Genomic DNA, 96,325 nt, shown 5'->3' on the forward strand with positions numbered 1-96,325 from the left:
CTGAATCTGGCTGCTGATCTGCTTCATGGTGAAACCGGCCACATAGACGCCACGTTTCGGACAAGTGCCCATACAAAGGCCGCATCCCTTACACTTGGCAACGTTGACGGCGACGATCTTGCCTCCGCTTTCGTCCCCACGATCCATCAGGGTGATTGCCTTGTAGGGGCAGACATCGACACACAGAGCACAACCGTCGCAGTTCTTCTCATCAACGATCGCCTTGATCGCATCAAGGGAAACCGCCATCTTCGACAACAGCGTCGCCGCGCGGGAAGAAGCGGCAAGGGCCTGGGCCACCGATTCCTCCATCGGTTTTGGATAATGCGCAAGACCAGCCACGAACATACCGTCGGTGGAGAAATCAACCGGTCGCAGTTTAGCGTGCGCTTCGATGAAGAAGCCGTCACCATCCACCGGCACCTTGAGCATCTTGGCCAGGTCTTTGGCGTTGTCCTTCGGCCTTATGGCGGAAGCAAGAATCACCATATCCGCCACAATCTTCAGCGGACGATGCAATACATGATCCCAGACTTCAACATCGAGCACCTGACCGTTCTCCGTCACTGTCGGCTTACCGTGCAACTCGTAGTTAATGAAGATGATGCCCATCTTCCGGGCCTGCCGGTACAGCGCCTCCCGCTGACCGTATGTACGCATGTCACGGAAGAGGATGAAAATATTACGTTTCGGGTCCTCTTTCTTCAACCGAATAGCTGTCTGTACCGAGTGGGTGCAGCAGACTTTCGAGCAGTACATGGCATCCTCTTCACGGGAGCCGACACACTGGATGAAAACGAAGGTGTTTGCCGAGCTGACATGCTTTTCCTTCAACTCGTGGAGCTTATCGAACTCGATCGAGTTCACCACCTTTTTGAGCCGCCGATAGCCATACTCATCGGGTGAGTAGATCGATCCGCCGGTTGCAACGACTGTCACACCATGTTCGATGGTCGCAGTCTGTCCTTCCCGGCTCCTGATGGTGGTGCGGAAATTGCCGACAAAGCCTTCAACGCCGACCACCTCATGCTGCTTATGGATCACGATTCGCTCGTTCCAGATCACCTTGTCGATCAGTTTTCCGAGCCGCCCCGGGATATGTTCTCCCGACCAGGTATGCTTGAGGTGCAGGGCATTTCCGCCCAGAACATCGGTCCGTTCGATAAGATGGACATCAAAGCCCTGCTCAGCCATGTTCAGGGCTGCCGTCATCCCGGCTACACCGCCGCCGATAACAAGTCCTTTCTGGGTGATCGGCACACTGATGTTTTTCAGTGAGGTACCATACGTCACCTTGGCTGCGGCCATCCGTACCAGATCCTTGGCCTTGGCGGTGGCCATGGCCGGAGTGTCCGAGTGAACCCAGGCATTCTGGTTTCTAATATTGGCCATTTCGACCAGATATTCGTTCAAACCTGCAGCCTTCAACGTCTCGCGAAACAACGGTTCATGAGTCCTCGGGGTACAAGCGGCGATCACGATCCGGTTCAGCTTCTGCTCGCGGATACGCTTGACGATCATATCCTGGGTATCCTGAGAACAGGAGAAGAGATTCCGCTCGACATAGACCACATTCGGCAGACTCTTCGCATACTCCTCCACCGCCGCGACATCGACAACACCGGCAATATTGGAACCGCAATGGCAGACAAACACCCCAAGACGCGGGTCTTCGTTGGCCACATCAAGCTCTTCGGGAAAGGTCGCCTCGGTGGACAGCTGATGCCGGGCCGGGGCCAGAACTTCCGACACTGCCGCGGCCGCTGCCGAGCCTTCAACCACCGACTGGGGGATGTCCTTTGGTCCGGAGAAAGTACCGCAGGTGAAAATGCCCTCACGGGAGGTGGTGACCGGTGCGAAATCGGACGTTGCGGCAAACTTGTCAGCGGTCAGACTGATACCGGCGATATCGGCAAGCGCCATTGTCTCTTTCGAGGTCTGCAAACCAACCGAGAGCACCACCAGATCGTAATACTCCTCAAGCTGCCGCCCCTGTTCATTCACATAGGAGATGCGCAGATCACCTGTCGAACCTGCAGGCTCAACGCCATTCACTTTGCAGCGAACAAAACGGACACCCACCTCGTTCTTGGCGCGGTCCATATACCGGTCGAACTCCTTGCCGTGGGTCCTCATATCCATATAAAAAATGGAGGTCGCCAGGCCAGGAACGTGATCCTTGGCGATCACCGCCTCTTTTATGGCGTACATGCAGCAGACCGACGAGCAATACCCATTGTTGCAGAGATTCTCATCACGGGAGCCGACACACTGCAAAAAGGCGACCTTATTCACCGGCTTGCCGTCCGACGGCCGTACTAGATGCCCTTCAGTGGGACCTGAGGCGGAGAGATACCGCTCCAGCTGCAACGAAGTGATGACGTTGGGGAAGTCACCATAGCCCCAGACCTGGGCAGGCTTGGGATCATAGGCTTCAAAACCCGGCGAGAGAATGACCGCACCGACGTTGATCGAGTGGATCTTCTCAGTGTCATTAAAATTGATCGCACCGGCGTCACATACCTTCTCGCAGAACCCACAGGCACCAGGCTTTTTCAAACGGATACAGTTTTCCGCATCTATCTGGTACTTCAGCGGTACCGCCTGAGCGTATTTTACAAAAATCGCCTTGCGCTTACCGGTTGCCGCGTCATATTCGCTGTCTACCTTCTTGGGGCATTTTTCGGTACAGGCCCCGCAGGCGATACATTTTTCCATGTCCACATAACGTGGAGCTTCTTTAACCGTAACAGTGAAATTGCCAGCATCACCCGCGATCCCGGTAACTTCGCTTAACGTCATCAACTTTATATTTAAGTGCCGACCGCACTCCACCAGTTTTGGCGCGATAATTCACATCGAGCAGTCGTTGGTAGGGAAGGTCTTGTCCAGCTGAGCCATAGCCCCGCCGATCGCGCCCGACTTCTCAACCAGGTAGACATAATAACCGGAGTCAGCGAGGTCCAGGGCTGCCTGCATCCCTGTGACACCACCACCCACGATCATCACCGACCCAATCTTGTTATTGTCCAGCATGACAGGTTTCTCCTCTCTTTATATAGACGCGGCCCACTTGACCGTCTGGGTTCCGCATCGATTGTCAGTCTCGTAAATGAGCCGCTTTTCCTTACTGCTTTTTGGGAAGAATCAGCGAATCCGCCACCAGCTCCCAGAGGTATTTCACCTCGATATGCAGATCATATTCCTTGGTAAGCGACTTCATGATCTGATCGCGACAGTTGTGACAGGGCGCAATGATAAGCTCTGCTCCGGATTCCTGAATCTGCCGGGCCTTTACGCGGCCGTAAAAGACACGCTCCTCAGCATAGGGCATCGCCCAGGCACCGCCACCCGCGCCACAGCAGTAGGCGCCGTTTCGATTGGGGTAAAGCTCACGCAGATCTTCGACACAGGCACCGGCAACTGCCCGCCCCTCTTCGAAATACGCCTGACCGAAAGCTTTCAGTGACTTTCGCCCGTAGTTGCAGGGGTCATGATAGGCCGCCGGCATATTGTGGATAGATTTGTCGAGCTGAATCCTGCCTTCTTTGATGTATTCAAGCAGCAGGTCAAAGACCGTCATGATCTTGAACTCGTTGAGTGCTTCTGGGAACCACTTGATCAACCCGGACCGGGTTGCGAAATAGGCGTGGCCTCACTCTGGTAGGAGGAGAATTTTACAGTTCAACCTCCGCATGTTGTCGACGATCCGGCCGACCACGATTTTCATGGCCTCGTCATCTCCGGAGAAAAGCCCCCAGTTGACACCTTCCCAGTGTTCGGAAGGGATGGTCCAGGATTCTCCGGCAGCATAAAAGATCTTCCACCACCATTTCATGTCATCCGGCTCGGCAAACGGCTCCTTGGAGTTTACCGTCACCATCACCCGGGCACCATGGACGTCTATGGGCGTCTTGAATCCCGGACACTCGTCCTCAGCCAATTCTTCGCCCAGATCCTCACAGAGGAAAAGAAAGTCGTCTTTGGGGATACCGAGGTTGTTGCCGCGCTCAAGACACATCTGCACCCCTTTGTGGATGGGACCGGGAACGAGGTTTCTATCCCGTGAACCACGAATTTTCCGCATAAGGGCAGTGATCTTGATTCCGGCCGGGCAGGCCTCCTCACATTTGGCGCACATGGTACATTTCCATGGCCAACTGGATTCGAGCAGTTCCTGGTCCATGCCGAAGACCGCCATGCGGACAATCTTTCGTGGATCCAGACCGCCCACACCGGAGATGGGGCAGGCACTGGCGCAGGAGCCGCAGGTAAGACAGCTATCCGCCCAGGAAGGATCAAGCACCAGAGAACTTGAGGTGTCGGTGAGCACAATAGGCTCGCTTTCCACCTTTTCAATCGGTTTGACAGCTTTAGGGTCCACATGGCTGGTGGGACGAACGAGAGGCTCACGACCAAATTTGTCGCAAAGCCCCTGGTAGTCCTGGAACTTCATAAGATACTTGCGCCCTGGGCCTTCCTTGGCAGGAAGGGTTCCGGCGTTGATCCAGTTTCTTATGGTGTTCCGATGTACTCCAAATTCCTCCGCCAGCTCACTGACTTTAAATTCGTACATCATAAACGGTTACCTCACTTAGCTTTGTTCGGAAAGAATGCGAAAGATCTCTTCACATGCTCGGGAAACGGCAGCAGACATGGCTGGTGTCAAACCCGGCGCGATCTCCTCCGGGATATATTCAACCTGGGCCGCGAGAATGATCACGCGGATCCCGGTGTGCTGTTCAAGTTCAAGCAGCAGATTGACGGTGGGAAACTGATGAAGGGAAAAATCGTGGATCTTCTTGGCAGGGATATCGGCAGGGCGAATCCGGAAAACCTCACCCGGCTCCTTCCCCGGAAAATCGACCGCGTCAAGAATGACGATCGTTTCCGGCCGCTCCTCGCTGGAAAGCAGATAATCAAACAGGTACTCCCGAACACCGGTTCCGGCGTCGACAGCCTCCACGCTTTCAGGTAAAATAGAGGAACTATTGAGCCGTTCAACAACTGCCGGCCCAAAACCGTCGTCCCCCATAATTTCGTTACCGCAGCCAAAAATTATCGTTGAGCGTACCATTGTTCCCCTTGTGCAAAGTGTGCTTGAGTTGCAATTATTCGCCAAACTACCACTCGCCCCTTACAAGTTCAAGCAGTTATTTATATAGGTCTGGGCGTTATTCACATATCATCTCGTTTTTAATAGTTATTTATTAAAGTATTTTCAGAAACCGCGTTTCACCAACCCACACCGTAGCACCATCCACAGCGTAGGAATAACCTCCCCATATCCTATGGTTGACCGTGCCAGCTTCTCTAAGTTGCGACCAAATTGACCAGGTTGCTGGCAACTCCGACAAACCAACCCCACCTATCCACACATGATTTTGATTTTATTTATTAATAAACAGACAATTAGGACACCTCGTCCAGTGGATCGGAAACCTCATTCCCAAGACTGATGATCTTGTAAAAGAAATGAATTTCACCATACGGATGGGCTCTGCAGAAAAGAGCAGACTTCACAGAAAGTTCGATGGACGGCGGCATGATGACTGCCGCACGAAAGCAAGAAGGGGAAAACGGATCGGTTCAGAAGTCGTCTCTTCCGTTCGGTTGCGATTGAGCACGACAGCCAAACGAAAGAGGCATTGACACCAAGGAAGGGATGGGAGGCAAGGGGCTATATCATCCCGGATATCCTTGCGGATTCTGCATCTGCCAGCGCCAGGTATCCTCACACATCTCAGCAATACCACGCTCAGCTTTCCAACCCAGTTCAGTGAGCGCTTTGGCGGGATCAGCATAACAGGCAGCTATATCTCCGGCCCGACGGCCAGCAATCACATAGGGCACCTCTCGGCCGCTGGCTTTTTTGAAGGCCTTAACCATATCCAGTACGCTGTATCCCTGGCCGGTACCGAGATTGTAGACCACCACCCCGGTTCTTTCCGTCAACTTTTCGATGGCCCGTACATGACCGATGGCAAGATCAACCACGTGAATATAGTCCCGCACGCCGGTGCCATCCTTAGTGGGATAATCATTGCCAAAGACGGTCAGTTTGTCCAGCTTGCCAACCGCCACCTGCGAAACATAGGGCATCAGGTTGTTGGGGATACCGTTCGGATCTTCCCCTATCCTGCCACTCTTATGGGCGCCCACCGGGTTGAAATATCTGAGCAGGATGACGTTCCATGCCGGGTCGGCCAGCTGAACATCGGTGAGAATCTCTTCAATCATCAGTTTGGTCCGCCCGTAAGGGTTCGTGCATGAAAGCGGAAAATTCTCGAGGATCGGCACCGTCGCCGGGTCGCCATAGACGGTGGCCGACGAACTGAAAACGATGTTCTTCACCCCATACTTTGCCATCACCTCGGCAAGAATAAACGTACCGGTGAGGTTATTATGATAATAGAGCAACGGCTTCTGAACAGACTCGCCCACCGCCTTCAGACCCGCGAAATGAATGACCGCATCAAAAGGTTCATCAGTCGTCGCAAAAACCGTGTCAAGTCGATCCTTATCCAGAAGATCCACGTGATGAAACGAGACCGTCTTACCGGTCAGTTCCTCGACCCGTTTCAGTGCCTCTTTCTTGGCATTTACGAGATTATCGACCACAGTCACCCTGTGCCCGCAGTTAAGCAGTTCAATACAGGTATGACTGCCGATATATCCGGCTCCACCGGTGACGAGAATATGCATGTTGCACCTGCCTTATGGATTAAATTTCGTCGTGGGAATAAATATTTTTTTCTCTGTAATCAGATGCATAGTAATACAGAATGCCATCATGGCAATCAGAAAGAGCAGGATTTTTCCAGAAAGAAAACGACAAGGCCTGAGCAATACTGATGCTCAGGCCTTCATGTTACTGGGGAGAGTACTGATCAGATTTTAAACCGGGCCACCATATTATTTAACTGCTGGGCCAGCTGCAGCAGGTTTCCGGAGTCCACCTTCACTTTCGATGAACTTTCGCGCATGGTGCCTGCAACATCATCAACCTGGGAGATCGAAGCGGCGATATCACTAGAGACAGTTGAGTTATCAGCAACACGCTCATTCACTTCTCCGATACCGAGAGAGGCCTGGGCCACGTTGTTGGCAATCTCCTGAGTGGTCACAGCCTGTTCCTCAACTGCGGTAGCAATGGTGGCCACCAGGTCATTGACCGCGTGGATAACCTCGGTAATCTGTTCAATCTCTGTTACTGTAGTATCGGTACTCTTCTGGATCCCCTGAATACGGGTCTTGATATCGAGAGTGGCATTGGCCGTCTGCTTGGCAAGCTCTTTAATCTCGTTGGCGACAACCGCAAAGCCGCGGCCTGCCTCACCAGCCCGAGCCGCCTCGATAGTGGCGTTCAATGCCAACAGGTTGGTCTGCTCTGAGATCTCGGTAATAACTTCAGTTACCTTACTGATTTCCTGGGCGGCACTGCCGAGTTCATCCACCTGGGCCGACGCGTTTCTCGCCTTCTGTACCGCCTCACCTGTAACAACCCTCGCTTTCTCTGAGTTCTGGGCGATCTCATTGACCGTGACCGTCATCTCCTCGGCTGCGGCAGCGACCATGCTGACATTCGTGGCGGCCTGCTCACTTGCTGCCGCCACGGAATTCATCTGATTACTGAGCTGGCTGGCCGCATCGGCCGTCTCCCGCGCCTTCGCCGACATGCTTTCCGCACCCACCGATACCGAATCGGCCACACCCGACATCGAGACCGACGCGGAGTTCAACGTATGGGCATTACCGGAAATCTCCTTAAGCAGATTCTGCATCCGCTCAATAAAACGGTTGAAGATAGAGGCCAAGGCACCAAGCTCGTCACGACTTGTGAGATTGAGCCTTTTGGTGAGGTCGCCTTCACCCTGAACCAGGTCCGTGACCATGGCGGTCAACGCTTTCAACGGCCTGATAGCAACCAGGTTAAGAATTAATATTATTGCTGCAATCAACAGAATCACAACGACCAAGGCAATAGCTACCTGAACCATGGTCGCTTTCTTCATGCTCTGATTGACGGTCTTTTCAAACGCAGAAATCTCGGCACGGCGCTCCGTTTTCACTTTTTCCATTGCTGCCAGCAGCACCTTGTCGGTGTAAAAAATGGTAACGGAACCGGTTTTCTCTTCTTTCACAAAACTATCCTGCTTCACCGAAAGATCCCGGTTCAATTCCAGATCGGCGGGAAGCGCGTCAGCACTCTGGACCTCAGGATTCTTCCAGATAGCGAAAAAGGGCTTATCACTATCATCAAGAACCTCCACCGCCACGATGGATGGCAGGTTGATATATCCTTTCAGCATACGCTCCATGGAGACCGTATCGAAATTATATAGCAGGGTCGCGGCCGCACCGGCAAGCATATCGATATTGACGTCCACCGTCGCCTTCAACTCATCCTGCTGCGCCTTGCCCTGACTGTTGATGATCGACTCGACACCCTGGCTGTATTGCGTGAAGATGGAGGACACCAGGCGCTGTTCGAGCACATTGGCAATGATCGTGTTCAGGCTCAGCAATAATAGTATCAGGATACCGCAGCTGGCAGAGGTTTTGACGGCAATACTGAGTGTCCGATCCGCCTTATCGGTTTTCTTTGAATCTTTTAAAACTTTTGTTGTGTCCATTATCAATCTCCTGATTAAAAAAAATCCAGCTGCACTAGAGAACTTTCAAAGAGTATATCACCGCTTTTTTAAAAAAAGCAAAAGTACCAGGCCATTCTCTCAACGTATCCGCTCCACTTCCATCAACCTTTCCGAGCTCTTCCGCCAGTAGCATCGCAGCCCGAATCTTTATGCTCAACCAGGGCCGTCTTTGCCCATGGTTGGCTTCTTCCTTGTATCAAGTACCCGCCGCACCGTGGACGCCATCACCTCACTGGTAATCGGTTTATACAGACAAGAGTCGACCCGAAGTTCGGACAGCAGAGTGTCCGTGAGCTTCTGACTGTAACCGGTACACAAGATAACCGGTATCTCCGGCTGGAGGGCCCTGACCCTGGCAATCAGGATATCACCGGTCATCTCCGGCATGTTCATATCCGTGAGCAGCAGGTCAAATTTCGCCGGCTCGGCTTCCACCAAACGAAGCGCAGAAATGCTGTCGGTTCGAATGGTCACCTCATAACCAAGCATTTCCAGAATCTTGCCGGAAGTTCTGACTATCGCTTCCTCATCATCGACAAACAGAATCCGTTCCTTGCCTCCGGGCAAGGCTGCACTCATCCCACCCTTCACGGGATGTGTCTCAACCTGACTGCAACGTGGTAAATAGATGGTAAACGTCGTCCCCTTGCCAACCTCGCTTTCAAAAAGAATCTTGCCGCCATAGCCCTCAACGATCCCGTGGACGATGGCAAGCCCCATCCCTGTCCCTCGGCCGACACGCTTGGTGGAGAAGTACGGTTCAAAGATCCTGTCGGCTATTTCCGGCCGGATCCCTGTACCGGTGTCAGAGATAACAATCCGCACATATTCACCAGCACGAAGCCCCATCGCCTGCAGCTCAAGCGAGGCCGGCAAATCGATATCTTTCAAAGTAACATCGAGAAACCCACCTGTTTCCTCCATGGAGTGGGCGGCATTGGTACAGATATTCATGAAGATCTGGTTAATCTGGGTCACATTCCCCAACACCAGCCACTCACTATCCAAAACTTGACGTATCTGAATTGCGGACGGAATGGTAGAACGGATAAAACTGAGTGCCTCTTCCGCAACGCCTTTTATCTTTACAGGCGCCAGCTCTTCCTCACTCTGTCTGGCAAAGGTCAGAATCTGCTTGACCAGATCCCTGGCCCGCTCTCCAGCCTTGCGAATGCCACTGAGGTTGTTGTGAAGTGGAGAATCTTTTTCAAGATGCAGGAGAGACAACTCGGCATAACCCAGGATAGCTGACAGTATATTGTTGAAATCGTGAGCAATACCTCCGGCAAGATTGCCAATGGACTCCATCTTCTGAGCCTTGATCAGCTGAACCTGCAACCGCTCCCGTTCATGTTCTGCGACCTTGCGCTTGTGAATATCGGTAACGGTGCCCTCATAACGAATGATTTTACCATCCTCATCGAAATAGCATCGGGTATTGTTACAGACCCATATCGGTGTCCCATCTTTTCGTTTTGCTAAAAACTCAAAATTTACGATAACCCCCTGCTGGTCCACTGCCTTCTGGAAGCGCTTCCGATCTAGAGGGTAATAGTAAAACTGCGCCTCGACATCAGTGATTGACCGTATCAGCTCTTCGGGACTGGCATAGCCGAACATTCTGGCAAACGCGGGATTGACACTCAAAAAACGCCCGTTGGGCGTACTCTGAAAAAAGCCTTCAACCGCGTTTTCAAAAATTGTCCGATACCGCTCCTCGCTCTCACGCAAGGAATACTCGCTTTTCTGCAAGGCAACGATATCATCCTGGAGCCTCTGCCCCATACTGTTGACGGCATCGACCACTTCGTCCAGTTCGTCGCTGTGTCCCGCCAAGGTTTTTTTTCGATGCAGCGTCAGACGACGATCGAGGTTCGAAGCCTCGATGCCGGTGGCATAGCGAGCGATTGTCTCAAGATGTCGCATAACCAAATGGTTAATGACATAGAGAATAAAAAGGGAAACAAAGAATGTCTTGGCAGCCTGGGTCGTGAGGATAATGAGAATTCTCTTCTTCAGCCGTGTATAAACACCTTCAAAAGATGCGGTTAGCACCAGCTTGCCGAGCCGTTCCTCACGGCCCTTGCCATCGAATATGATCTCGTACTCGATGCTCTCGGTTCGGATTTGAGGCTGAATCTCCCCTTTGAAATAGTGCCCTCCAGTATTTTCAATGACCTCGATAGCCACAATATCCCTGATACTCAAAATACTGGCCAACTGGGTATCAATCTGCTCATCGGCAAATTCCCACAGGCTCCTGGCAAGAGTGTCCAGATGGGCCCTTCTCACCCTCTCAAACTGTTCACGGATATATGCAGTATCGTTCCGATATTCGGTAAACAATTGAAAACATGTCCCCAGGAGGGTTACCAAGGAACTGAATGCCAGAATCCATAGAAGCTGCTTTCTGGCAAGCCGTCCAAATTTCCAGCCTCCGGACCCGTTATTGGTAATATTGTTCAATGAACTACAGCCTTTGATAGAAGCTTCATGCTCGATCTGTAAATATCGACAAAGAATGCATAATAGAAATTAACTCATTTCCCCAACCCGCTATGCTCCTCAACACAGGTCACAACCTGAAAGGCAGCAGGACTCATTAAAAAACGATACTTAGATGCAAAGTGCAATAGGTATATTAATCAGACCGACAACCGACTCTCATCTTTCTTCTACATCCTCAGAAAATCGTCAACTTGACGAACTAACCTTTCGAATTATTGTCATTTGATACCTCAACCAAGGCCCATTCCCTCGTCACTCCACTTGAATCATATCTAAAAAAAAATAGAAATCAAATGGTTGCCACTATTTATTTCGGCCTAGTCGTTTCAAGGTCTTTACAAAAAAAACCACCTGCCACTTGTCTCTAAACTCCACAGCGACACAGCCCCAGAATAGGCTTTGTCGCCCATCTGAAAAAGGGTATAGTGGCGGTGGCCCGCCCTGCGGACCACTAAGCCGATATCCATTTTCAGCCAAGGAGAAAAACATGCCGTACGTCAATATCAGAGTAGCAGGAACACTCACCAAAGAACAAAAAGCGAAAATCGCCGCTGGCGTAACCGATGTAATCAGTAAAGAAGCCAATAAGCCGCCCGAAGCGATTCTGATCTTCATCGACGAAGTTGCTAAAGAGAACATCGCCAAGAAAGGCATCCTGCTCGACCCACCCGAATAACTCCATGCGACCAGAAGAAAGAGTCAGAGAACTACACCAGCTCCTCCACGAGCATAGTCACAGATATTACGTCCTCGACGATCCCATCATTTCCGATGGTGAATACGACGCGTTATTTCACGAACTGCTCAACCTGGAAAGCGAGCACCCGGAACTTGTCACCGACGATTCGCCCAGTCGACGCGTTGGGGCACCACCTTTAGACAAGTTCAGACAGGTGGAACACCAAGTGCCCATGCTGAGCCTCGAGAATGCATTTGGTGACGACGATCTGGTGGAGTTTGAAGAACGACTGGCCCGTTTTTTAAGCGGCAACCAATCTCTTTCGTATGTTGCAGAACCTAAGCTCGACGGGCTTGCCGTCGAGCTGGTTTACGAGAATGGAATACTGACCCTTGGTTCAACCCGTGGAGATGGCAAAGTCGGTGAGGAGATTACCGCCCAGCTACGCACGGTGCGCGCCATCCCACTGAGGTTAGCCAACAACCCGCCACCGCGCCTTGAGGTCCGGGGTGAAGTGTTCATGTCTCTGGCCGGCCTCAAAAAACTGAACGAACAGCAGCTGAGTCAGGGCCGGCAGCCCTTTGCCAATCCGAGGAACGCCGCAGCCGGATCGCTCAGACAACTTGATCCGACCATTACCGGCTCACGTCCCCTTGATTTCTTCGCATACGGTGTCTCCCTGCCTGCCGATACCGGCTGCACCACCCATTTTGCATTGCTGCAACATCTGCAACATCTCGGTCTGCCGGTCAATGACCTTACCAGAAGCTGCAGCTCGATCCGTGAAGTGATTACCGCTTTCCATAATTTGGCCGAAATCCGTCACCAACTCCCCTACGAAATCGACGGCATGGTTGTCAAGGTCGACAAGCTCAACCTGCAGGATCGACTGGGTGTCAAGGCCAGGGCACCGCGCTGGGCAGTGGCCTGCAAGTTCCCGGCTACCCAGGCCACTACCGTGCTGCGCGACGTGGAATTCCAGGTGGGCAGGACTGGGGCGGTGACCCCTGTCGCCATCCTTGAGCCGGTTAACGTCGGCGGCGTCATGGTCAGCAGGGCCACTCTCCACAATCAGGATGAACTTGAACGAAAAGATCTGCGCTATGGCGACACCGTCCTTATCCAGCGGGCGGGCGATGTCATTCCGGAAATTGTCAAGGCAGTTGCAGAAAAACGGACCGGCACCGAAACTGTCATCGCCATGCCGGTGAATTGTCCGGTCTGTCACCATCCACTGGCAAAGCCCGAAGGGGAAGCTGTGACCCGTTGCCACAATCCACATTGTGATGCCCAGCGGCTCCGCACCCTCATACACTTCACCTCCAAGGCCGGACTTGACATTGAAGGTCTTGGTAAAAAATATGTCGAACAGCTCTACTCCCTGCACCTGGTCCATGACATTCCAGATATTTTCACCCTCACCAAAGAACAACTGGCGGAACTCGAAGGCTGGGGTGAGAAATCGGCGGACAATGTGCTGGCAGCCATCCGGGAACGACTCTCCCCGCCGCTTGGCCGTTTTCTCGCCGCTTTGGGCATCCGCTTTATAGGTGAAGTCACCGCTAGTGCCCTTGAAGGCCATTTTTCCGACCTCGACGCGATCAGCTCTGCCACCCTCGACCAGTTGCTGGAAATCGAAGGGATCGGTGAACAAGCCGCGACCTCCATTGTCGACTATTTCAGTGACGAGAAGGTTCAGGAGATGCTCTCCCGTCTGCAGAGTGCCGGAGTCTCGCCCCTTGCACCCGAAGGACAGCAGGAGGACTTGCCACTGACCGGCATGGTGCTTCTTTTCACCGGCAGCCTTCAGGAAATTTCGAGAAACGAAGCGAAAAAGATGGTGAAAGAGAACGGTGGGCAGATCGCCACCTCCGTCACCCAGAAAACCACCCATGTTGTGGTAGGGGAAAAGGCGGGTTCAAAACTCATTAAAGCTCAGGAGCTTGGAAAAACCATCCTTACCGAAGCGGAGTTTTTGCAGCTCATCGGTCACTGAGTAGCCACGTTTGACAACCCCTTTTCAGACCAGCTTCAAACCTCCGAGCAAACACCAACAGACAACGGATACATGGCGACAACCTTTACAGAACGGGTCAGAGAAATCATAAAACAGATCCCTCAGGGAAAGGTGACAACCTACGGTATCATTGCCGCCGGGGCAGGAAATGGTAGCGGAGCCCGGCAGGTGGCAAGAATTCTTCACTCCAGCTCGAAGACCCATGGGCTACCCTGGCACCGGGTGGTGAACCGGGCTGGCAAGATATCACTTCCCCCCGGTCGAGGGTATGAAATGCAGCGGGATTTACTTCTGTCCGAGGGCATTATCTTCACGGTCAATGACGTGATTGATCTTGATCAGTTCCTCTGGCTGCCAGGCGAAAAGTGCGAGCTTTCATAACCACGTTTCAACATAGTAGTTTCCAGCTTGCAACCATCTCAATCAACACCTTTTCTGCAAATCTTGCGACAGCGTGGCTCTTGCCATAATGTTCACTCATGTTTATTAGATCAGAAAAAGGTTGTATCAATCCAATAATCTATCAGGAGAACGCAGATGAGCCACGGCAAACATTCCCACGAACATACCCATACTCACGAGCATGAACACGAGCATGAGCATCCGCACAAGCATGGCGACCTGGAACACAGCCATGGCCACCATCACCACCACAGCCATGCTCACGGCTTCGAGCACAGTCACGACCACAACCATGACGGGAACGGATCTGCCCACGATCACTCACATGAGGCAGGGACGGCGAAACCGCATCATCACGATCACGCCGACCACGACCAGGAGCCGCACGATCACAAACACTGATCTACACCCTGCATTTCAGGTTCGAAACAGGTTGCGCATTAACATGCCGAAATCTTTTACATCGAGCCTGTTGAGACCAAATTCTGCCGCCATATCCAACGCCGCCTGGTAGTCTTCAGGTGCGATGGTCTCCTGCAGTTCGGGAAAATCGCGAATTTTCCCGCAGGGGCGGTACTGGTCCATAATATTGACAAAGCAGTTGCGGGAGATGCTCTCAGCCAGAAATCGTAAAATCTCCCGGGACTGCTCCTGGCCATGGGGCATGAGCAGATGACGTACCATAAGACCCCGCTCAGCCAACCCTTCCTCATTTATTTTAAGATCACCCACCTGGCGCTGCATTTCGATACATGCAGCCCGAGCCTTTTCCGGATAGTCTGCGGCATGGGCATATTTTTTAGCAGACTCTCCCTTCCAGAATTTGAAGTCGGGCATATAGATATCGACGATGCCTTCCAGCAGTTTCAGGGATTCGATTTCTTCATAGCCGCTGCAGTTATAGACGAGGGGCACTGTCAATCCCGAATCGATAGCACAGGGCAATGAAGCCAGGATCTGTGGGATGACATGGCTTGGGGTAACTAAATTTATATTATGGCAACCTTGGTGTTGCAGTTCCACCATAATATTGCCGAGTCGTGCCGCATCCACCGCTTCACAACTGCCCGCTACAGGATGGCTGATATCATAATTCTGGCAAAACAAACACGTAAGGCTGCAGCCACAGAAAAAGATGGTGCCGGAGCCATGCTCCCCAACCAGTACTGATTCCTCACCAAAATGTGGGCCATAGCTGGCTATTTCGGCAAGTGTGCCGGTTTGGCAGACGCCAAGCTCACCCGCCAGCCGATCAACTCCGCAGCGGCGTGGACAGAGGGTACAATCGGCGAGCAACGCTCGGCTCTCCTCGATACGCGCTGTGAGCAATCCTTCCTTCCAGGCCTGCAAATATAAGCTATCCATTTTTCCTCCCAGTCGGTCTCGACAAAGCATTCCTTTTCGACTATTCTCGTCGGGTGGATTCATCAATAGGTGAGTAAGTACAACTTCCCTCTACCCGAGACCTGCACCCATGCATCTAATTGATTTGCGAAGCGACACGGTGACTCGTCCCACAACCGCTATGCGGGAGGCCATGATGATGGCCGAGGTGGGTGACGATGTTTACGGCGATGACCCCACGGTCAACACCTTACAGGAATTCACCGCCAACCTGCTGGGATTTGAGGCGGCACTCTTTACCTGCAGCGGCACCCAGGCTAATTTTGTGGCCCTGATGGCCCATTGCCAGCGGGGTGATGAATATATCGTCGGTCAACAGGCTCACACCTATAGATACGAGGGTGGTGGAGCTGCGGTGCTTGGATCTATCCAGCCCCAGCCCATTGAGTTTACCGAGGACGGCACTCTCGATCTTGATCTGGTTGCCTCTAAAATCAAACCGGACGACATCCACTTTGCGAGGACCCGGCTGCTCTGTCTGGAAAACACCCAAAATGGCAGGTTCCTCCCGCTTGAATACCTGCGACAGGCCCGCGATTTCAGCCGCAGCCACAGCCTGAAACTCCATCTGGATGGTGCGCGGGTCTTCAACGCTGCCGTGGCTCAGGATATCCATGTGAGTGAGATAGCCCACCACTTTGACTCGGTCTCCGTATGTCTCTCTAAAGGATTAGGCGCCCCGATCGGCTCGGTACTCTGTGGCTCGACTGACTTCATTACCCGGGCCCGCCGTTGGCGAAAAGTGGCGGGAGGCGGTATGCGTCAGGCGGGAATTCTTGCTGCCGCAGGACTTTTTTCCCTCAACCACAATGTTCAGCGTCTGGCAGAAGATCATGCCAATGCACACCTGCTGGCCCGTGGTCTTCAAGATCTGCCCCAGCTGACCGTTCGCTACGAGGATAATCAGACCAACATGGTATTCGTCACCGTTGCCGACGAAGATGTGACTGGACTCACCGAACGACTGCGCACGGAAAACATCATTGTTTCGCCAGGAACACAAATGCGGCTGGTCACCCACCTGGATATCACCACCGAAGATGTGGAGAGCGTGATAGACGTCTTCCACGATCACTTCCGGTAAAGAATTTCTGAAAACAACCTAACTGCAAACGGCGCAGACCGAAGCCGCCCCATCCATATCGAGGCGGCCAATATAGCTCTCGACAATATCCGCCATCCAGGCCGCCTTTTTCGTACAATGATCGGCCGACCAGAGCCAGTGCAGGCTCGAGGCAAAATGGGGGTCTATACAGAAGTCACGCGTAGCCGTCGGAGAGCGAAGCACCGTTACCAGTTCCGCGGTGGTGGGCAGCCGCCAGCCGGAATGTCCTGCAAACGCTGTCTCATTGAGGTAGTGCACATAGTCACGGGCTTGATGCCAGTTCAGAGTAAACCCAGTTCCACTCCGCTGCCAGTAAAGGCCTGTTACCGGATCGTAGAGTAATAGTGGACTCTTCACCACCAGTTGATGGCGATAGAAGCCTGTTGGCCGAAAAAGCTCGTCAAGCTCAAGCGTTGCCCGGATATCCTTGTACATAATTCGACAGGGCTCGCTGCGTAACTGAATACTGTTATCGCCAACTTCCTGTGACCACAGATTCTCGATCCCACAATTTCGGGCTGAGCTACTCTTCCACTCATCAAACAGCTGTTCAAGCTCCACCCGCATCCGGGTCGCATCCGCAAACCGTTCCCCCGGCTCTACAGCAAGAGTCTTCAAGAGAAAATCATCCCAACTGCTATCAAGTTCGCGATTAAGACGGCTGGGCAGTTCAATCTCGGTGCGAGATTCCACCAGGCAACCTGTCAGCATCCTGTACATCATCACCCCGAGGCTGTAGAGATCTGCCCGGCCATCGGCTGCTTCAGGGCTAGTGCCCTGTTCCGGAGCGCTATAATAGGGAGACCCCACCTGCATCCCGGGAATGGCCATCGGCTCTTCGCCCCGCACTCTGGAGAGTCCGAAATCGATAATCTTCACCCGGTCATCGCTGGTTATCATCAGGTTATACGGCTTTATATCCCGATGAACGATACCGGCAAAATGCAGGCGCTCGAGGCCCTTTAAGGCCTGGAGCAGATAGAGGCAGCTCCGCTGCACCGAGAGCCGGCGCGACCGGTCCTCCACCCTATACGCCTCGCCAATCATATCACCAAGGGAATGGGAAAAATATTCCAGCACGATAAAGGGTGCGCCCTCATTTTCGTCACAATCCAGAATGGTCGCCACATGTTCATGGTCGATTTCGCCCATGATGCGTGCCTCTTCGACAAACATCTCCCTCAGCCTTTCCGCACCGACCAGATCGGCAAAGATATCATCCCTGGGGCGCAAAATCTTCAACGCCACAATCCGACCGGTAACCGGAGCCATGGCCTTATACACAGTACTCATGCCGCCCCTGCCGAGTCTGCCGAGAATGGTATATCTCCCTACTGTTTCCATCTGCCAGTCACCGTAATCTTTCCGCAAAGGCACGTGGAAAACCGCGAGCCTCAATTTTTCCTACCGTTGATTCAACATCATACGCCACAGCCCTCACGAGAAGTTCTGCCATCCCGCTGTCCCAGATAAGGTATTTCGATCGCCGATCGTTATCGCGTGGTTGCCCGACACTCCCGCAGTTAATCAGATATTTCCGGTCTGCCTCCAGCGTATGCGCACCTTCTCCCAGATTTTCACGAACTACGGAATCGCCCTGCTGGCAGATCAATGCAAGTTCATGGGTGTGGCCAACAAAAAAGAGTCTTCGTGGATCTTCAGTAAAAATCCGGCACACATCGTCATCCGACAACATATACACATAGGTGTTGACCGAGTCTGGCGGAGAGCCGTGAACAAAGAGAGCATCTTCTATGACCAGTGTTCGGGGCAACTCACAGCAATAACGAAAATTATCCGGCGACAGCAGATTTGCCGTTGAGATATTGTTCTCTTTGGCCTGAAAGTTCATGCGCTCGCGCTCCTTTCGAGCTGCAAGGGCGGCCTCATGGTTGCCGAGAATACATGGATAACCCAGTTGCCGGACCCGGGCTACGACCGTATCCGGATCAGGACCGTAGCCGACAAGATCCCCAAGACAGATCACCGTATCCACTCCGATTTGGGCAAGATCGGCTAGCACCGCCTCCAAAGCCTCCAGATTACCGTGGACATCTGAAAGAACAGCTATTCTCATGGTTGCCTCCGCCTTCGCTTCATGGATAATTTCCTTGTGACCAATGTTGAGTCACCCCTGCTCAATTCACCGCCACGTGTCGTCTCTTCAACCGTTCTTCATCTCCTCCAGTTCATCCCAGCGGCTGTACAAACGCTCGACCTCTTCCTGCGCCTTCTCGAGCTCTTCCCAGCATTCCGCCGCCTGGGCAGGGTCTGAGACGACTTCGGGCTGCACCATGCGTTTTTGCAGTCCTTCAACCCGCATTTCCGCCTCCAGGATCAGCTCTTCAATCCGGTCATATTCCCGCTGGTCCATGTATGAGAGTTTACCCTTCTTTTTGGGAACACCGTTACTCTCCTGCTTCTTTTTCTTCTCTCCCGGCTCCTTGTCCCGTTCACCCTTTCCCTTTTCGACCAGCTCCTCGAGCCATTGACCATATTCGGCGTAGTAGGCAACACTCCCCTCTCCATCAAATCCGAGCAAACGGTCGCATACCCGATCCAAAAGAAATCGGTCGTGGGTAACCAGTACCAATGCTCCCGGAAATTCAAGTAAACTCTCTTCAAGTACATCGAGGGAAGGGATATCGAGATCGTTGGTCGGCTCGTCCAAGAGAAGAATATCCGCCGGCCTGCGCATAAGATTAGCGAGCAGAATTCTGGCCTGTTCACCGCCGGAAAGCTGACCGACCGGGGTCTCAAGCTGATCCGGCCTGAACAGGAACTTTTTGGCCCAGGAAACCACATGCAGCGAACGCCCCTGATACACCACCCCATCCCCGTCAGGCGCCAGCGCCCTGCGCAGGGTAATGGCCGGATCGATATCTTCCCTTTTCTGGTCAAAGCTGACGATCTGTACGTTATCGGCCACCTTGAGATCACCGCTGTCGGGAGTAAACGGCTCTTCTGAATGCGCAGAGGCAAGAATGCGCATCAGGGTCGACTTTCCACACCCGTTTCTGCCGAGCAGCCCCAGCCGTGTACCAGGCGACAGGACGATATCCAGTTCTCGAAAAAGTGGTCGGTCGCCAAAGCCTTTACTGATGCCAATTGCTTCAAGCAGCTTTTTGGTCTTTCTGCCTGTAGCGTCGAAATCAATCTGCACCGACCCGGTCGCCCGGTTTCTCGATTTCACCTGGGAAAGTTCTTGCTGCAGTCGATGGGCCTCGTCTATCCGGTATTTGGCCTTAGTGGCTCGAGCCTTGGGACCACGACGCAACCACTCAGTCTCCCTGCGTACCTTATTGGAAAGTCGCACCTCCACTTCGGCCTGCTGCTCGAGAAATGTTTCACGGGCCTCAATAAAATCGGAATACCGCCCATCGACCTGGAGGGAACCTTCGGGATAGACCTGAGAAAGCTCAATGATCCTGGTGGAACAGTTCTCAAGAAATCGCCGGTCATGACTGACCAGGATCCATGCCTGCGGTCCGTCTGAGAGCCCGCCTCCAAGAATTTTTTCCAGCCAGAGAATGCCCTCGATATCGAGATGGTTTGTAGGCTCATCCATGACCAGTATTTCTGGTGAGGCAAGGAGTGAGCGACAGATGGCAAGGCGCTTACGCCAGCCACCTGAAAGTTTGCCGACAGTGATCTCGCTGTCAGCAAACTCGGCACGGGACAAAAGCGAGTGCACCCGGTGCAGACGTTCGGCGTGGTCATACTCACTTCCCTCCAAAGCCCGCAGCAAATTATCGGTAATACTTGCGCCATCATCAAAGATATCCATCTGGGCGAGATAGGAGAGCCGCACATGCTTCTGGCAGACAACCTGCCCGCTATCAGGCTCTTCCAGGCCACTGATAATTTTTAAGAGAGTAGACTTGCCTGATCCGTTCGGCCCGATAAGACCGATCCGGTCGCCGCTGTTAACGGTAAAACTGATATGACTGAAAAGCTGCTGGGCGCCAAAGGCCTTACTGACACCCTGGCAGCTGAGAATATTGCTCATGACCTGTTGATAATCCTTAAAAGTAGAGATAGCTGACGGCAAACAAAAGAATGATCCGCGAACAACCTGTAATCAGTCAGATGAAAACAGCGGATATAAAATGAATATAGAAGAATCAGTGGTTCCAAACCACAGATTTTTTCCCTCAAACACCCACCAGGAGAGGGCCGAACCCCGATTTTTCCGTTTTTGTGTTGATAAATTGTCTGTCGGTGGGTATAAACTTTGTATAATTTTGGTGACGTTTCGCCAGATAAGTAAGTATTTTCTTTAAGATATAGTACCTAGTATCGCTCTGATGCACAATATCATTCCCTGGATTTGCTATGAACGAACGAATACATATCCTGATTACAGGCGAACGCGGCAAGACCCTTAGGTTCCATTTTCAACGACAGAAGATCTGCATCCTTTCGATGTTTGCCACGATCGTTGTGATCGTGCTGGCCATTACCAGCATTTTTTCTTTATCACTTTTTTCCAGAAACAGAGTCATAACTCAGGAGCTCACCGAGCTCAGGATAAAGGCCAGTAAAAGTGATGAAATCATCGCTCGTATGGAGAATAACGCCAATGCCGAACGCAGCAGATTAAATCTCCAGATAACGAGCCTGAAACTGCGTCACGCCAACCTTCTCGCCTCTTTTGAGCAGGAAAAGGACGAACTGCTCTCCACTGCCGTCAATGAACTCAATCAGCGTAGTGAGCTGATTGACAACATGATGCAAAAAATCGGTGTCAAGGTAAGCAGTAATACATCGAAGAAATCGACGCCAAACAGCGGCGGCCCCTTTATTGCCCTGAATCCCGACCTGCAGAATGAGCTTCTCGACAAAGCCGACACTTTTCTGGAGACCGTCAAAGCCGTCCCACTGGGGAAACCAGTAAAGGGCACAATAACCTCACGTTTTGGCCCGCGTAGAGATCCTGTTAACCATAAACGAAGCTTTCATGAAGGCATCGATTTTAAGGGTAAAACAGGCGACAATATTTATGCAACAGGCGCTGGCGTTGTTACCAAGGCTTTTCGGAACGGCAGCTATGGTAACTTTGTCGAGATAGATCATAAAAACGGCTACAAGACCACCTTTGCCCATATGAAAAAATTTAAGGTAGCAGTGGGCGATAAAGTCAAACGCGGCCAACTGATCGGCCAGATCGGCAATACCGGCCGCTCCACCGGCCCACACCTGCATTATGAGTTGCTTTACAAAGGTAAACCGACCAATCCTTTGAAATACATGCAAGTCGCCAAACTGCTGGAACCGGAATCTTCCGCCAAGTGAGAACACCCATGGGCATATTCGCCAAAAAAGATATGACACAGGAAGAAATGGACCGAGCAGAAAATGAAGCCATCTCTTCCATTATTGATAAAAACATGGTTATTCACGGGGAGATGTCTTTTCAGGGCAAAACCCGTATTGATGGTACCATCAATGGCAATATCAATGGTGAACACCTGGTGCTGAGCGATACCGGCAAAGTGGTTGGCGATATTATTGCCTGCTCCTTTAACTGTTTTGGCAGCCTTGAGGGCAACATACGGGCAAATATTATCACTGCCAGAAAAAACTGCTCCATCCAGGGAAGACTCGAAGCAGGCACGCTCACAGTGGAACCGGGCGCCGTCATTGACGGCGAGATCAGGTCTGCAAACCCGGATTTTGCCAATACTCCAGTAAAAAAACCGACTCTCGCAACCCCGCCCCAACAGGAACAGAGCCAAGTCGACACTTTATAACCTGATAACCGGACGTATCACAATCCTATGCCATTTTCACAACCCAAGGTCGCCAATCGTTTCAAATGCCCCAGCTGCGGAAACGATAAGGACTTTTTCGAAATTGTTGATGACGTCATCACCACCACGCATTACGTGCAGAATCCGGACGGCAGCTTTACCATCGAAGACAGAAGCTCACAATCAATGGGTGACGTGAAACTCTTCTGCGGCAATTGTGATGAAGATCTCACACCTTTCCATCAGCGCTTCTCCGAAATGATTTTTTAAGATCAGAGTATCAAGAGTTCGCCCTGCAGAGGATTGAATTTCAAGCCAAGAACCCATCAGGACCTTGTGCCTCCCAAGATCCTTTCCGCCAGACACTTCGTTACCATTCAGATTTTATTCTCCGAATATCCGACACATCCCTGCGATAAAATATCTCGAGTGCCTCAATTCAGAAAAAAATCTCTCATCGTAAATGAAAAAGCACCTACCCAACTAACGCTGCCATTTACACCTTTTCTGATGACAATTAACTCATTACACCTATTTACAACAAACGTTCAGAGCACCTCATTTCACAACTATACAAGTGGAGATTTTTCTTTGAGGAAGTAAATGCGTAACAAAGAATCTTTCCAGGGAAACCAAAAGAAAAACGCTGCTGACAGGGCTGCTCATCATGATTCCCCCTGGGCTATGGATGACACTTCAGGGAACCACTGAGGCAATAATTGGGCAAAAAAAAGAGGGTGCCTTAAAAGGCACCCTCTTTTACAAACAAATTGCTGTGCGTCGAAATATCAGACGCAACCGGTCGGCTTCGGCAGACCAGCCATTTTACAGGCTCCTTTGCCAGGACCAGATGGGAACAGCTCGTAGATTCTCTTGAGCGGGAAACCAGTGGTTTTGGAGAGAATACGTACCATCGGAGCGATACCGTTCTTCTTGTAGTACTCCTGGAGAGCATCGATAACTTTGTTATGCTCGTCGGTCAGATCGGAGATACCCTCAGAAGCTTTTACGTAGTCGACCCAGTTGTCGTTCCACTCTTCCATTCCTTTGAGCAGGAAGCCGTCCTCGTCTACAGTGAAGCTACTTCCCTTATGTTCGATTGTTGGCATTTCTTACCTCCTTAAAATTTTATGTATGTTATGGCTTACACCGTTATTAGGCTCTGCTGAAAACTAATATGGCTTATTACTATAGCGATAACTGTTTGTCAAGTGGATGGCGGACCATTTCTCATCAACCTTTCAACCTCCCCCCAACCACTCGTAATATAAGAGCTAATTCCAGGATTCCCTGAAGATCAACCTTGTATTTCTAACAAAAAAAACGGTTCCCTCCGGGTTTTATCTCTGCCGGACAAGTACAACACCCCTCCAGATTTTTACCACCCGGAATAACATTCGAAGGCGATAATACCCCATTTCTGGCATATGTACATATTTTTTTGTAGTACTTTATGAAAAATTGGGAGTCCCCTGTCTGATAGTCACGTTTTCTGGAGCAGGAAAAATGTCACGGCGTTACCCTCTCAGAGAGCGAAGAACGCTCACGGGTCATGGGTTCCCGCTTTTCCGCTTTTTCCTTGCAGAGAAGAAAAAGAAAGAGTAAATCGAACATTTACCCATCAAGGGACCTGTTTGTTCCTCCTTTGTGGACCACACCTGTCGAAGGCTGCGAAGTCGTAACAAGTCCCGGCATTTGCAGGAAGCTGTTCGTGGGAACCGGCCGTTTGCAATATGCAACGATCGAATAGACATTTTTCACGAAATCAACAACAATTTCAACATATCAGAGTCATGCTGCAGATACTCCGCAACAAAGCGCAATCCACAGTCATTCAGGCAATTGTTGTCATTATTGCTCTCGTCTTCATTTTCTGGGGCGTTGGGACCAATATGATGAACAGCCGCGAATCAGCCATCACCGTGAACGATGAAGATATTTCGTTCCAGGATTTTCAGATAGCCTACGACAGGACCCAGCAGAGTATCGCGGCCCAGTTCGGCGGGACATTGCCGAAAGGGCTCGCCGAGACACTTGGGATCAAGCAGCAGGTCATCAGGCAACTGGTCCAGTCCGCCCTTCTCCGCCAAGGTGCCGAAAAGATGGGGATCATCGTCAGTGAAGAGGAGATCCAGAATACCATCACCTCCATGGTTCAGTTCCAGGAGAACGGCAGCTTCAGCATGGACAAATACAAGTCCCTGGTCTCCGCCAACAGGATGACCCCGCATAAATTCGAAACGAATATGCGGCATGACATGCTCTCGGAAAAGACCATTCGAGATCTCGGTAAATTCGCCTCTCTCGCCAGTGACTTTGAGGTCGAGGAACTGTATCGTCAGGACAACGAGAAGGTAGCAGTCAACTTCACCAAAATAAGCCCTGAGCAGTTCAAAAGCGAGGTGAAAGTCGATGAAGCCCAACTGGCTAGCTGGTTTGAAACTGCCAAGGAGAATTACCGCAGCGAACCTCAGATGAAATTGAAATACCTCAATTTCTCTTACGCCGAGGTGGGCAAAAAAATCTCCGTGGATGAAGCCAGGATCGCAGCCTACTATGATGAAAACATCGAATCCTTCACCACCCCGGAGAAACGCCATGCACGTCACATCCTGTTAAAGGCATCCTCGAGCGACTCCGAAGCGATCCATAAAGAAAAACTGGCCCAAGCCGAGCAGATCGCCCAACTGGCCCTTGCCAGCGATGATTTTGCAGCCCTTGCCAGACAATACTCCGAAGGCCCCAGCAAGGATAACGGCGGCGACCTCGGTTTATTCTCCCGTAACCAGATGATCCCGCCATTCGCAGACGCAGTATGGGCTATGCAGACCGGAGAAATCAGCAAAGTCGTGAAAACCGATTTCGGCTACCATATCATCAAACTTGAGGAAATCCAGCCAGCCACCACCAAGTCTCTCGCTGATGCACGTGATGAAATTCTCGCCGCTCTCAGGGAAAAGGAAGCGCAAGCCCTGGCCTTCCAGCTCGCCAACAGCGCCTACGAAGGAATAATCGGGGCAGGAAGCCTCCAGGCATATGCAGAAAAAACGCCTGACCAGTTGATTTACGAAACAGATTTCTTTCCTAAAAGTGACCCACCTGCAGGTGAGAGAATGGACGAAGAGTTTCTCAACCAGGCGTTTCAACTGAAAGCCGGAGAACTGAGTTCGCTCATCAAAACCCCTGCCGGCTATTACATTCTTTTTGCCGACGCGGTAAAAGAACCTGAAACTCCAGCACTTGCCCAGGTGAAGGAAAAAGCAACCAACGATTTTGTTGCCGAAAAAGCCGCAGAGTTAGCTCAGCAGAAAGCCGACGAGATCCTGAAAAAACTCCGTGATGGTGAAACATTTGCTGCCGTTACCACAGCCGCCAACCTTTCAATGAATGACTCCGGTTTTCTGGGACGGAAAGGTGAAGAGCAATCCGCCTTCCCGAGTTCACTGACCAATCAGGTGTTTAACCTTTCCAACGCCGAGCGGTACCCGGCAGAACCGGCAATGGTTGACGAGGATTATTACGTTTTCGGCTTTAAGGATCGACAGATCCCTGAAGTTGACGCCAAAGAAAATCTAGAGCCATATCGTCAGGCATTACTCCAGACAAAGCAGCAGGAGATTCTGTCAGCGTTTATCAGCAACCTCGAAAAAGAAGCCAAGATCAGCGTTCACAAGAGCCTATAACGAAATTCTTCTGTACCTTGAAGGGCCCCTGTAGCCGGAAACGGTAACAGGGGCTTTTTCGTGCCCGGACGCAATAGCACAAAGGTTCCCTAACGCATCAAATCGCAGTAATCAGCCGGCAAGAACGCGTTCTTTTGGTACACCAGTCGTTTTTTTAATTCTCTTGCCACCCCGACAATGATATAGTGCAATGTTCTTTCCCCGGCGTCGCGAATGACTCGGGGGTAAATGCAACGAAAAGCATTCACAAGGAGTTTCAAGCCAACTTACGTTATGCCTACTGACACAACCCCTCTTGAACAACTCAGAAAACTCCCGCCCTTCGAGCAGTCTCTTCTTCAATTTCTCTCTATTGTCTATGAGCCGGCCCATACCACCTTGGTGGTCAACTGCCTGCGCAAGCTCGAATTTACCAATCCCAGGGGTAATCGCCCATCCGCGACCAACCTCAACCATTATTTCTCAAAATTCGAACAACTCGGTCTGTTAAATCAGGACCGTCAATGCGTTCCGGAAATTGTTGAAGTGCTGAGCAAGGACGCCGTGAGGGAGGGAACCTTTGCCGATTATGCCACAGTCATCAGGAAAGAGGCGCCCGTCTCCTACTACTATGGCAAATGGTCCACCCGCTGCTGGCGTGCCATCCGCGAGATGCGCATTGGTATATACACCCAGGATTTCGATCTCATTGATGAGGCGGTTGAATTTCTGAACAGTCAATGCCGGGAAATGATCACCGAGACACCGCCAACCCTGCAGGTGACGACACGTCCCTTTGACATTGACTGGTTTCGTCATCTGCCCAGTTCATTTCAGTTCTATCTCTTGAGTAATGTCCTGCAACACTGTCAGGCGAGACTCGAACCGGCTCCGGAAATTCTTGATTATCTCAGCAACAAAGAAGAGCTCAGTCACCTGAGCGATGATGAGATATTGCCGTTCAGACGTTTGTTGTTCAATCAGCTGCTCTTTCAGGGAGATTTCAGGGAGGCGACATCGCTCGTCACCAATCATCCGGAATCTTTCCACGGTACCGGCGCTCTCGGCACCCTTCTCTTTCTTCAGGGGAAAAAAGAGGAATCTGCCAAGGCATACAAAGAGGACATGCACTTTCTGGTCGAGATGACCGGGGCAGAGCGTGTCGCTTTTTTCGGTCCCACCGGGCTCTACTACATCCTCTCTCTCCTGAATGGTGCCGATAAAGAGCTCTACCCAGCCATCGCCGATCAGATTAGCTCCACCTTGGAACTGTTTCGAACTGCGCCGGAAAATCGATCCTATGAATACCTGTCCCAGGTGATCAGCTCACACCTCAATGTGGCAGCCAGCAACAGTGACATCAGCCTGCCGGAAGATCTACCCGCATCTGCTCTTACCGTTTATTTCGCCGGTCTCTGCCAGTTCTGGCTCAACAGCGCGGTCGAGCCAGATCTGGAAATAGCAATCGTCGCGGCCTGCACCAAAGCCCAGAAAAGTCGCTATCACCTGCTTACCGGTCTTTTTGCCGAATTGCTCACCAAGATCCGGCCCGGCAGCGAGGAGTACCGCAATCTCCTTGAGGAGATGCAGGCTACGATCGGATTGCAGCCAATGATCGGTATCATGGAGCCTGAAGAACCGTGGAAGAGAAGCCTCGAAGCATTAATTCACGCCACTTCCATCGAACGAGAGGAACCGCAGCACCAGACCAGGCTCATATGGCAAATCGAAGTACTTGGCAACACCATCAATCTCGGACCCCGCGAGCAGAAACTACTGTCGTCCGGAGACTGGTCCAAGGGCCGCCCTGTGTCACTTTCCCGTCTGCACCAGAGTCGAAAACTCATTTTTCTCACCCCTCAAGACCGGAAAATCTGTACAGCGATTAAAAAAATAGTTAACCGGGAGACGCAAAGCGTCAGCTACGAGCTCAATATCGAAAAAGCGTTGATGGCCATGATAGGCCACCCCCATCTTTTTCTGGCGGAATCTCCTTCCACTCCTGTAGAAATGATATCTGGCGAGCCGGAACTGCTGGTTGAGGAACGAGGAGAAATGCTGCACATCCGTTTCGCCCAGCCTATTACTGCCGACAATATTTCCATCCACCAGGAAACACCAACCCGGATCAAGGTAATTAATATCAATGACAACCACCGGCGTATTGCCCAGATCACCGGCGAAGAGGGACTGACAGTACCAAAATCGGCCAGCGAGAAGGTACTCACCGCCATCGGCAACATCTCCTCGTTTATGACCGTTCACTCTGCCATCGCCGCAGACCGGGCCAACGTCGATGGCAGTATCACCTTTGTCGAAGCAGATTCGACCATCTACATGCACCTGCTACCCTACGGCACCGGTTTTCGTCTTGAAATGTTCGTCAAGCCTTTCAAGGATGGAGGCCACTACCTCAAGCCAGGACAAGGCGTAGAGAACATCATGGCAGAGGTCAATGGCCGACGGCTACAGACCAGGAGAAACCTGGCGCTTGAAGAGGAAAAAGCGCGCGATATCGAAGAGCTGTGTCCCATTTTCGATCTGGCCATGGATCTCGAACAGGAGAACGACCGGGAGTGGCACTTGCATGATCCTGACGACTGTCTTCAGGCCCTTTATGAACTGCAGGCCATCCAGGACAAGGTCGTCATAGAATGGCCTGAGGGAGAGAAGCTTAATATCACCCACAACGCCTCGATGGAGAACCTCAACCTCAAGATTCGCACCAACCGCCACAACTGGTTCGCCATGAGCGGTCAACTGCAGCTCGATCAGGATACCGTCATCGATCTCAGAGAGCTGCTGACCAGATTAAAAGAGTCATCAAGTCGCTTTATCAAAATCGGTGACGGCCAGTTTCTCGCCCTGACCCAAGAGTTCCGACGCCGGCTCGAAGAGATGAATATCTACTCGGAAGGATTCAGCGGTGACAGCGATAACGAGATCATGATCCACCCGCTCGCCGCGCTGACACTTGAAAAGCTGGCGCAGAAGGCCCACACCGAAGCTGATATCGGCTGGAAGGATCAACTCACCCGCATCAAGGACGCCCAGAATTTTAAGCCGGAACTTCCCTCCACTCTGCAGGCCGAACTTCGCGACTATCAACGGGAGGGTTACGACTGGCTGGCCAGACTGGCAGCCTGGGGTGTTGGCGGATGTCTCGCCGACGACATGGGACTTGGCAAGACTCTGCAATCACTGGCAGTTATCCTCAGCCATGCCACCGAAGGCCCATCGCTGGTTGTGGCACCGACTTCCGTTTCCAACAACTGGATGAGTGAGGTGGTGAAGTTCACCCCTACCCTCAATATCAAGACGCTCACTGCCAAAGACCGGGAAAAGGCCATCCAGGAACTGGGCCCTTTTGATCTGCTCATCACCACCTACACCCTTTTGCAACAGGAAGAGGAACTGTTGAAACAGGTGCCATGGCAGACGGTTATTCTCGATGAGGCCCAGGCCATTAAAAACGCCGCGACCAAACGCAGCCGCGCCGCCATGTCCCTTCAGGCCAGGTTCAAGCTTATCACCACCGGCACCCCGATTGAAAATCATCTCGGCGAATTATGGAACCTTTTTCATTTCATCAACCCCGGCCTGCTCGGCTCGCTGAATAGTTTCAATGAGCGTTTTGCCGCGCCTATTGAACGTTTCCAGGACCGGGATGCCAGAATGAAGCTGAAAAAACTGATTCGTCCGTTTATTTTACGCCGTATCAAATCCCAGGTACTGGACGAACTGCCGTCACGTACCGAGGTCACCCTCGATGTGGAGATGAGCCCGGAAGAAACCCATTTTTACGAGGCACTCAGGCAGAATGCCATCGAGATGCTCGAAAATAACAAGGAGAAGAAGGGCCGTCATCTGCAGATCCTCACCGAGATCATGAAGCTGCGACAGGCCTGCTGCAATTCCAGACTGCTCGATCGCAACAGCTCGATTCGCAGCGCCAAACTTGAGGTTTTCTCATCACTGGTCGAGGAATTGATTGAAAGCCGTCACAAGGTGCTGGTCTTTAGCCAGTTCATCGGCCATCTCGGGATTATCCGTGAATTTCTGGAGGAAAAAGGCATCTCCTATCAGTATCTCGACGGCTCTACCAGCTCGAAACTTCGAAAAGAACGGGTGGAGGCCTTCCAGGCCGGTCAGGGCGATGTCTTCCTCATTAGCCTCAAGGCAGGGGGACTCGGTCTCAATCTCACCGCCGCCGACTATGTCATCCACATGGATCCCTGGTGGAATCCGGCCATCGAGGACCAGGCTTCCGACAGGGCCCACCGTATAGGTCAAACCAGGCCGGTCACCATTTACCGGCTGGTCTGTAAGAACACCATCGAAGAAAAGATTGTCAAACTCCACCAGGAAAAACGGGATCTGGCCGGCAGCCTTCTGGAAGGCAGCGATATGAGCGCCAGGATGAACTCCGACGATCTGCTCGATCTCATCCGGGAAAAGTAAAACCGAGAATAGAGGGAACCCCAGGCCTTTGATGGGGTCCGCCTGTTCGGGTTATTTTCCACCACTTTGCAGATGTGAGAGAATAAGGCCGTAAAACGAAATTTCGGCCGATTGAAATCGCCAGCCCAAGTGGATACCGCATTGCCCGCAAAGGGCAATGCGCCAGAGATAACCGGCAAACCAGGAAAACTCAGCACTGGATTCTCCCGCCAGACTGCAGCCCGGTGCCCGGGCGAAACAGCCCAGTTCGTAGACAATCCCCACAGGATTAAAAAAGGTATGTCGATGTGAACCGGCGACCTCGATCTGCTGATCACCGGCGGTAATGATGTGGCTGCAGGCGCGGCACAGAATAGCCGGCTCTTCTTCACGCAGCTCATCATCCTGGTCCTCCAGGTCCTCAACACGGCCCCGCTCCTGCTCCACCGCCTCACGCAACAGAACCGGAAGCAAAAAGCCCCCCAATGCCGCAAATTGAGTGCGACATGGGAGGGCTGTATATAAGGAAATTCCGGACGCCATAGGCGACTCTGCCTCAGCTTGTGGGCAGTACGCTACCTGCCCGCAGTAAAGAAATCGACTACCTCCCGAACCATCGCCGGAATAGTGTGTTCTTTTGGCTGAATATCGACACGCAGACCGTTGTCTGTCACCGTTTTGGCGGTTATCGGCCCAATGGCGGCGATCTTCACCCCTTTCAGCAACTGCTGCAATTCTTCGTTATCAGCGGCATCGACCATGGTGAGGAAGTTGCGCACTGTGGAGGAACTCGTAAATGTTATCATATCCACAGTCCCCTCTTCAAGGTCGGCCCGCAGTGCATCTTTGCGACCCTGGGGCGGAACATTCCGATAGACCGGCGCAATCGTAACCTGGGCTCCAGCGCCCCTCAAGGTTTCCGGCAGTATCTCTCGTGCCTGCAAAGCTCGGGGAATAAGGATATTGCGACCTTCGACACCCTGATCGAGCAGACTCTCCGCGAGGCCCTCTCCGGTAAAGACATTGGGGATCAGGTCGGCATTCACCCCAAACGTCAGCAGGTAATCGGCGGTACTTTTGCCAATAACCGCGATATCGGGGCCTTTAAGATCGCGGGCATCCATCCCCCGCCCATGAAGCCGTTCAAAGAAATATTTCACACCGTTTAGCGAAGTGAAAATAATCCAGTGATACTCATTCAACCGCTCCAACTCACTGTCGAGAACGTCATAAGACTGAACCGGCTCGATATTGATGGTGGAATACTCCAGGCAGTTTGCTCCAGCCTCTTCCAGCCCGGCCACCAATTCACTGGCCTGGTCACGGGTCCTGGTGACGATAATCTTACGACCGAAGAGTGGGCGCTTTTCATACCAGTCAACACTCTCCTTCAGCTTGACCACCTCACCGATAATGATAAGCGACGGTGGAGTGATGCCCGCATCTTTCACAATAGTGACAATAGTCTCAAGGGTACCGACCACTGAACGTTGCTCAGGAGTGGAGGCCCAGCGCACCACCGCCACAGGGGTCTGCGGATCACGGCCATACTTGATCAGGTTCTCGACAATGGTGGGGAGATTTTTGATACCCATGTACACAACCAGGGTACCGGCACCGGTGGCAAGCTTCGACCAGTCTATATTGGAGTTCTCTTTGGTGGGGTCTTCATGACCGGTCAGAAAGGCAACGGATGCGGTAAAATCCCGGTGGGTGATGGGAATGCCTGCATACGTCGCTGCCGCCGTGGCCGAGGTGACACCCGGCACAACCTCGAAAGGAACGCCGGCTTTATAGAGTTCCTGAACTTCTTCACCACCGCGCCCGAAGATGAACGGGTCGCCGCCTTTGAGACGCACGACGATCTTGCCCGCTTTGGCATGGTCAACCAGCATCTGGTTGATCTCTTCCTGGGTATGAGTGTGCTTGACGCCGCCCCGCTTGCCGGCATAGATGAATGTGGCATCTTTGGGCACATATTTAAGCAGCTTTTTACTGGCGAGGTAATCATAGACCAGTACCTCGGCCTTTTCGAGGAGGTACTTGCCGCGCACTGTGATAAGCCCGGGATCACCAGGACCCGCACCTACGAGATAAACCTTTCCGCACCTGTTGTTCTTCGTCTGTTCTTCCATAACCTTCATTCCGACTGCCCCACACCTGCCGGGACCAATCATTCGCCGGCTGCCCGGCCTTTATTTAAAACATCACGCCCGCCCTGAACGCATAACAGCCCACAGGAAGCTGGATACAACCAAACTCCTCTGGACCCGTCGTAACGGAAAAGTATGGCGCTCTTTACGCCTGTCGTCTCATCGCAGGCAACAAAAAGGGCACACCTTCATGTCCGGTATGCCCTTTTCTCATTACTATAAACACGAAATCAATTCAGATAGCGATTTCGTTCACAAACCTCTTACAGCTGGCTCATGATGGCTTCGGTAACATCACCGATGGATTTAGAGCCGTCAACAGAGATTACCTTCGGGCCGCTGCCGTTCTTGAAGAAGTTGACCGCAGCCATAGTACCGGTGGTCTCGTCGTAGTAAATGTTGTGACGCTTGTCGATTGCAGACTCATCCTGATCGTCGGCGCGGGTATTGAGATCGCCACCGCAGACACGGCATACCAGTTTGCCGTCTTTTTCTACCGGCTTGATCGCATCAAATGCGATGTGGTTCGGATGGTTGTTGTCATTTACGCAAAGACGACGGCCCATAATACGCTCTTTGGCGATCTGGCGATCAAGAACGATCTCAATGACGTAATCCAGTGCCAGTCCTTCTTTCTCAAGGGTCTTGGCCAAGGTGATCGCCTGGTCTTTGGAACGCGGGAAGCCATCAAGAATCCAGCCTTCCTTGCAGTCATCTTTCTGCAGACGGGCGATCATCATCGGAATGGTGATATCATCAGGAACCAGGTCGCCGCGATCGATGTACTCTTTAGCTTTCTTGCCAAGCTCGGTACCGCCGCCGATATGCTCTCTGAAGATGGCACCGGACTCGATGTGCGGCAGACCGTATTTCTTCTGTACGATTGCACCCTGAGTACCCTTGCCGCTTCCGTTCGGTCCGAAAACCAGGATATTTTTACCCATAGCAATTCTCCTTGAAAAATAGAGTTATAGAAAACAAAACCGCACACCTTTCGTGCACGGAAAAACTGTAAAAACCGACAAAAAACACAAACCGCCATAGCGGTTGAAGAGACTTTTCACCTGCCCGAGCCCGGCAACGGGAATCTTCCAATGCCTCGAATGGGGATTCTTGCCAACCATTTGCCGCATGCAGGAAAGTTTTCCGCAGCGCGCGTACACATAGCTAAGCAACCGTCCTCCCGTGAAAAAACAGCAATTTCCTCCTCGGGTGAAAGCAAGGGGTAACTATAGCCGATAATCCTGCGGGTGGCTAGAAAAATATCTGGCCGAACATTTTGACTTTCACCCTGAAAGAGAGTATTTTTCAACACATGAGCGTTGACTAGAGTTCCACGTGCGCAACCTTTGGATTGCCCCGCCTTTTTGCGCTACTTCACCAACAACCCACTACAACATGTTATAGATTATGAAAGATATCCGTATCGGCATCATCGGTTTTGGCACTGTCGGCAGCGGTCTTGCCAAAACGCTTTATGAACAGAAGGACCGACTACGCCAGAAAACCGGTGCCAACCTCACCCTTGCCCGGGTAGCCGACATCTCGATCACCTCGTTGCCGAAGGAATATAGTGATGTCGTACTCTCCAACGATGCCAACGACATCTTCAACGACCCGGAAATTGATATCGTCGTCGAACTGATCGGCGGCATGGAACCAGCCAGAACCTTCATGCTCACTGCCATTGCCAAAGGCAAGCACGTAGTGACTGCTAACAAAGCGCTACTCTCCATACACGGTAAGGAGATCTTCGATGCGGCTGTAAAAAACAACGTCGAAGTCGGTTATGAGGCCAGTGTCGGCGGCGGCATCCCCATCATCAAGGCATTAAAGGAAGGCCTTGTCGCAAACCGGATCAACTACATCAAGGGGATAATGAACGGCACCGCCAACTATATCCTCAGCCAGATGACCGACCGCGGCCTGCCATTTGCCGAGGTGCTGAAAAAAGCCCAGGAACTTGGCTTTGCGGAAGCCGACCCCACCTATGATGTGGAAGGCATCGATACCGCCCATAAACTTGCTATCCTGATGACCATTGCCTACGGTCTTGATGTACGCCTTGACGACATCAACGTCGAAGGCATCTCCTCCATTGAGCCGATCGACATCGAATACGCCCGTAAATTTGGTTACCGCATCAAACTACTGGCTATCAGCCGTAACCACGGTGACAATATCGAAGCCCGGGTCCACCCGACCATGGTGCCGGAAAATCATATGCTGGCCTCAATCAACGGCGCGTTTAACGGCATCCTGATCAATGGCGATACGGTGGGCGATGTACTGCTCTATGGTGCCGGCGCCGGCATGATGCCTACCGGTAGCGCAGTAGCTGCCGACGTGGTCGATATCAGTCGCAATATTCTGGCAGGTGCTATCAACCGGGTACCTGCCCTTTCCTACCTTCCGGAGCATATAGGCAAACCCAGGATCACCCCGATGACCGACCTGGTCTGCCCTTTCTATTTCCGGGTCACCGCCCTTGACAAACCGGGTGTACTGTCCATCATTACCGGTATTTTCGGCAAGCATGGCATCTCGATCCGCTCCATGATCCAGCCGGGCCAGGATGCGGGCGAGCCAGTGCATATTGTCTTCCGCACCCATCGGGCCGCTGAAGCAGCCGTCAAAAACGCCATCAAGGAGATCGACGCGCTCGAAATCTGCTCCGCACCAACGGTAAAAATCCGCATCCTTAATCCTGAATAGACACAATCATGAAATATCTGATTCTCGTAGGCGACGGTATGGGCGACCATGCCATCGCCGAGCTTGGCGGTAAAACCCCGTTGGAAGCCGCCAACACCCCGATGATGGATGAGTTGTGCCGGAACGGCGAGCTCTTTTTAAATAAGACTGTACCGGAAGGTTTCCCGCCCGGCAGCGACGTCGCCAATATGACCCTGCTCGGGTACAGCCCCGCGCTCTATTACACCGGCAGATCTCCGCTCGAAGCCGCCGCCATGGGTGTGGAACTTGCCGCAGATGAAACCGCCTTTCGGTGCAACACCGTAACTATCAAACGGCACGATGACGGCAAAATCACCATGGTTGATTTCTCCGCCGGCCATATCAGCAATGAAGAGTCGCATCAGCTGATCCAAGCCGTCGAAGCCGAATGCGGTGCGGAAATGTTCCACTTTCATCCCGGTGTCAGCTACCGGCACCTGATGGTCTTGAAAGGCGATCTTCCCGGCGTTGTCACCGTGCCGCCCCACGATTATATCGAAAAGGATGTCACAGAATATTTCGGCAGATACCTGGAAAATCCTGCATGGAAAGAGCTCCTTGAAAAAATCGAGAAGATTCTTGCCGAGCATCCGGTCAACCTGAAGCGCATCCACGAAGGCAAGAACCCAGCCAACATGCTCTGGCTCTGGGGTGAAGGCAAGATGCCCTCTGCACCAACGCTCGTCGAGCGATTCAATATTACCGGCTCCATGATCAGCGCTGTCGATCTGTTAAAAGGCCTCGGCGTGGTTGGTGGACTTGACGTGATCAATGTGCCGGGTGCCACCGGCTATATCGACACCAACTACGAAGGGAAGGCCCAGGCGGCCATGGACAGCCTTGCCACCCAGGACTTTGTCTTCGTTCATCTGGAAGCTCCTGATGAAGCAGGGCACCAGGGAAGTCTTGCCGACAAAATTACCGCCATCGAGGATTTTGACAGCCGTATCGTGCGACCGATCGTCACGCAGCTGCAGGAGAAGGGCGAAGAATTCCGAGTGGTGGTCACCATGGACCATTTTACCCCACTGGCAATCCGCACCCACAGTCGCGATCTGGTACCGACCCTGCTCTTTGACAGTCGCGGCACAAAGGCAGCAAGCGGACGGGCCTTTAATGAGAAAGAAGCACTGGCCCATGACAGGGAAACGAATAACAGCATCGACCAGGGTCACACCATGATCGAAAAGCTGCTTGAACGGTAGAATCGAGATCATGGCAAGCAAACACATTCATCACACCACAATCAGAGTCCTCTACGGCGACACCGACGCCGGCGGCGTTGTTTATAACGCCAACTACCTCCGCTTTTTTGAACGAGGTCGCACCGAACTCATGCGAGAATGGGTTCTCCCCTATCGCGAAATCGAAAAACTGGGGTTCATCCTGCCGGTAACAGAATGCTGGAGCCGCTTCAAGGCCCCAGCCTATTACGACGACCTGATCATTGTCGAAACAGAAGTCGCGGAGCTGAGCCGCCTGAAATGTAAATTCAGCTACCGGATCATGCGAGAAGATGGCAGTGGGAAAAAGCCCAGATTACTCGTGAAAGGGTACTCAGTGCATGCTGCGGTCACTCCGGCAGGAAAGCTGACGAGACTCCCGGAAGAGATCATTCAGAAGATGAGCCAATTTGCCGTAGAGAGCGACCTCAAATAGCACCACCCAAAAGTCTCATTTTCCGTTAGGAACGAAATCGGTTGACAGAATTTTCAACAAGTGTATAGTAGACGATCTCAACGCGGGGTGGAGCAGTCTGGTAGCTCGTCGGGCTCATAACCCGAAGGTCACAGGTTCAAATCCTGTCCCCGCTACCAATGCCAAGAAAAGGAGTCAGGTGAAAACCTGGCTCCTTTTTTCGTTTCGCTGTTTCCTCATCTCCACCTGTTCTTCAAATGGCCTTGACCACTTCAAGTATATCAAGGTATTCATTGATCTTTTCATCCTCAGGGCAATTGTAGGTTTTCTTGAGAAACTCTTCAGCAGCCTGCCTGTTCTCCAGATCAATCACCTCATATATTGAAGTGTGGTTAAATATTGCATGCGCTTTTTCTATCAGGACATCAATTCGCTTTTCTTCCATACATTCCTCCACAACTATTGCTCAAGATTGTTAGAGATAAATGTACATCGGATCACCAATGAATTCTTGTCACTCCGCGCCAAATATTTTGCATTTTACGCCACCCATGCTAGGCTCTGAACAGACCATCTTACTTATGGAGAAAGCCTCATGCATTTGACGAAGCTCGCAAGCATACAACTGGTCAACTGGAATATCCTTGAGGAATATAACCTTGACCCTTTCACAATCTTCACCAAGGTCCAGCTCGACCCCACCCTTATGCATCATCCAGGTGCGAGATACCCTCTCAGTAGAATTGCCGATCTCTGGGAAGAAATGGAGAAGGTCATTAAAGACCCCTGTTTTGGGCTTCTCGCTGCAAAAAGATGGCACCCAGCCAACTTTGGCACTCTGGGATATGCCTTACTGATGAGTACTTCACTACGGACAACCCTTGAGCGGCTTATCCGGTTCCATCGCGTCATCTCCGATGCTAGATTTGCCTCTTTGTATGAAGAAACAGCAAAAAGCGCACTTGTTTTTGACCTTTCGAATCCCGACGAAGCCCCTTACACTGCCGCTCGCGAGGACGCAGCCCTCGCCTGGATCATGTCGGTACTAAAAGTTAACTTCCAACGCCCCCTCTCACCTATAAGCGTCAGTTTTACCCATAGCCGTCCGGAGGAGTGTGCCGGAAAATATTACGAACTGTTCCAGGCACCCATTCACTTTGATGCACCTGCTGCACGTATCGAATTATCCCTCAATGACGCCGACAGAATTCTGCCAAGCGGCAACAAAGAGATGCTTGACTTGAAAGAAGAAGTGATGACCGGATACCTTGAGGCAAGAAGTGAAAAATCTCTTGTTGCAAGAGTGACAAAGTGCATAGTCGAGCATTTGCCTTCAGGAGATGCCACCGTGGAGAAAATCGCTTCTGAGCTGTTTGTCAGCACCAGAAAACTCCAGCGCTTGCTGCAGGAAGAGGGTACATCATTTCTTACCCTCCTGAATTCAACACGACAAAGCATCGCCGAGCAGTACGTCCAAAATAAAAATATGGACCTGACGGAAATTGCCTTCCTTCTTGGCTTTTCCGACCAGAGCACCTTCTCGCGATCATTTAAAAGATGGACGGGACGGTCCCCACGGGCGTTCCGCTCAGCCAATTAGTGAAAGAGACGTACAGATCTTTTCAATCAAACTCTTCCATCAATAATCGTATTGCTATGACTGAAATCATTCAACAGATAGATTCATGGATGGACAATCCAGCTAATAACTCGCTGGAACCTGGCTCAGATGTCCCAGCTTTTGCAAGACCGCTGGTCGGATTTGCCTTGGGAGAAGATGATCTCTTTCGCTTTTTGAAAACAGATATTGGATCTGACTTTTACTGGACGCCCGAACAAGCCTTTTCACTGGCATATCCGGATGAGCGGGTTGGGGCGACCGAACTGACTGTTATCACCTGGATCCTGCCGCAAACTAAACAGACACGACTGGCACACAGGAAAGCGGTGAATATGCCATCCATTGAATGGAGCAAAACACGACATTATGGCGAGAAGGTCAATGAAAATCTGCGCAGGCATGTTGTCGATCTTTTCAGGTCAAAAGGCTATCAGGCCTGTGCGCCGGTATTACTTCCCCAATGGTCAAGAGCACAATCGGAAAAATATGGATTTGCCTCTTCATGGTCGGAGCGCCACGCTGCCCATGTATGCGGACTCGGCACATTCGGCTTGTCTGATGGTTTGATTACACCGGCAGGAAAAGCTGTCCGGGTTGGCTCAGTGATTGTCCGTAAACGATACCCACCCACCCCCAGAACGTACACAAACCATTATGAATGGTGCCTATTTTATTCCCGAGGCAAATGCCAGGCCTGCATTGAGCGCTGCCCGGCAGGAGCGATTTCTAAGGTCGGACATGATAAGGCCAAATGCAAAGCCTATATCCGTGATGTAACTGCGGTCCATGTGGAGCAGGAGCAACTGGGATTCAAGGTGAACAGTTGTGGCTTTTGCCAGACAAAGGTTCCTTGCGAAAACAGAAATCCCCTTGTCGGAAAAACATTCAAGGCAGAAGATCTACGATAATTGCTCTCTCTTTAAAAGATCAACTTCAGGACATAGTCAATAATAACCCAACTGACGCCCAGAATCGCCAGCAACAGGATTGATTTCCAAAGGCTGTTTCGTGCCCGGACGAGGTAAACCGTAGTTACTTCTCCTTCCTCCAATGAATCGACACTGAAAAAATCCGGCTTACTGTTTGGAGCCTGAATCTCTACCACATCTCCAAAACTCACTTCGGGTGCTTCATGATATACGTGATCAATTGGAAATTCAGCACCGTCAGTTTTGTTCACGAAGCGATACACAACATCAACGCGATCTTCAGATGTATCCTCCGCAGGCGTTATTGATTCAATTGTCGGATTTTTTTCAGGACTCTGGCGACAATCGTTTTCAGACCTGTCTTCAGGTGCATTGCTCATAGTGGTTTGTACTCCACATGCGGCTCAGGATTTTTTATGAATGGCTTCATCGATGAAATAATCGGCTCAGGAAATTTGTACAACAAGATAGTGCTGCGCGAACCATTTCTCTGTTATCCGTCTTTATACTCAGATGGGCATTTCCAGCCGCTTCCACGTGACCTCAAAGCACTCAGGAAACAAACCAAAAGGAAAATCGAGATACCGTTTGACACCTCTGGCAAACGGTGTATAGTAGGCGACCTCAACGCGGGGTGGAGCAGTCTGGTAGCTCGTCGGGCTCATAACCCGAAGGTCACAGGTTCAAATCCTGTCCCCGCTACCAAATAGATAAAGCGGTTAAGCCATTTTGGCTTAACCGCTTTTTTTTATGCTATTTTACCAACAACCGCTTTTTAGCAAATACAAAAAAAATAACAATCGGGCATCCCAGAGATTCCCAAAACGGTGCTGAGCCACCATTTCAACAGTCTCGTCCAAACCACAGCATATCAGAAATGATAGGCTCCATCCGCGAAGATGTTGGAAAAAATGCAGATTCCTGTATATTGCATTTGCCTCTCTCATATTTTCCTGTAAGATTACAGTGTATTTGCATAAGTCGGCACTGCTGCAGGACGATTGTTACAAGGTATGCTGTTACCCAGATACTAACATAGCACCAGCATTGATACTGTTAACCGGCCTATTTTGCAAACGCCCGAGTATCTATCGCGCAATCACGTAACATGTTGTTTTGCTGTACCAATTACGCACGTTCAAGGAATTTGAAAAAGTTCATCTTGATGAAATGAGGGGCCGGTCGTTTCCAATCTCGACCACTTCCTCAAATACAAGCCACGCTATGGAGGATAATCTCATGCGTATTCGAAGAGTTGTATTTGCCTTGCTGTGGGCCATCGTCTTCGCTCTGGCAACTACTGATCTGGTTCTGGCCGCTTCGGCCATGGTTGATGGCGGGGAGGAGGTGTGCCTGGTACGAAGAGCGGATAATTTTCTTATCCTCTATGATCGGTCCGGCTCCATGGCCGAAAAGCACAATGGCACCATCATGACCAAAATGCAGGGAGAGAGAAAGATTCTCCTGGAAAAAAATGCCACTCTTCCCGACATGAACTGGCAGGCCGGTATTTATTCCTTCACCCCTGCAGGCGAGCTGACCAATCTGGTCGAGTACTATCCGATGCAGCAGTATGACAAGAAGAAATTCAGCTGGACCCTGATCAAGATGCCGCTTGAGCCCAAAGGGCCAACCATGCTGCAGGCGGGATTGCTCAAACTTGATGACGTGCTCTCCGGCCTGAATGGCAGAACGGTGGTCTTTCTCTTCACCGACGGTCAGCACACCCCGGTTGACGCTTTTCCGGCTCCAGGTGCGATCGCCAGAAATATCGCGAAAAAGCATGATGTTTGCTACGGCGTCATCAACACCGGCACCAAGAGTCAGGAACTGGCGACAATTGCTTCCATTGCCTCAGCTACCCCCTGCTCTTATTCTGTCGGTTTCGACACATTGCTGGGCAATCCTGAATGGATGACCAACGCCCTGTTTGAGGTTACGGATCAGAGCCCTTGCGGTGATATAATCGGCCATGTTTTCCAGAACATCCATTTCGACTTCGACAAGGACTACCTCAAACCTGAGTACTATCAGTCATTAAACGATGCGGCCGCCGTTTTGCGCGAAAACCCGCAGACACAGATCGTGTTGGCAGGCCATACCGACAGCATCGGCACCAAACAGTATAATATGGGTCTCTCCCATCGACGGGCCGCCGCCGTTCGCGACTATCTGGTAAATAGTGCCGGTGTCGCCAAAGAGCGGATTACTCTTTCCGGTTTTGGTTTCAGCGAGCCGATTGCTACGAACAAGACCTCTGAAGGACGCGCTTTGAACCGTAGGGTCCAGGGCATCATAACCGGCTTGAAATAAATTCTGCACCGTATAGCGAAAAAAGCCGGCAACTCTTGCGAGTTGCCGGCTTTTTTTTATTATAACCCGTGTTCTCAGCTATTAGGGCTTATCTGAAGTAGTACCCCCCCGCTCCATACGTGGTCATTTTCCATACAGGCCGATCCATTTGTATCCAAGGTAACTTGAAGAATTCCATAGTCCATTCAAGAACATGGCTTTCGTTTTATTTTGTACAGACAAATTTCCCTGGCTCAGAGGCTTGAGTCAGACAGTTCAGAACCGTATCCTGTGCCTCCTGGCTCAGTTTACCTCGCGCCCCCATTTCTTTGACTATTTCCGGCCAATTGGCATCAGACTCAGCCAGCTCATGGCAGATTCTTTCAGTAGAATGGCATTTGGTACAGCTGGTTTCAATCGTTGTCTTGCAGGCGGCATCATCGATATCCTGACCAACACTCCAAGAAGCAATGCAGAGTGGAACCGATACCAACAGGGCCGAAAGCAACATTTTTCTCATCATCGTGTTCTCCTTTTGAGAATCAGAGGGACAAAAATCCAAACAATCCAAAACGACAACAGCGCAATAACTACCTGCCAGAAAAACCACACAGGAAGAAAATCATGCACTCCATTTTACTCTACCTTTTGTCAGGAAAACAGGGCAAGATAATTGTAGAGCGCATTTTGCAGAATATTATGCATCTTTTACCTGTAAAAATTTATCCCGATACTCCCTCGGGGACAAGCTGGTATGTCGCTTAAATAATCGTCGGAAGGTACCGCCATCCTCATAGCCGACCCGACGTGTTATCTCTTCACTACCCCGAGGTCTATTTTCAAATGCGACATCCGGCAGTTGATGTCATAATAGCATATCAAAACGGATACAAAGCTTGAGGGAAAACAACTGCAAGACCAACAATACGTCCATTTCTCATACTCAGAGTAAAAGGCAGCTCGTCTTCCAGACAAAGATATTTTTGACAATCTCGGGATCAAGTGCCAGCTCGGTGTTCTCAAAACGTACACAGAACGCCGGGGAGGTGCGATGCACCGTTACCGTTACTCCAGGACTCAGGCCAAAGGAAAGCAACTGGTGCAGGTTCGAATGGCTGCCCGGCTTGATATATGTTATCCGTCCCTGCTCGCCTGGTGCCAGCTCGATCAGGCTGGTAACAGTATTCTGCACCTCCCGCGAGAGGCTGCGGCAGCAGTTACCTGGCGGAATCGGTTTGCCGTCGGGGCACATCTCAGGATGGCCAAGAAGGGTGCAAATCGATTCTTCCACCTCCTCCTGTAAAGAATGCTCGACCTGACAGGCGATCTCGTCCATCTTGTGTTTTTTCACCTTGAGAATAGAGGTGACCAGTACCTCAGCTAAACGATGCCTCCGGATAATCTGCTCGCCAAGTTTTTCGCCTTCATGGGTGAAATGGATATCGTTGTCACTGATCAGGATCATCCGGCTTTTCTGCAGTTCAGCCAGCTCGCTTTCGGAGAACTGGATACAGCAGTTATCACGCACCGCCTGCAGCGTGGACTGCTTCTTCTCCCGTGCCACCCACATCGCTTCCAGAATTTCTTCAAGTCGTTCATTGAGCATATCGATGTATCCTTTTTACGAAAAAGTCACCCCGAATGAGAGACAGAGATGGTTGACGATGCTCCCCATGAGAATGGCATAGACGAACACCGCAATATTGATGGCCAGCCCGACCTTTAAACCACGCTCCTTGAAGAGCACAATAAATGAATTAATACAGGGTGCCACAAAGGTCATCACCAAAAGATTCACTACCAGCTGCAGGTTGGTGTAAATCTGTCGGAGATGCTCAAGCTCGGTGGCGCCGCTCTCCCGCCGGATCATCGTTTTGATGAAAACCTGCACGCTTTTTTCCGGCAACCCCATGACATGATGAATCATCGGCCCAAGGGTATGCTCAAGCAGATGCAACCCTCCGGCCCGCTCAAAGAGAAAGACACCGGCCGAGGCCAAAATAAAAACCGGTAGAGCCTCGAGCATGAAAAACCAGGTCTTTGCCAGCGCCATCTTCAGCACCGCCCAGGGTTTTGGCAAGCGCATTGGCGGAATTTCCAGAAAGAGTGGCGAACGGTTGCCGGGGAGAAAACGATTGGCCAGATACCCAGCCACCAGCACCTGACTCGCCAGGATGCCAAACACCGCAACAGAGGCGGAAACCGGCATCTTTTCAAGAATGATCAGCATCACGGCAATAAGCGGAGCACAGGGCAGACAGAGATACAGGAGAAATGAGGCGATGATTTTCTCTTTTTCCGTGTTGAGCACTCTGGTCGTGAGCAACGCCATGGTAACGCAGGAAAAGCCCATCACCAGCGGAATGACACCCTTGCCGTTGAGCCCCAGTTTATGGAACACTTTGTCGAGCAGAATGGAAATACGTGGCAGATACCCGGAATCTTCCAGAATACCAAAAGTGATATAAAAACAGAAGATCACCGGCAGCACCAGCCCCATGGCCAGAAAAACACCGGTCGGCAGGATGCCGAAATCGGGATCCATGAGCATGTCTCGAAGAAACTGACTGGACAGCCTATCTGTGAAATGACTCACTGCCGGCAGAAGTATCCCTTCGAAAATTTTGCTGTTAATGGAGTCTACGAGATAGGTGGCACCAAAAGCCCCGATAAAATAGTACATCGCAGCCAGCACCAGAACAGCAATGGGGATACCTGTGGAAAATGAGGTGCACATATCTCCAAAGGTCGCAAGCTTTGAGTTGCGGGACACCGGCTCGGTAGTCTGCACCTCATCGGCAATCCGCCTGGCTACGGTGATATAATGTTCTGTTAGTATATTTCTGGAATGTGTAGGGTTTTCCCGATAGAAAGCGTCAATGAGGCCAACTAGCCGGTCAAGGGTATCACGGCCGAAGTGATCCCGGACATAGCGCCGGACGTCACGATCATGGTTGAGCAGTAGCAACCCTACCCCCCGCGGAGAGATACGGCCTCCTTCAACCTCCCTGGCGATATCAGCCAATAGCGTTTCGATGGCGGGTGTATAGGAAACATGAAAACTAAGCGGTCGCAGCTCATCAAAACTGCCCACCAGTTCCCGCAACCCCATCCCCTCCGGGGCAATGGTCGTGGTCACCTCCACCCCAAGCAGTTTGGCCAGTTTGGCGGTATCAATCTCAATGCCCCGGGATACCGCTTCGTCCATCATGTTGATATTGACGAGCATCGGCAGCCCGAACTCACCATATTGCAAGGCAAGGGCCAGCGAGCGGGCCAGGTTCTTGGCGTCGGCCATCAGGATAATGCCGTTGATTTCCCCGCCAAATGTTTCAGAGAGCAGCACCTCACGAGAAGCCCGCTCGTCCTCATTTTCACTGAAGATAGAGACGTTACCAGGGGTATCGTAAAGAATCCCCTTTTCGCTCCGCAAAGGTGCGCTGCTGATGGTCACCGTCGATCCCGGGAGGTTGACCGACTTGATTTTCTTGGTGGTTATGCTCGAAAACACCAGGGTCTTGCCGACATTCATGTTGCCGATAAGAGCATAATTATAACCGGATGGTTCAGAAGTCTGGGGGTGTGTTGCTGCCATTTTCATCCAATTTCAAGAAACGTTGATTTTCTTAGCTACCACTAAAACCAACAACCAATAGCATATTTTGACAGTTTGGTAAAAGAAACGAGGCTTTTCCGCTCTTTTTTTCTCTGTCCGGGGCATGCCCTTCTCTCTGTGTCATCCAGACGACTTCGCCCCGCAAGATTTGAAATGACTTGTCATATCCCTGCCATCTCAACTAGAATAGGTAAACATACCTATTTACATTTATCTCCCTGGCTTCTATAGTTACGACCTCATCGTAGGCAACCCATCGTTAACGCATTTCTTTTTCCGGTTAACGATTCATTTCTGCGGATTCTTCACTTGCGTAGAACATGCCTGAGCAGTCTGTTGTGTTTACCTTCCACCCTTGGAGCGATACTACTCGATCAGGTGCTATGAAAATAAAAAAAGCTATTTTTCCAGTTGCGGGTCTCGGCACGCGTTTCCTTCCGGCAACCAAGGCAATGCCAAAGGAGATGCTTCCGGTCGTCGACAAGCCCATCATCCAGTACGCCGTTGAAGAGGCCTTGGCTTCAGGTATCGAGCAACTCATCTTCGTCACCGGTGCGGGCAAGACGCCGCTTGAGAATCATTTCGACCGGTCCTATGAGCTGGAGGACACTCTCAGAAAGCGCGGAAAAAGCGATCTCTTGAAAACAATTGAATCGCTGGTGCCCAAATCCGGGACCATCGTTTACACCCGCCAGAGCGAACCGCTGGGACTCGGTCATGCCATCTGGTGCGCACGCGACATTGTCGGTGACGAGCCCTTTGCCGTCCTGCTGGCCGACGATCTGATCCAGAGCGATGTGCCTGTACTGCACCAGATGGTCAAGGAGTTCGACCGGGTCAGGGCCTCGCTGGTGGCCATCTTTGAGGTGCCAAAAGAAGATACCTCCAAATATGGTATTCTTGAGGCGGAAGAGGGTTTCAACGGTACGGTGCGTATTAAATCGATGATCGAAAAACCAAAACCGGAAGATGCACCCTCGAATCTCGCGGCGGTGGGACGCTACATATTCACCCCCCGGATCTTCGACTACCTCGGCGCCCACAAAACCGGAGCGGGTGGCGAGATCCAGCTCACTGACTCCATGGTTGCGCTCCTCGAAGAGCAGCCGATCTTCGGTTATCGCTTCAAGGGAACCCGCTTCGACTGCGGTGACAAGGCGGGCTTCCAGCAAGCCAACCTGGCCTTTGCCATGGAACGACCGGAACTGCGGGAGGCACTCACCGACTTCATCAAAACCCTGATGGTTGGCCGGTAATATCTGCTCTTTTCCCCAAAAAAACACATCCCCCTTACCGCCCTAGCGGCTGGGGGATGTATTTTCTTACCTTTTGCTCCTCCTGCCTGTCATTCGACAATAAGGAGAAATCACCCCTCTTCCAGTACGAGGTAGAGATCGCCGCGCCCACCCGGACCGAAAGAACCTTTTCCCTTCAGTCGCAGCTTCTGACCTCCGTGGCTACCGGCAGGTACTGTAACCTTCAACCGCTCGGGCCCATCTGGCCCCTGAGTTACAAGCTGAATTACTTTGCCCTCACGAAGTTCTTGGGAAGAGAGACGGGTTGTGTAGGTAGTAGCGGGAATTTCCGCATGAGGAGGTGCAGTATTCTCTCCGATCTGCTTCTGGCCGCCGGATAAGAGTCTGCCCACCGCCCCGCCAATGGAGCGAAGTAACCCTTTTGAAGACGGCAAACTTTTGCGGGCTCCATTTAAAATTGCAGGACCAGCCAGTGAGCCGAGAAAGAAGATGCCGCCAAAGATCATCCCGCCTTTGCCACCGAAAAAGCTCTGCTTGATAAAGTGCTGGTTCGCACGAAAGCCTTTACGGGCAAACTCCTGCAACAATCCGGAAAACATCTGCTGAAACCGTGGGTCCCGAAACAGATCGCGGAGGATGTCCTCCTGACTGTAGTGAAAACCACCGTTTTGGCCATTCGCAGAGAAGTCACCGCCCATCTTGCGACTCGTGTCGTATTGGCCGCGCTTGACCGGATCGGTCAGTACACCGTAGGCCTCGGCAATCTCTTTGAACTTCTCCTCAGCTGTCGGATTATCCGGATTCCGGTCGGGATGATACTGCATGGCAAGCCGCCGGTAACTCTTGCGAATCTGTTCTTCACTTGATTCCGGCGTCACCTCAAGGATCTGGTAATAGTCTTTCATCATGGTCACAACATCACATTGTTTACAAAAGCCTTATAACGGCGAACACCATGTATCTCTGCCCCGTCAACAGGTTCACCCTATGCACTTCTTCGCTTAACGGCAAGCTGAAACACCAGTTGCACCGCCAGCACAGTTCCTCCGACAACAAAGGCCAGCACCAGATCGGCTATTAGAGACGGCATAAAGACAAATAGCTCATGCAGTGCATGAATATTATGGGTAAACATGCCTCCACCGACCAGCAGCATGGCAATGGTGCCGATAATGCCGAGAGCACGTATCACCCAGGGCAAGGAGACCACCAGCCCCGAACCAGCGGGAACCAGCAGACGGGCGAACATCCCCTGCAGACGGCGTCCCTGCCGGATGAGATAAAAACCCATATCATCCATACGGACGATAAGAGCAACAACGCCATAGACCCCTATAGTGGCCAGCATCGCCACCACACTCACCACCATAATCTGCAACATTAGTTGCTGCTCCATCACCGTACCCAGAGCAATAATAACGATCTCAATGGAGAGGATAAAATCGGTACGTATCGCCGACTTTACTTTTTCCGCTTCGCGTCTCAGCAGTTCCTTTTCATCTGTAACCGTCTCAGCTGCAGGCTTGGCATGGGGCGAATGAGAAAAGTAATGGTAGATCTTCTCCACCCCCTCGTAACTAAGATAGACCCCGCCTAGCAACAGAACAGGAACAATGAGCCAGGGGGCATATGCTGACAAAAGAAAGGCCAGCGGCAAGATGATCAGTTTATTAACAAAAGAACCCTTGGTAATAGCCCATAACACCGGCAACTCGCGTGAGGCGCGAAAACCGGTGGCTTTCTCTGCATTGACGGCAAGATCATCGCCCAGAATTCCTGCTGTTTTCTTGGCAGCGATCTTGCTCATCATCGCGGCATCATCGAGCAAAACCGCTATATCATCCAACACTGCAAAAATACCACCAGTCACCGCGTTTTCCTCCCGCTCTCACTTATCCAACCAATTACTCGTTGTCTTTCACCTGCCATTCCGGTCTCTGAAGGAGAATTACCGGCTCGTCACAAAAATTGCCATTGAAAATCGGGTCACATCATCACTATAGTAAAAACCTGTCATATTTCCACAAAAGCCTATGCCCGCTTCTCTCATCTTCGAGCGAGGCCCACCTTTTTGTATCGGAGAATACGAACATGAAAACCAAATTGCCCGGTATCTACCTCCTCTTGCTCGCAGCAATCAGCCTCCTGCTGCCAACCTTGCTCTTTGCCTCAGGTGAGGATGGGCTTTCCAAGGGCCAGACAGTCTATGTTCCAGCATACTCCCATATCTACAGTGGTAATCGTGAGCAACCGTTTCTCCTGACCGTTACGCTCAGCATCAGAAATATCGACCCGAAGCACACCCTCACCATCAACCTGGTCGACTATTATGAAACCCAGGGGAAGCTTTTAAAGAACTGTATAGAGAAACCCTTCCAGCTGGGACCTCTCGAATCATTTCGTTACATTATACCTGAAAAAGACAAAAGCGGAGGCTCAGGTGCCAACTTTATGGTCGAGTGGAACTCTACAGAAAATAGCAACCCACCCATCATCGAAACCATCATGATCGGTGCCCAGTTCCAGCAAGGTATCTCTTTTACGTCACGGGGACAGGCCATCGTTAACCAATAAAGAGAAGTTATTACATCCTCTCCGGCTGTAGCGGAGAAAGAATATTAATTTCAGCTGAAAATACGTCAAAAACCTATGAACCCATACGACGAAGCACATCTTTTTGTCGCGGCCATCAGATTACTCCAGCATCAGAAGAGCTGCTCCCCCCAGATAGAGGATATCTGCCAGCTACTGGATATCTCTGTAGAGGCAGGACTCTCCCAGTGCCGAAAACTTGAGCAGTCCGGCATTGTCGAAATCTACGAAGACCCCTTCTCCCTGAAGGTATCAGTAGCCAATCATCTGGAAATCGAGAAACTGCCACGAGAAGCGAAGTCCGAGAACACACTTGCCAAAGAGCTCGAGCAGTTCATGAGCAAAAAGAAGGATCTGGACAAAAAAGTCGAGTCGATCCAGGCCGAGCTGGAAGCGAAAAAGAAGAACATGTTCAAAAATATCGAGGAACAATTCAAGAAGAAGATACGGGAGTAAAACTTAACCAGTAGCTGGCCTTATGCTGTCCCCACCAACAAGTAAATGCCAAAGACCGCCACCAGTGCACCGACCACGGCTCTTATCGAAACGTGCTCTTTATGGAGAAAAATCGAAAAAGGGATGATGAAGACCGGCACCAGTGAGAGAATAGTGGAAGCCACACCAGAACTCAGATAGTGCAGTGAGAGGAGCGACAGCGAAACGCCTAAAAACGGACCTACGCATGAGCCGATCACGGTAAACCCCAGCGCCCTGGTATTACCAAAGGCACGCCCAACATGCTCCCATCTGCCGGTAACAGTAAAAAAGATGGCAAAACAGGCAAAAGCCGCCAGCGCCCTGATCTGGGTGGCCGAAAACGCATCAAGATAGCCGGTACCGCTCTGCATGCCCGCCTTACTGAGCACAAATCCACCCGCCTGCCCAAGCATTGCTCCCAACCCGAAGAGTATCCCTTGCGTTGTCACCTTGGTGACCTGGCGAACTTTTCCTGCCCTCAACCGTGGGTTTCGTTCAAAAATTACCAAGGCTATCCCTGCCAGGGTCACGCCAATACCAAGCCACTGCTGCACGTCATACGATTCGTCAAGAAACAGCCAGCCAATCACTGCGGCTGCAGGGGCCGCCAGAGAAAAGATCAGCGTGGCCAACCGCGGGCCCAGTTCGACAAGTGCCTTAAAAAGAAAGATATCACCGATAAAAAAGCCGACGACGCCCGAAAGACCAAGATAGATCCAGGCATGCAGCGGAAAATGGAGCGGGATGAGAGCGCCTTCGCGTATAAGCAACAATCCGCTAAAGAGCAGCAGAGCAACCCCGATCCGGATGATGTTCACCGGGGTCGAACCCACCATCTTCGAGGCCGCTCCAAAAAACTGCACACTGATAGTCCAGCATAGCACAGTGGCTACAGCAATGGCCTCACCAAGAAATGGCATGAAATGCTCCGCAGAAAGAAATGTACTCTAGATAACGAAACATCCGTCATCACTCCAAAAGAATGTCATGCACCTATACCACCAAACTGTTACTATTTCATGATGCATTATGATAATTGGCGAAGAAACTCTGACATGAAAGTGTGCGACAACCACCAGTGAAAAGGAACGAAACCCATATGGATAAGAACACCCTCTGTGTCCACAGCGGTACCTATCGTGAGGAAAGCACCCGCGGACTCAACAGCCCAATTTTCACTTCATCCTCCTTTGAGTATATGCATGTGAAGGACTGCCTCTACCCCCGCCACTTCAATACCCCCAACCAGCAGGCAGTGGAGCAGAAAATGGCGGCGCTTGAGCTGGCGGAAGATGCAGTACTCTTCTCCTCCGGCATGGCCGCTATCAGCACCGCCATCCTGGCCCATGCCGGAGCAGGTGATCATGTGGTGCTGCTCGACTCCCTCTACGGAGGCACCCATTCTTTTGTTACCGAAACCTTTCCCCGTCTCGGCATCAACTACACCTTTGTTGCCACGTCACCCGAGGCAATCGAAGCGGCAATTACCGAACAGACCAGGCTGATTGTGATTGAAACACCAACCAATCCACTCCTGGAGATAATCGACATCAGGAAAGTTTCCGGAATTGCTAAAGCGCGAGGCATCACCACACTCATCGACAACACCTTCGCCACTCCAATTAACCAGACTCCATACGCGTTGGGCATCGATATCGTGGTCCACAGTGGCACTAAATATCTGGGAGGCCACAGCGACCTCTGCTGCGGCATTGCTGCAGGGAGTGCGGAACAGATGAAAACAATTCGCACCATGGCCAGCCATCTGGGTGGCAGTCTCAACGCCACAACCTGCTATCTTCTTGAACGAAGTCTCAAGACATTAGCACTGCGGGTCGAACGCCAGACGGTCAATGCCGGTAAGATTGCGGATTTTTTACAGAACCATAGAAGAATACACAAGGTCAACTACCCGGGTCTTATGCAATGCGAAGGGCATGAAACAGCTAAAACCCAGATGAACGGCTTCGGTGCCATGCTTTCTTTTGAACTTGCAGTGTCTTCTAATCCGGAAGAGTTTCTGAAACGGCTGAAACTGATCACCCCGGCCATTAGCCTTGGCGGAGTGGAATCGATTATCTGTTCGCCTTCCCGGACATCACATGCGGAGATGTCGAGAGAAGACCAGGAGAGAGTGGGTATTACCGATGGGTTGCTGAGATTTTCGACCGGAATTGAGGATGTGGATGATCTTATAGCTGATTTAGAGCAAGCTTTGAGCTAGACAAACATTCCATAGCCCCTAAAAGCTATGGCGGATCGCCGGTTAATTAGATCTGTCGCCTTTTCTCCTATGTCCCCTTTTCTCCTAATCGTTTGAACTGAAAGATTCCTGTAATCCGGAAAAGTTCCCGAAACGACTGCAACTGATCATCCCGGCTATCAGCCTTGGCGGAGTGGAATCGATCATTTGTTCGCCTTCCCGGACATCACATGCCGAGATGTCGAGGGAAGATCGTGAGAGAGTAGGAATTACCGATGGGTTGTTGAGATTTTCGACCGGTATTGAAGATGTGGATGATCTTATGACGGATTTAGAGCAGGCCTTGGGCTAGACAAACATTCCATAGCCCCTAAGAGCTATGGCGGATCGCTGATTAATTAGATCTGTCCCCTTTTCCGGTCCCCTTTTTCCCGGGCCAAATTTTCCGGGAATGTGGATTACTTGACAAGATGGTTGGGAAAATTGGATTTTTTTTTCAAACGGCTAGGTAAATATGCTAGTAATTCTGTGGATATTTAGACAAAGGCAGGGCTGGCTCATTTGAGCATAGATATTGCATAAACCATATCAATTACATAGCGGACCAGGATCATTAAGCCATTGACGCTTCAGAATGAAGGGCCGCTTTTTCTGAGGAAATGAGTTTTACAAAGATTTTCATTTTGTGAGTTAGGTAAGAATGGATGTTCTTAAATTCGTAAGGAGCACAAACTTGAAAATTGGATGGCTATCCCGAGGGTTAGCCGAGGAGATTGCAATGAAGAAGTCAATATTAATAGCTGTTTTAGGATTATCGCTCGGTTTCGTGTCTGTATCAGTCTCGCAGGCTAGTTTGTATGTTAATGATGGAGCGTGGATCGATGTAGTTAGTTGGGATAATTTTTTAACGAAAACTGATGATTTAGGTGGAACAGGAAGTGATCCGGTTGATGAATTAAAGTGGTTAAATAATTGGCTGAATACTAGCGGATACATTGCTGAAGATTTCCTGATGAGTGATTATACAAAATTTGATCCTGTTGTGGATTTAGAGGTCTATTCTACAAGTGGAGACCTAAGCTCTAAAATTGATAATTCCGTTGCGTTTGCCCTTGTAGATCAACCAAAGTACTTCTTCGTTAAAACGGGAACCACTGATGAATCAAAAGGGAGTAACTGGTTTTTGTTTAACAACAATATAAATCTTGATTATGCAGTTTTTCAGTTAAGTGGTGATGGCTACTATATCAAAAATGTAGGTAAATTGAGTCACGCTGGTCAAGTCGGTGGGGGTGACACTGCTGTCCCGGAGCCTGCAACTATGCTTCTTTTCGGAACGGGCTTAGCAAGTCTTGCTGCATATCGGCGCAAGAAAAATTAGAGCCATAAAAAACAGAATAAAAATGCAGGGCTGAAAAAGCCCTGCATTTTTATTGCACAGAGTACATAAAGGGGACAAAAATAAAAAGGGGACAGATCTATTTAACTGGCCTAATCCCTCTTTTTCAAGTATGAACCAATCATGCCACGACAAACCAGAATCACACTCCCACACACGCCCCACCATATCATGCAGAGAGGACACAACCGCCAGACTGTGTTTACCTGTCATGAGGATTTTGCCTATTATCGGCAGAACATTATCGAGTGTAAAGAAACATTTGGATGCAAGGTTTACGCCTATTGCCTGATGACCAACCACGTCCATCTGATCATTGATCCTGGCAACACCCCAGAGGCAATCTCACTCATGATGAAGCGCATTTCAGGTCGTCAAGCCCGCTACCTCAACACCAGGGAGAAGCGCTCCGGAAGTTTATGGGAAGGCCGCTTTAAGTCGAGCATCATCTCCGACCATGACTATCTGCTGGCCTGTTGCCGTTATATCGAACTCAATCCATTACGGGCCGGAATGGTGGAAAAGCCTGATGAGTACAAATGGTCAAGCTATGGGTGCAGAGGGCTTGGCAAGGCTGATCAACTGGTCGACCTCGATCGTTACTACCTTGCTCTTGGAGAAACGAACGTTGAGCGGCAGAATGCTTATGCCGACTATGTAACCAAAACAATTCCGGAAAAAGAGCTGGATCTGATCCGTTCAGCCATCCAGCGGAACCAGCTAACTGGAAATCACAGATACAGCAGACAAATCGAAGACGAGCATGGAATCCGTATCGTCAATCGCGGTCAGGGCCGGCCCAGAAAAACAGAAAGATGAATCCAGCGAGGTTTCCAAGGCTCAAATAAATGCTCAATACACTGTAATCACAACTATTTTTATCACCAATCAAATTGAGTTGAAGAATTGTTCAAAATATCGCTGATGGCAATACAGCCACCAGCGGGTTATGTGGAAATCAAGAGAAATTGGATTATGCCGCTCGCTGCATGCCAAAAAGCTCTTCTGCCATGCGGTTGGCGATAAGATGGGTCGGTAGCTTCATACTTTTTGACTGCCTGAGGATATCAAGCACGGTCTCACCGATTTTCGCCGTCTCGGTCTTCGCCCGTTCCGGGTCATAATCCTGATCGATTTCGCAGCTGATATTGATAACCCCACCGGCATTGACCGCATAATCGGGCGCATAAAGGATATCGCGATCGAAGAGCCGATTACCGTCTATTTCCTCAAGCAGTTGATTGTTGGCACTGCCCGCAACTATAGCGCACTGCAGTTTAGGGATTGTCATGCTGTTGAGTGTTCCGCCAAGGGCGCAGGGAGAAAATATATCGCATGGAACCTCGTAGATCGCGTCCGGAGACACTTCCTCAAAAGAGATTCTCTCGCGCAATTTCGCAATATTTTCTCTATTAATATCGGAAGCAATGATTGAACAACCGTCTTTCACCAGCAGTTCGGCCAACCGTCCACCGGTCTCACCGACACCCTGGATTGCCACGACCATTCCTTTTGTGCTCTCACGGTTGTACCTGAATTTGACACAGGCCCGAATGGCGCAATACACCCCATAAGCCGTAAATGGGCTCGGGTTACCGCTGGCACCAACTGTTGCCACATGGCGAGTAAAGCGCTTCACCGCGACCATATCCTCCACCGTTGAGTTCACATCTTCAGCGGTGATATAGCGACCACCAAGCGTATCAACAAATCTGCCAACCGCCTCAAAAAGCGCCACCCTTTCGACCTTGCTAAGATCGGCAAAGACCACACTCTTACCACCGCCAAGCGGCAGTCTGGCCAGACTGTTCTTATAGGTCATTCCTTTGCTCAGCCTCAGCACATCAACAAGTGCATCCTCTTCCCGCGCGTAGCTCCAGACCCTGCAGCCGCCAAGGGCTGGACCGCGGTTGGAGTTGTGCACGGCAATCCAGGAGGTGAAGCCAACTTCGGTGTTATCGCAACGCACCACCTCTTCATAGCCCGGTATATCCAGAACGGTGTACCTGTTCATGCCCATTACCTTTAATCGAGATTGATCTGGTTAAATATCCAGCTATTAACCTATGCCGCCTTAGGCAACTCTATGGTCGCGTTGACTGCAGCCGCACCCTCTTTCAAGGCTCGGATATTGAGATCGAGCATCCGCCCGGCCTTCTCCCCAAAAACCTTTTTAAACGCCTCGATAACGCTCTCAAGCGAAAATTCCTTACTCACGGCCAGATAGGCCCCTAGCATGACCATGTTTGCAGCTTTCGGATTACCGCAGACAGCAGCAAGTTCATTGGCTGGGATGGCATAGACCCGCACATCCTTGCGGTTGACTTTCTTCTGAATGAGCGAACTATTCACAAAAATTGCACCACCCGACACCACGCTTTTTTCAAACTTTTCAAGCGACGGCAAATTCAGAATGATGGCACAGGTCGCATTGGTGGTGACTATCGGAGATCCAACCGGATTATCGGAAACGACTACACTGCAATAGGCTGTACCGCCCCGCATCTCCGGACCATATGACGGCATCCAGGTAACGTGCTTGCCATCCAGCATTCCGGCATAGGTTAAAAGCTGACCCAGCGACATCACTCCCTGACCGCCAAAACCCGCACACAGCACTCGTTCGTTACACATTTTTTCCTCCTTCCGGCGCTTTCAGCACACCGAGTGGATAGTAGGGAACCATGTTCGCTTCAAGCCAAGCAACCGCATCGACAGGGCTCAGGCCCCATCCGGTAGGACAGGTGGACAGCACCTCTATCAGAGAAAATCCCCTTTTTTCCACTTGGCAGGTTAAACCCTTTTTAATCGCTCTTTTGGCTTTACGTATTTCTTTCGGGCTATGCAGTGAGACCCGTTCCACATAGGCTGCCCCTGGAATCTGGGCCAGCATCTCGGAAACTTTCAGCGGCATGCCGTTGATCACCGGATTGCGCCCGGCCGGAGCTGTGGTCACCTTCTGACCGGCCAGGGTGGTCGGAGCCATCTGGCCGCCGGTCATCCCGTAGATGGCATTATTAACGAAGACCACCGTGATGTTTTCACCACGATGGGCCGCATGGACGATCTCAGCCGTACCAATGGAAGCCAGGTCGCCATCCCCCTGGTAGGTGAAGACAATCGAATCCGGTCGTACCCGCTTGATACCGGTGGCAACCGCCGGGGCCCGACCGTGCAGACACTCAATCATGTCGACGTTGATATAATTATAGGAGAGAATCGAGCAACCCACCGCCGAGCAACCAATAGTATTTCCGAGCAGATCCAGTTCCTCCAGCGCTTCGCCAACCAGTCGGTGGGCGATGCCATGGGTACAGCCCGGACAATAGTGGGTCTCGGCCTCGGTCAAACCTTTGGTTCGCGAGAACACAACGCTCATTGTCGCCCCCCTTTCATGATGTTTTTCGCCTTTGCGACCAGCTCTTCCGGCGACGGGATCATGCCACCGCAACGACCGTAGAAGGCCACCGGCAGTTTTCCATTTACCGCCAGCCGAACATCGTCGACCATCTGCCCGCAGCTCATTTCAACACAGAGCACGGTCTGACACCTGCTCGCCAATTGCTGAAAGGGCTTATCAGGAAAAGGCCAGAGTGTCCGGGGACGGATAAGACCAGCCGCAAAACCTTCTTCCCGAAGCTGGTCCACCGCGTTTCTGGCGATTCTTGCTGTCGAACCGTAGGCGGTAAAAACCAGTACTGCATCGTCGATGAGGTACTCTTCCCACGAGCATTCTGCTGCCGCGATTTTTTGAAACTTCTCCTGCAGCTCGAAGTTTCGGGCCTCCAGCCGGGCCGGGTCAAGCATCAGGGTCTTAATTGTTTTCGGCTTCCGCACATTGCCATGGCCCGTGAGCTTCCACTCTTTTTCCGGTGGCTCCTTGAGTTCGATATTGTCAAACTCCACCGGTTCCATCATCTGTCCCAGCATACCGTCACTGACGATAAAGACCGGAGTACGGTAGCAATCGGCCATCTCAAAGGCCTGCACCATCATCGAAACCGATTCCTGGACCGTAGCCGGGGCCAGAGCCGGCACCCGGTAATCGCCATTGCCGCCGCCACGGGTCATCTGGAAATAGTCGGCCTGTGAAGGCTGAATACCACCGATACCGGGACCACCGCGCATAACGTTCACTATCACACAGGGCATCTCCGCCGCTGCCAAGAGCGAAATTCCCTCCTGCATCAGGGCAAGACCCGGCGAGGAAGAGGAGGTCATAACCCGGCACCCGACGGCAGCCGCGCCATAGAGCATATTGACGGCGCCAATTTCGCTTTCTGCCTGGATAAAAACCCCGCCGATTTTCGGCAGTTCACGGGCCAGGAACTCGGGAATTTCATTCTGCGGCGTGATGGGATAACCAAAAAAGTGGGTGCAGCCACCGCGGATTGCGGCCAGCGCCAGGGCCTCATTGCCCTTCATCAGCGTCATGGTCATGACTTCACCTCCTTTTTCACAGGAATGCGCTCGACGCTGATAACCACGTCGGGGCAAATCAGGGCACAACTGGTACAGCCGATGCATCGCTCCGGTTCGGCCACAATAGCCGGCTGATATCCTTTAACATTGACCGCACCATCACTGATGGCAAGAACGGACTGGGGGCAGACGGAAACGCACAGCCCACACCCCTTACAGCGATCAACCGCGATGTGTGGAATCCCTTGTATACCGGCCATGATCTCCTCCGCGAAAAATGGTGGATGGTTGGTCCTGGTTAAATATTATCAAATTTTATTTATCCGTGTCAAACTTCACCATACAGCTTTACCAAAAAAGAGCAAGAGAATTTCAAAGTACAACAACAACGATATTTCAAGCTGTTGACAGCACAAAACATGCAGCAGGCAACCAAGAACAATACAAAAACGATGTTTCTTACGAAAAAACTCGTTGCCTCGTCGCGAGCAATCGGACGTAATGTCGAAAAGAGAGATACAACAGGAAAAAATCAGGCAGGCTTATAAATGACGGCCAGGGTCTTGGCCGGGCCACCGATGCCACGATAGCCATGCGGCACGATGGAGTCGAAGTAGAGGCTGTCCCCTTCTTCGAGGATGACGGAATTTTCACCGCAACGAAACTCAAGTTTCCCTTCAAGCACGTAGAGAAATTCCTCGCCACGGTGGTTGTTGTAGACGATGTCCTTGGCTTCCCGCTCCTCCATGTGAACAATGAACGGCTCCATGGCCTTATCAACCTTGGGATAAGCGAGTGGTTCATACTGATAGCCAATATGGGAAATATGCGGGCCCTTGGCCACCCCGTAGCGATCTTCCTTCCTGACCACAACCATGTTGGTTTCCTGTGGAGAATCCTGAAAAAAATGGCCTATCGGCACCCCCAGGGCGGTGGCGATCTTCAGCAAGGTGGCTATGGGCGGGGTGACAAAGTTATTTTCGATCTGAGAGAGATTGGGTTTGGAAAGCCCGGTCATGTTCGCCAAATCCTGCAGGGTCAGATCCCGCTTATTACGGAGCTTACGGATCTGGGTACCAAGATCGAGGGAGGCAAGGGCTTCTTTCATATCGGTCAGCATATTCTCCGTTCAAACATGATTGAATCGCCGCAGACCAAACTGGTCGCGATATCTCTTTGGCTACTACTGTTTATTAATATACAACTATCCTGATCCCTCTTCACCCTTTTTGGTATTCGCTACGGCCATCCCCACCAGCCCTTCCCGAATCGGCCACCACACAGTGCCACTACAATTTCCACTGATCCCTGTCCATGGCTCAAGAAAAAGACAGCATTCCATCGATTTTTCTAGCACCATCTGCACAGCTACTTATCGTAATAGCGAAAGGTTATCCAAGGACCATTGACGTAGTTAGGATGAAGAGCACCTGCTGGGGAACCACGTAAAGTATCCCATCAACAGTGTCGAGTCCCCGGCTATATCAACCTTTTCCAAACCAGTCATCTATCTTCGTACTGACACTCTGCAATCTTCAAGGAGGGAAAGAATGAAACGGTTCATGAACATCCTCTACATTCTCGACACAGACCCCGCCCAGGAAACACAGGTAATCACTGCTGTCCAGAACCTGGCAAGGCAAAACGACGCCTCGGTCCGTATTGTCCGGGTTCTGGAAGACACCATCATCGACAGTGTCGGAAAACAGTTCTCCAACAGAATTCAAACACTTGTTGACATGGAAAGAAAACATGCCGGTCAGGAGCTGGAGCAAGTTCTGGCCCAGCCAGGTTGGCAGGGAATCGTCACCAGCGGCGAGGTTCTTATCGGTAAGGATTTCATCACCGTGATCCGCAAGGTCCTAGAGGAAGAACATGACCTCGTGGTCAAGGCCCGCTGCACTACTGAAAGTACCGATCAGTTTGCCATGCGCCTTTTCCGTAAATGTCCATGCCCGGTCTGGATCATCTCCACAGCGACCAACCAGCCAGGTGAAACAGTTGTCGGTGCCGTCGATCTTGCCAGCACCGAAAAGGAAAGCCAGCAACTCAACAGGAAAATCGTCGAGCTCACTTCCTCCCTTGCCCAGATAGAACAGAAGGAAGCGCATTTCGTCCATGCCTGGCATCTGCAGTACGAAACAAGCATGCGCGGCCCCCGCTTTCAAGTCGCCGACAAAGAGATCGACGCGATGAAACAGGAAATCGTCGCAACGAGATCTGCAGCATTTTCACAACTCTTTGCCGACGCCGGCATCACCGTCAATGACAATCAAATCCACTTGGTTGAAGGCCCCCCAGCCACAGTCATCAAGCAGCAGCTGCAGAGCCTGCAGGGGAATATTCTCGTAATGGGCACGGTTGCCAGAAGCGGGCTACCGGGACTCCTTCTCGGCAACAAAGCGGAAGAGGTGCTGAGCCAGGTGAATTGTACGGTATTGGCAGTAAAGCCAAACGGGTTCATATCACCCGTTACCTTGTGATGCCCTGGTATTACGTATTACATGTTTTTATACAGACTGGTCGAATGAACTGACCTGCAACTTTTACCACACGCAGTCGAGAACGAACTATGAAAGAAATACAACAGGATGACAAGTTTCTGTGGCTGCTCCGTAATGTTATTCATTACTGCCTGAAAACCCTGGGATTGCTGATGGTGCTGGTCATCATCTCAGGGGTGGTCGATGTCGCCTGGACTATTTACCAGCGACTTGCCGCTAAACCAATGTTCATTCTGACAATCAGCGATGTGCTGGCCACCTTCGGTGCATTCATGGTGGTACTTATCGCCATCGAGATCTTCCAGAACATTATTCTTTATCTGCGTGACGATGTGATTCACGTGAAAATTGTTATCTCCACTGCCCTCATGGCAATTGCCCGAAAAGTGATCATTCTCGATTACGACACCCTGGAGCCCATGCATATCTGGGCAACCGGTATAGTGCTGGTTGCCACTGGTATCACCTACTACCTCATCCATAAGATTCCGGACGAGGGGCAGAAGTGACGTGTAAAGGTTACCGGCCGACCACACTATGCAACTCTTAACCCGCTTTGTTGACATGTGCCTTTCATCCAGGGTGTGAAGTAACCGCCGGTTCGCTTTTTCAGTGCTTCTCCGAAAAAATTTGTTTATGATTTCCTCTTTCTTTCAGGTCATTGACCAGAATATATTCTGTTCTGTCGCCGCCGGTAAAGCCCATACGCTATCCGTACGGTATTGCTGCTTTTTAACGTACCAATTATCCAACATTCGAGGAGAGAACATGAAACGTATCAGAATCATGCTGCTGACTCTGGTCGCCGCATGCCTGCTGGCCCTGCCGTGGTCGCAGGCCCAGGCCGCCGACTATCCTTTCGGCCTTCTGCTGGTCGGACCGGCGAACGACCATGGCTGGAGCCAGGCCCATTTTGAGGCAGCCCAGGTGATTGAGAAAGAACTGACCGGCGCCAAAATGCTCTATATCGACAAAGTCAATCCGGCCGACCGTCCCGGTGTCACCATCCCCATGCTGGTAGATGACCTGGTCTCCAAGGGAGCCAAGCTCATTATCGCCAACTCAGATGACATGAAGGACGGCGTGCGTGAAGCCGCCATGATGCATCCGGAAGTAAAATTCATTCACATTTCCGGTGACGACGTCCTGACCGGCAAGTCGGACAAGAACTTGTCGAATCTCATGGGCCGCATGGAATACGGTAAAATGATGGCCGGATTCGTTGCCGCAATGACGTCCAAAACCGGCAAAATTGCCTATCTCGGCCCGCTGGTCAACGCCGAGACCCGTCGTCTGGTGAGTTCGTCCTACCTTGGTGCCCACTACGCCTGGACCCAAGTGCTGAAAAAACCTGCCGCCGACCTGCAGTTCAAAGTCAGCTGGATCGGTTTCTGGTTCAATATCCCAGGCGTCACCTCCGATCCGACACTGGTCACCAACTCGTTCTTTGATGGTGGCTATGATGTGGTAATCTCCGGTATCGACACCACCGAAGCGCTGGTTGTCGCCAACCAGAAACGCAAGGAAGGAAAAGAAGTCTTCGCCATTCCCTATGACTATAAGGGTGCATGTGATCCCGCCCCGGATGCATGTCTCGGCGTACCCTACTTCAACTGGGTCCCAGGCTACAAAAAGATGATCGGTGAGGCCATGACCGACAAATGGGAGCAGAACTTTCTCTGGCTCGGTCCGGATTGGGCAGACATCAACAATATGGAAACGTCTTCCATTGGCTTTGTTGAAGGCAGTGTCATGACTGCTGAGCAGAAAGCCGCCCTGGCCGATTTCCAGAAAGCCCTGGCCGGTGGCCTTAATCTCTTCACCGGTCCTCTCAACTTCCAGGATGGCAGTGCTTTTCTTGCTGCCGGTGCCACCGCCACCGACGAGCAGGTCTGGAATCTTCCCAAACTGCTTGAAGGAATGGAAGGCGCAGGAGAATAAAAACTGTATTTCGGATGCCTGCCATTTTCGGCAGGCATCCACATTGCTGGTTCTCCATTTTCTACGATAACCAGCGGTTAAACATGACAACCCGTCAATATATCCTCATGACCGCAAGGTCCTGAAGAGATTGACGGGTTTATTGCATTGTATGCTTGAAATTATAGAGATCACCAAACATTTCGGACCGGTACAGGCATTGAAGGGCGTCACCCTTACCGCCAGGCCCGGGTCCATCCACGGCATCGTCGGCGAAAACGGGGCCGGCAAGTCGACGCTCATGAAGATCGTCACAGGCTATCAGTCACGGACAGACGGCACCATCCGGCTCGACGGCCAGGACATGGCCATGGCCAGCCCCCGGGAAGCGGCAGAGAGCGGTATCGGCATGCTCTATCAAGAGCCGCTCGACTTTCCGCAACTGTCGGTACTGGATAACTTCATTGCCGGGGCAGACGCCTTCGAGCCCGATGTACAGAAGGCCGTGCTCGCCTCACTCCAGGTCGGATTCGGTTTTCATCTCGATCCCCGTCAGAAGATGCAGGAACTGACCGTTGGCGAACGCCAGCAGCTCGAACTGCTACGCCTGATCAGAAACGGCGCCCGGATCCTCATTCTCGACGAACCAACCACCGGCATCTCGACCCGGCAGAAATCCCAGCTGTTCTCGGCACTGAAAAAATTGCGTGAGGACGGAGCAACCATCCTGCTGGTGTCCCATAAAATTGACGAAATCGAACAACTCTGTGATGAAGTAACTGTGCTCAGGGCTGGCTTAACAGTCGCCTGGCAGCAACAACCGTTTGATCGCCGCAAGCTGCTCTCCGCAATGTTCGACACTGTCCCACAGCAAAACGATACCGCCCCAAAAGTCGCCACCTCCGTACCGGGGAAAAGCGTATTGGTCTTTGATGAAGTCCACTCTTCCGTGGGCAGATCAGGGATGAAGGGCATTACTATCACCATTGGTGCCGGCGAAATCGTCGGCCTGGCCGGTGTAGACGGCAGCGGTCAATCGGTGTTCCTGAAAGCCGCGTATGGACTGCTTGCTCCCGAGCAGGGCAATGTCACCACCCTTGGCCGCATACCTGGGCCGGAGTATGGCAGCACCAAGAATGAAAAGGTGTTCCTGCCCTCTGATCGCCTCTCAGAAGCACTGTTTCCCGGGCTCAGTATCCGCGAACATCACCTTTTAGCCGGCGAGACTCCACAGTTTCTCGCCCGCAACAGCGGAATTAGCCAGACTCAGCAAGCCATCGCCACCGCCTCTATTCGCGGCAGCGTCAACACCCAGGTTGAGGATTTATCCGGCGGCAACCAGCAGCGGCTCCTGCTATCGCTTATCCCGCCCCAGACCCAGTTGATTCTTATGGAGAACCCGACCAGGGGCCTTGATGTCCAGTCAGCTGCCTGGACCTGGCGTTATCTGCGAGAGCGGCTGCATCCGGAAGGTGCCATTGTCTTCGCCTCGCCTGAACTCGAAGAGATTCTAAGCCAGGCAACCCGCGTTCTCGCCTTTTATAACGGCAAAATCCTGTTAGATAAAAAAACATCTGAAACGAGCCAGGAAGAGATCAGCCTGGCCATTACCGGCCAGCTCAACAGACCATGAATAGTACTCGCAATCTCCCGCAGATGCTTCTCGGACAGGCCCGGGACATCCTGCTTATCAGTCTGCTGGCACTCGGCGCAGTATGTTGCCTGTTGCTGGCACTCGGCATATCACCAGCTGACATCGCCTCCACTCTCGCCACCGGCGCTGTCGGTTCATGGCTGAAATTTAATCATGTCCTGACAGTCTGGGTACCTCTTCTGCTCTGCTGCTGCGGCCTGCTGTTCACGTTCAGGGCCGGGCTCTGGAATATTGGCATCGAAGGTCAGGTCATCTTAGGCGCCATCGGCACCACCTTACTGTTACGTGCTGACAGTCTCGGTCTGCCGCCAAGTCTGCTTATAGGCCTGGCCCTTTGTGCTGGCTTTATCAGTGGCGGTCTGTGGGGCGGTTTTGCAGGGCTCCTGAAAAACCGGGGCGGAGTCAACGAGATTTTTGGTGGCCTGGGACTGAATTTCGTTGCCCAGGGTTTTATTCTCTGGCTGATTCTCGGCCCATGGAAACGGGAAGGTATCGCCTCCATGAGCGGCACCGATCTTTTTGCGCGAGAGTTGTGGATGTACACTCCACCTGGTTGGCGGGTTGCGCCGGCGTCGATCGTAATCGCGATCTGTGCCTTTCTAGTGACCTGGTATATCCTCTCCAGAACCCGTTTCGGCCTGCGTGTCAAGGCGGTGGGTGCCAACCCGGCGGCTGCGCCCCTCTACTCTATCCGTCCGGATCGAACTGGTCTTGCGGCGATGATCCTCGGCGGCGGCATTGCCGGTATTGCCGGGGGACTGCAGGTCACCTGTGTTTATCACCGGCTGCTGCCACCTATCTCCAGCGGCTATGGTTATCTGGCCCTGCTGGTGGTTATGCTCGCCAATTACAAGGCGGGCCCCGTGCCGATTATCTGCCTGCTCTTCGCAGCACTGGCTGCCGGTTCCATCCAACTTCCCATTACACTGCAGCTTGATTCGTCCCTCTCCGGGGTGATCCAGGGAGCCTGCGTGGTTGCCGCACTTCTGGTATATGGCTGGCGCAAGTCCAGAAAAGGAGGTGCGTGATGGATATCAATCTTACCGCCCTTGTTGCCGCCATCGCTGTCATGAGCGCCCCCGTAGTTTTAGCCGCGCTCGGCGAGACTATCACCGAGAAAGCCGGGGTCGTCAACCTCAGCCTAGACGGCACCATTTTACTTGCGGCAATGGTTTCTTTCGTGGTCGCCTTTGAGACGAGATCCCCAGTGCTGGGTGCCTTGGCAGGTGCCGGAACCGGAGCGATTGTGGCAGCCATTGTCGCAGCGATCGGCGTGCAATTAGGCCAGTCCCAGGTAGCTGTTGGCTTTGCCCTTACCTTTCTCTGTCGCGATCTCGCCTATTTCTTAGGCAGTGGGCATTCCCGGGTCGAAGGTCCGCAGTTTGAACCGCTGCCCGTGCCTCTTCTCTCCGAACTGCCGCTTTTGGGCAAGGCGTTTTTTTCGCACTCCATTCTCGTCTACCTCAGCTTTATAGCCATCCCGCTCTGCGCTTACCTCATGTATCGCACCCGCTGGGGGTTGATCATCCGCTCAGTGGGCGAAAACCCAGAAGCCGCCTGGGCTCGTGGCATCAACCCAATTATGGTACGCATGGCGGCCACCATTGGCGGCGGCGCCATGGTGGGCCTGGCCGGTGCCACCTATTCACTGTCGGTCAAACCAGGCTGGGGTCATCCCCAGGGCTGCGAAGGTATCGGCTGGATTGCTCTGGCCCTTGTCATCTTCGGAAGCTGGAACCCGACCAGAGTCGTTGTGGGCGCTTATCTCTTTGGCCTGTTGCAGCTGATGGGTATCTATTTTCAAGATGCCTTCACCACCATTCCGCCTCAGATCTTTCAGGTGGCACCGTTCCCGCTGATGATTTTCACTCTGGTAATCATCCATTTCAGCCACGGCAAAAAAGGTGTGTTGGCCCGCTGGGTGCGGATGTTCAGCGGTAAACCGCCGAAAGCTATGGGACGACCGTATCGCAGGAACTGACCCAAGAGGACCATGGACAAAAGTTCGACACGAAGCCTAAAAAGATAAGGGCACAATCTTCTATTGATTGTGCCCTTATCTTTTCTTAGAACCTCTTTCCTGATACAAAGCTACTCAACAGAGTGATTACTACTCCCTTACGGAAATCCTGTGCTTTTAATCTGCACCTCGCTGACAAATCAAAATTACGGTTCCTTGTTGATCCATAGGAAATTCTGACTCGGCTTACATTGTCGGCTATTATCTTTTGCCACCACCGGTCACTATGAGTTTGCTCGTTTCCTCAACAAAGTTGTTGCTCCCGTTCACATCCTCAGTTGTAATAACAGTCCCTGTCCACGTTATTGTCATCTCTGGAACAATATCAACAATATTAACAGTAAAGAACTGAACAAAGGACTCGCTCACCCCAGGGGGTAGGCTGGTAAACGTAAAGTTCCATGGCGAATCCGTAATAGGGTCATTCCCGTAAGATGCCGTCACCATTACTGTTCCTGAGGCTGCATCCGGCCCCGCATTCGCGACTGTCACCGTAAATTCCCTACCCTCTGAGCCGTTCACAATATTTTGGGGTACCTGCAGGCCCGACACATCACTGATCGAAACATCATAGTTTATATCCCCTGAAGCAGCACAGACCAGTGGTGTCGCAAAATTTGGAAGAACCGGGTAGAGGTGCATAAATTCAATAACTGCACGTGTATCGTCAGCTGCCTGAGCAAAACCGCCTATATTATCCCATGAACCGCCTTCATAGTTAAACACGGCACCGAGAATAGGTCCATCCATAATCACGAATGTAATTGTTTGCGGATCATCAAGCTCAGCTAAATACTCGAAATAACCATCTTGAGGGTCGCCAGCTGGGATATATGCAGGAGAAGGCAAAGAGTCGAAATTAGTCGTGCGCGAATAAAAATAATTAGCTCCTGTAACATACGCATAATTAACATTGTTAAAGCTAGGCCCATAATTCAGGAAACATTTATCTACCGGTTCCATCTTGCCCTGTACCTCTTCCCTATATTTCTCACATATCTTACCAAATGCCGTCGGTGTCTCCGGGTCACTCAATCCCATAATCTGGTTCAGATAGGCCACCTGATCGACATCGACACCACCAGACTTATCTGATGCCGCCCCCAACGCCCTGGCCGCAGTGTCGTATATATCAATTCCTTGTGGCAGCGGTGCCCCCAGCGAACCTTTCAGGATTATTTCCCTATAGATCGCAAGATTCTGGAGCGGTGAATCAATTGCATTCGTTGTAGCCGTTCCGCCATCTGCGACCCTGCTGGTAACCAGCCGTCCCGCGGGGTCGAGGGTGACACAATCGGCTGTTGCAAGGTTGACAATCACGTCCTCTAACTGCGATTGAAACACGTCATCCGGAGATCGTGCTTCATTGGTGCGACCGAAATCCACCTCCTTCGTACATCCGACATAAGCAGTTTCGACTGCACAGCTGTATTGATCTACCGGAACTAGACATGGCCCGTTTTCGATACATTCCACCTCTCCAGAATCTATCAAAGACTCCAAATCGCACGTATCAGACGGGAAGGCAATCGGTTGCCAGCATTTTCCGCCAATTATGACATCCTGTTCGTCGTCCTTCATTATGGGGTCTGATGCTATTGGCACACCATACGCATCTCGATAAAGGATGATCAGGTCACCTAAATCCTTGGTCGATCCTCCATCACCGCCATCACCTCCATTACCTCCTCCCCCCCCACTTCCTCCGCGGCCGCCAGAAGCCAAAACTCCAGAAGCTAACATAAGAAATCCAATCGAAACCAATGCCAGTAAACTGAAATATCTCCTTGTTTTCATAACGTACCCCCATATCCCATTATACCCTCTACGTTTGCGACACATTGCCCAGGGAATGACGACAACTTCCAGAATAGAAATGGTGCCGCTACGCCAAATAGTGCATAAAGACCTCATGCTCACAAACTTGGATGAAGATGTCTGAATATAGCTCTGGGTAGAGAGCGCAAACCTCCTCCAACAGTACATGAGATCAATGACGATCTACGATTACTGCGCTGAAGAATTTGCACGTTAACGGGCATGTGCATCTGATTCCAGATAACACATCAAGGTGGTACCACCTGAGGAGAAAGGTTAGACAATATCTTAATGTTGAGGACAGCTGGCGGATGTGAACATCCTGTATGGAGTTTATTTGGGAAAGCGGATGCTCATTGTCGCCAACAGGTCTCAAAGTATTACCACGGATAGAAAAACATGACCCTCCTTCATCTTCCTATCCGGCAAAGCTCTCATTGCTGGCATAAATTCTTTCCCCTCAACAAGATGCTTGCAATATCCAGTCCAAAGAAAGATCCACTTAATAGTCAGGCATAAGTCAACTATATCATAAACATTCTCATATTAAACTGTTTACCAGATTCTTATGCGGCTTATGCAGCTCATCCTGTTTTCCGACTTACTCCTACATTTTTTCCGGAAATGTGATAAATACAAGTGTTTCCAAAACGCTAACGCTATCCTTTTCCATAGGTTTCTGAGAGCTATCCTGTCTCGACTGAAAATTTCTGTCCATTATCCGACTCCATCTGTACAATACAATTCTCACATTCCCAGAATAAGGAGGAGCAATGCACACAAACGACCAGAAGGTTTTTCAGGAAATATCAACGCTTCTCAATTCGCAGCGTCTCGCAGTGCTGGCCACAGAACGAAACGGCCAACCATACGCAAGCCTGATGGCCTTTGCCCACACCCCTGATCTCACGAGGATAGTGGTCGCCACCGGCATGGCAACCCGTAAGCATACAAACCTCTTGGGAGAATCACGGGTCTCGCTCCTGATCGACAGTCGCACCAACAGTGAGGCTGACTTTCATGCTGCCGTGGCTTTAACGATTATCGGCGACGCCGCCGAGACAACAGCTCAGGAACGGCCTCATTACCAGCAGCTTTATCTTGCCCGTCATCCCTATCTTGAAAAATTCCTGCTCTCACCCACCACCGCTCTCTTTGTCATCAAGATTCGCCATTATCTCCTGGTCAACAAATTTCAGCACGTGATGGAGCTGCACTTTGCTGATGAACCCGAGATCCTTCCCTGAAGAGTGGTAGGCGTGGTCTCAGCCGTTATCGTTCATCATCGTTCAACAAATAGCGTTGAGTACTAACAATGAAAATCCTTGGTTTTTTCGTGAATTGCGGTAAATACCATGCTCATTCGTATCAACAATTCCATTACAGTACCGCAAACACCTCGAGATTATGCCGGAATCATCAATACAAACAGAGCTTATCAACCTGACAAGCGAACTGATCCGTATCCCTTCGGTCCATTCAAGACCGACCGAGATACTCCGCTGCGCTGATTTTATCGCCGACTGGCTGAGGGAACATGCCATATCCTGCCAACGCATCGACCAGAACGGTGTACCCTCACTTTTAGTTGCTCCTGCCACCAGTCGTTGCAAAGTTCTACTCATGAGCCATTTCGATGTGGTTGAGGCTGAAGAGTCCCAGTTCACGCCCTATGAAGAAGACGGACGTCTCTTTGGCCGTGGAGCAATCGACGACAAATATGCGGTGGCATTGACGCTCATCCTCTATCGTGAGTTACGGACAAGGTGGAATGCTGCCGGTAAAACAGATGAAGAATTACCTTTCGGCCTGCTATTCACAGGCGACGAGGAGAGCGGTGGCAAAGATGGTGCCGGCCATGCAACCACATTGGTGCAACCGGACTATTTTATTGCCCTTGACGGTGGTCAGCCAGACCGTATCATTACCAAGGAAAAGGGCATTCTCTCTCTGGCGTTGACCGCCCATGGCAAAGCTGCCCATGCCGCCCGTCCCTGGCTGGGGGAGAGCGGTTTTGACATCCTGGTGGAGGATTACCTCCAGCTGAAAACGCTTTTTACTGCGGATAATCCGGATCACTGGCACCCGACCCTGGTCCTCTCCAACTGCCTGGCCGGAAATGGCTCTACCAACATGGTGCCGGATACGGCGACAGCCACACTCGACATCCGCTATACCGAAAACGACAATCCTGAGCAGATGCTGGCGATGATCCGGAAAAGCATCCGTTCAGACGTAGAAGTACGAGCCATAGAACCGGTTTTTGCCAGTGAGAATTCGCCCTATACCGATCTGCTGGCTCGTCACAGCGGTGCGTCGATCAGCTTTGAACACGGCGCTTCGGACGCCCGCTTTTTTTCGCAAATCGGTATACCCGGCGCGGTCTGGGGCCCCCAGGGTGAGATGTCGCAACACACCACGCGCGAACATCTTGTGATTGATTCGCTCTTTGGCGTCTATGAATGTCTGCAGAATTTTCTTGAAGAGATTGCTTTCACTCCTTAACCGGACACAACATGGAAAAGCGATGGATCTGTTCTTTCTGACAATCACCTGGCTTGGCTCGCTCTATGTACTTGCCCCGTTGTCCCTCGTTTTGGCTGCAAAGCTATTTTCATCCCAACGATATACCGACCTCCTACTCCTTCTCGGCGGCCTTGCGGGGATCTCGTTTATCGTTCACGGGCTGAAATTGCTGGTTGCCCGTCCACGGCCACCGGTCGAAGGACTGCTGGTCGCCATGCCCTCCGATTTTTCTTTCCCAAGCGCTCATACAGCCCAGGTCACTGCCTTTCTTTTTGCCTGCGCTCTGATTTTCGCCAAAGAACTGCCGCCACGAGAAGCGCTGCTACTCTGGAGCGGACTCGGCATGATTGCCCTCCTGGTTGGTGTCTCAAGAATTTATCTTAAGGTTCATTATATTTCAGATGTGGTTGTCGGACTTGTGCTTGGCGCTCTGTGGATATTTTTTCTGCAATGGCTACTCAATGCTTACGGTGACAGAGGAATGGTATGAGAAACAAATTTTTAGAGACTGGCGAAGCCGGCTTCCACCCGGTCAGAAAGATAAAGGTAGTGCTGTCCGGCTTAGCTTTTGCGGTGCGCTACGACTTCAGCGTCACCTACAAACTCTTTCTCTCTGTCGCAGTTTTAGGTGTTTTCTTCTTGTTCCGGCAATGGGTCGATTTTCTGTTATTGGCGGCAGCTACCGCCATGATGCTACAGGCCGAACTGTTCAATAGCGCAATCGAGGCTCTCTGCGATTTCATCACTACCGAGGAGAATCACAAAGTAAAGGTGATCAAAGACATCTCGGCCGCCGCGGCAGGAATCTGCATCCTGCTCTGGGCAATCATTCTCCTGGTGGAAGGGTATCGGGTGCTTCATTTTATCATCGGCAGCTGAAACGGCGAACGGGCTGAGATGATAGCCACATCCCAGCCCGTCGCGCCAAATCCCGGCTGTCGCGTGAGCCGGGAAGTGTTTCGAAAGCATGTTGTTTCTAAGCCAATTTTCCTTATCAGCTCATGCCGATCTTGCGCATGATAGTCTTCTTCACACCTTCGACCACAAAGGGTGTCAGACGTTTCTTTTCCTTCAAAATCATCTTGAACAGATCTTTTTTCTTCTCAGGCGGCTCGGGACGATCAACCCGCAGCATGGAGAGCGAGTCAGTCTTGCAGGCTGAAACGCAGGCACCACAGCCAAGGCAGCGGTCGGTGTCGACCGTCATCTTGTATTTCGGTTTGCCGCCGGGGTTTTCCACTTTGGTGAGCGCCTCGGCATTGCAGGCCTTCTGACAAAGCCCGCAGCCTTTGCAGCTCTCGGCCTCGATGGCCAGAGTGTACCCGGCTTTGGCCACCCCACCCGGAAAACCGCGCAGCACCCCGCCCAGCAGTTCACAGCAACAGGAGCAACAGTTGCAGATAAAGGACGGTTTGTGGCGAATATTATCGGTGATATGGGTGAGATTCAGCTCTCGAGCTGTATCCAGCACTGCCAGCAGCTGGTCAACATTGCGTTCCTCGGCAAAACCGCGTCGCACCATGAATTTCGCGGCACTGCCAAGTGAAATACAGATGTTTTCCGTCGGTGCCCCCTTATCGCACGTCTCATTCAAGTGCTCTTTCTTGTGACGGCAATAGCACATGCCCACCGCACCGTACCCGGCGTTTTTCACAATCTCGCGGGCACTCTCCCAGGTAGTCACTACCGACTCCACCGGGATATGTTCCTCATAGGCAAGCGAACGGGTGAGCGGTGTAGGGCTTGCGAAAAACTCATTGCCCATGCGATCGTCCGGATCCTCGAACAGGTATTCGTGCATGAGCTGGGCCAGTTCCTTCACCGGCAGATCCTGACGCTGCTTCATAAAGGTCAGTTCAAAAAAGCCGATGAGGCCGGGCAGCAGCAAATAGTAGGTTCTTCGCCCGTAGACCATATCCATGATGAGACCCTTGTTGGCCATCGAGTCGAGCACCGGGAGGAGCCGTTCCTCCTGCCAGCCCGTGGCCCGCACCAACTCTTTCATGGTTGCTTCCTGCAACGGAAAGCGGGAAGCAACATAGGCCTCATCCTCGGAAAAAAGAATGGCCAGAATCTGCCGCAGCTTTTCGTTATCAGGCAATCCAATCGGATAGCGATTGAGCCTATCGATCAATGGTACAATGCTGCTTTTCCCGTTTATATGATGACCCATCGCGACTCCTCCAGCATGGTCTTGTTATCTGACAAACTTCATGGTTCAACTCATCCATTCATAACATAGGCATCTTTCAATGGGTAGACCTGTTCCAGCCAGATCTTGTCAAAACCAGCTCTGTCCACCACCGGTTTTTTCAGCATCTCGCGATAGAGAGCTTCCTGCTCAGGGCTGTTTTCAAAGCCTACCACCATCTGCAGCGCCGCCCGGGAAAAATCCTGGACGAGGAAGCTGAAGATCTGCTCAAGCAGCTCAATTTCAATCTTGAAAATTCTAGCATTTTCAAGGATCAGCTGGGCGTAGACAGAGAGGGTAAAGAGCTCGCCGGCACTCAGCATATAGTCGATATTGGCCGCCTGCTCTTTTGCCGGCGGAGCCATGATCAGCAGTTTCCGAAACAGCTCCATCTGGCTTCTAAACAGCTGGACATTGGCCGAATCAACATCACGGTATGCGAGCCGGTAATCGGGGAAACGAACACTGCCGAGACCGCCGGTCTTCTGATTGAAGAGGTATCCGTCGTCGCGCGCTTCAAACTGCTGCCCGATCTCCGGATATTCGACCGGTTCAAAGAAGTAGTTCTTCACAAACTTGATGATGAGCGCCATGTTCACGTGCTCGGTGCCTTCGAGTTTAGGCAGCATGCCGATATCACGGATAGCCATTTCGAAATAGGTGTCCTGCTCGAATCCTTTGGCAGCAATCACATCATGGAGCAGGGCCACCACTTTCTCACCCTGCCCTGTCACCTTCATCTTGACGATAGGATTAAAGAGGAGGTAGCGGCGATCGTCATCCGAAGCGCAACGCAGATAATCTGCTGAACGATAGGCCACCAGCTTCATGGCGGTTAATCTAGCATAGCTCTCGACAAACAGCTTTTTCACATGGGGAAAATCGGTCACCCAGCGACCGTAGAGGTTACGGTTCGCGGCATGGGCCAGCGCCTCGTAAAAACAGTGGGTGGTAATACCGATTGACGCACACCCCAGCTCAAATTTCCCGACATTAATGGTGTTCAATGACGAGTTCCAGGCATGTTCACCTCGGGAGAGGATATCGGCCTCGGTGATCGGGTAGTCATGCAGAGCATATTCCGCCACGTAGGCCTGACGTACACCTGAGGTATCGATCTTTTTCACACACTCATAGGCCGGATGATCTGGCCGCACCGTGAAGAAGACATACTCACCCGTTCCCTCGATCTTGGCAAAGGTCGAGACCAGGGCCGCGCAGTTGCCGTTGCCGATATAATATTTCGAACCATTGGCCCGATACGTGCCGTCAGGCTGTGGAGAGAGAGTCATCTCCGAAGAGTAGAGATCGGCGCCATGGGTCTTCTCAGAAAGACCAAAGGCAAACACCCCGCCTTCCCTTAACAGTTTTGCCGTCAGATGCTTCTTCTCTTCATTGGTCCCCATCCAGATAGGACCAAGCCCCAATATCGTGACCTGCCAGGCGTACCAATAACAAAGGCCATAGAAAGCGAGGATCTCGTTGAACTCGCTGATCCGGTACATATCCCAGCGGGTCTCGTTCTGGCCGTACGCAGCCGGAGTCAGCAGCTCGGCAAATACCTTTTCCTTTTTGATAAATTCCAGGAAATCCTCGTACCAGACCATGGCCTGATCGTCTTCCTTGATTTTTGCCAAACCTTTATTCTCAAAAAAAGCGATGGTCTTTTCCACCAGCTCGCGATAACGATCATCAATATGGGGACGGGAATATTGCTGAGGATTGAGCAACATGGAAAACTCCTATAAATAAGATGGTATAGATAAGCTATCTGATATTAGTCCATTACAGGTTATTTCTTGTTTTTTTCCCAAGAAAACAACCTATCTCAAGGTACGTATACCCCTTATGGGGTGTTAGACTTGATCAACCCATTAAAAACATCGACAAGGTTTTCGGTCAAAAATGCGCATCAGCAGCCATTGCCAGCCAGAAAGCCTTGATGATTCGCCTCAAAGACAGTCCCCGGCTCCCTGGCATCACCAACCACCGTGCAGGAAATACCCAGTTGATCGGCCACACTCTTCAGCGAATTCTCAGAACGGGTGCCAACCGCCAGGACAACAGTATCCGCCTGTATTTCCGTATTTTCGTTACCAACCATCATCCGTACACCCGTTTCGGTAATGGACATAACCCTGGCATTCATAACAGGCGTAATGCCGTACCGCCCCACATCCTGGAGCATCGACCAGCGGGTCGATTTACCGAAGTTAGCGCCAAGCGCATCAATCATTTCCACCATGACCACTTCACGCGCACTTGTGGTGGCCAGACGATAAAGTTTTTCTGGATCTTCCACCTGATTCACCAGCAGAAATTTCAGCTCTTCACCAGTAAGTGTCCCCTCTTCGGCCAGCATCAGGGCAGTCTCCACCCCTACTGCGCCACCACCGATAACCACCACCCGGCGGCCCGCCTGTCGTCTCCCGGAGAGAATATCCCAGGCCTGCACCACATGGGGCAGATCAACACCCGGAATAACAGGAGCGATGGGCGTGCCGCCGGTGGCGAGAATCAGCTCATCGGGTTGTTCTTTTTCCAACATGGCTTTGTCGACGACACTGTTCATGGTTACCACCACATCAGATTCACCGATCAGCCGGGTCATGTCGTTTGCAAATACCAGAAATTCGCCGCGACCAGGAGGCGACCCTGCAAGGTGCAGCTGCCCGCCAAGGCGCATGGATTTTTCAAAGAGCTGTACGGAATGACCACGTTCCGCTGCAGCCAGCGCAGCCGCCATACCCGCTATGCCGCCACCAACCACCATCACTTTTTTGGGAACATCGACTTGCACGGCAACCCGTTTTTTTTCATGACTGGCGCGCGGGTTACAGACACATTCAATCGGCTTCATCTTGAAGATATGATCAAAGCAACCCTGTCCGCAGGCCACACAATGGATGATGGAGTCATCTGCTCCGCGCGCTGCCTTGTTGGGAAACTCCGGATCGGTGATGAGAGCACGCCCCACCGCCACTGCGTCGCAATAGCCAAGCGCCAAAAGATGCCGTGCCGCTGCCGGATCGTTAATACGATGCGAGGCTATGACCGGCACGTTGACTCGTTCCCGGATCTCTCTGGCCATATAGGCGAACACCCCACGGGGTACCTTGGTAACGATCTGCGGCACCTGCGCCTCATGCCAGCCCACATTTATGCAAAGGGCATCGACGCCCGCTTCAGTCAGCGCCACAGCAAAGGTTTTCAGGTCGTCAGCACCGATTCCGCCCGGCATGAAATCATTGCCGTTAATCCGCACCATTAACGGAAAATCGTGCCCGATCCGCTTTTTCACTGCCCTCATAACTTCAATGCCAAAACGCATCCTATTTTCCAGGCTGCCACCGTACTCATCCTCCCGCTGATTGGTAAACGGGGAGAGGAAAGCGCTGATCAGATATCCGGTGCCTGCCAGGATCTCCACCACGTCAAAGCCCGCCTCCCTTACCCGTCCGGCGGCATCGGCAAAACGCGTAATGGTCGTCTCGATCTCTTCCGCCGTCAGTTCACGGGGTGTCTCACGTGTCAACCGTGACGGAACCGGCGACGGAGCCACCGGTTGCTGCCCACCCAGGAAAAACGAGGCATTATAACGACCGGCATGATTGAGCTGCACCGCACAGAGCGCACCCTCCTCATGCATAGCTGTTGCCAGCGTTGAAAGGCCGGGAATAAAGCCATCGTCATGGGCGCCAATATTCAGCGGCGTACCGGAGAATTCATCAACCGTCGCATAGCCAACACTGATAAGCCCCGCGCCACCTGCCGCCCGCGCCCGGTAAAATTCCACCAGCTGGTCACTCACGACAAAATTCTTGCACATATTGAGGTGCATGGCCGGCATAAAGATCCGGTTCTTGATGGTCAATTGCCCGATCTGCCAAGGCTGAAAAAGTGGGTCACGCATAGGTTATCTCCCTGTGACGCGTCCGAAAATCGGCGCGACAATATCTAAAAGGCCGATCTCGGCAAGCGCCTCTTCCAGCTTTTCCGGCTCGGCCAGAAAATCCTGCATAAAGAGGATCTCCGAAGCCTTCAGATAGATATGGAACACATCGTTCATTGAGTTGTTAAAGAGTTTGCCAATCAGCCTGGCCACATTTTTCTCTTCTCTAACCGGCAACATCTGCTCGACTCGGGTGAGCATCTTGCCGATATAAAACTGCAGACTGCTGCTGACACTATCGATACTCTGCCGATGACCCGGCAGCACTGTTTTGTCTTCCAACCGTGCCAGTTTGATGATGGAGTCGCAGTAGGCATGGTAATTGTTGAACCGCTTACCGGTCAGCAGGTCGACATCCAGGAGCGGCGACTGGAAGATGCCACGCAACAGAGTATCCCCGGTTACCGCATAATTACCGAAGGTATAGACGACATCGCTCTGGGAGTGACCTGGACAAGGGATAGCCGTGATTCCCAGTTCTACCGGCAGATTCTCTTCAGCAATTTTGAATTTTTTTGGCGGCGGTGGAAACAGCACGCCTGCGGCAAACATCTTTTGCAGATCAGCCAAATAGTCATGACCGAACCCAACTTCATTTAGGAGCGCATACATCAACTTCATCCTGCGCTCATGCTGGTCAATCTTCAACCCGTCACGGTGTGGCAGATAAATGGTGGCGTCTGTTTCCTGTTCAAGCCAGTGAGCCAGACCATAATGATCAATATGGCAATGGGTAACGAGCACATGGCGGAGACGGTTCAAGTCGAGATTATGCCGGAGGTATTCTTTCGCCTCTGGGGTGGGCGGCCCGGTGTCAAAAAGGATGAGTCCATCCTCCTGCTCAAGGGTGTAGCAGTGGACCGGACCAACCGGATAGGGCGTATCGATGGTGTGTTGCGTTACCATATTCCATCCCTAGGAGAAGCAGTCTCTTTGATTGAGGTAATCTGTTCGGGAACAACAAAAACACTCTCCGGCCCCAATGCGAGGATGTTCGGGGCCGGAGAGCGCGGAGCCGTCAGAAGATATACTTCTCTTCTTCGCTGGCCGTCTTGGCAAGCAGACGTTTGGCCTGAAGCAGGCCGCTTGCATCATATTTGGCGAACCGACGAATACCGGAGAGGATCATGGTGAGTGTATCACCTTCCTCTATATAGAAAGCGCCCTGGCGTGCTGCACGGCCTACTTCCTCGGTAGCATCGAAAGCGCAGACCTTGACTGCGGCCTGGAGCAGTTCCTGCTTGCGTGGGCTCGATTTCGCAAGGTTCTTCTCGGCACGCAATACCGTACTTTCGAGAGCGTAGATCTGGATGGCGATATCAGCCGCAGCCATGAGGATCTCCTGCTCGTTGGCGATCTTGTCCATATATTTCTGGACACCGGCGCCGGAAAGGATCAGGAACAGGGTCTTCAGGTTACCGATCAGCGCTTTCTCCTTGGCAAACGGTACTGAATCGTCAATCTCCTCAAAACTTGGAGTCATCAGCGATTCAAACGCCTTCATGGCTTTGGCCTGCAGCGGCAACTCGCCCTTCATCGCTTTTCTGAGGATCATACCGGGGATAAGCAAGCGGTTGATCTCGTTGGTGCCTTCGAAGATACGGTTGATGCGCTCGTCACGGTAGTAACGCTCGGCTGGATACTCACTCACGAAGCCATAACCACCGTGAATCTGTACTACCTCGTCAACAGTCCTGGCCAAAACCTCGCTACAATACACTTTGGCGATACCGCATTCAGAGGCATACTCTTCAATCGCCTTCAGGTACTGCTCGTAGTAGTCATCTACTGATCTGTCGATCTTGGCAATATTGTCATCCAGCACGCCGGCCAAACGGTAGACCAGTGATTCTGCCGCGAAAATTTCTGCCGTCATGTTGGCGATTTTCTCACCGATTGCCCCAAAGCTGCTGATTTTTTTGCCAAACTGAGTACGCTCATTGGCATACTTAATGCCATCTACCAGTGCCATTTTGGACGCACCGCAAACAGCGGCGCCAAGCTTGAAACGGCCGACATTGAGAACGTTGAAGGCAATTTTATGGCCTTTGCCGATCTCACCCAGCACGTTCTCGACGGGTACCTTACAATTGTCGAGGATGATCTGGGTAGTGGAAGATCCCTTGATACCAAGCTTTTTCTCTTCGGCACCAACTACCAGTCCTTCAAAGGACTTCTCAACCAGAAACGCGGTGAAATGCTGCTTGTCGATCTTGGCGAAAACCGTGAACAGCTCGGCAAAACCACCATTGGTAATAAATTGCTTGGTGCCATTGAGGATGTAGTGCTTGCCATCGGCAGACAGTGTGGCGGTTGAAGCCGCGCCAAGCGCGTCGCTTCCCGAACCGGGCTCGGTCAGGCAGTAAGCTGCAGGCCACTCACCGGATATCAGTTTTTCCAGGTATTTCTCTTTCTGGGCCGGAGTACCGTAATAGATCAGAGGCAGAGTACCGATGCCGGTATGACAGGTATAGGCTACAGAGAACGATCCGCCCTGGGAAATTTTTTCCGCAACGAGCATGGAAGAAGCCTTGTCCAATTCAAGCCCGCCATACTCTTCAGGCGCATCCATCATCAGTAACCCGAGTTCGCCGCACTGACGCAATCCTTTGATCACGATATCGAAATTCTGTTTATCGATCTCTTCAATGTGCGGGATGACCTCATTGACCACAAATTGCTCTGTGGTGTCAGCCATCTGCCGCTGCTCGTCGGAAAAATCCTCCGGTGTGAAGATATCAGCGCAAGAGGATTCCGCAATCAGGTATTCGCCGCCTTTTAATGTATTCTCAGACATTTTTTCACCTTGTATATTGAGCGCCGTTCTATTCTCGTACGCTTACAGTTTTTCAAAAATTCCGGCTGCGCCCATACCGCCGCCGATACACATGGAAACCATTCCGTATTTCGCTTTCCGGCGTCCCATCTCATGCAGAAGAGTCGCGGTCAGCTTAGAACCGGTGCAGCCAAGCGGATGGCCAAGGGCGATCGCACCGCCGTTGACGTTGACAATATCCTTATTGATATTCAGTTCCTGCATTACAGCCAATGCCTGGGCAGCGAATGCTTCGTTCAGCTCGATAAGGTCGATGTCTGCAAGAGAAAGTCCTCCCAGTCTAAGCGCCTCAGGAATCGCCGCGATGGGACCGATACCCATATATTCTGGCGGTACTCCGTTGACCGAGAAGGAGACGAATCTACCAAAGGGATCCTTGCCGGTCGCTTTGAGATACTCTTCGGAAACAACCATGGTGGCGGCGGCCCCGTCTGTCATCTGCGAGGAGTTGCCGGCCGTTACCGGTCCTCCAACTTTGAAGACGGAGCGGAGTCTGGCAAGAGACTCGACGGTGGTTTCCGGACGCACACCATCATCAATGGTGACGATTTCCGTCTCACGCTTGATCTTGTTGCCCACCAAAGCGGTCTTCTCGATTTCAACAGGAATGATCTCGTCGGCAAACCGCCCTTCCTTGATGGCTGCAGCCGCTTTAGCATTACTTGCAGCAGCAAAAATGTCCATCATCTCGCGGGTAATACCGTATTTCTCCGCAACCAGCTCTGCGGTGGTACCCATTGAGGCAAATGCCTCAGGCCAATCGACCATCATGCCCGGGTTGGCAGCGTATTTGAGGCCGCCCATGGGCACGCTGGACATGGACTCGACTCCGCCGGCGATGATACAGTCGGCAAAACCGGCCATAACACGTTCGGCTGCGATGGCAATACTGTTCAAGCCAGAGGAACAGAACCGGTTGACGGTCAACCCGGGAACCTCAACAGGCAGACCTGCTTTCATCGCCGCGATACGTCCGACATTCATTCCCTGCTCTGCTTCGGGGAACGAACAGCCAAGGATTACATCACTGACCGTCATCGGATCTATTTCTGTTCGCTCTACCAACCCTTTGATCGCAATGGCTGCAAGATCGTCAGGGCGTACATCTTTGAATTTTCCTTTATTTGCACGGCAGCCTGGAGTCCTGTAGCTTGCCAGTATATATGCTTTTTTCATCATGATCCTCTCTATGGATAAACGTATTAACCAGTAAGTGTTCTTTATCTTGTATGGCAGTACTAGTTTCTCAAAGGCTTGCCGGTCTTCAGCATATGCTGTACGCGCTCGGCAGTCTTCTTGTTGCCACAGAGTTTAAGGAAGTTCTCTCTCTCAAGTTGCAGGAGGTACTCTTCACTGACAATTGTTCCTGGATTGACATCGCCACCGCAGATTACCTGGCCAATAACGGTTGCCATTTCATACTCATATTCGGTAATGAAATTACCCATCTTCATGTTCCAGAGCTGGCTCTTGATGGAGGCTGCAACTCCGCGGCCCGGAGCAGCAATATCTTTTCTCGGCACCTTCGGACGATAGTTCACTGCAAGTCCCAGTACCTTCTGCTTGGCGTCACCAATCAGCTTGTCGATATCCATGGTGATGGAATCGCCTTCACGCATATAGCTCATGTCGTAGAGTTCCGCCGCCCCCATTGAGACCTTGGCCATGGCAATTTGCTCGAAATGCTTGAAGATAAATGGCTGAACGTCGGTATTGTACTTTTTAGCCAAATCCACCGCACGGATGCAGAGTTCCTTGGTGCCGCCACCAGCAGGCAAGAGACCAACTCCGATTTCTACAAGACCCATATAGGTCTCGGCATAAGCGTTGATGGCATCTGCGTGAATGGAGAATTCACAACCACCGCCAAGCGCCATGTTAAAAGGTGCAGCTACTACCGGTACTTTGGCATATTTCAAGGCCATGGTGGCGTTCTGGAAAGAGCGCAGCACCATGTTGATGTCATCATAGGCGCCCTCAGCCATGGCCACGGCCAGCATCATCAAGTTGGCGCCAACAGAGAAGTTCGCGCCACGGTTACCTACCACCAAACCGACACCTTCTTCCTCAGCCCGCTTGACCGCTTTGTGGGTCATGGACAGGATATCGCCGCTGATGGCGTTCATCTTGGAATGGAACTCGAAACCGAAAACGCCGTCGCCCAGGTCGATAATCGAACAGTTGGCGTTCTTTTCCACTACTTTGCCAGCTTTTTTCAGGATCTCGAGCTTGATCTGGCCCTCTTTGACAGGTACCGGAACATAGGCACCCTTCAGCACATCAAAGTATTCCTGCTCACCGGATTCGGCATAGCGATAGAAGGATTCTATACCTTTCATCTTCTCGGGTACCGCAACGCCGTCTTTTTCTGCCCGCTTCACAAAAGATGCGACGCCGATGGCATCGAGCATCTCGAACGGACCGATCTCCCAGTTAAAGCCCCATTTCATGGCGTTGTCGATATTGACCACGTCATCGGCAATCTCAGGGATACGGTTAAAAGCGTAGATCAGGGTGTCGCGCACCGATTTCCAGGCAAACTCACCACCCTTGTCGCTTGCACCCACGATCATCTTGATTTTCTGACGGGGATCGTCCACCTGCTTGACCATGCCGACAGAAGCAAATTTCGGTTTTGCCAGCGGTTTGTAATCACCCTCGGCATAGTCATAGTAAAAGATGGTTTTCTTACCGTCGACCACACCTTTTTTATAAAAACCCTGCTTCGACTTGTTACCGAGCCAGCCATTTTCGATCAGTTTCGCCATGAAATCCGGCTTCTTGAATACATTGCGTTCCTCATCATTTGGCAGCAGTTCATACGAGTTGTTGCCAACATGGGCGAGAGTATCCAAACCAACCAGGTCGGCGGTTCTGAAAGCCGCGCTCTTTGGACGGGCGGTGGCCGGACCGGCAATGGCGTCAACCTCTTCCACGGTCATGCCCATCTCCACCATATGCTGCATGGCCTTATAGATGGCATAAACGCCGATACGGTTGCCGATAAAGTTTGGTGTATCCTTTGCGTAAACAATACCTTTACCCAACCGGGTGGCGATGAATTTTGCCATGCCTTCCATTACCGCCGGATCGGTAGCCTTGGTGGGGACAAGTTCCATCAGTCGCATATAGCGCGGCGGGTTAAAGAAATGGGTCACCAGGAAATTGCTGCGAATCTCTGGTGGCAGTACCTCGGCCATCTCATTCACCGAAAGGCCGCTGGTATTGGTAGAAAGAATTGCGCCGGGAGCAAGATTCGGCACCAGTTTCTTCAAGAGATCGAGTTTGATCGGCATATACTCGACCACAACCTCAATCACCCAGTCGCACTCTTTTAATTTTGCCAGGTCATCTTCAAGGTTACCGACATCAATCTGGGCAACATATTCTTTTAAGAAAAAGGGAGCCGGCTTCATTTTCAGCAGACCGTCGCGGCCGGCCTGGGAGATTCTGTTCCGAACCTGGGGGCTTTGCAGGGTCAGCCCTTTGGCCTCTTCATGCGCAGTCAGTTCTTTGGGGACGATATCCAGCAGAAGAACTTCCAGTCCCGCATTTGCCAGATGAGCGGCAATGGTCGCTCCCATAACTCCGGCGCCGAGTACAGCTACACGATTAATCTGCCTCATTTGTCTTCTCCATTGGTGTTGGCTTCACAAAGATCGCGATCGCCAAGGGTTCTACATCCTAACTTGTTGGATCATCAATGCATCTTTGATGCACTGACACTTGTTTCGAGTCTCTCATTATCGGCTTTCGGCCGGCGGACAACACCGTTCCCTGCTTTTATATACAGTTCTTCAATGATGTCCTTATACTTGTTGTAAATTTCCTTACGCTTCAATTTCAGAGTGGGTGTCAACTCCCCTCCATCGATGGTAAACTCCCGTGGGAGCACCGCAAATCTTTTGATCGTCTTATATGGCGGCAAGGCAGCATTAAACGCTTCCATCCTTCGTGTATAGACGGCCATAACTTTTTCGTTGGTAACCAGTTCCTCGATATCGATGTAATGAATTCCCAGTTCCCGGCCAAGATCAATCAACCGCTCAAGATTTGGAGTAAGCAATGCCACCAGGTATGGTTTCCCGTCTCCGTAAACGTAAGCGTCAGAGATGAACTTATCAAGTTTCAGCTCGTTTTCTAAAGGCTGTGGAGCGATATTTTTACCACCTGCAGTGACGATCAGCTCTTTTTTGCGATCTATTATGTAAACGTATCCCTGCTCGTCTATCCGGGCAATATCACCGGTCTTTAACCAGCCATCTTCTATGGTTTCACGGGTCGCTTCTTCGTTCTTGTAATATTGCTGCATTACCTGCGGGCCTTTTACGTAAAGCTCGCCATCGTCAGCCAGTTTCACTTCCGTCTCATGCAAGGGTTTTCCCACCGAATCAAAACGGATAATATCAAAGCTGGACAAAGTGATCGCCGGACTGGTCTCGGTTAAACCATAACCATTAAAGACCGGCAGGCCGATAATCCACATGAATTCGTTGATAGTCTTATCCAGTGGCGCCCCACCGCAGACAAAATATTTGATTTTGCCACCGAACCGTTCGCGCACTTTCTTAAAAACCAGTTTATCGAAGAACTTATACCGCAATTCAAGCAAGCCAAGTGGTTCTTTGGTGACGTATTTTTTCTGCACATATTCGCGACCGACCTCCACCGCCCGGTGGAAGAGATTACGCTTGAACGAAGAGGCCTGATGAACGTTTTCGTAAATCCGGGAGTAAATCTTTTCAAAGAGACGGGGAACGCTCACCATATTGGTGGGCTTAATCTCCATCATGTTTTCCATGACCTTCTGGACATTTTCGGCAAAAGCGATGTGGTTGCCGGTAAGAAGGGGCATGTAGTATCCGCCTGTACGTTCCAGCACATGGCTGAGCGGCAGAAAGCTTAAAAAAGTCTGCGGCAAAGTGCTGCTGCCGACCCGCTTCAGCCCATGAGTGGTATTGACCATAATGTTCCGCTGGGTGAGCAGAACACCTTTGGGCACACCGGTGGTTCCTGAAGTGTAGATGATGGTGATAATATCTTCCTGCCGGATCTCGTCGATCTGCTTTTCTATCATCGCCGTTTCCGTCTCGGTCAGCGGACGCTCAACTTCCGAAAGCTGATACTGGGTATAGACAGGGAAGGACCGCTCGCCCATAAAGCGCTCATAGGAAATGACCAATTCCACATTGGGGATCTGGTCACGGATGGCATAGAGCTTCTCATACTGGGTCTGCGTGGAGACAAAAACGACTTTTGCTTCACAATGATTGATAACGTACGCTGCCTGCTTGCCGGTATTGGTGGCATAAATCGGAACCGTAATAGCGCCGGCCGACTGAACACCGAAATCTGAAATCGCCCAGCCAAGCCGATTTTCCGAAAAGATAGCCACCCGATCACCCCGCTGGACTCCGGCCTGCTTCAGGCCGCGGGCCAGCATCAGCACCCGTTCATAAAATTCCTCATAGGTGAGAGAGAGAAATACACCACGCTTGTTGTAGCTGATCGCCGTTCTTTTCGCGTATTTCCTGGAGTTGTCTTTGAGAATTGCTGGGACCGACTGGTATGACAAAAAGTTCATAGCTCATCTGCTCCACACTGATTTTCATCTCGACACCGCTACTCCGCTCATCCAACACACCCGTTCATTACAATCTTGATACCGTACCTTTACGTTTAAGTCAATCTTTTTTAAACATGCGGCATCAACTGTTATCATCACCTGAAAAATACGGAAGACATTACCCAGCGCCGGCCCAGAACAATAACCCTTTATCACGTTATAAAAACGGCAAAATCTATTCAGCACACTGCCGCATTTCTGATTGCTGCTGTTCGTATAATTATATCATCATTTTCCTTTCGGAACTGGCAATCACCTCTTTACGTTAAATAGCGAAGTCTCCAATTGGTTTCCCCATCCTTTCCTGGGGCACTTCCACTATATTCATAATGCAAGGTGCAAGAATACCCGCTATATAAAGTGAAGGAGGGCCATAGCTCAAACCACTTCAAACATCAGCAAACAGATTTTTCATGACACCTGCAATCAACCTCGTAAAAAAGAAAAAAATCAAACATACAGTCCATACCTATCAACACGAACCCGACCATCCATCATATGGGCTGGAAGCTTCAGAGAAATTGGGAGTACCACCGGAGCAGGTCTTCAAGACCCTGGTGGCAGAACTGGGAGATGGCAGCCTTGCCGTGGCGATCATTCCGGTAAACCAGATGCTCTCCATGAAACTGCTTGCCAAGGCCGCAGGTGTGAAAAAGGCCGGGATGGCTGACAAGAAAGTGGTGGAAAAAACCACCGGCTATATGTTGGGTGGGGTGAGTCCGCTCGGCCAGAAGAAGCTACTCAAAACCTTCCTGGACGATTCCGCCAATACCCAGGCTACCATCTATGTCAGCGCCGGCAAACGTGGCCTAGAGATTGAGCTTGCCCCCGCCGACCTGCTGCAACTTACCCGCGGTACCATGGCCCAACTCTGCCAGGAAGAGTGATTGAATACAACGAGAGACTAGAAACCCTGGCGGGGTGATATTAGCCTGTCAAACACTTCGAGACAGATCGAAACGATTGAGCACAGTGGTCTCTGTTTGACAAAATTTCCTGAAACGATAGTCTAATTAAGAGAACAATAAAATATCCGTCCGAATAATGTACTTTGGAGAATTCTGACAACCCCGCATGCAGATATCTTCTGCACACATGTCCAGTCAAACCATAAGGAACAGGGCGCATGGGTGAAGCAAATCACAAAGAGAAGGGGGCAAAGCTTGGCGTCGTTATCGGCGGCTCAGGTCTTATCGGCGGTACCATCGTCAACTATTTCAAATCGCGGACCAGTGCACCCATCACGGTTCTTGCGCCAAGCAGCAAGAAACTCTCCATCCGGGAATCGACAGACATCCGCAGATACCTTGCCTCCACCCATCCCGATTTCGTCATCAACTGCGCCATCGCCAACATTGATTCCGACAGCCAGCTCTCTTTCGAGGTGAACTACCTGGGCACCCTCAATCTCGCCCGCACTGCCGCCGCTTTGGGTATTCCCTATATACATGTCAGTTCAGCGGCAACGCTTCGCGAGGGCGAAAATGTAACGGAAGAGGAAAAAAGGGAAATCAGCGCCAATATGACAAACTACGCCAAGTCAAAGCTCATGGCGGAAACCACCCTGAAATATATGCACCAGCATCACGGTCTTGACTACACTGTTGTCCGCCTTGGGGTCGTCTACGGCAACCACGATCACAAAATCCAGGGTTTCCATCGCATGCTCTTTTCCATTGCCGATGAATCAATGCCCTGCATTTTTACCAACAAAAACGTGCGCCACTCCTATTCCAATTGCCGGAAACTCCCCTATTTCATTCACCATGCCCTCAACAACCGCGAAGAGTTTTCAGGGAAAAGCTACAACTTTGTCGATGAAAAACCGATAAACCTGTCCCACCTTATCCTGACCATCAAATCCTACCTGCAGGTCAGCACTCCCAGGGAAATCTATATCCCCTATCCGGTTGCCCGTTTTGGCAAGAAGGTCACAGCCGTACTCCTGCGCGTAATGCGAAAATTCGGCCTCAAGGCAACCCTGCCGCCAGAGCTTATTTTCATCCGCCACTTTTATACAACCCAGACACTCAGTACGAAAAGGCTTAAAGAATCGAGCTTTATCGACCCACTGCCTGATGAAACGGTTTACACCCGGCTACCGGACATGATCATCTACTACCTCACCCGTTGGGGGCATCAGAATCTCATATCCACGTATAATGAGGAAATCAAGCTGGACCGCTCGATTGAAGACGACTTCGCCAACCGCCCGTTACAATTGCTGGAAACAGTTCACCTGGACTCAACAGCACCGTTTCGTGACATCTTGCAGTACGATACGGCAAAAGAGCCTGACCGACACCCCACTTGACAGCGGGAGTCAACCCTCTTAGCTTCTCCATTGACAGGTTGCCGCAGCCCCTCTTCCAGAGTGGAATTGCTGCATGCAGTTGTGTGGCTTATAATGCGGCAGCCATTCATGCGCTGCACTGCGTGATAACACAGCGTGTCGACAAACTGCTAACCAGTTTTCATCTGAAAACGAGGAGAAATCTTATGGCCTATACATGTCAGAACTGCGGGGCCTCGGCCAACGAACCCGGCCATCTGTGCAACCCCACCGACGCTGGAATGGACTGCAAATTCTGCGGTTCAACAGATGTTTCCGCCTCTCACATCTGCAAGGACAAACTGGCGGCAATGAAGTATTCCTGCGAATCCTGCGGTAGGATTTCCGCAGATTCCGGCCATCTCTGCACACCTGTTGAGATTAAATAGCCTACTGGAACAAACCGGCCCCGCCAGCTGTATGCGACGGGGCCGACTCTAAAATTTCGTGTTCATCAAAAAACTACTTCACCACCAGAACCGGGCATTTAGCCAGATGCAGCACCTTATGGGTCACACTGCCGATAATAAGCCCCTCAAGATCTGATTTTCCCCGTGAACCCATGATGATCATTTCGCACTTTTCATTATCGGCTACGGTGACGAGCATGGTTCCTGCCGGTTCCTCCACCGCCAACTCGGCAAACGGTACCCCACTGTCGCGAAGCTTTGCCAGATACGGCTCAAACACTTTCTCGGTCTTGTTCATGATAGCAGAGATTGCCTGGTCAAGATAGGGCTGGCCCAATAGTTTCGGGTATTTTTTATGGCAGTAGACCAACAACACTTCCCCCCCAAAAACCCGTGCGAACTCAATAGCCTTGTCCAGCACCCTGTCGGAATATGCCGAACCATCGACAGCCGCCAAAATTCGTTTTCCCGTCATGACGCACCTCCTTGGAGTCAGTCCCGACGTCACTCAACATGCTCCGCCGGTATCAGCAACACCCTCTTAGCAACCAGTCAGGCTGCCTTTCAATCTATTGTATCACATCTCGTCTCTATCCGTGATTGTAGGCCTTCAAACAGAAGGCGCAGCCGTCATAGCCGAGGTTGATCCCTTCTTCAATCGAGTCGTAGTACCGTTTGTTCCAGTTGGCCATTTTCTTCACCCACTGGCATGTGGATTGGTGCAGCTCCATGGTATTATGATTGCCGATAAAACGGGGATAGGCATCCTCATCAGTGCGATAGACGTTCATCTCAGGGTCGCCAAACAAGGTCTGCTCAAGGATGGTCCACAGCTGATATTGCCAGTAATTGGTGTCGTTTCTAAAAGTGCAGCGCGAGTCGTTGAGATTGCCGATACTCCGCCAGTATTTCATGCACTTGAAAAACTCAAAACGAAAATCGTCACCCACTCCGATCCAGCTGTACCGGCTATTGCCGATATAGGCTACAGCACCACCGTCCTCCTTTTTAACGAGAGATTCGCCAATGGCATCGTTCTCATCAAACTTACCGGTCAGGCAGGAATCAGCAAAGGCAATGAAGGTCTTCGGGCCGTTGACCAGCCTGCCGATCAGAGCGTGATTGAGATGCGCCACACCGGTCCAGTTGCCGTGCCCCGTCAGGCTGACAAAATGCGGGCCGGTATTGAGTGCAGCCTCAAGGTTTTCGGTGGTGAGTTTTTTGAGAGTGGCCCCCGAAGTCGAGCCCGGCGGCATGTCGGTGACATCTGAATAGAGCCGATCCACCTGATTAATGCGGCTGAAATTATTCTTCAGCCACGTCCGTAACTCCTCCTGCTGGGTGACGGAGCTGTCGGTCTCTTCCCGGTCGATATCGTAACTCATTGGCGCAATATCGGCAGGCGGGCCATAAACCACAATCCAAGGGGTGGGAGTTGGTAATTTGATCTTGATAAGCCACAGATCGAGCACCCAGTAGCTTGGTTGAAGATTATTGGCGGACTTGGCAAAATACCAGCCTGGCGTTCCGTTCTTCGCCTCCAGATTGTAATCGAGCACCTTACAGGAGCTGTCGCTGTAATTGCAAATGATCTTGTCGCCGCAGTTGTCGCCTATAAACGACTCGTCGTGGATAAGAGCATAGCCATCGGCGGCAAAAGTCGTGAACCGGTTATTTGCCGGTGGAAAACTGTTACCAGCCTGCGGGATCACACTGTGAAAATATCGCGCCCAATGCTCCGCCACAAAAAGCATCCGCTTAAAGCGGTTATAATCACTCGACACATGGTCTTTCCCCCAGTTGTCATAAGCGATCACCTTATCCACAAAGATTCGCGCCTCGTCGACCGACTCCACCGGCGCCCGCCCCACTGCCACATCGACGGTGAAATCCACGCCGTCAAGATCAATGGCTGTATGATTATGCTGGCCGTACAGACCGTTATTCAACCGGTCCCAGTCATGCCGACCCGGGGTATTGTAATGCTGCCCGTACAGGCTCGAAAAGTACATATCGGTGGGAAGCATATTGGTTGGTGTATACCAGACCATTTCGCCCTTGATGTGTGCTTCCGGGCCATTCACCCGGATCCATTGAGTCGGCGCAGCACTTCTGGTCGCAAAGGTGTCGCTGGTCGTATGATACCAGCCGATGGTTGTTGCATTCGATGTGCCACTGGCATCATACGGAATCAACTCGCCGGTAAGATAATTGGTGAGGAAGTGGGTTGTCTGGCCAAAGTGGTTGGTATCGACACGCATGCCGAGATAACTACCCTTCCATTCCGACGTGTTTTTATCAGCCAGCGAACCAAGCTCAATCCGGCCCCAGGCCGAGGCGCAGGCCTGGCGTGGCGGGATGATACTGACATCGCCACCAAGCAACAGGAACTCCACACCTTTCTGGATGACAAATTGCTTGAGAAAATTCCGGATAATCTCCTGCAGATCACGGGCACCGGCCGAAAAATTTCCATAACCGCCATCAACGATGTCTCGAACTCTGGCGATATGTGTCCGGTAGCCCCGTGCTTTTTTATGCGCGGCCAACCGCTGGAACTCTGCGACAAGATCGCCCGCCGGCCCCGTTGAGGCCATGGCCTGGCTGTTCCATTTGTCGTTATCAGTAATAATGAGATAATCTACCTGCTTCGGCACGGGAACTGGCGGACCGGCCCCTACCAGAGGACCTTTCGGGAAAGGTATAACTTCCGACAGGACATCTTCCGGTTTTCGCATCTTTTTCAGCTGTAGCGGTGTTTTTAAAACCCTTTCCGGATTGATCACCATATCGTGAACCAGGGAATGCTCTTTGTAGCGCTGGCTTTTGGTGATCTGTGGCTTGACAAAAATAGCTTCATCCTTGTCGAGTAAGAGATGAAGAATAAGGTGCTCGATCAGTTCAACTGTGCCGTCCTTCCGATAGCCAAGCGGAAAAATGTCGAAGGTGGCAATGGGGATATTACCAACCTGCATCGGCCCCCCCATCACTACCCGTTCTTTTTTTCCGTCCATCACTTGTCGATAAAGATTTTCCTCGGGCAGGAAACGTTTACCACCATCTGCCTCCACCGTTTCAAGACCCAGCCAGACCGGATCGGGCAAGGGTTGAATGCAGGCGATCATGGTTGGCTGCTGGGTCACCAGAGTCGTGGTGACAATTTCTACCCGAAAAGCGGTGACCCCGGTATCCGGTGGCAGGGCTATCCGGATGTTTCGTACCGGCAGGGCCGGAGCCCCCGGCCGCCCTTTTACCAGGCAGCCCTTGAGAGAAAAATGTGTTCCAAACGGTGTCGGGCGGATGGTGAGATCATACCTGGAAAAGAAGACGTGCTGGGCAAGTTTTTTCATGACAATCCTCCTTGTATCAAGCAAAGTTGACGAGCTCGGATGCACAAAAAAAGCAGTGGACTGAAAATCTACATTCCAATGACAAAAGCAACGACAACATAAAGAGTTAGCCGTCACAACCATCGCTTATACATACAAAGCACTCCCCCTTAAGCCTGACACGTATTGTCAGCGCATGCAACCACCAACTACCGGATGGTACCACTTTTTTTTCAACTGCCCAGAAGGGTTGATAGCTTTGATATCGAAAATCGCGACGAAGATAGCGGCAAAAAAAGTTGCCTCATTGGTGGTGAGCGGATAGGATTATCTCTGATAAATTGTCCCTGATGTAGCGGGCAGTCTCAAAACTATTGAGAAAGTATAGATAAAATTTATTAACCGGCAGGTGCCGGGAAAAGAGCGCGTTTTCACATGCCCGACACAACCTCATCAGCATCCGCTTTCAACTTCCTCGAAAAGATAGGCGCCCCTTTTCTACACCTGATTCGCAGTCTCGGCCGGGTCGCCTTCTTTCTCGCCAGGGCCCTGGTGAAGATATTTGCCAAAAAGCAACTGCAGAGTATCGCCCAGCATGTCTACTATATCGGCGCACGCTCGGCCCCCATTGTCATGCTGGTCGGCCTTTTTACCGGCATGGTACTCGGGTTGCAGCTGTTCCACACCCTGGTTCGTTTCGGATCAGCGGGAGTACTCGGTTCCGCCGTCGGTCTGACCCTGGTGAGAGAGCTCGGACCGGTGCTGACCGCCATCATGATCACTGCCCGAGCTGGCTCAGCCATGTCTACCGAGATCGGCATTCAGCGCATTACCGAGCAGATCGATGCCCTGCAGACCATGGGAGTCGATCCCTTGCGCTACCTGGTCAGTCCCCGTATCGCAGCCGCAGTGATCAGCTTTCCCATTCTTACCGCCCTTTTTGACCTGATCGGTTTTCTTGGTGGCTTTCTGACCGGGGTTGTATTGCTGGGCCTTGACGCCGGTACCTATTTTTACCGACTTCAGAGTTCCATTTTGTTTGAGGACATAAACGGCGGATTTGTCAAATCGCTGGTCTTTGCCATTATCGTCACCACGGTCTGCTGCTACAACGGATTCTACACCCATCTGCGCAAAGACAGTTTTGGTGCCAAGGCGGTGGGGCTGGCCACAACCTCTGCCGTGGTCATCTCCTGCGTACTTATTCTGATTTCCGATTATGTCGTCACCTCCATTCTCCTGTAACCTTCGCCGATCACGACCATGACTCCACCTCTCATTGAACTTAGAAATGTGAAAAAGAGCTTCGGCTCGAAGGTCGTACTCGACGGCGTCAATCTGACCATCGAACAGGGCCAGGTGACCACCATCATCGGCAAGAGCGGTACCGGCAAATCAGTGATGCTGAAAAACATCATTGGTTTGATGGAACCCGACGAGGGCACCATTCTTTTTAAGGGCAAGGACATCAAGACCATGCTCCCCCACGAACGGCAGGACTATTATTGCCAGCTGAGTTACATGTTCCAGAACAACGCCCTGTTCGACTCGATGACGGTGTACGAAAATATTGCCTTTCCCCTTGAGCAGACCACGGAACTGGGGACGGAGGAGATACGGACCAGGGTCAGAAAAAAGATGGAACAGACCGACCTGCTCGGAGTCGGCAGCCGCTTCCCCTCAGAGATATCCGGCGGTATGCAGAAGAGGGTGGCCTTCAGCAGAGCACTGGTAACCCAGCCCGAAATCGTGTTGTTCGACGAGCCGACCACCGGCCAGGATATCGTCCGGCGAAACGCTATCCTGAGCATGATCGCCGAGTATAAGAAAAAATTCGGATTTACCGCGATTGTCATCAGCCACGACATCCCGGATATTCTCTTTATTTCCAACAGGGTTCTGGTCCTCCACCAAGGCAAGATCGTTTTCCAGGGAACCCCCCAGGAACTGGAAAGCTTCGAGCACTCCTACGTTGATGAGTTCATTGAAAGCCTCGAAGGCTTCAAGGAGCATCTCACCGGCCTCTATTCGCGGCGCAGCTTCAAGATGCGCTATCACAATACCCTCTCGAAGAAAAAGCAGGATGAAAACTATTGCATCGCCATCTTTGCCATAGCCGACTTCAGCAAAGTCTGCGACGATCTGGGTTTTGTGACCGGTCAGAATCTGCTCAAGGAACTTGGGAATTATATCAGCAAACACTTCGACCCGGTGGGTGGGTTTTCCGCCCGGCAGCGCCGGAGCCGTTTTCTCACCGTACTCCCCCAGGCCACCATCGACGAAGCAAGACAGCTGCTGGAATCTTTTGGCAAGGATGTCGAGGAAAACGGATTTTCCAGTGCCGTTGATCCATTTTTTGATCCCGGTGGGAGATGCCATGATCTCACCATTCTTGCCGGATATGCAGAAGGCGTTTCCGACCAGGAAAACCTCAATGACGTCCTGGTGAAAGCACGAAAAAATCTGTACGCCATTGCCGAAATCAAGTGCGTGGCAAGGAGGTAATTGTGAAAAAAGTTTCCCAGGAAAGTATTGCCGGTGTATTTGTGCTTATCGGCATCTGCCTGCTCACCTATATGACTATCAGTCTTGGTAATGTGCGCCTTTTCGGCAGTGACAGTTACACTGTCATTACCAGGTTTTCAACCGTCTCAGGATTACGTGAAGGCAACCCGGTGGAAATGCAGGGTATTGAAGTCGGAGAGGTGAAACAACTTGAGCTGGATCAGGAAAAGCAGCTCTCCGTTGCTATCCTCAGTATCAAGAATAACATTATACTCTATGATGATGCCATCGCCTCCATCAAGACCGCCGGTCTGATCGGCGACAAGTTCGTCAGTCTCAATCCCGGTGGTTCTGGTGAAAAGCTCAGCGATGGCGGAGTGATTATCAACACCGAATCACCCATCGATATTGGCGACATCATCGGTAAATACGCTTTTGGTTCAGTTCCCGGCAATGATACCGCCGGTGAAGAAAAAACAACAGATACAACGTTCGAGGAATTCAAATGAAAGCATTTACAGGCTTTTGCCTTTTCCTGTCACTCATGCTTCCACCTACGGTTTTGTTGGCGGCCGAATCTCCACTTGCCACTGTCCAGACAGCGATTACCAAAGTAATGGCGATCATTGACGATGCATCGCTGCAAGGCGAGAACAGCAAAGCTGAGAAAGTGAAACGCATCGAAGTGATTGTTGATGATGTCTTTGATTACGACAAGCTTGCGCGGCAGTGCCTTGGCAAAAACTGGAACGCAATAACTCCTGCCCAGCAAGAGGAATTCACCAAACTCTTCAGCAAATTTCTCGGACAGGTATACATCACCAAAATCACCTCCTTTCCAGGCAGCAAAGTCGAATTTGTCGACGAAGTATCACTCTCGCCCACAGTCTCCGAAGTACGAACCCAGGTCATCACCAAAGAGGCCAAGGTGCCCTTAAGCTACCGACTCACCGCCAGCGATGCAGGCTGGAGAGTATATGACGTAATCGTTGAAGGCGTCAGCCTTTTAAACAACTACCGCAGCCAGTTTCACTCCATACTCTCCAATAAACCCATGGAGAACCTGTTGGCCCAGCTCCGTGCCAAAGTGAAATCCTACGACAGCTAAGAGTTTATTTCTCCAAACTGTTTCCTGAAGTGACAGCAAAATGGTCTTCCGAGAAGTTCACTCGAGAAGACCATTTCTGCACCTCCATTCTTCCCGCCCTCCCCCAGACAACTTGCAAACTGAATAGTTCTTTACTTTCAGGAAGTTGCGTTTCAAATTTTTGTCTACTCCGTAGTTCTATCATGTGTGCATCACACGCTCCCATTCATTACATTCACGATCAATGTTTCCTTTCATGCCGAAATTCGCAAATAGACAAGCCCACTTCATCACAAATATTTGCAGCTAAAATTCCCACAAAGCTTGCACCTTATAGGTGACAGGCCTATTATTAAAGAGTTTATGTTTTTAGATACATGCAAAAGGTCGTTCAATCTGTTAGGTTTTATCTCTGACAGAGATATTGGTAAAACCAACAAAAAAAACTTTCAAGGAGAGAGTAATGGAGAAAAAAACGAAAATTCTATTTTCATCGCTGGCAGCTGGCCTCTTTTTATGCCAGGCAGCTGTTGCCGCCGATTACAAAACATCAGTAGGGCTGGGAGTCGGTATGGCTCCGGACTATGAGGGCTCCGAAGATTATACAGCTGTGCCCCTCCTCTTCGCCAGGGTCGGCTGGGGAGATGGCGACTATGTGATGCTGAAGGGTACTCAGCTCAAGTGGAATCTTCTCAATGATCAGATTGAATTTGGCCCCCTTCTTCAGTACCGTGGCGAACGTGACGATGTGGACAATGACCAGGTCGATGCAATGAAAGACATCGATGCAGCCGTTGAGGCAGGTTTCTTCCTTACCGGCAGATCCGGTCCCTGGAGTGCCACTCTGGAGTTTGCCGCCGATGTGTCCGACACATACGACGGCTTTCTTATCACTCTGGGCGGCAACTACCGGCAGACAATTTCTGACGACTTCAAAATGACCTACGGTGTCTCAACCACCTACGCCAGCGACAATTATATGGAGACCTATTTTCAGGTCGACGCCGGCAACCGAGGAACCAGCACTCTGCCGAATTATAACGCTGATGGAGGTTTTAAAGACGTGGGCCTGAATGTGGCAGCTGACTACAGTTTTAATGCAAAATGGTCGATCGTTGGTAATCTTGGTTACAAATACCTCTTGGGAGATGCAGCAGACAGCCCAATCGTTGATGACGAAGGCAGTGAAGGACAATTCTTTCTCGGCGCAATGGGTGTGTATCGCTTTTAATGCTTTACGGATTATTCTCGTTCAGCAGGAACAAGGATAATAATCGGCAAAAAAAAAGTAAGTATCCACCGGCAAAGCCGGTGGCTTTAGATTTTGGACCGCTCAAAGCGGTATGTTAAGGGTGTGTTCAGAATTCTGTGTCATCTTCCGTTGTGGCCCGCCATCACCCCTTCAGCAAGCGGAGGTAAAAGTCAGCGCTGAGAATGGGCACCTTAAACATGCTCGTCGGAAGTGCTGACTTTTGTTGGAGCGGATTTTGATATCCATAGCTTTAGCCTTATTTGCCTCTATTTCAAAGCCCTAATTCTTGATCCAGCCGCCCTTCGAAAAAAATCGCCAGCTGAGAAACAGACAGCGACCAGTTCTGAATAGGCATTGTCCACTTCTTCTGGGCATTCTGAATTCCGAGGTATAACAATTTCA

Annotated in this window: 81 protein-coding genes, 2 tRNA genes and 1 pseudogene (1 of these 84 only partly in view); 42 read left to right on the forward strand and 42 right to left on the reverse strand. The window is 51.4% G+C overall.

The annotated features are described in order from the left end of the window. The 6 genes from BUF15_RS09145 to BUF15_RS09175 form a co-directional block, all read right to left on the reverse strand. Window positions 1–3,036, reverse strand: partial view of an FAD-dependent oxidoreductase gene (locus tag BUF15_RS09145; protein WP_084553789.1) — the 5' portion only. It extends 18 nt beyond the left edge of the window; the window shows 3,036 of its 3,054 coding nt (coding positions 1–3,036); the start codon lies at window positions 3,034–3,036; its stop codon lies beyond the left edge, outside the window. A 91-nt stretch (window positions 3,037–3,127) separates the two neighbouring features. Then, window positions 3,128–4,576, reverse strand: a complete 1,449-nt coding sequence (locus BUF15_RS28055; protein ID WP_327021859.1) for a 4Fe-4S dicluster domain-containing protein — start codon at window positions 4,574–4,576, stop codon at window positions 3,128–3,130. Window positions 4,577–4,594: 18 nt separating this feature from the next. Beyond that, window positions 4,595–5,077 (reverse strand): hydrogenase maturation protease, encoded by a 483-nt coding sequence (locus BUF15_RS09155; protein WP_073613171.1) that lies wholly within the window; start codon window positions 5,075–5,077, stop codon window positions 4,595–4,597. A 608-nt stretch (window positions 5,078–5,685) separates the two neighbouring features. Then, entirely contained in the window at window positions 5,686–6,705 is a 1,020-nt protein-coding gene (gene galE, locus BUF15_RS09160; protein ID WP_073613172.1) for a UDP-glucose 4-epimerase GalE, read from the reverse strand. A 185-nt stretch (window positions 6,706–6,890) separates the two neighbouring features. Then, window positions 6,891–8,636, reverse strand: a complete 1,746-nt coding sequence (locus BUF15_RS09170) for a methyl-accepting chemotaxis protein (RefSeq protein WP_073613174.1) — start codon at window positions 8,634–8,636, stop codon at window positions 6,891–6,893. 174 nt (window positions 8,637–8,810) lie between these two features. Continuing rightward, window positions 8,811–11,123 (reverse strand): ATP-binding protein, encoded by a 2,313-nt coding sequence (locus tag BUF15_RS09175; protein WP_084553793.1) that lies wholly within the window; start codon window positions 11,121–11,123, stop codon window positions 8,811–8,813. A gap of 529 nt (window positions 11,124–11,652) precedes the next feature. On the opposite strand from BUF15_RS09175, the gene BUF15_RS09185 reads away from it, so the two are divergent. From BUF15_RS09185 to BUF15_RS09195, 3 genes are all read left to right on the forward strand, one after another. Further along, the gene (locus BUF15_RS09185) at window positions 11,653–11,841 is read left to right on the forward strand and encodes a tautomerase family protein (RefSeq protein ID WP_073613175.1); all 189 of its coding nucleotides are present in this window, start codon (window positions 11,653–11,655) and stop codon (window positions 11,839–11,841) included. Between the two features lie 4 nt (window positions 11,842–11,845). Then, entirely contained in the window at window positions 11,846–13,840 is a 1,995-nt protein-coding gene (ligA, locus tag BUF15_RS09190; RefSeq protein ID WP_073613176.1) for an NAD-dependent DNA ligase LigA, read from the forward strand. 72 nt (window positions 13,841–13,912) lie between these two features. Continuing rightward, window positions 13,913–14,242, forward strand: coding sequence for an MGMT family protein (locus BUF15_RS09195; protein WP_073613177.1), 330 nt, complete (start codon window positions 13,913–13,915; stop codon window positions 14,240–14,242). Between the two features lie 126 nt (window positions 14,243–14,368). Here the strand turns inward: BUF15_RS09195 and BUF15_RS27075 are convergent, their stop codons facing one another. Further along, window positions 14,369–14,578 (reverse strand): hypothetical protein, encoded by a 210-nt coding sequence (locus BUF15_RS27075; RefSeq protein WP_159441268.1) that lies wholly within the window; start codon window positions 14,576–14,578, stop codon window positions 14,369–14,371. 102 nt (window positions 14,579–14,680) lie between these two features. Next, window positions 14,681–15,628, reverse strand: coding sequence for a radical SAM protein (locus BUF15_RS09205; RefSeq protein ID WP_073613179.1), 948 nt, complete (start codon window positions 15,626–15,628; stop codon window positions 14,681–14,683). A 109-nt stretch (window positions 15,629–15,737) separates the two neighbouring features. On the opposite strand from BUF15_RS09205, the gene ltaE reads away from it, so the two are divergent. Next, window positions 15,738–16,751 (forward strand): low-specificity L-threonine aldolase, encoded by a 1,014-nt coding sequence (ltaE, locus tag BUF15_RS09210; protein ID WP_073613180.1) that lies wholly within the window; start codon window positions 15,738–15,740, stop codon window positions 16,749–16,751. A gap of 18 nt (window positions 16,752–16,769) precedes the next feature. On the opposite strand, the gene BUF15_RS09215 is transcribed toward ltaE, so the two are convergent. The 3 genes from BUF15_RS09215 to BUF15_RS09225 form a co-directional block, all read right to left on the reverse strand. Then, the gene (locus BUF15_RS09215) at window positions 16,770–18,116 is read right to left on the reverse strand and encodes a protein kinase domain-containing protein (protein WP_073613181.1); all 1,347 of its coding nucleotides are present in this window, start codon (window positions 18,114–18,116) and stop codon (window positions 16,770–16,772) included. A 7-nt stretch (window positions 18,117–18,123) separates the two neighbouring features. Continuing rightward, window positions 18,124–18,849: a metallophosphoesterase family protein gene (locus BUF15_RS09220; RefSeq protein WP_073613182.1), complete on the reverse strand. Its 726-nt coding sequence runs from the start codon at window positions 18,847–18,849 to the stop codon at window positions 18,124–18,126. Between the two features lie 87 nt (window positions 18,850–18,936). Then, a complete protein-coding gene (locus BUF15_RS09225) occupies window positions 18,937–20,781 on the reverse strand; it encodes an ABC-F family ATP-binding cassette domain-containing protein (protein ID WP_073613183.1) in 1,845 nt (614 codons plus the stop codon). 326 nt (window positions 20,782–21,107) lie between these two features. Between BUF15_RS09225 and BUF15_RS09230 the strand changes: the two genes are divergently transcribed. Genes BUF15_RS09230 through BUF15_RS09240 form a run of 3 tightly spaced genes read left to right on the forward strand, consistent with a single transcriptional unit; the run spans window position 21,108 to window position 22,795 of the window. Continuing rightward, window positions 21,108–22,067, forward strand: a complete 960-nt coding sequence (locus BUF15_RS09230) for a M23 family metallopeptidase (protein WP_073613184.1) — start codon at window positions 21,108–21,110, stop codon at window positions 22,065–22,067. 8 nt (window positions 22,068–22,075) lie between these two features. Further along, window positions 22,076–22,525 carry a bactofilin family protein gene (locus tag BUF15_RS09235; protein ID WP_073613185.1) on the forward strand — a complete coding sequence of 150 codons (450 nt, stop codon included), beginning with the start codon at window positions 22,076–22,078 and terminating at the stop codon, window positions 22,523–22,525. A gap of 27 nt (window positions 22,526–22,552) precedes the next feature. Continuing rightward, entirely contained in the window at window positions 22,553–22,795 is a 243-nt protein-coding gene (locus BUF15_RS09240) for a hypothetical protein (RefSeq protein ID WP_073613186.1), read from the forward strand. A gap of 518 nt (window positions 22,796–23,313) precedes the next feature. Here the strand turns inward: BUF15_RS09240 and BUF15_RS09245 are convergent. After that, entirely contained in the window at window positions 23,314–23,634 is a 321-nt protein-coding gene (locus BUF15_RS09245; protein ID WP_073613187.1) for a TusE/DsrC/DsvC family sulfur relay protein, read from the reverse strand. A gap of 684 nt (window positions 23,635–24,318) precedes the next feature. Here BUF15_RS09245 and BUF15_RS09250 point away from each other — a divergent pair. Then, entirely contained in the window at window positions 24,319–26,208 is a 1,890-nt protein-coding gene (locus BUF15_RS09250; RefSeq protein ID WP_073613188.1) for a SurA N-terminal domain-containing protein, read from the forward strand. A 273-nt stretch (window positions 26,209–26,481) separates the two neighbouring features. Further along, complete coding sequence (locus BUF15_RS09255) at window positions 26,482–30,648, forward strand: DEAD/DEAH box helicase (protein WP_073613189.1); 4,167 nt, start codon at window positions 26,482–26,484, stop codon at window positions 30,646–30,648. 51 nt (window positions 30,649–30,699) lie between these two features. Here BUF15_RS09255 and BUF15_RS09260 read toward each other — a convergent pair whose 3' ends face one another. From BUF15_RS09260 to BUF15_RS09270, 3 genes are all read right to left on the reverse strand, one after another. Next, complete coding sequence (locus BUF15_RS09260; RefSeq protein ID WP_084553797.1) at window positions 30,700–31,170, reverse strand: cereblon family protein; 471 nt, start codon at window positions 31,168–31,170, stop codon at window positions 30,700–30,702. A gap of 32 nt (window positions 31,171–31,202) precedes the next feature. After that, window positions 31,203–32,762 carry a uroporphyrinogen-III C-methyltransferase gene (gene cobA, locus BUF15_RS09265; protein WP_073613255.1) on the reverse strand — a complete coding sequence of 520 codons (1,560 nt, stop codon included), beginning with the start codon at window positions 32,760–32,762 and terminating at the stop codon, window positions 31,203–31,205. 281 nt (window positions 32,763–33,043) lie between these two features. Beyond that, window positions 33,044–33,724, reverse strand: coding sequence for an adenylate kinase (locus BUF15_RS09270; protein WP_073613190.1), 681 nt, complete (start codon window positions 33,722–33,724; stop codon window positions 33,044–33,046). A 466-nt stretch (window positions 33,725–34,190) separates the two neighbouring features. Here BUF15_RS09270 and BUF15_RS09275 point away from each other — a divergent pair, with 466 nt between their 5' ends. The 4 genes from BUF15_RS09275 (at window position 34,191) to BUF15_RS09290 (ending at window position 37,333) form a co-directional block, all read left to right on the forward strand. Continuing rightward, window positions 34,191–35,495 (forward strand): homoserine dehydrogenase, encoded by a 1,305-nt coding sequence (locus tag BUF15_RS09275; protein WP_073613191.1) that lies wholly within the window; start codon window positions 34,191–34,193, stop codon window positions 35,493–35,495. Window positions 35,496–35,503: 8 nt separating this feature from the next. After that, complete coding sequence (locus BUF15_RS09280; protein WP_073613192.1) at window positions 35,504–36,721, forward strand: cofactor-independent phosphoglycerate mutase; 1,218 nt, start codon at window positions 35,504–35,506, stop codon at window positions 36,719–36,721. A 10-nt stretch (window positions 36,722–36,731) separates the two neighbouring features. Then, on the forward strand, window positions 36,732–37,175 hold the full coding sequence (locus BUF15_RS09285; protein WP_073613193.1) for an acyl-CoA thioesterase: 444 nt from the start codon (window positions 36,732–36,734) through the stop codon (window positions 37,173–37,175). A gap of 81 nt (window positions 37,176–37,256) precedes the next feature. Next, a tRNA-Met gene (locus BUF15_RS09290) sits at window positions 37,257–37,333 on the forward strand. Between the two features lie 74 nt (window positions 37,334–37,407). On the opposite strand, the gene BUF15_RS09295 is transcribed toward BUF15_RS09290, so the two are convergent. Then, window positions 37,408–37,599, reverse strand: a complete 192-nt coding sequence (locus BUF15_RS09295) for a hypothetical protein (protein WP_073613194.1) — start codon at window positions 37,597–37,599, stop codon at window positions 37,408–37,410. A gap of 150 nt (window positions 37,600–37,749) precedes the next feature. Here BUF15_RS09295 and BUF15_RS09300 point away from each other — a divergent pair, with 150 nt between their 5' ends. Both BUF15_RS09300 and BUF15_RS09305 read left to right on the forward strand, forming a co-directional pair. Beyond that, window positions 37,750–38,754, forward strand: coding sequence for an AraC family transcriptional regulator (locus BUF15_RS09300; protein WP_073613195.1), 1,005 nt, complete (start codon window positions 37,750–37,752; stop codon window positions 38,752–38,754). Between the two features lie 56 nt (window positions 38,755–38,810). After that, a complete protein-coding gene (locus tag BUF15_RS09305; RefSeq protein ID WP_073613196.1) occupies window positions 38,811–39,683 on the forward strand; it encodes a 4Fe-4S ferredoxin in 873 nt (290 codons plus the stop codon). 11 nt (window positions 39,684–39,694) lie between these two features. Here BUF15_RS09305 and BUF15_RS09310 read toward each other — a convergent pair whose 3' ends face one another. Both BUF15_RS09310 and BUF15_RS27080 read right to left on the reverse strand, forming a co-directional pair. Beyond that, a complete protein-coding gene (locus tag BUF15_RS09310) occupies window positions 39,695–40,084 on the reverse strand; it encodes a hypothetical protein (RefSeq protein WP_073613197.1) in 390 nt (129 codons plus the stop codon). A gap of 129 nt (window positions 40,085–40,213) precedes the next feature. Continuing rightward, window positions 40,214–40,369: a hypothetical protein gene (locus tag BUF15_RS27080; protein WP_159441269.1), complete on the reverse strand. Its 156-nt coding sequence runs from the start codon at window positions 40,367–40,369 to the stop codon at window positions 40,214–40,216. Between BUF15_RS27080 and BUF15_RS09315 the strand changes: the two genes are divergently transcribed. Together BUF15_RS09315 and BUF15_RS09320 are read left to right on the forward strand one after the other, a co-directional pair. Next, window positions 40,333–40,409: transfer RNA gene (locus tag BUF15_RS09315), tRNA-Met, on the forward strand. The two genes, BUF15_RS27080 and BUF15_RS09315, sit on opposite strands and share 37 nt — an antisense overlap. A 534-nt stretch (window positions 40,410–40,943) precedes the next feature. Further along, the gene (locus BUF15_RS09320) at window positions 40,944–42,017 is read left to right on the forward strand and encodes an OmpA family protein (protein WP_073613198.1); all 1,074 of its coding nucleotides are present in this window, start codon (window positions 40,944–40,946) and stop codon (window positions 42,015–42,017) included. A 205-nt stretch (window positions 42,018–42,222) separates the two neighbouring features. On the opposite strand, the gene BUF15_RS09325 is transcribed toward BUF15_RS09320, so the two are convergent. The 3 genes from BUF15_RS09325 to BUF15_RS09335 all read right to left on the reverse strand — a co-directional run bounded on the left by BUF15_RS09325 (window position 42,223) and on the right by BUF15_RS09335 (window position 45,591). Next, a complete protein-coding gene (locus BUF15_RS09325; protein ID WP_073613199.1) occupies window positions 42,223–42,519 on the reverse strand; it encodes a hypothetical protein in 297 nt (98 codons plus the stop codon). A gap of 420 nt (window positions 42,520–42,939) precedes the next feature. Then, complete coding sequence (locus BUF15_RS09330; protein WP_073613200.1) at window positions 42,940–43,602, reverse strand: metal-dependent transcriptional regulator; 663 nt, start codon at window positions 43,600–43,602, stop codon at window positions 42,940–42,942. A gap of 15 nt (window positions 43,603–43,617) precedes the next feature. Further along, window positions 43,618–45,591 carry a ferrous iron transporter B gene (locus BUF15_RS09335; RefSeq protein ID WP_159441270.1) on the reverse strand — a complete coding sequence of 658 codons (1,974 nt, stop codon included), beginning with the start codon at window positions 45,589–45,591 and terminating at the stop codon, window positions 43,618–43,620. Between the two features lie 404 nt (window positions 45,592–45,995). Between BUF15_RS09335 and galU the strand changes: the two genes are divergently transcribed. Next, on the forward strand, window positions 45,996–46,868 hold the full coding sequence (gene galU, locus BUF15_RS09340; protein WP_073613202.1) for a UTP--glucose-1-phosphate uridylyltransferase GalU: 873 nt from the start codon (window positions 45,996–45,998) through the stop codon (window positions 46,866–46,868). A 110-nt stretch (window positions 46,869–46,978) separates the two neighbouring features. On the opposite strand, the gene BUF15_RS28225 is transcribed toward galU, so the two are convergent. Continuing rightward, window positions 46,979–47,776: a J domain-containing protein gene (locus BUF15_RS28225; RefSeq protein WP_073613203.1), complete on the reverse strand. Its 798-nt coding sequence runs from the start codon at window positions 47,774–47,776 to the stop codon at window positions 46,979–46,981. A 77-nt stretch (window positions 47,777–47,853) separates the two neighbouring features. Next, window positions 47,854–48,738 carry a DUF808 domain-containing protein gene (locus tag BUF15_RS09350; protein ID WP_073613204.1) on the reverse strand — a complete coding sequence of 295 codons (885 nt, stop codon included), beginning with the start codon at window positions 48,736–48,738 and terminating at the stop codon, window positions 47,854–47,856. Window positions 48,739–48,959: 221 nt separating this feature from the next. On the opposite strand from BUF15_RS09350, the gene BUF15_RS09355 reads away from it, so the two are divergent. Beyond that, window positions 48,960–49,442, forward strand: a complete 483-nt coding sequence (locus BUF15_RS09355; RefSeq protein ID WP_073613205.1) for a DUF3124 domain-containing protein — start codon at window positions 48,960–48,962, stop codon at window positions 49,440–49,442. 75 nt (window positions 49,443–49,517) lie between these two features. Further along, window positions 49,518–49,916 carry a hypothetical protein gene (locus BUF15_RS09360; protein WP_073613206.1) on the forward strand — a complete coding sequence of 133 codons (399 nt, stop codon included), beginning with the start codon at window positions 49,518–49,520 and terminating at the stop codon, window positions 49,914–49,916. A 20-nt stretch (window positions 49,917–49,936) separates the two neighbouring features. Here the strand turns inward: BUF15_RS09360 and BUF15_RS09365 are convergent, their stop codons facing one another. Further along, complete coding sequence (locus BUF15_RS09365) at window positions 49,937–50,857, reverse strand: DMT family transporter (RefSeq protein WP_073613207.1); 921 nt, start codon at window positions 50,855–50,857, stop codon at window positions 49,937–49,939. Window positions 50,858–51,036: 179 nt separating this feature from the next. On the opposite strand from BUF15_RS09365, the gene BUF15_RS09370 reads away from it, so the two are divergent. The 4 genes from BUF15_RS09370 to BUF15_RS09385 all read left to right on the forward strand — a co-directional run bounded on the left by BUF15_RS09370 (window position 51,037) and on the right by BUF15_RS09385 (window position 54,358). Continuing rightward, a complete protein-coding gene (locus BUF15_RS09370) occupies window positions 51,037–52,161 on the forward strand; it encodes a trans-sulfuration enzyme family protein (protein WP_073613208.1) in 1,125 nt (374 codons plus the stop codon). Window positions 52,162–52,258: 97 nt separating this feature from the next. Further along, window positions 52,259–52,492 (forward strand): PLP-dependent transferase, encoded by a 234-nt coding sequence (locus BUF15_RS28325; RefSeq protein ID WP_084553801.1) that lies wholly within the window; start codon window positions 52,259–52,261, stop codon window positions 52,490–52,492. Window positions 52,493–52,918: 426 nt separating this feature from the next. Next, window positions 52,919–53,521, forward strand: coding sequence for a PEP-CTERM sorting domain-containing protein (locus tag BUF15_RS09380; RefSeq protein WP_159441271.1), 603 nt, complete (start codon window positions 52,919–52,921; stop codon window positions 53,519–53,521). A 141-nt stretch (window positions 53,522–53,662) separates the two neighbouring features. Beyond that, the gene (locus BUF15_RS09385) at window positions 53,663–54,358 is read left to right on the forward strand and encodes an REP-associated tyrosine transposase (protein WP_073613210.1); all 696 of its coding nucleotides are present in this window, start codon (window positions 53,663–53,665) and stop codon (window positions 54,356–54,358) included. 154 nt (window positions 54,359–54,512) lie between these two features. On the opposite strand, the gene BUF15_RS09390 is transcribed toward BUF15_RS09385, so the two are convergent. The 6 genes from BUF15_RS09390 to BUF15_RS09415 all read right to left on the reverse strand — a co-directional run bounded on the left by BUF15_RS09390 (window position 54,513) and on the right by BUF15_RS09415 (window position 59,081). Continuing rightward, window positions 54,513–55,553 carry a Glu/Leu/Phe/Val family dehydrogenase gene (locus BUF15_RS09390; protein ID WP_073613211.1) on the reverse strand — a complete coding sequence of 347 codons (1,041 nt, stop codon included), beginning with the start codon at window positions 55,551–55,553 and terminating at the stop codon, window positions 54,513–54,515. Window positions 55,554–55,603: 50 nt separating this feature from the next. After that, window positions 55,604–56,173 carry a 2-oxoacid:acceptor oxidoreductase family protein gene (locus BUF15_RS09395; protein ID WP_073613212.1) on the reverse strand — a complete coding sequence of 190 codons (570 nt, stop codon included), beginning with the start codon at window positions 56,171–56,173 and terminating at the stop codon, window positions 55,604–55,606. After that, on the reverse strand, window positions 56,166–56,918 hold the full coding sequence (locus BUF15_RS09400; RefSeq protein ID WP_073613213.1) for a thiamine pyrophosphate-dependent enzyme: 753 nt from the start codon (window positions 56,916–56,918) through the stop codon (window positions 56,166–56,168). The genes BUF15_RS09395 and BUF15_RS09400 overlap by 8 nt, the downstream gene beginning before the upstream one ends. Continuing rightward, entirely contained in the window at window positions 56,915–57,979 is a 1,065-nt protein-coding gene (gene vorB / locus BUF15_RS09405; RefSeq protein WP_073613214.1) for a 3-methyl-2-oxobutanoate dehydrogenase subunit VorB, read from the reverse strand. The genes BUF15_RS09400 and vorB overlap by 4 nt, the downstream gene beginning before the upstream one ends. Further along, window positions 57,976–58,221: a 4Fe-4S dicluster domain-containing protein gene (locus BUF15_RS09410; RefSeq protein WP_073613215.1), complete on the reverse strand. Its 246-nt coding sequence runs from the start codon at window positions 58,219–58,221 to the stop codon at window positions 57,976–57,978. The genes vorB and BUF15_RS09410 overlap by 4 nt, the downstream gene beginning before the upstream one ends. 272 nt (window positions 58,222–58,493) lie before the next feature. Continuing rightward, entirely contained in the window at window positions 58,494–59,081 is a 588-nt protein-coding gene (locus BUF15_RS09415; RefSeq protein WP_073613216.1) for a helix-turn-helix domain-containing protein, read from the reverse strand. A gap of 430 nt (window positions 59,082–59,511) precedes the next feature. Here BUF15_RS09415 and BUF15_RS09420 point away from each other — a divergent pair, with 430 nt between their 5' ends. The 6 genes from BUF15_RS09420 (at window position 59,512) to BUF15_RS09445 (ending at window position 66,020) form a co-directional block, all read left to right on the forward strand. Further along, window positions 59,512–60,444 (forward strand): universal stress protein, encoded by a 933-nt coding sequence (locus BUF15_RS09420; protein WP_073613217.1) that lies wholly within the window; start codon window positions 59,512–59,514, stop codon window positions 60,442–60,444. 89 nt (window positions 60,445–60,533) lie between these two features. Then, a complete protein-coding gene (locus BUF15_RS09425; protein ID WP_073613218.1) occupies window positions 60,534–60,974 on the forward strand; it encodes a phosphate-starvation-inducible PsiE family protein in 441 nt (146 codons plus the stop codon). A 259-nt stretch (window positions 60,975–61,233) separates the two neighbouring features. Then, on the forward strand, window positions 61,234–62,406 hold the full coding sequence (locus BUF15_RS09430) for a BMP family lipoprotein (RefSeq protein WP_073613219.1): 1,173 nt from the start codon (window positions 61,234–61,236) through the stop codon (window positions 62,404–62,406). A gap of 151 nt (window positions 62,407–62,557) precedes the next feature. After that, window positions 62,558–64,018 carry an ATP-binding cassette domain-containing protein gene (locus BUF15_RS09435; RefSeq protein WP_073613220.1) on the forward strand — a complete coding sequence of 487 codons (1,461 nt, stop codon included), beginning with the start codon at window positions 62,558–62,560 and terminating at the stop codon, window positions 64,016–64,018. Then, window positions 64,015–65,067 (forward strand): ABC transporter permease, encoded by a 1,053-nt coding sequence (locus BUF15_RS09440; protein ID WP_084553806.1) that lies wholly within the window; start codon window positions 64,015–64,017, stop codon window positions 65,065–65,067. The genes BUF15_RS09435 and BUF15_RS09440 overlap by 4 nt, the downstream gene beginning before the upstream one ends. Beyond that, complete coding sequence (locus BUF15_RS09445; RefSeq protein ID WP_073613221.1) at window positions 65,067–66,020, forward strand: ABC transporter permease; 954 nt, start codon at window positions 65,067–65,069, stop codon at window positions 66,018–66,020. Before BUF15_RS09440 ends, BUF15_RS09445 begins: the two co-directional genes overlap by 1 nt. 240 nt (window positions 66,021–66,260) lie before the next feature. On the opposite strand, the gene BUF15_RS09450 is transcribed toward BUF15_RS09445, so the two are convergent. Beyond that, window positions 66,261–67,856: a hypothetical protein gene (locus BUF15_RS09450; RefSeq protein WP_143170677.1), complete on the reverse strand. Its 1,596-nt coding sequence runs from the start codon at window positions 67,854–67,856 to the stop codon at window positions 66,261–66,263. A gap of 794 nt (window positions 67,857–68,650) precedes the next feature. Between BUF15_RS09450 and BUF15_RS09460 the strand changes: the two genes are divergently transcribed. The 4 genes from BUF15_RS09460 (at window position 68,651) to BUF15_RS09475 (ending at window position 71,282) form a co-directional block, all read left to right on the forward strand. Then, entirely contained in the window at window positions 68,651–69,124 is a 474-nt protein-coding gene (locus BUF15_RS09460) for a pyridoxamine 5'-phosphate oxidase family protein (RefSeq protein ID WP_073613224.1), read from the forward strand. Window positions 69,125–69,284: 160 nt separating this feature from the next. Beyond that, the gene (locus BUF15_RS09465) at window positions 69,285–70,382 is read left to right on the forward strand and encodes a M20 family metallopeptidase (RefSeq protein WP_073613225.1); all 1,098 of its coding nucleotides are present in this window, start codon (window positions 69,285–69,287) and stop codon (window positions 70,380–70,382) included. A 22-nt stretch (window positions 70,383–70,404) separates the two neighbouring features. After that, window positions 70,405–70,893, forward strand: coding sequence for a phosphatase PAP2 family protein (locus BUF15_RS09470; RefSeq protein WP_073613226.1), 489 nt, complete (start codon window positions 70,405–70,407; stop codon window positions 70,891–70,893). Next, a complete protein-coding gene (locus BUF15_RS09475; protein ID WP_073613227.1) occupies window positions 70,890–71,282 on the forward strand; it encodes a diacylglycerol kinase in 393 nt (130 codons plus the stop codon). The genes BUF15_RS09470 and BUF15_RS09475 overlap by 4 nt, the downstream gene beginning before the upstream one ends. Before the next feature lie 115 nt (window positions 71,283–71,397). On the opposite strand, the gene BUF15_RS09480 is transcribed toward BUF15_RS09475, so the two are convergent. The 8 genes from BUF15_RS09480 to BUF15_RS09515 all read right to left on the reverse strand — a co-directional run bounded on the left by BUF15_RS09480 (window position 71,398) and on the right by BUF15_RS09515 (window position 84,966). Next, on the reverse strand, window positions 71,398–72,576 hold the full coding sequence (locus BUF15_RS09480; protein ID WP_073613228.1) for an NADH-quinone oxidoreductase subunit I: 1,179 nt from the start codon (window positions 72,574–72,576) through the stop codon (window positions 71,398–71,400). A gap of 50 nt (window positions 72,577–72,626) precedes the next feature. Continuing rightward, a complete protein-coding gene (locus BUF15_RS09485; RefSeq protein WP_073613229.1) occupies window positions 72,627–74,327 on the reverse strand; it encodes an acyl-CoA dehydrogenase family protein in 1,701 nt (566 codons plus the stop codon). 179 nt (window positions 74,328–74,506) lie between these two features. Further along, window positions 74,507–76,507 carry an FAD-dependent oxidoreductase gene (locus BUF15_RS09490; protein ID WP_073613230.1) on the reverse strand — a complete coding sequence of 667 codons (2,001 nt, stop codon included), beginning with the start codon at window positions 76,505–76,507 and terminating at the stop codon, window positions 74,507–74,509. Between the two features lie 3 nt (window positions 76,508–76,510). Continuing rightward, on the reverse strand, window positions 76,511–77,452 hold the full coding sequence (locus tag BUF15_RS09495) for an MBL fold metallo-hydrolase (RefSeq protein WP_073613231.1): 942 nt from the start codon (window positions 77,450–77,452) through the stop codon (window positions 76,511–76,513). Window positions 77,453–77,564: 112 nt separating this feature from the next. Next, window positions 77,565–79,343, reverse strand: coding sequence for an acyl-CoA dehydrogenase family protein (locus tag BUF15_RS09500; protein WP_073613232.1), 1,779 nt, complete (start codon window positions 79,341–79,343; stop codon window positions 77,565–77,567). A gap of 42 nt (window positions 79,344–79,385) precedes the next feature. Continuing rightward, a complete protein-coding gene (locus BUF15_RS09505) occupies window positions 79,386–80,558 on the reverse strand; it encodes a thiolase family protein (RefSeq protein WP_073613257.1) in 1,173 nt (390 codons plus the stop codon). Between the two features lie 62 nt (window positions 80,559–80,620). Continuing rightward, window positions 80,621–83,008, reverse strand: coding sequence for a 3-hydroxyacyl-CoA dehydrogenase/enoyl-CoA hydratase family protein (locus BUF15_RS09510; RefSeq protein ID WP_073613233.1), 2,388 nt, complete (start codon window positions 83,006–83,008; stop codon window positions 80,621–80,623). Between the two features lie 74 nt (window positions 83,009–83,082). Beyond that, on the reverse strand, window positions 83,083–84,966 hold the full coding sequence (locus tag BUF15_RS09515; RefSeq protein ID WP_073613234.1) for an AMP-dependent synthetase/ligase: 1,884 nt from the start codon (window positions 84,964–84,966) through the stop codon (window positions 83,083–83,085). Between the two features lie 455 nt (window positions 84,967–85,421). Between BUF15_RS09515 and ybaK the strand changes: the two genes are divergently transcribed. The 3 genes from ybaK (at window position 85,422) to BUF15_RS09530 (ending at window position 87,729) form a co-directional block, all read left to right on the forward strand. After that, complete coding sequence (gene ybaK / locus BUF15_RS09520; protein ID WP_073613235.1) at window positions 85,422–85,895, forward strand: Cys-tRNA(Pro) deacylase; 474 nt, start codon at window positions 85,422–85,424, stop codon at window positions 85,893–85,895. A gap of 239 nt (window positions 85,896–86,134) precedes the next feature. Next, on the forward strand, window positions 86,135–87,322 hold the full coding sequence (locus tag BUF15_RS09525; RefSeq protein WP_073613236.1) for an NAD-dependent epimerase/dehydratase family protein: 1,188 nt from the start codon (window positions 86,135–86,137) through the stop codon (window positions 87,320–87,322). A gap of 185 nt (window positions 87,323–87,507) precedes the next feature. Further along, window positions 87,508–87,729, forward strand: a complete 222-nt coding sequence (locus tag BUF15_RS09530; protein WP_073613237.1) for a hypothetical protein — start codon at window positions 87,508–87,510, stop codon at window positions 87,727–87,729. 73 nt (window positions 87,730–87,802) lie between these two features. Here BUF15_RS09530 and BUF15_RS09535 read toward each other — a convergent pair whose 3' ends face one another. Both BUF15_RS09535 and BUF15_RS09540 read right to left on the reverse strand, forming a co-directional pair. Beyond that, a complete protein-coding gene (locus tag BUF15_RS09535) occupies window positions 87,803–88,225 on the reverse strand; it encodes a universal stress protein (protein WP_073613238.1) in 423 nt (140 codons plus the stop codon). 115 nt (window positions 88,226–88,340) lie between these two features. Continuing rightward, entirely contained in the window at window positions 88,341–91,100 is a 2,760-nt protein-coding gene (locus BUF15_RS09540) for a C25 family cysteine peptidase (protein ID WP_073613239.1), read from the reverse strand. A 414-nt stretch (window positions 91,101–91,514) separates the two neighbouring features. Between BUF15_RS09540 and BUF15_RS09545 the strand changes: the two genes are divergently transcribed. The 5 genes from BUF15_RS09545 to BUF15_RS09570 all read left to right on the forward strand — a co-directional run bounded on the left by BUF15_RS09545 (window position 91,515) and on the right by BUF15_RS09570 (window position 95,902). Then, window positions 91,515–92,324 (forward strand): MlaE family ABC transporter permease, encoded by an 810-nt coding sequence (locus BUF15_RS09545; RefSeq protein WP_073613240.1) that lies wholly within the window; start codon window positions 91,515–91,517, stop codon window positions 92,322–92,324. Between the two features lie 18 nt (window positions 92,325–92,342). Further along, the gene (locus BUF15_RS09550; protein WP_073613241.1) at window positions 92,343–93,584 is read left to right on the forward strand and encodes an ATP-binding cassette domain-containing protein; all 1,242 of its coding nucleotides are present in this window, start codon (window positions 92,343–92,345) and stop codon (window positions 93,582–93,584) included. A gap of 2 nt (window positions 93,585–93,586) precedes the next feature. Beyond that, the gene (locus BUF15_RS09555; RefSeq protein ID WP_073613242.1) at window positions 93,587–94,093 is read left to right on the forward strand and encodes an MlaD family protein; all 507 of its coding nucleotides are present in this window, start codon (window positions 93,587–93,589) and stop codon (window positions 94,091–94,093) included. Further along, window positions 94,090–94,692 (forward strand): MlaC/ttg2D family ABC transporter substrate-binding protein, encoded by a 603-nt coding sequence (locus tag BUF15_RS09560; protein WP_073613243.1) that lies wholly within the window; start codon window positions 94,090–94,092, stop codon window positions 94,690–94,692. The genes BUF15_RS09555 and BUF15_RS09560 overlap by 4 nt, the downstream gene beginning before the upstream one ends. 442 nt (window positions 94,693–95,134) lie before the next feature. Beyond that, the gene (locus BUF15_RS09570) at window positions 95,135–95,902 is read left to right on the forward strand and encodes a MipA/OmpV family protein (protein WP_073613245.1); all 768 of its coding nucleotides are present in this window, start codon (window positions 95,135–95,137) and stop codon (window positions 95,900–95,902) included. Between the two features lie 292 nt (window positions 95,903–96,194). On the opposite strand, the pseudogene BUF15_RS27370 reads toward BUF15_RS09570, so the two are convergent. Beyond that, a pseudogene (locus BUF15_RS27370) lies at window positions 96,195–96,325 on the reverse strand (IS256 family transposase); the annotation flags it as partial.

The sequence above is a fragment of the Desulfopila aestuarii DSM 18488 genome, from assembly GCF_900143695.1.
Lineage (GTDB): Bacteria > Desulfobacterota > Desulfobulbia > Desulfobulbales > Desulfocapsaceae > Desulfopila > Desulfopila aestuarii.

Excerpts from the sequence above, each read along its gene's own strand:
- BUF15_RS09475 (WP_073613227.1), top strand. The coding sequence starts at position 70,890 with ATGAGAAACAAATTTTTAGAGACTGGCGAAGCCGGCTTCCACCCGGTC.
- BUF15_RS09355 (WP_073613205.1), top strand. The coding sequence starts at position 48,960 with ATGAAAACCAAATTGCCCGGTATCTACCTCCTCTTGCTCGCAGCAATC.
- BUF15_RS09320 (WP_073613198.1), top strand. The coding sequence starts at position 40,944 with ATGCGTATTCGAAGAGTTGTATTTGCCTTGCTGTGGGCCATCGTCTTC.
- BUF15_RS09220 (WP_073613182.1), bottom strand. The coding sequence starts at position 18,849 with ATGAGAATAGCTGTTCTTTCAGATGTCCACGGTAATCTGGAGGCTTTG.
- BUF15_RS09275 (WP_073613191.1), top strand. The coding sequence starts at position 34,191 with ATGAAAGATATCCGTATCGGCATCATCGGTTTTGGCACTGTCGGCAGC.
- BUF15_RS09255 (WP_073613189.1), top strand. The coding sequence starts at position 26,482 with ATGCCTACTGACACAACCCCTCTTGAACAACTCAGAAAACTCCCGCCC.
- BUF15_RS09465 (WP_073613225.1), top strand. The coding sequence starts at position 69,285 with ATGCCGGAATCATCAATACAAACAGAGCTTATCAACCTGACAAGCGAA.
- BUF15_RS09510 (WP_073613233.1), bottom strand. The coding sequence starts at position 83,008 with ATGAGGCAGATTAATCGTGTAGCTGTACTCGGCGCCGGAGTTATGGGA.
- BUF15_RS09330 (WP_073613200.1), bottom strand. The coding sequence starts at position 43,602 with ATGCTCAATGAACGACTTGAAGAAATTCTGGAAGCGATGTGGGTGGCA.
- cobA (WP_073613255.1), bottom strand. The coding sequence starts at position 32,762 with ATGGAAGAACAGACGAAGAACAACAGGTGCGGAAAGGTTTATCTCGTA.
- BUF15_RS09430 (WP_073613219.1), top strand. The coding sequence starts at position 61,234 with ATGAAACGTATCAGAATCATGCTGCTGACTCTGGTCGCCGCATGCCTG.
- BUF15_RS09545 (WP_073613240.1), top strand. The coding sequence starts at position 91,515 with ATGCCCGACACAACCTCATCAGCATCCGCTTTCAACTTCCTCGAAAAG.
- BUF15_RS09155 (WP_073613171.1), bottom strand. The coding sequence starts at position 5,077 with ATGGTACGCTCAACGATAATTTTTGGCTGCGGTAACGAAATTATGGGG.
- BUF15_RS09395 (WP_073613212.1), bottom strand. The coding sequence starts at position 56,173 with ATGTGTAACGAACGAGTGCTGTGTGCGGGTTTTGGCGGTCAGGGAGTG.
- BUF15_RS09490 (WP_073613230.1), bottom strand. The coding sequence starts at position 76,507 with ATGCGTGACCCACTTTTTCAGCCTTGGCAGATCGGGCAATTGACCATC.
- BUF15_RS27080 (WP_159441269.1), bottom strand. The coding sequence starts at position 40,369 with ATGAGCCCGACGAGCTACCAGACTGCTCCACCCCGCGTTGAGGTCGCC.
- galE (WP_073613172.1), bottom strand. The coding sequence starts at position 6,705 with ATGCATATTCTCGTCACCGGTGGAGCCGGATATATCGGCAGTCATACC.
- BUF15_RS09470 (WP_073613226.1), top strand. The coding sequence starts at position 70,405 with ATGGATCTGTTCTTTCTGACAATCACCTGGCTTGGCTCGCTCTATGTA.
- ligA (WP_073613176.1), top strand. The coding sequence starts at position 11,846 with ATGCGACCAGAAGAAAGAGTCAGAGAACTACACCAGCTCCTCCACGAG.
- BUF15_RS09570 (WP_073613245.1), top strand. The coding sequence starts at position 95,135 with ATGGAGAAAAAAACGAAAATTCTATTTTCATCGCTGGCAGCTGGCCTC.
- BUF15_RS09295 (WP_073613194.1), bottom strand. The coding sequence starts at position 37,599 with ATGGAAGAAAAGCGAATTGATGTCCTGATAGAAAAAGCGCATGCAATA.
- BUF15_RS09325 (WP_073613199.1), bottom strand. The coding sequence starts at position 42,519 with ATGATGAGAAAAATGTTGCTTTCGGCCCTGTTGGTATCGGTTCCACTC.
- BUF15_RS09335 (WP_159441270.1), bottom strand. The coding sequence starts at position 45,591 with ATGGCAGCAACACACCCCCAGACTTCTGAACCATCCGGTTATAATTAT.
- BUF15_RS09420 (WP_073613217.1), top strand. The coding sequence starts at position 59,512 with ATGAAACGGTTCATGAACATCCTCTACATTCTCGACACAGACCCCGCC.
- BUF15_RS09235 (WP_073613185.1), top strand. The coding sequence starts at position 22,076 with ATGGGCATATTCGCCAAAAAAGATATGACACAGGAAGAAATGGACCGA.
- BUF15_RS09380 (WP_159441271.1), top strand. The coding sequence starts at position 52,919 with ATGAAGAAGTCAATATTAATAGCTGTTTTAGGATTATCGCTCGGTTTC.
- BUF15_RS09285 (WP_073613193.1), top strand. The coding sequence starts at position 36,732 with ATGGCAAGCAAACACATTCATCACACCACAATCAGAGTCCTCTACGGC.
- BUF15_RS09540 (WP_073613239.1), bottom strand. The coding sequence starts at position 91,100 with ATGAAAAAACTTGCCCAGCACGTCTTCTTTTCCAGGTATGATCTCACC.
- BUF15_RS09450 (WP_143170677.1), bottom strand. The coding sequence starts at position 67,856 with ATGAAAACAAGGAGATATTTCAGTTTACTGGCATTGGTTTCGATTGGA.
- BUF15_RS09480 (WP_073613228.1), bottom strand. The coding sequence starts at position 72,576 with ATGGGTCATCATATAAACGGGAAAAGCAGCATTGTACCATTGATCGAT.
- BUF15_RS09425 (WP_073613218.1), top strand. The coding sequence starts at position 60,534 with ATGAAAGAAATACAACAGGATGACAAGTTTCTGTGGCTGCTCCGTAAT.
- BUF15_RS09485 (WP_073613229.1), bottom strand. The coding sequence starts at position 74,327 with ATGTTGCTCAATCCTCAGCAATATTCCCGTCCCCATATTGATGATCGT.
- BUF15_RS09535 (WP_073613238.1), bottom strand. The coding sequence starts at position 88,225 with ATGACGGGAAAACGAATTTTGGCGGCTGTCGATGGTTCGGCATATTCC.
- BUF15_RS09280 (WP_073613192.1), top strand. The coding sequence starts at position 35,504 with ATGAAATATCTGATTCTCGTAGGCGACGGTATGGGCGACCATGCCATC.
- BUF15_RS09435 (WP_073613220.1), top strand. The coding sequence starts at position 62,558 with ATGCTTGAAATTATAGAGATCACCAAACATTTCGGACCGGTACAGGCA.
- BUF15_RS09205 (WP_073613179.1), bottom strand. The coding sequence starts at position 15,628 with ATGGATAGCTTATATTTGCAGGCCTGGAAGGAAGGATTGCTCACAGCG.
- BUF15_RS09250 (WP_073613188.1), top strand. The coding sequence starts at position 24,319 with ATGCTGCAGATACTCCGCAACAAAGCGCAATCCACAGTCATTCAGGCA.
- BUF15_RS09300 (WP_073613195.1), top strand. The coding sequence starts at position 37,750 with ATGCATTTGACGAAGCTCGCAAGCATACAACTGGTCAACTGGAATATC.
- BUF15_RS09195 (WP_073613177.1), top strand. The coding sequence starts at position 13,913 with ATGGCGACAACCTTTACAGAACGGGTCAGAGAAATCATAAAACAGATC.
- BUF15_RS09445 (WP_073613221.1), top strand. The coding sequence starts at position 65,067 with ATGGATATCAATCTTACCGCCCTTGTTGCCGCCATCGCTGTCATGAGC.
- BUF15_RS09495 (WP_073613231.1), bottom strand. The coding sequence starts at position 77,452 with ATGGTAACGCAACACACCATCGATACGCCCTATCCGGTTGGTCCGGTC.
- BUF15_RS09310 (WP_073613197.1), bottom strand. The coding sequence starts at position 40,084 with ATGAGCAATGCACCTGAAGACAGGTCTGAAAACGATTGTCGCCAGAGT.
- BUF15_RS09360 (WP_073613206.1), top strand. The coding sequence starts at position 49,518 with ATGAACCCATACGACGAAGCACATCTTTTTGTCGCGGCCATCAGATTA.
- BUF15_RS09460 (WP_073613224.1), top strand. The coding sequence starts at position 68,651 with ATGCACACAAACGACCAGAAGGTTTTTCAGGAAATATCAACGCTTCTC.
- BUF15_RS28225 (WP_073613203.1), bottom strand. The coding sequence starts at position 47,776 with ATGATGAAAGACTATTACCAGATCCTTGAGGTGACGCCGGAATCAAGT.
- BUF15_RS09530 (WP_073613237.1), top strand. The coding sequence starts at position 87,508 with ATGGCCTATACATGTCAGAACTGCGGGGCCTCGGCCAACGAACCCGGC.
- BUF15_RS09170 (WP_073613174.1), bottom strand. The coding sequence starts at position 8,636 with ATGGACACAACAAAAGTTTTAAAAGATTCAAAGAAAACCGATAAGGCG.
- BUF15_RS09225 (WP_073613183.1), bottom strand. The coding sequence starts at position 20,781 with ATGAGCAATATTCTCAGCTGCCAGGGTGTCAGTAAGGCCTTTGGCGCC.
- BUF15_RS09240 (WP_073613186.1), top strand. The coding sequence starts at position 22,553 with ATGCCATTTTCACAACCCAAGGTCGCCAATCGTTTCAAATGCCCCAGC.
- BUF15_RS09515 (WP_073613234.1), bottom strand. The coding sequence starts at position 84,966 with ATGAACTTTTTGTCATACCAGTCGGTCCCAGCAATTCTCAAAGACAAC.
- BUF15_RS09185 (WP_073613175.1), top strand. The coding sequence starts at position 11,653 with ATGCCGTACGTCAATATCAGAGTAGCAGGAACACTCACCAAAGAACAA.
- vorB (WP_073613214.1), bottom strand. The coding sequence starts at position 57,979 with ATGACCATGACGCTGATGAAGGGCAATGAGGCCCTGGCGCTGGCCGCA.
- BUF15_RS09400 (WP_073613213.1), bottom strand. The coding sequence starts at position 56,918 with ATGAGCGTTGTGTTCTCGCGAACCAAAGGTTTGACCGAGGCCGAGACC.
- BUF15_RS09560 (WP_073613243.1), top strand. The coding sequence starts at position 94,090 with ATGAAAGCATTTACAGGCTTTTGCCTTTTCCTGTCACTCATGCTTCCA.
- BUF15_RS09215 (WP_073613181.1), bottom strand. The coding sequence starts at position 18,116 with ATGGAAACAGTAGGGAGATATACCATTCTCGGCAGACTCGGCAGGGGC.
- BUF15_RS09525 (WP_073613236.1), top strand. The coding sequence starts at position 86,135 with ATGGGTGAAGCAAATCACAAAGAGAAGGGGGCAAAGCTTGGCGTCGTT.
- BUF15_RS09245 (WP_073613187.1), bottom strand. The coding sequence starts at position 23,634 with ATGCCAACAATCGAACATAAGGGAAGTAGCTTCACTGTAGACGAGGAC.
- BUF15_RS09415 (WP_073613216.1), bottom strand. The coding sequence starts at position 59,081 with ATGCTGACCGATATGAAAGAAGCCCTTGCCTCCCTCGATCTTGGTACC.
- BUF15_RS09365 (WP_073613207.1), bottom strand. The coding sequence starts at position 50,857 with ATGCCATTTCTTGGTGAGGCCATTGCTGTAGCCACTGTGCTATGCTGG.
- BUF15_RS09410 (WP_073613215.1), bottom strand. The coding sequence starts at position 58,221 with ATGGCCGGTATACAAGGGATTCCACACATCGCGGTTGATCGCTGTAAG.
- BUF15_RS09440 (WP_084553806.1), top strand. The coding sequence starts at position 64,015 with ATGAATAGTACTCGCAATCTCCCGCAGATGCTTCTCGGACAGGCCCGG.
- ltaE (WP_073613180.1), top strand. The coding sequence starts at position 15,738 with ATGCATCTAATTGATTTGCGAAGCGACACGGTGACTCGTCCCACAACC.
- BUF15_RS09385 (WP_073613210.1), top strand. The coding sequence starts at position 53,663 with ATGCCACGACAAACCAGAATCACACTCCCACACACGCCCCACCATATC.
- BUF15_RS09370 (WP_073613208.1), top strand. The coding sequence starts at position 51,037 with ATGGATAAGAACACCCTCTGTGTCCACAGCGGTACCTATCGTGAGGAA.
- BUF15_RS09270 (WP_073613190.1), bottom strand. The coding sequence starts at position 33,724 with ATGGGTAAAAATATCCTGGTTTTCGGACCGAACGGAAGCGGCAAGGGT.
- BUF15_RS09390 (WP_073613211.1), bottom strand. The coding sequence starts at position 55,553 with ATGAACAGGTACACCGTTCTGGATATACCGGGCTATGAAGAGGTGGTG.
- BUF15_RS09260 (WP_084553797.1), bottom strand. The coding sequence starts at position 31,170 with ATGGCGTCCGGAATTTCCTTATATACAGCCCTCCCATGTCGCACTCAA.
- BUF15_RS09305 (WP_073613196.1), top strand. The coding sequence starts at position 38,811 with ATGACTGAAATCATTCAACAGATAGATTCATGGATGGACAATCCAGCT.
- ybaK (WP_073613235.1), top strand. The coding sequence starts at position 85,422 with ATGACACCTGCAATCAACCTCGTAAAAAAGAAAAAAATCAAACATACA.
- BUF15_RS09230 (WP_073613184.1), top strand. The coding sequence starts at position 21,108 with ATGAACGAACGAATACATATCCTGATTACAGGCGAACGCGGCAAGACC.
- BUF15_RS09550 (WP_073613241.1), top strand. The coding sequence starts at position 92,343 with ATGACTCCACCTCTCATTGAACTTAGAAATGTGAAAAAGAGCTTCGGC.
- galU (WP_073613202.1), top strand. The coding sequence starts at position 45,996 with ATGAAAATAAAAAAAGCTATTTTTCCAGTTGCGGGTCTCGGCACGCGT.
- BUF15_RS09500 (WP_073613232.1), bottom strand. The coding sequence starts at position 79,343 with ATGTCTGAGAATACATTAAAAGGCGGCGAATACCTGATTGCGGAATCC.
- BUF15_RS09505 (WP_073613257.1), bottom strand. The coding sequence starts at position 80,558 with ATGAAAAAAGCATATATACTGGCAAGCTACAGGACTCCAGGCTGCCGT.